121 protein-coding genes, 1 other RNA gene, 1 pseudogene and 1 riboswitch (2 of these 124 cut by a window edge) are annotated in these 115,343 nt (G+C 32.5%); of the genes and pseudogenes, 63 read left to right on the top strand and 60 right to left on the bottom strand.

The annotated features are described in order from the left end of the window. A protein-coding gene (locus tag Q0857_RS10915; RefSeq protein WP_298535010.1) for a tetratricopeptide repeat protein crosses the window boundary here: on the bottom strand, positions 1–1,240 show its start. It extends 1,781 nt beyond the left edge of the window; 1,240 of the gene's 3,021 nt are visible here — the first part of the coding sequence; it begins with the start codon at positions 1,238–1,240; its stop codon lies beyond the left edge, outside the window. 196 nt (positions 1,241–1,436) lie between these two features. Here Q0857_RS10915 and Q0857_RS10910 point away from each other — a divergent pair, with 196 nt between their 5' ends. The 3 genes from Q0857_RS10910 to Q0857_RS10900 are packed head-to-tail and all read left to right on the top strand — an operon-like array spanning position 1,437 to position 3,973. After that, positions 1,437–2,120: a cell division ATP-binding protein FtsE gene (locus Q0857_RS10910; RefSeq protein WP_298535008.1), complete on the top strand. Its 684-nt coding sequence runs from the start codon at positions 1,437–1,439 to the stop codon at positions 2,118–2,120. Between the two features lie 2 nt (positions 2,121–2,122). After that, a complete protein-coding gene (locus tag Q0857_RS10905) occupies positions 2,123–3,010 on the top strand; it encodes a glycosyltransferase (RefSeq protein WP_298535006.1) in 888 nt (295 codons plus the stop codon). 3 nt (positions 3,011–3,013) lie between these two features. Continuing rightward, positions 3,014–3,973 (top strand): glycosyltransferase family 2 protein, encoded by a 960-nt coding sequence (locus tag Q0857_RS10900; protein WP_298535002.1) that lies wholly within the window; start codon positions 3,014–3,016, stop codon positions 3,971–3,973. Positions 3,974–3,981: 8 nt separating this feature from the next. Here the strand turns inward: Q0857_RS10900 and Q0857_RS10895 are convergent, their stop codons facing one another. The 5 genes from Q0857_RS10895 to typA all read right to left on the bottom strand — a co-directional run bounded on the left by Q0857_RS10895 (position 3,982) and on the right by typA (position 11,508). After that, complete coding sequence (locus tag Q0857_RS10895) at positions 3,982–5,064, bottom strand: glycosyltransferase (protein WP_298535001.1); 1,083 nt, start codon at positions 5,062–5,064, stop codon at positions 3,982–3,984. Next, positions 5,054–6,418, bottom strand: coding sequence for a phosphoethanolamine transferase (locus Q0857_RS10890; RefSeq protein ID WP_298534997.1), 1,365 nt, complete (start codon positions 6,416–6,418; stop codon positions 5,054–5,056). Before Q0857_RS10890 ends, Q0857_RS10895 begins: the two co-directional genes overlap by 11 nt. 229 nt (positions 6,419–6,647) lie before the next feature. After that, positions 6,648–7,946 carry an O-antigen translocase gene (locus tag Q0857_RS10885; RefSeq protein WP_298534995.1) on the bottom strand — a complete coding sequence of 433 codons (1,299 nt, stop codon included), beginning with the start codon at positions 7,944–7,946 and terminating at the stop codon, positions 6,648–6,650. A gap of 41 nt (positions 7,947–7,987) precedes the next feature. Continuing rightward, positions 7,988–9,289 (bottom strand): O-antigen translocase, encoded by a 1,302-nt coding sequence (locus Q0857_RS10880; protein WP_298534992.1) that lies wholly within the window; start codon positions 9,287–9,289, stop codon positions 7,988–7,990. Positions 9,290–9,708: 419 nt separating this feature from the next. Further along, entirely contained in the window at positions 9,709–11,508 is a 1,800-nt protein-coding gene (typA, locus tag Q0857_RS10870) for a translational GTPase TypA (protein ID WP_298534987.1), read from the bottom strand. A gap of 248 nt (positions 11,509–11,756) precedes the next feature. Between typA and kdsA the strand changes: the two genes are divergently transcribed. Together kdsA and Q0857_RS10860 are read left to right on the top strand one after the other, a co-directional pair. Next, entirely contained in the window at positions 11,757–12,575 is an 819-nt protein-coding gene (gene kdsA, locus Q0857_RS10865) for a 3-deoxy-8-phosphooctulonate synthase (RefSeq protein WP_298534983.1), read from the top strand. Between the two features lie 21 nt (positions 12,576–12,596). After that, positions 12,597–13,445: a hypothetical protein gene (locus Q0857_RS10860; protein ID WP_298534981.1), complete on the top strand. Its 849-nt coding sequence runs from the start codon at positions 12,597–12,599 to the stop codon at positions 13,443–13,445. Here the strand turns inward: Q0857_RS10860 and Q0857_RS10855 are convergent. Then, a complete protein-coding gene (locus tag Q0857_RS10855) occupies positions 13,442–13,870 on the bottom strand; it encodes a DUF1801 domain-containing protein (protein WP_298534980.1) in 429 nt (142 codons plus the stop codon). The two genes, Q0857_RS10860 and Q0857_RS10855, sit on opposite strands and share 4 nt — an antisense overlap. Before the next feature lie 75 nt (positions 13,871–13,945). Between Q0857_RS10855 and Q0857_RS10850 the strand changes: the two genes are divergently transcribed. From Q0857_RS10850 to Q0857_RS10825, 6 genes are all read left to right on the top strand, one after another. Beyond that, the gene (locus tag Q0857_RS10850; RefSeq protein WP_298534978.1) at positions 13,946–14,788 is read left to right on the top strand and encodes a hypothetical protein; all 843 of its coding nucleotides are present in this window, start codon (positions 13,946–13,948) and stop codon (positions 14,786–14,788) included. A gap of 147 nt (positions 14,789–14,935) precedes the next feature. Continuing rightward, complete coding sequence (locus tag Q0857_RS10845; protein WP_298534976.1) at positions 14,936–15,541, top strand: hypothetical protein; 606 nt, start codon at positions 14,936–14,938, stop codon at positions 15,539–15,541. A 314-nt stretch (positions 15,542–15,855) separates the two neighbouring features. Then, entirely contained in the window at positions 15,856–16,149 is a 294-nt protein-coding gene (locus Q0857_RS10840; RefSeq protein WP_298534974.1) for a transcriptional regulator, read from the top strand. 83 nt (positions 16,150–16,232) lie between these two features. Beyond that, positions 16,233–17,609 carry a cell envelope integrity protein CreD gene (creD, locus tag Q0857_RS10835; protein WP_298534972.1) on the top strand — a complete coding sequence of 459 codons (1,377 nt, stop codon included), beginning with the start codon at positions 16,233–16,235 and terminating at the stop codon, positions 17,607–17,609. Positions 17,610–18,028: 419 nt separating this feature from the next. After that, positions 18,029–18,406 carry a DUF2809 domain-containing protein gene (locus Q0857_RS10830; protein WP_298534970.1) on the top strand — a complete coding sequence of 126 codons (378 nt, stop codon included), beginning with the start codon at positions 18,029–18,031 and terminating at the stop codon, positions 18,404–18,406. Beyond that, entirely contained in the window at positions 18,394–19,059 is a 666-nt protein-coding gene (locus tag Q0857_RS10825) for a DUF1361 domain-containing protein (protein ID WP_298534968.1), read from the top strand. Before Q0857_RS10830 ends, Q0857_RS10825 begins: the two co-directional genes overlap by 13 nt. Here Q0857_RS10825 and Q0857_RS10820 read toward each other — a convergent pair. Further along, positions 19,038–20,246: an NAD(P)-dependent oxidoreductase gene (locus Q0857_RS10820; protein ID WP_298534966.1), complete on the bottom strand. Its 1,209-nt coding sequence runs from the start codon at positions 20,244–20,246 to the stop codon at positions 19,038–19,040. The genes Q0857_RS10825 and Q0857_RS10820 overlap by 22 nt on opposite strands. Positions 20,247–20,258: 12 nt before the next feature. Next, the gene (locus Q0857_RS10815; protein ID WP_298534964.1) at positions 20,259–20,678 is read right to left on the bottom strand and encodes a DUF1801 domain-containing protein; all 420 of its coding nucleotides are present in this window, start codon (positions 20,676–20,678) and stop codon (positions 20,259–20,261) included. 265 nt (positions 20,679–20,943) lie between these two features. Between Q0857_RS10815 and ssrA the strand changes: the two genes are divergently transcribed. After that, positions 20,944–21,338: a transfer-messenger RNA gene (gene ssrA, locus Q0857_RS10810) on the top strand. A 194-nt stretch (positions 21,339–21,532) separates the two neighbouring features. Here ssrA and Q0857_RS10805 read toward each other — a convergent pair. The 8 genes from Q0857_RS10805 to Q0857_RS10770 form a co-directional block, all read right to left on the bottom strand. Then, positions 21,533–22,087, bottom strand: a complete 555-nt coding sequence (locus Q0857_RS10805) for a hypothetical protein (protein WP_298534961.1) — start codon at positions 22,085–22,087, stop codon at positions 21,533–21,535. A gap of 423 nt (positions 22,088–22,510) precedes the next feature. Next, positions 22,511–22,951, bottom strand: coding sequence for a hypothetical protein (locus Q0857_RS10800; protein WP_298534958.1), 441 nt, complete (start codon positions 22,949–22,951; stop codon positions 22,511–22,513). 366 nt (positions 22,952–23,317) lie between these two features. After that, on the bottom strand, positions 23,318–23,902 hold the full coding sequence (locus Q0857_RS10795; protein ID WP_298534956.1) for a hypothetical protein: 585 nt from the start codon (positions 23,900–23,902) through the stop codon (positions 23,318–23,320). A gap of 202 nt (positions 23,903–24,104) precedes the next feature. Then, positions 24,105–24,374, bottom strand: coding sequence for a hypothetical protein (locus Q0857_RS10790; RefSeq protein WP_298534954.1), 270 nt, complete (start codon positions 24,372–24,374; stop codon positions 24,105–24,107). Positions 24,375–24,593: 219 nt separating this feature from the next. Beyond that, on the bottom strand, positions 24,594–24,995 hold the full coding sequence (locus Q0857_RS10785; protein WP_298534952.1) for a rhodanese-like domain-containing protein: 402 nt from the start codon (positions 24,993–24,995) through the stop codon (positions 24,594–24,596). 6 nt (positions 24,996–25,001) lie between these two features. Further along, complete coding sequence (locus Q0857_RS10780) at positions 25,002–25,319, bottom strand: rhodanese-like domain-containing protein (RefSeq protein WP_298534950.1); 318 nt, start codon at positions 25,317–25,319, stop codon at positions 25,002–25,004. A 106-nt stretch (positions 25,320–25,425) separates the two neighbouring features. Then, positions 25,426–26,043 carry a thioredoxin family protein gene (locus tag Q0857_RS10775; protein WP_298534948.1) on the bottom strand — a complete coding sequence of 206 codons (618 nt, stop codon included), beginning with the start codon at positions 26,041–26,043 and terminating at the stop codon, positions 25,426–25,428. 5 nt (positions 26,044–26,048) lie between these two features. Continuing rightward, positions 26,049–26,594, bottom strand: a complete 546-nt coding sequence (locus Q0857_RS10770) for a TlpA family protein disulfide reductase (RefSeq protein ID WP_298534946.1) — start codon at positions 26,592–26,594, stop codon at positions 26,049–26,051. A 293-nt stretch (positions 26,595–26,887) separates the two neighbouring features. On the opposite strand from Q0857_RS10770, the gene Q0857_RS10765 reads away from it, so the two are divergent. From Q0857_RS10765 to Q0857_RS10730, 9 genes and pseudogenes are all read left to right on the top strand, one after another. Then, positions 26,888–28,294, top strand: coding sequence for an anthranilate synthase component I family protein (locus Q0857_RS10765; RefSeq protein WP_298534944.1), 1,407 nt, complete (start codon positions 26,888–26,890; stop codon positions 28,292–28,294). 1 nt (position 28,295) lies between these two features. Next, complete coding sequence (locus Q0857_RS10760; RefSeq protein WP_298534942.1) at positions 28,296–28,862, top strand: aminodeoxychorismate/anthranilate synthase component II; 567 nt, start codon at positions 28,296–28,298, stop codon at positions 28,860–28,862. Positions 28,863–28,874: 12 nt separating this feature from the next. After that, positions 28,875–29,867, top strand: a complete 993-nt coding sequence (trpD, locus tag Q0857_RS10755; protein ID WP_298534940.1) for an anthranilate phosphoribosyltransferase — start codon at positions 28,875–28,877, stop codon at positions 29,865–29,867. Further along, positions 29,867–30,652, top strand: a complete 786-nt coding sequence (gene trpC, locus Q0857_RS10750) for an indole-3-glycerol phosphate synthase TrpC (protein ID WP_298534937.1) — start codon at positions 29,867–29,869, stop codon at positions 30,650–30,652. Before trpD ends, trpC begins: the two co-directional genes overlap by 1 nt. Continuing rightward, a pseudogene (locus Q0857_RS16945) lies at positions 30,649–31,263 on the top strand (phosphoribosylanthranilate isomerase); the annotation flags it as partial. The gene trpC and the pseudogene Q0857_RS16945, both read left to right, overlap by 4 nt. Positions 31,264–31,296: 33 nt before the next feature. Then, complete coding sequence (gene trpB / locus Q0857_RS16940; protein WP_367278092.1) at positions 31,297–32,478, top strand: tryptophan synthase subunit beta; 1,182 nt, start codon at positions 31,297–31,299, stop codon at positions 32,476–32,478. 105 nt (positions 32,479–32,583) lie between these two features. Then, positions 32,584–33,348 (top strand): tryptophan synthase subunit alpha, encoded by a 765-nt coding sequence (trpA, locus tag Q0857_RS10740; protein WP_298534933.1) that lies wholly within the window; start codon positions 32,584–32,586, stop codon positions 33,346–33,348. Between the two features lie 4 nt (positions 33,349–33,352). Then, positions 33,353–33,772 carry a DUF805 domain-containing protein gene (locus Q0857_RS10735; RefSeq protein ID WP_298534931.1) on the top strand — a complete coding sequence of 140 codons (420 nt, stop codon included), beginning with the start codon at positions 33,353–33,355 and terminating at the stop codon, positions 33,770–33,772. A 1-nt stretch (position 33,773) separates the two neighbouring features. Then, positions 33,774–34,226 carry a tRNA (cytidine(34)-2'-O)-methyltransferase gene (locus Q0857_RS10730; protein WP_298534929.1) on the top strand — a complete coding sequence of 151 codons (453 nt, stop codon included), beginning with the start codon at positions 33,774–33,776 and terminating at the stop codon, positions 34,224–34,226. On the opposite strand, the gene Q0857_RS10725 is transcribed toward Q0857_RS10730, so the two are convergent. From Q0857_RS10725 to Q0857_RS10715, 3 genes are read right to left on the bottom strand one after another with little or no spacing between them, the layout of a single operon-like run. Beyond that, positions 34,223–34,447, bottom strand: a complete 225-nt coding sequence (locus Q0857_RS10725; protein ID WP_298534927.1) for a VF530 family protein — start codon at positions 34,445–34,447, stop codon at positions 34,223–34,225. The genes Q0857_RS10730 and Q0857_RS10725 overlap by 4 nt on opposite strands. After that, the gene (locus tag Q0857_RS10720; protein ID WP_298534925.1) at positions 34,447–34,662 is read right to left on the bottom strand and encodes a DUF6500 family protein; all 216 of its coding nucleotides are present in this window, start codon (positions 34,660–34,662) and stop codon (positions 34,447–34,449) included. Before Q0857_RS10720 ends, Q0857_RS10725 begins: the two co-directional genes overlap by 1 nt. 6 nt (positions 34,663–34,668) lie before the next feature. Continuing rightward, the gene (locus Q0857_RS10715) at positions 34,669–35,958 is read right to left on the bottom strand and encodes a DEAD/DEAH box helicase (protein WP_298534923.1); all 1,290 of its coding nucleotides are present in this window, start codon (positions 35,956–35,958) and stop codon (positions 34,669–34,671) included. 304 nt (positions 35,959–36,262) lie between these two features. Here Q0857_RS10715 and Q0857_RS10710 point away from each other — a divergent pair, with 304 nt between their 5' ends. Then, positions 36,263–37,162 carry a neutral zinc metallopeptidase gene (locus tag Q0857_RS10710; RefSeq protein ID WP_298534921.1) on the top strand — a complete coding sequence of 300 codons (900 nt, stop codon included), beginning with the start codon at positions 36,263–36,265 and terminating at the stop codon, positions 37,160–37,162. Positions 37,163–37,482: 320 nt separating this feature from the next. Here Q0857_RS10710 and Q0857_RS10705 read toward each other — a convergent pair whose 3' ends face one another. The 5 genes from Q0857_RS10705 to Q0857_RS10685 are packed head-to-tail and all read right to left on the bottom strand — an operon-like array spanning position 37,483 to position 43,276. Further along, positions 37,483–38,820, bottom strand: coding sequence for a DUF1302 family protein (locus Q0857_RS10705; RefSeq protein ID WP_298534920.1), 1,338 nt, complete (start codon positions 38,818–38,820; stop codon positions 37,483–37,485). Positions 38,821–38,863: 43 nt separating this feature from the next. Continuing rightward, entirely contained in the window at positions 38,864–39,667 is an 804-nt protein-coding gene (locus tag Q0857_RS10700; protein WP_298534918.1) for an outer membrane lipoprotein-sorting protein, read from the bottom strand. Between the two features lie 29 nt (positions 39,668–39,696). Beyond that, positions 39,697–42,027, bottom strand: a complete 2,331-nt coding sequence (locus tag Q0857_RS10695; protein ID WP_298534916.1) for an MMPL family transporter — start codon at positions 42,025–42,027, stop codon at positions 39,697–39,699. A gap of 9 nt (positions 42,028–42,036) precedes the next feature. Next, positions 42,037–42,828 carry an SDR family oxidoreductase gene (locus Q0857_RS10690; RefSeq protein WP_298534913.1) on the bottom strand — a complete coding sequence of 264 codons (792 nt, stop codon included), beginning with the start codon at positions 42,826–42,828 and terminating at the stop codon, positions 42,037–42,039. 46 nt (positions 42,829–42,874) lie between these two features. Then, positions 42,875–43,276, bottom strand: coding sequence for a MarR family winged helix-turn-helix transcriptional regulator (locus Q0857_RS10685; protein ID WP_298534911.1), 402 nt, complete (start codon positions 43,274–43,276; stop codon positions 42,875–42,877). Positions 43,277–43,361: 85 nt separating this feature from the next. On the opposite strand from Q0857_RS10685, the gene Q0857_RS10680 reads away from it, so the two are divergent. From Q0857_RS10680 to Q0857_RS10660, 5 genes are all read left to right on the top strand, one after another. Then, positions 43,362–43,661: a DUF1905 domain-containing protein gene (locus Q0857_RS10680; protein ID WP_298534909.1), complete on the top strand. Its 300-nt coding sequence runs from the start codon at positions 43,362–43,364 to the stop codon at positions 43,659–43,661. A 93-nt stretch (positions 43,662–43,754) separates the two neighbouring features. Continuing rightward, positions 43,755–44,318: a Crp/Fnr family transcriptional regulator gene (locus tag Q0857_RS10675; protein ID WP_298534907.1), complete on the top strand. Its 564-nt coding sequence runs from the start codon at positions 43,755–43,757 to the stop codon at positions 44,316–44,318. A gap of 66 nt (positions 44,319–44,384) precedes the next feature. Then, positions 44,385–44,993, top strand: coding sequence for a short chain dehydrogenase (locus Q0857_RS10670; protein WP_298534905.1), 609 nt, complete (start codon positions 44,385–44,387; stop codon positions 44,991–44,993). 235 nt (positions 44,994–45,228) lie between these two features. Further along, entirely contained in the window at positions 45,229–45,687 is a 459-nt protein-coding gene (locus tag Q0857_RS10665) for a Crp/Fnr family transcriptional regulator (RefSeq protein ID WP_298534903.1), read from the top strand. 70 nt (positions 45,688–45,757) lie between these two features. Beyond that, on the top strand, positions 45,758–46,195 hold the full coding sequence (locus Q0857_RS10660; protein ID WP_298534901.1) for a nuclear transport factor 2 family protein: 438 nt from the start codon (positions 45,758–45,760) through the stop codon (positions 46,193–46,195). 102 nt (positions 46,196–46,297) lie between these two features. Here the strand turns inward: Q0857_RS10660 and Q0857_RS10655 are convergent, their stop codons facing one another. From Q0857_RS10655 to Q0857_RS10645, 3 genes are all read right to left on the bottom strand, one after another. Beyond that, positions 46,298–46,978: a uracil-DNA glycosylase family protein gene (locus Q0857_RS10655; protein ID WP_298534899.1), complete on the bottom strand. Its 681-nt coding sequence runs from the start codon at positions 46,976–46,978 to the stop codon at positions 46,298–46,300. A gap of 101 nt (positions 46,979–47,079) precedes the next feature. After that, positions 47,080–47,529 (bottom strand): SRPBCC domain-containing protein, encoded by a 450-nt coding sequence (locus tag Q0857_RS10650; RefSeq protein ID WP_298534897.1) that lies wholly within the window; start codon positions 47,527–47,529, stop codon positions 47,080–47,082. Next, a complete protein-coding gene (locus tag Q0857_RS10645) occupies positions 47,522–47,851 on the bottom strand; it encodes a helix-turn-helix transcriptional regulator (RefSeq protein ID WP_298534895.1) in 330 nt (109 codons plus the stop codon). The genes Q0857_RS10650 and Q0857_RS10645 overlap by 8 nt, the downstream gene beginning before the upstream one ends. Positions 47,852–48,255: 404 nt before the next feature. Here Q0857_RS10645 and Q0857_RS10640 point away from each other — a divergent pair, with 404 nt between their 5' ends. Together Q0857_RS10640 and Q0857_RS10635 are read left to right on the top strand one after the other, a co-directional pair. Beyond that, positions 48,256–50,046, top strand: a complete 1,791-nt coding sequence (locus tag Q0857_RS10640; RefSeq protein ID WP_298534893.1) for a DEAD/DEAH box helicase — start codon at positions 48,256–48,258, stop codon at positions 50,044–50,046. 102 nt (positions 50,047–50,148) lie between these two features. After that, on the top strand, positions 50,149–50,925 hold the full coding sequence (locus Q0857_RS10635; protein ID WP_298534891.1) for a carboxypeptidase-like regulatory domain-containing protein: 777 nt from the start codon (positions 50,149–50,151) through the stop codon (positions 50,923–50,925). Between the two features lie 6 nt (positions 50,926–50,931). On the opposite strand, the gene Q0857_RS10630 is transcribed toward Q0857_RS10635, so the two are convergent. Beyond that, positions 50,932–51,594 (bottom strand): RNA methyltransferase, encoded by a 663-nt coding sequence (locus Q0857_RS10630; RefSeq protein ID WP_298534889.1) that lies wholly within the window; start codon positions 51,592–51,594, stop codon positions 50,932–50,934. Positions 51,595–51,662: 68 nt separating this feature from the next. Between Q0857_RS10630 and Q0857_RS10625 the strand changes: the two genes are divergently transcribed. Further along, positions 51,663–52,337 carry an NAD-dependent deacylase gene (locus Q0857_RS10625; protein ID WP_298534886.1) on the top strand — a complete coding sequence of 225 codons (675 nt, stop codon included), beginning with the start codon at positions 51,663–51,665 and terminating at the stop codon, positions 52,335–52,337. Between the two features lie 90 nt (positions 52,338–52,427). Here Q0857_RS10625 and Q0857_RS10620 read toward each other — a convergent pair whose 3' ends face one another. From Q0857_RS10620 to Q0857_RS10595, 6 genes are all read right to left on the bottom strand, one after another. Continuing rightward, entirely contained in the window at positions 52,428–53,384 is a 957-nt protein-coding gene (locus Q0857_RS10620; RefSeq protein ID WP_298534884.1) for a HupE/UreJ family protein, read from the bottom strand. Positions 53,385–53,429: 45 nt separating this feature from the next. Further along, a complete protein-coding gene (locus Q0857_RS10615) occupies positions 53,430–54,308 on the bottom strand; it encodes a peptidylprolyl isomerase (protein WP_298534882.1) in 879 nt (292 codons plus the stop codon). Between the two features lie 90 nt (positions 54,309–54,398). Next, a complete protein-coding gene (locus tag Q0857_RS10610; RefSeq protein ID WP_298534881.1) occupies positions 54,399–56,291 on the bottom strand; it encodes a DUF3604 domain-containing protein in 1,893 nt (630 codons plus the stop codon). A 96-nt stretch (positions 56,292–56,387) separates the two neighbouring features. Continuing rightward, positions 56,388–58,265, bottom strand: coding sequence for a DUF3604 domain-containing protein (locus Q0857_RS10605; RefSeq protein WP_298534879.1), 1,878 nt, complete (start codon positions 58,263–58,265; stop codon positions 56,388–56,390). A gap of 12 nt (positions 58,266–58,277) precedes the next feature. Then, positions 58,278–58,721 (bottom strand): hypothetical protein, encoded by a 444-nt coding sequence (locus Q0857_RS10600; RefSeq protein WP_298534877.1) that lies wholly within the window; start codon positions 58,719–58,721, stop codon positions 58,278–58,280. An 86-nt stretch (positions 58,722–58,807) separates the two neighbouring features. Then, a complete protein-coding gene (locus Q0857_RS10595) occupies positions 58,808–60,742 on the bottom strand; it encodes a DUF3604 domain-containing protein (protein ID WP_298534875.1) in 1,935 nt (644 codons plus the stop codon). A 703-nt stretch (positions 60,743–61,445) separates the two neighbouring features. On the opposite strand from Q0857_RS10595, the gene Q0857_RS10590 reads away from it, so the two are divergent. Continuing rightward, complete coding sequence (locus tag Q0857_RS10590) at positions 61,446–62,792, top strand: hypothetical protein (protein ID WP_298534873.1); 1,347 nt, start codon at positions 61,446–61,448, stop codon at positions 62,790–62,792. A 21-nt stretch (positions 62,793–62,813) separates the two neighbouring features. Here Q0857_RS10590 and Q0857_RS10585 read toward each other — a convergent pair whose 3' ends face one another. Together Q0857_RS10585 and Q0857_RS10580 are read right to left on the bottom strand one after the other, a co-directional pair. After that, positions 62,814–64,049 carry a glycosyltransferase family 4 protein gene (locus Q0857_RS10585; protein ID WP_298534871.1) on the bottom strand — a complete coding sequence of 412 codons (1,236 nt, stop codon included), beginning with the start codon at positions 64,047–64,049 and terminating at the stop codon, positions 62,814–62,816. 20 nt (positions 64,050–64,069) lie between these two features. Continuing rightward, a complete protein-coding gene (locus Q0857_RS10580) occupies positions 64,070–64,543 on the bottom strand; it encodes a heme-binding domain-containing protein (protein WP_298534869.1) in 474 nt (157 codons plus the stop codon). Between the two features lie 37 nt (positions 64,544–64,580). On the opposite strand from Q0857_RS10580, the gene Q0857_RS10575 reads away from it, so the two are divergent. The 3 genes from Q0857_RS10575 to Q0857_RS10565 all read left to right on the top strand — a co-directional run bounded on the left by Q0857_RS10575 (position 64,581) and on the right by Q0857_RS10565 (position 66,774). Further along, positions 64,581–65,159, top strand: coding sequence for an adenylosuccinate lyase (locus Q0857_RS10575; protein ID WP_298534867.1), 579 nt, complete (start codon positions 64,581–64,583; stop codon positions 65,157–65,159). Positions 65,160–65,231: 72 nt separating this feature from the next. Continuing rightward, positions 65,232–66,575: an adenylosuccinate lyase gene (gene purB / locus Q0857_RS10570; protein WP_298534864.1), complete on the top strand. Its 1,344-nt coding sequence runs from the start codon at positions 65,232–65,234 to the stop codon at positions 66,573–66,575. A 10-nt stretch (positions 66,576–66,585) separates the two neighbouring features. After that, positions 66,586–66,774, top strand: a complete 189-nt coding sequence (locus Q0857_RS10565; protein WP_298534862.1) for a hypothetical protein — start codon at positions 66,586–66,588, stop codon at positions 66,772–66,774. 57 nt (positions 66,775–66,831) lie between these two features. Here the strand turns inward: Q0857_RS10565 and Q0857_RS10560 are convergent, their stop codons facing one another. The 4 genes from Q0857_RS10560 to Q0857_RS10545 are packed head-to-tail and all read right to left on the bottom strand — an operon-like array spanning position 66,832 to position 68,965. After that, positions 66,832–67,374, bottom strand: a complete 543-nt coding sequence (locus Q0857_RS10560; RefSeq protein ID WP_298534860.1) for a DUF4252 domain-containing protein — start codon at positions 67,372–67,374, stop codon at positions 66,832–66,834. 13 nt (positions 67,375–67,387) lie between these two features. Beyond that, a complete protein-coding gene (locus tag Q0857_RS10555) occupies positions 67,388–67,951 on the bottom strand; it encodes a DUF4252 domain-containing protein (protein ID WP_298534857.1) in 564 nt (187 codons plus the stop codon). Between the two features lie 47 nt (positions 67,952–67,998). Then, complete coding sequence (locus tag Q0857_RS10550; protein ID WP_298534855.1) at positions 67,999–68,469, bottom strand: hypothetical protein; 471 nt, start codon at positions 68,467–68,469, stop codon at positions 67,999–68,001. Next, entirely contained in the window at positions 68,456–68,965 is a 510-nt protein-coding gene (locus tag Q0857_RS10545) for an RNA polymerase sigma factor (protein ID WP_298534853.1), read from the bottom strand. The genes Q0857_RS10550 and Q0857_RS10545 overlap by 14 nt, the downstream gene beginning before the upstream one ends. A 181-nt stretch (positions 68,966–69,146) precedes the next feature. Between Q0857_RS10545 and Q0857_RS10540 the strand changes: the two genes are divergently transcribed. Together Q0857_RS10540 and Q0857_RS10535 are read left to right on the top strand one after the other, a co-directional pair. Next, positions 69,147–70,577 carry a S41 family peptidase gene (locus tag Q0857_RS10540; RefSeq protein ID WP_298534850.1) on the top strand — a complete coding sequence of 477 codons (1,431 nt, stop codon included), beginning with the start codon at positions 69,147–69,149 and terminating at the stop codon, positions 70,575–70,577. A gap of 10 nt (positions 70,578–70,587) precedes the next feature. Then, positions 70,588–71,301, top strand: a complete 714-nt coding sequence (locus Q0857_RS10535; RefSeq protein WP_298534848.1) for an adenine nucleotide alpha hydrolase — start codon at positions 70,588–70,590, stop codon at positions 71,299–71,301. A gap of 58 nt (positions 71,302–71,359) precedes the next feature. Here the strand turns inward: Q0857_RS10535 and Q0857_RS10530 are convergent, their stop codons facing one another. From Q0857_RS10530 to Q0857_RS10520, 3 genes are all read right to left on the bottom strand, one after another. Then, complete coding sequence (locus Q0857_RS10530) at positions 71,360–72,427, bottom strand: YncE family protein (protein ID WP_298534829.1); 1,068 nt, start codon at positions 72,425–72,427, stop codon at positions 71,360–71,362. Positions 72,428–72,430: 3 nt separating this feature from the next. Continuing rightward, positions 72,431–74,299, bottom strand: a complete 1,869-nt coding sequence (locus Q0857_RS10525; protein WP_298534826.1) for a TonB-dependent receptor — start codon at positions 74,297–74,299, stop codon at positions 72,431–72,433. A gap of 30 nt (positions 74,300–74,329) precedes the next feature. Continuing rightward, positions 74,330–74,525, bottom strand: a riboswitch (cobalamin riboswitch). A 10-nt stretch (positions 74,526–74,535) separates the two neighbouring features. After that, positions 74,536–75,474, bottom strand: coding sequence for an ABC transporter substrate-binding protein (locus tag Q0857_RS10520; protein ID WP_298534823.1), 939 nt, complete (start codon positions 75,472–75,474; stop codon positions 74,536–74,538). A gap of 95 nt (positions 75,475–75,569) precedes the next feature. On the opposite strand from Q0857_RS10520, the gene Q0857_RS10515 reads away from it, so the two are divergent. The 7 genes from Q0857_RS10515 to Q0857_RS10485 all read left to right on the top strand — a co-directional run bounded on the left by Q0857_RS10515 (position 75,570) and on the right by Q0857_RS10485 (position 81,441). Further along, on the top strand, positions 75,570–76,073 hold the full coding sequence (locus tag Q0857_RS10515; protein WP_298534821.1) for a bifunctional adenosylcobinamide kinase/adenosylcobinamide-phosphate guanylyltransferase: 504 nt from the start codon (positions 75,570–75,572) through the stop codon (positions 76,071–76,073). Between the two features lie 4 nt (positions 76,074–76,077). Then, on the top strand, positions 76,078–77,103 hold the full coding sequence (cobT, locus tag Q0857_RS10510; protein ID WP_298534819.1) for a nicotinate-nucleotide--dimethylbenzimidazole phosphoribosyltransferase: 1,026 nt from the start codon (positions 76,078–76,080) through the stop codon (positions 77,101–77,103). Between the two features lies 1 nt (position 77,104). After that, complete coding sequence (locus Q0857_RS10505; protein WP_298534816.1) at positions 77,105–77,866, top strand: adenosylcobinamide-GDP ribazoletransferase; 762 nt, start codon at positions 77,105–77,107, stop codon at positions 77,864–77,866. Continuing rightward, a complete protein-coding gene (gene cobC / locus Q0857_RS10500) occupies positions 77,851–78,417 on the top strand; it encodes an alpha-ribazole phosphatase (RefSeq protein ID WP_298534814.1) in 567 nt (188 codons plus the stop codon). The genes Q0857_RS10505 and cobC overlap by 16 nt, the downstream gene beginning before the upstream one ends. 61 nt (positions 78,418–78,478) lie before the next feature. Then, entirely contained in the window at positions 78,479–79,615 is a 1,137-nt protein-coding gene (locus Q0857_RS10495; RefSeq protein ID WP_298534812.1) for an ABC transporter substrate-binding protein, read from the top strand. Next, the gene (locus Q0857_RS10490; protein ID WP_298534809.1) at positions 79,616–80,644 is read left to right on the top strand and encodes an iron ABC transporter permease; all 1,029 of its coding nucleotides are present in this window, start codon (positions 79,616–79,618) and stop codon (positions 80,642–80,644) included. It begins immediately after the preceding gene. Beyond that, entirely contained in the window at positions 80,644–81,441 is a 798-nt protein-coding gene (locus tag Q0857_RS10485) for an ABC transporter ATP-binding protein (RefSeq protein ID WP_298534806.1), read from the top strand. Before Q0857_RS10490 ends, Q0857_RS10485 begins: the two co-directional genes overlap by 1 nt. 3 nt (positions 81,442–81,444) lie before the next feature. Here Q0857_RS10485 and Q0857_RS10480 read toward each other — a convergent pair whose 3' ends face one another. After that, positions 81,445–82,134 (bottom strand): hypothetical protein, encoded by a 690-nt coding sequence (locus Q0857_RS10480; protein WP_298534804.1) that lies wholly within the window; start codon positions 82,132–82,134, stop codon positions 81,445–81,447. Positions 82,135–82,271: 137 nt separating this feature from the next. Further along, on the bottom strand, positions 82,272–82,442 hold the full coding sequence (locus Q0857_RS10475; protein WP_298534802.1) for a hypothetical protein: 171 nt from the start codon (positions 82,440–82,442) through the stop codon (positions 82,272–82,274). A gap of 136 nt (positions 82,443–82,578) precedes the next feature. On the opposite strand from Q0857_RS10475, the gene Q0857_RS10470 reads away from it, so the two are divergent. The 4 genes from Q0857_RS10470 to Q0857_RS10455 are packed head-to-tail and all read left to right on the top strand — an operon-like array spanning position 82,579 to position 86,460. Then, positions 82,579–84,087, top strand: coding sequence for a reverse transcriptase domain-containing protein (locus Q0857_RS10470; protein ID WP_298534799.1), 1,509 nt, complete (start codon positions 82,579–82,581; stop codon positions 84,085–84,087). A gap of 57 nt (positions 84,088–84,144) precedes the next feature. Beyond that, positions 84,145–85,533, top strand: coding sequence for a DNA recombination protein RmuC (gene rmuC / locus Q0857_RS10465; protein ID WP_298534797.1), 1,389 nt, complete (start codon positions 84,145–84,147; stop codon positions 85,531–85,533). A 21-nt stretch (positions 85,534–85,554) separates the two neighbouring features. Continuing rightward, positions 85,555–85,914: a 6-phosphogluconate dehydrogenase gene (locus Q0857_RS10460; RefSeq protein ID WP_298534795.1), complete on the top strand. Its 360-nt coding sequence runs from the start codon at positions 85,555–85,557 to the stop codon at positions 85,912–85,914. 6 nt (positions 85,915–85,920) lie between these two features. After that, a complete protein-coding gene (locus Q0857_RS10455; protein WP_298534793.1) occupies positions 85,921–86,460 on the top strand; it encodes an acyl-CoA thioesterase in 540 nt (179 codons plus the stop codon). Positions 86,461–86,471: 11 nt separating this feature from the next. Here Q0857_RS10455 and Q0857_RS10450 read toward each other — a convergent pair whose 3' ends face one another. The 3 genes from Q0857_RS10450 to Q0857_RS10440 are packed head-to-tail and all read right to left on the bottom strand — an operon-like array spanning position 86,472 to position 90,218. Beyond that, positions 86,472–88,763 (bottom strand): TonB-dependent siderophore receptor, encoded by a 2,292-nt coding sequence (locus tag Q0857_RS10450; protein ID WP_298534790.1) that lies wholly within the window; start codon positions 88,761–88,763, stop codon positions 86,472–86,474. Next, a complete protein-coding gene (locus tag Q0857_RS10445) occupies positions 88,747–89,658 on the bottom strand; it encodes a FecR family protein (protein WP_298534788.1) in 912 nt (303 codons plus the stop codon). The genes Q0857_RS10450 and Q0857_RS10445 overlap by 17 nt, the downstream gene beginning before the upstream one ends. Before the next feature lie 35 nt (positions 89,659–89,693). After that, entirely contained in the window at positions 89,694–90,218 is a 525-nt protein-coding gene (locus tag Q0857_RS10440; RefSeq protein WP_298534786.1) for a sigma-70 family RNA polymerase sigma factor, read from the bottom strand. 157 nt (positions 90,219–90,375) lie between these two features. Between Q0857_RS10440 and Q0857_RS10435 the strand changes: the two genes are divergently transcribed. From Q0857_RS10435 to Q0857_RS10410, 6 genes are all read left to right on the top strand, one after another. After that, positions 90,376–91,395, top strand: a complete 1,020-nt coding sequence (locus tag Q0857_RS10435) for a hypothetical protein (RefSeq protein ID WP_298534783.1) — start codon at positions 90,376–90,378, stop codon at positions 91,393–91,395. A gap of 132 nt (positions 91,396–91,527) precedes the next feature. Next, a complete protein-coding gene (locus Q0857_RS10430; protein WP_298534782.1) occupies positions 91,528–91,905 on the top strand; it encodes a hypothetical protein in 378 nt (125 codons plus the stop codon). Positions 91,906–91,926: 21 nt separating this feature from the next. After that, positions 91,927–92,649, top strand: coding sequence for a T9SS type A sorting domain-containing protein (locus Q0857_RS10425; protein WP_298534781.1), 723 nt, complete (start codon positions 91,927–91,929; stop codon positions 92,647–92,649). Between the two features lie 30 nt (positions 92,650–92,679). Beyond that, positions 92,680–93,528 carry a DUF5777 family beta-barrel protein gene (locus Q0857_RS10420; protein ID WP_298534780.1) on the top strand — a complete coding sequence of 283 codons (849 nt, stop codon included), beginning with the start codon at positions 92,680–92,682 and terminating at the stop codon, positions 93,526–93,528. Between the two features lie 26 nt (positions 93,529–93,554). Then, positions 93,555–93,911, top strand: coding sequence for a hypothetical protein (locus Q0857_RS10415; RefSeq protein ID WP_298534778.1), 357 nt, complete (start codon positions 93,555–93,557; stop codon positions 93,909–93,911). Positions 93,912–93,934: 23 nt separating this feature from the next. Beyond that, on the top strand, positions 93,935–94,480 hold the full coding sequence (locus Q0857_RS10410; RefSeq protein WP_298534776.1) for a YceI family protein: 546 nt from the start codon (positions 93,935–93,937) through the stop codon (positions 94,478–94,480). Positions 94,481–94,524: 44 nt separating this feature from the next. Here Q0857_RS10410 and carB read toward each other — a convergent pair whose 3' ends face one another. Together carB and rpmH are read right to left on the bottom strand one after the other, a co-directional pair. Then, a complete protein-coding gene (gene carB / locus Q0857_RS10405; RefSeq protein WP_298534774.1) occupies positions 94,525–97,380 on the bottom strand; it encodes a carbamoyl-phosphate synthase large subunit in 2,856 nt (951 codons plus the stop codon). A gap of 113 nt (positions 97,381–97,493) precedes the next feature. Continuing rightward, on the bottom strand, positions 97,494–97,655 hold the full coding sequence (rpmH, locus tag Q0857_RS10400) for a 50S ribosomal protein L34 (protein WP_042244185.1): 162 nt from the start codon (positions 97,653–97,655) through the stop codon (positions 97,494–97,496). Positions 97,656–97,954: 299 nt separating this feature from the next. On the opposite strand from rpmH, the gene Q0857_RS10395 reads away from it, so the two are divergent. Next, a complete protein-coding gene (locus Q0857_RS10395; protein WP_298534773.1) occupies positions 97,955–98,530 on the top strand; it encodes a DUF2892 domain-containing protein in 576 nt (191 codons plus the stop codon). Between the two features lie 69 nt (positions 98,531–98,599). Here Q0857_RS10395 and Q0857_RS10390 read toward each other — a convergent pair whose 3' ends face one another. Both Q0857_RS10390 and Q0857_RS10385 read right to left on the bottom strand, forming a co-directional pair. Then, positions 98,600–99,529, bottom strand: a complete 930-nt coding sequence (locus Q0857_RS10390; RefSeq protein ID WP_298534771.1) for a lytic transglycosylase domain-containing protein — start codon at positions 99,527–99,529, stop codon at positions 98,600–98,602. 37 nt (positions 99,530–99,566) lie between these two features. After that, on the bottom strand, positions 99,567–100,232 hold the full coding sequence (locus Q0857_RS10385) for an alpha/beta hydrolase (RefSeq protein WP_298534769.1): 666 nt from the start codon (positions 100,230–100,232) through the stop codon (positions 99,567–99,569). A gap of 114 nt (positions 100,233–100,346) precedes the next feature. Here Q0857_RS10385 and Q0857_RS10380 point away from each other — a divergent pair, with 114 nt between their 5' ends. Then, positions 100,347–100,643, top strand: coding sequence for an N-acetyltransferase (locus Q0857_RS10380; protein WP_298534766.1), 297 nt, complete (start codon positions 100,347–100,349; stop codon positions 100,641–100,643). A 74-nt stretch (positions 100,644–100,717) separates the two neighbouring features. Here Q0857_RS10380 and mtaB read toward each other — a convergent pair whose 3' ends face one another. Beyond that, positions 100,718–102,046: a tRNA (N(6)-L-threonylcarbamoyladenosine(37)-C(2))-methylthiotransferase MtaB gene (gene mtaB, locus Q0857_RS10375; RefSeq protein WP_298534764.1), complete on the bottom strand. Its 1,329-nt coding sequence runs from the start codon at positions 102,044–102,046 to the stop codon at positions 100,718–100,720. 88 nt (positions 102,047–102,134) lie between these two features. Between mtaB and Q0857_RS10370 the strand changes: the two genes are divergently transcribed. Beyond that, positions 102,135–103,754, top strand: a complete 1,620-nt coding sequence (locus Q0857_RS10370; RefSeq protein ID WP_298534760.1) for an ABC transporter substrate-binding protein — start codon at positions 102,135–102,137, stop codon at positions 103,752–103,754. Here Q0857_RS10370 and Q0857_RS10365 read toward each other — a convergent pair. The 3 genes from Q0857_RS10365 to Q0857_RS10355 form a co-directional block, all read right to left on the bottom strand. Continuing rightward, positions 103,741–104,439, bottom strand: a complete 699-nt coding sequence (locus Q0857_RS10365; RefSeq protein WP_298534756.1) for a lysoplasmalogenase family protein — start codon at positions 104,437–104,439, stop codon at positions 103,741–103,743. The genes Q0857_RS10370 and Q0857_RS10365 overlap by 14 nt on opposite strands. 245 nt (positions 104,440–104,684) lie before the next feature. After that, positions 104,685–105,860, bottom strand: coding sequence for a GlmU family protein (locus tag Q0857_RS10360; RefSeq protein ID WP_298534753.1), 1,176 nt, complete (start codon positions 105,858–105,860; stop codon positions 104,685–104,687). A gap of 95 nt (positions 105,861–105,955) precedes the next feature. Further along, positions 105,956–106,207 (bottom strand): type B 50S ribosomal protein L31, encoded by a 252-nt coding sequence (locus tag Q0857_RS10355; RefSeq protein WP_135876988.1) that lies wholly within the window; start codon positions 106,205–106,207, stop codon positions 105,956–105,958. Positions 106,208–106,366: 159 nt separating this feature from the next. Between Q0857_RS10355 and Q0857_RS10350 the strand changes: the two genes are divergently transcribed. The 7 genes from Q0857_RS10350 (at position 106,367) to Q0857_RS10320 (ending at position 113,415) form a co-directional block, all read left to right on the top strand. After that, complete coding sequence (locus tag Q0857_RS10350) at positions 106,367–106,897, top strand: DUF4199 domain-containing protein (protein ID WP_298534748.1); 531 nt, start codon at positions 106,367–106,369, stop codon at positions 106,895–106,897. 38 nt (positions 106,898–106,935) lie between these two features. Further along, positions 106,936–107,886 carry a glycosyltransferase family 2 protein gene (locus tag Q0857_RS10345; protein ID WP_298534745.1) on the top strand — a complete coding sequence of 317 codons (951 nt, stop codon included), beginning with the start codon at positions 106,936–106,938 and terminating at the stop codon, positions 107,884–107,886. Between the two features lie 116 nt (positions 107,887–108,002). Further along, entirely contained in the window at positions 108,003–109,733 is a 1,731-nt protein-coding gene (locus tag Q0857_RS10340) for a phospho-sugar mutase (protein WP_298534742.1), read from the top strand. Then, a complete protein-coding gene (locus Q0857_RS10335) occupies positions 109,733–111,571 on the top strand; it encodes an ABC transporter ATP-binding protein (RefSeq protein ID WP_298534740.1) in 1,839 nt (612 codons plus the stop codon). The genes Q0857_RS10340 and Q0857_RS10335 overlap by 1 nt, the downstream gene beginning before the upstream one ends. Before the next feature lie 294 nt (positions 111,572–111,865). Continuing rightward, on the top strand, positions 111,866–112,408 hold the full coding sequence (locus tag Q0857_RS10330) for an RNA polymerase sigma factor (RefSeq protein ID WP_298535090.1): 543 nt from the start codon (positions 111,866–111,868) through the stop codon (positions 112,406–112,408). A gap of 45 nt (positions 112,409–112,453) precedes the next feature. Then, positions 112,454–112,960 (top strand): hypothetical protein, encoded by a 507-nt coding sequence (locus Q0857_RS10325; RefSeq protein ID WP_298534739.1) that lies wholly within the window; start codon positions 112,454–112,456, stop codon positions 112,958–112,960. Between the two features lie 14 nt (positions 112,961–112,974). Beyond that, positions 112,975–113,415 (top strand): sensor of ECF-type sigma factor, encoded by a 441-nt coding sequence (locus tag Q0857_RS10320; protein ID WP_298534736.1) that lies wholly within the window; start codon positions 112,975–112,977, stop codon positions 113,413–113,415. A gap of 48 nt (positions 113,416–113,463) precedes the next feature. On the opposite strand, the gene Q0857_RS10315 is transcribed toward Q0857_RS10320, so the two are convergent. The 3 genes in view from Q0857_RS10315 to Q0857_RS10305 are tightly spaced (each overlapping or abutting the next) and all read right to left on the bottom strand, a layout consistent with a single transcriptional unit that may run on beyond the window. Further along, positions 113,464–114,099: an SCO family protein gene (locus Q0857_RS10315; RefSeq protein ID WP_298534734.1), complete on the bottom strand. Its 636-nt coding sequence runs from the start codon at positions 114,097–114,099 to the stop codon at positions 113,464–113,466. Continuing rightward, the gene (locus Q0857_RS10310) at positions 114,096–114,665 is read right to left on the bottom strand and encodes a hypothetical protein (RefSeq protein WP_298534731.1); all 570 of its coding nucleotides are present in this window, start codon (positions 114,663–114,665) and stop codon (positions 114,096–114,098) included. Before Q0857_RS10310 ends, Q0857_RS10315 begins: the two co-directional genes overlap by 4 nt. Next, on the bottom strand, positions 114,666–115,343 hold the 3' portion of the coding sequence (locus Q0857_RS10305) for a YHYH protein (protein ID WP_298534728.1). 102 nt of this gene lie beyond the right edge of the window; only the last 678 of its 780 coding nucleotides appear in the window; the start codon falls outside the window, past its right edge; the stop codon is at positions 114,666–114,668.

Here is a 115,343-nt window from a genome sequence, read left to right as displayed (position 1 = left end):
CTTTTAATAAATTTAATGCCTCTTTGTAATTTTTTGATGTTATATAAGAATCAATTAAAAGTGTTTCAATCTCTTCCTTATAACTCGTTTTAGGATACTTTTCTAAATACTCTGCTAAGACTTGTGGAGCTGGTTGATATGGGTTTCCTATCTCATAACTAATTTTAGCATAGTTTAACCAAGCATCTTCTTGAATTTTTAAATCATAATTCATTTGAGATGCATTTCGAAAGGCATTTAGCGCTTCTTGTTTTTTATCAAGATTAATATAACTTTCCCCTAAATGATAATAGGCGTTTTGGGCAATGGCATTTTTACCATCTACTATTTTGTTAAATTCTGAAATTGCATTTTCATAATCTTTCTGCATATAATATGCATAGCCCAGTTGGTAAAAATCAGTATTACTCCATTTTCTATTTTTCCCTTCATAAGCTTTTAGATAAGGAATAGCCTCTGAATATTGACCTAAATTAAAATAGCTTTCTCCAATTATTTTTGATAATTCGGAAGTTTCATTGGCATCACTAGAATCCAACTTACCTTTGGCTAAGGTAATCGCCTTTTCAAACTTTCCGAGTTTGAAATTTAAATCGGCTTGGTAATACGACATTTTCTCTTGATACCTTTCCTTATCTTCTACTTGCTCAAAATATTTGTTCGCTTTATCATAATCATCACCTTGATAAGCCATAAACCCAATATAATATTTAGCTTGTGAGCCATACTCCTGTGAGTTTTCAATGCGACTTAAATATTTCTTCGCATCTTTATAATCCTTTGTTAAAAACGCCGTATAACCATTATTGAAGTAATACTTAGCCAATTCAGAACTGCTCAAAGCATTTTCATCAACTTTATCATACCACTTTCGTGCATAAGCATACTTTGAGTTTTCAAAGTAATAATCGGCAACATCTACGTAAGCAGTATTTCGTTTTGTACTCGTAGGATACTCTTCAACAAAACCTTCAACCAACTGATCTGCATTGAGTTGATTTAGCCTTACTGCACAATTGGCAATATAATAGGCACAGTCTGAACGCAAAACGGACTCCTTAGTTGTTTTTTTAACATCTTGAAATAAAGATTGTGCTGCCTGAAATTGTTGATTATTATATAGAGAAAGTGCCTTCTGATATTCTACTAAATTACTCGTATAAACTGCAGATTGCTGAGCAATAATTTGAAAACTAAAAGTTACAGCCACCAGGAGTGTAACAATACATTTTTTAGTCATTAAAAGTTTGGTTTTAATTTAAATCAAAGATAATTTAATCTAAATCTTATAACGTAATAATCATGCCATAATTATAAACCGAGTTATTAAATGTTGTTTTATGAAGAGAAATAAACTAAAGTTTTAAGCGTTAGCTTTTAAGGTTTAACTTTTAAGTAATACTTTTACAACACATTAAAAATCTCTTTTCGTATTCATGTCAAATTCAGTTCTACAATTACAAGAAGCTTCTATCTATCAAGGCAATAATTTGGTACTTTCAAATGTTAATGTGGAAGTCAACAAAGGAGATTTCGTATATCTTATTGGTAAAACGGGTACAGGTAAAAGTAGTTTTATGAAAACCCTTTATGGTGATTTACCTCTTACTGAAGGTGAGGGACATATTGTAGATTTCAATTTAAAAACATTAAAAGAAAAAGACATTCCTTTTTTAAGGCGTAAATTAGGTGTTGTTTTTCAAGATTTTAAACTCCTTATTGATAGAACCGTAAATGATAATCTTCTCTTTGTTTTAAAAGCAACTGGCTGGAAAGACAAAAGCGAAATGAACACGCGTATTGAAGCCGTATTGAGTAAAGTTGGCATGAAATCAAAAGGGTTTAAATATCCTCATGAACTTTCTGGTGGAGAACAGCAGCGTATTGCAATAGCCAGAGCACTACTAAACGATCCAGAACTTATACTCGCAGACGAACCCACAGGAAATCTTGACCCTCAAACTAGTGTAGAAGTTATGGAGGTACTTCAAGAAATTAATAAAAATGGTAACACCATATTGATGGCTACCCATGATTATGCGCTGCTACTTAAATACCCAAGTAAGACTCTGAAGTGTGATGATAATGCTGTATATGAAGTGGTTCAAAGGAAGAGTTAGTTATGATCTCAATTCTAATACCCACTTTTAATTATAATATTTCAGCGCTTGTTTGTGAGGTTCATAACCAGGCTTCTATAGCCAGTATTGATTTTGAAATAATTTGTTTTGAAGATGGTTCCGAAAAGTTAGTAGATAAAAACAGATCATGCATTGATAAATTATCCAATTCTTCGCTTTTAATTTCCAATACAAATATTGGAAGGACAAATGCTAGACAAAGACTTGCGCAGGAAGCGAAATATGACTTTCTCTTGTTTTTAGACTCTGATGTATTTCCAAAAAAAACTAAATTTATAGAAAATTATTTTAGTCAATTACGAAAAGGGAATGATGTAACTTATGGAGGAATAGCATATTCTAGTAATATCCCAAATCAGGATTTTATGTTAAGATGGAAATATGGAAGAACATTTGAAGAAGTAGGTGCTAATAAAAGAAACTTAAACCCCTATCAGGTTACCACGTCTGGAAATTTTTTAATTAAAAAATCAATTTTCTTATTAATTAATTCTAATTTAAAACATAAAAAATACGGTCTTGACAATTATTTTTCGGCTCTTTTAAAAAAGAATAATTTTAAGGTAATACACATTGACAATGAAGTTTTTCATCTAGGGTTAGACAAAAGTGCTTTTTTTTTACAAAAAACAGAAGAGTCCATAGAAACGTTAATTTGGATGCTCAAAAAAAAACATGATCTATCATCCAAAAACAAGTTAATGAAATACTATAACATGCTTAAAAAGTATAGATTAAATATTTTACTATCTATTATTTTCCAATCTACTTCTCCTTTTTTAAAAAAAAACTTACTTGGATCAAATCCAAATATGTTTCTATTCCAATTTTATAAAATCGGATATATGTGCCGCAAAAATCAAAAATAGCTTATGATAAGTCAAGAGCCATTTTTCTCAGTAATAATTCCTCTTTATAATAAAGAAAATTATATTGAAACTACTATAAATAGTATTTTAAAACAGTCATTTAAAAGCTTTGAAATTATAATTATTAATGACGGTTCCACCGATAAAAGTTTAGAAATTGCAGAAATAACTCTTGCTGATTTTAGTAATTACTCCATTGTAAGTCAAAAAAACAAAGGCTTATCTGCAGCCCGAAACAGAGGTATTTCATCTGCTAAAGGAAAGTTAATCGCGTTAATTGATGCAGATGACAAATGGCACAATTTATTTCTAGAAACTATTTATAATTTATATTTAAGTTTCCCTAACGCATCATTCTATGGAACCGATTATTTGGAGAAATACAGCATTAATAATGTTCTAGAGACAAAAAAGAATATTAGTTTCCAATTAAAAAACAAAAATTTCCTGATTGAAGATTTTTTTACCGCCAATATGTTTCAACCTATTATTTGTCAAAGTAGTATGGCCTTTAAACGCAAAGCAGTAGTACAATCTCCCTATAATGAAGCTATAAATTATGCTGAAGATGTCGAATTTTATCTGAGCAATCTCGTTAATAATAAACTAGCATATCACTATGCCCCAAAAGCAATAATATCCTATAACATTCCTGACCAAATTACTAAGATTGGAATAAAAAACAAAACGCTTCCTAACTTAGATTTTTATCAAAGAGCTAATCTCGAAAATAAATCCTTATTAAGATATATAGATTTTAAGAGATATATGTATGCCATTGCTTATAAACTTGATGGGGACAAGAAAAACTTTAATAGATTAGTAGAAAATCTAAATCATTCTAATTTATCATTTAAACAGCGTATTTTACTAAACAGTCCTTTGTTTGGGTTAAAATTATTAAAATCTATAAAAAAAATATTTCTTAAATATAATATTAGATTAACATCTTTTAAAAGTTAAAACTCGCTCTATTCAAAAAGCGGTTTCCAATATTTTATTATTTCATTTTCGCTAAATAAATCCATCGACTGCTTTGCGTTTTTAAGCATCGAATTATATAAAATATCATCATTCATCAATAAATCAATACTCTCCTTTAATTCAGTAAAATCTTGGTCTTTAACCAGAATTCCATTTTTTTTGTGAGATATTAAGTCAGAAGGCCCTGATTTACAATCAAACGAAATCACAGGTGTACCTAAAGTAAGAGATTCTAAAATAACCAACGGCATACCTTCAAATTTACTGCATAGCACCAAAAACTTACATTTTTTAATGTATTCATAAGGGTTAGAAACAAAGCCTAAGAGAAACACCTTAGATTCCAAATCATTTGACTTAATTATAGATTCTATCTCCTCCTTATCTGGGCCATCTCCTAAAATAACAAGGGGAATTCCCTCTTTAAAAGCTTTAGTTTTTTTATAACACAAAATAAGTTTATCAAATTGCTTAACTTCAATATTCAACCTGCCAATTGCCAAAATCGCATTATTTACAATATCATTTGGCGGTTGCTCTGAAGTTAGTAACAATTTTTCATTAACAAAGTTTGGCGTATACTTTACATTTTCAAAATTATGATATTCTTTAAGTCTTTTTACAATATCGTTCGATACTCCAACTATTGCCCGGGCCTTACTATAAATTTTCTTAAAAAGAAAACTCTTTGGAATATGGTAAGCAATATTATAATGCTGAACACTAAATATCATTTTATTTAAATCAAACACAAAAAGATGTAATATTGATTCCATTACAAATCTATTGCGCATTCTAAAATCAACATAGTAATCTGCATCAATAAGTTTATAGTATTTTCTAAAAAATATTACTTTCTTTATTTGTTTTAACATTTTTACTTTAGGCTCATTTTTTCCAAGATTATATAAAGTTCCGGTATAAACATAAGTAATTTCATCTCTCACAGATATAATTGAAACCTTATAGTTTTCATTTTCCAAAAGAAAAGAAAATGAAGCTGCTACTTTTTCAGCACCACCTCCACAAAGACAATCTAAAATAATACATATATGTTTTTTACTCATCATTGAAAAAGGTTTCGTAGTCTTGGTTTTCTAAAATTATTCTCTTTCTTTCAGCAAAGTGTTTACTAAAAATACTTCTGCGCTTATCTAAAAATGTACTCTCTATTCCAGATATATGAACAATACTATGCCATAAGTCATCTGTCATGTATTTTCTGTTTCCAACAAACTCATAATCATCTGGAAATTGAAAACCTTTCCCATAATACATTATAAAGGGTACTTTAAATGTGTTTTTAGTTGGTCTATCCTCAAGGTGTCCATAAAAGTCATCATCTTGAAAAACCTCTTCTCCATGATCAGAAAAATACATCAAATAATTATTAGTGTTTTCAGTCTTTAGTTTTTCGAATACGGAATTAATTATATAATCAGTATATCTAACGGCATTATCATACTGATTAATTTTTTGATAGACTGCTCGCCTTCTAAAAGGGGTTTTGGGTATATCTTGAAAAAAATCAAACTGTTTTGGGTATCGGTTTTCATAGGAAAAATGCTCGCCTATTAAATGTAAGAAAATCACTTTGTTTGGGTATTGATCCTTTAAGGCTTCATCTACTTTATATAATAACTCTCCATCATGCTTTAAGTTATTCATAACAACTTCTTTAGAATTAAAATATCTAATTCCTGCTTGATTTGATATTCTTGCTAAAGCACTACTAGGATTAAAAGTAGGACTATGATTTGATATCCAAAACGTTTTAAATCCGGCCTTATTGAACAATGTAGTAATAGGTAATGCTAAAACCTTTTTGGGATCTTCATAATTACCTAATGTCAAAGCCTTGCTTAAAGAATGAAATGTAGATGTATTCGGGCTAATAACGTCTTGATAAATAGACAAATCATCCCTTATTTCCTCAAATAGAGGTGTTGTTTCACGATAATAACCATACAACTGCATATGGGACGATGTAGCTGATTCTCCTATCACTACAATAAAAGTGTTATTTATACCAACATTTTTAATTTCTGCAACACCTGATGTTTTTTCTATTTGCGAATTAAATTCATCAATGTATTTAGAATCCTTATAGTTTAAGGCAAAAGAGCGCGATAATAAATACGGTAAATTATGTTCTATAAGCCCACTAAATTTAAGTCCTAATAACAAAACAACACATAACCCTATAATTTTATACAATCTGTAGCTATCAAAAATATATTTTATCCGAAATTTGTTTATACTAGTAACCAATAGGCGTAACCAGAATAATGGAAGAAAAAAAAGGAAGGTTACTACAAGAATCGAAAAACTAGAATATTCCTTTAAAAATTCAAAAACCTCTTCTGGATTAGTATTTATAAAAACGTAAAAAGATGAAGGCCCAAAATGGATTTTAAAAATCAAGTACATTACTGTTTCAAACCAAAACATACTTGCTACTAAAATAAGCGCACATTTAACTATAAAATTCCTGACCACCCCAATTTTCAATTGGCTGATAATAAAAACAACGAATATTGAAAAAATCAAATTTTCAAAAACATTCAAAAACCTATAAAACGAAAAGAAATGATATATTCCTTCTAGAAAATATTCTAGACATAACCAATATATAATAGTGAATAAAAAAAACTTATCTTTCAACCGATATCCTTTTTTTTGTTAATAAAGGTTTTCTAAAAACATATAACATTAAGATAAAGTAGCATAGGTAACTTACAGCATGACCTATTACTGCACCTTTCAGTTCAAATTTATTAATAAAATAGACACTAAAAAAATACACGCAACTAGCATAAAATAATTCACCAAACAAATACCATAACAGCATTCTTTTTGCCTGCATTTGGTATGCTATTACGAAAGACAAAACTTTAAACAGATCCCCTATTAATTGCCATAAAAACAGATCTTGAGCTGGAAGAAACTCCTGAGTCAATGTAATTCTAACAATCCAATATCTCAAAAAGTAGATCAAAACAAAACCCACAAAAACAAAGGGCAATATTGTTTTGTAAAACTCTAAAACCAAGTTTTTAAACCCCAAATCAGTATTGTTTTCAGATAATTTAGGCAATAAGTACAATGAAAAAAGACTTATTACAAACATTAAGTAGTACTGAGATATCTTGAGCATTGCCTCCCAATAACCAGCTTCTTTAAGTCCTATGTTTTCTATAATATAATTTTTCACAAGCACGTGTACAATTGGAATTGTCAAGGCGGTAAAAATTGCCATAATAACAAACGAACTTAACCCGTTTAAGTATTTTTTAGAAAAACTATATATTGAAATATTAGTAACGATGATTTTCACCTCTCTAACCCAAAACAAAGTAATCAGAATTAAAACTGAAGGCATAATTATTATTGCAATAATAGCTCCATTTAAATTATAAAAGTAGAGCAATACAACCACTGTTACTACGTTAACAATATAACCTATAGTATTAATAAGAATAATACTTTTATACTTTCCTAATCCATTTATAATGGATAAAATAAAAGTATTCAATGTATACAGTGGAATAACTAGAGCTAGTATCCTAAAGGCATAAATGTATTTATCTGTTGCAAAAACAAGATTACTGAAATACCCAGAAAAGAAGGCTAAAAAAGATGATACAATAATTGTGAAAGCTAAGACTAAAAAAAATGATGTTGATATAATCTGCTTTAGTGCCTTGCCATTATTCTTATTCTCAGCGGTATATTTAACAACTCCATTTTGTACTCCGCTCGAAGAAATCCCTTGACAAGTTAACAAGAAACTTCTTAAATTTCCTGTTAAGGCCATTCCTTGAGGAAGCAAAAAAAATGCTATCGCTTTTGATAAAATGAAACCAGAAATCAATCTAATAATTACACTCAGAGAATTAAAAGACGCTACTTTAAATAAACCGTTTTTCTTAAATAATTCTTTTAAAAGCAATGGTGTCCAATTTTAAAAATGCAATTTTGCGTTTAAAGCTACTATTTCTCCTCACTTTCTAAACCAAAAAGAGAGCTCCCAAAAATAAGAAGTAAAATACCAAAATACATTGTATAACTAACAAAGTGAGCTATTACAGCTCCTTCAATTCCATCATACAGGTTAATAAAGTAAATACTTGTTGTATACAAAGTAATTACTAAAAAGGCTTCTGTTAATATGTAGTGCCAGAACATTTTTTTTGCTAAAAACTGGTAAGCAATTACAATGGATAAAATCTTTACAAAATCCCCTAATAACTGCCACTGAAATAAATCTTCAACTGGGCTAAACTCTTCCGAAAAAACCACCAAAACAATATACTTTCTCATTAAGTATATTAACAAGAGTCCAATTACTAAAATAGGAAGAATCGTTTTATAAAAGCTAAACACTTCTTTTTTAAACGCTTTAACATCATTAATTTCAGAGAATCTTGGTAAAAGGTATAAGGCAATTAATGAACTAACAAGCATCAGGTAATACTTAGATATTCTAGTCATGCCTTCCCAAAAACCTGCATCCTTATAACCAATATGGTCTATAATATAAGATCTTATGGCAATCGCAACTAATGGTAATAAAACAGCAGTAAAAAAAGCCATTACAGAGTATGGAGCCATCTTTTTCAAGTAATCAGAATTGATATTATTAACCCTAATTGATGAAACCAAGCTCCGTCTATTTATAATCCCAACCAGAGTAATTAAGAAAATTAACGACTCTGCAATAACCACTGAGATTAATGCTCCATCAATCTTATTTTGATAAATTAAGAGCAGCGCGATAGAAACGCTTAAAACTTGTCCTATAATATTAATTATAATAAGAATCTTATACTTTGAAAAACCATTCATTATTGAAAATGAGAATATATTCAAAGCATAAAAAGGGAGAACTATTGCAAAAATTCTAATCACATAGGCATAGTCATTATAAGTTGGAAATATCAGGTCATTTATCCATTCTGCTTTAAAGTAACAGAAAAAGCAAACAACTACCGTTGAGACAAACGCAGCATAATAAACTGTTGACAACAATTTACTTAATTCTAAGGCATTCTCCTTAACTTCAGAAATATACTTAACTACTCCTTTGTAAAACCCTAGAGTAGCAATAGCTTGAAATGACCCAACAAAATTCCTTAAATTACCAACTAATGCCAGACCTTCTGCCCCAATAAAAATGGCTATAGCTTTTGATGTCAATAAACCACCTACGATTCTAGTTAATACCGAAGCTATTTGCAACGACGCTATTTTAACTAAAACTTTATTATTAATATAATCTATTAATTCTTTCAATTAATATATAGTTTCCTGATTAGTTTGAATCTATTTTTGAACCCTTTGCATCCGTTTTTAAACGCATAAAAGAACAAAATATTCTTTGCTTAAAAAAAGAAACAAATACAAAATCGTTTATTAGCACCTTATAAACTTTTTATATAATCCTTTATTTACAGCGTCACTCTGTTTATCTCAAATCAAATCTTCTTGATAACAAGATAATACAGGTTAATACAAAAAATAACTGAATTTGTTAAAACAATTGGAATTGAAACAGGATTTAGCAACACCCCGTAAAACACGAATAGTAAACATCCAATGGAGTTTACTATTCTTAATCTTAACATAGATTTCATTAAAAATGAAATCAAAACGGTGGCCATGGCTAAATACCCAACCCACTCGGTTTGTGAAACTCCGAAGAATTCCATGTCTTATATCGATTTGTTTCGCTTTCGCTCTACTTCTGTTAAATAAATCTTTCTTAAACGTAAATGATTTGGTGTCACTTCAACATACTCATCCTTTTGAATGTATTCTAAAGCCTCCTCTAAGGAGAATTTGATAGCAGGAACAATTTTAGCCTTATCATCTGCACCTGAAGAACGTACATTACTTAATTTCTTAGTTTTAGTAACATTAACAGTCATATCATCACCACGAGAGTTTTCTCCGATAACCTGACCTTCATAAATATCTTCACCTGGATCAACAAAAAACTTACCTCTGTCTTGTAATTTATCAATAGAATATGGAATTGCTTGTCCTTTTTCCATGGACACTAATGACCCGTTTTGTCGTTCAGGAATACCGCCTTTTAATGGTTGATATTCTTTAAATCGGTGTGCCATAATAGCTTCACCCGCGGTAGCCGTTAGTAATTGATTCCGTAACCCAATGATTCCACGAGATGGCACAATAAATTCGCAAACCATACGGTCTCCTTTTGCTTCCATGCTCAACATTTCTCCCTTACGCAATGTTACCATTTCGATAGCTTTACCCGAAACTTCTTCAGGTAAATCAATAGTCATTTCCTCAACAGGCTCACATTTAACACCATCAACTTGCTTAATGATTACTTGTGGTTGTCCTATTTGAAGTTCATAACCTTCACGACGCATGGTTTCAATTAAAACTGATAAGTGTAAAACACCACGCCCGAAAACCATAAATTTATCAGCACTATCTGTTTCTTCAACACGAAGTGCTAGGTTTTTTTCTAATTCTTTAGTCAAGCGATCTTTAATATGACGAGATGTTACAAACTTTCCATCTTTACCAAAGAAAGGCGAGTCATTAATTGTAAACAACATACTCATTGTAGGCTCGTCTATGGCTATAGTTTTCAAACCTTCTGGGTTTTCCCAATCTGCAACAGTATCTCCAATTTCAAAACCTTCTAATCCAACTATTGCACAAATATCACCAGCTTGAACGGCTTCTACTTTTTTACGGCCTAAACCTTCAAAAGTGTGTAATTCTTTAATTTTAGACTTTACTATACTTCCATCTCTTTTTACTAAAGAAATATTTTGACCAACTTTTAATTCTCCTCTGGTCAAACGTCCTATTGCAATTCTACCTGTAAAAGAAGAAAAATCTAAGGATGTAATTAACATTTGAGTCGTTCCTTCTTCTATTTTTGGTTCAGGAATATGGTTTATAACCATATCCAATAATGGCTCAATATTTTCTGTTTCTTTTTGCCAATCATCACTCATCCAATTGTTTTTGGCAGAACCGTAAACCGTTGGGAAATCTAATTGCCACTCTTCAGCACCTAATTCAAACATCAGATCAAATACCTTCTCATGAACCTCATCTGGTGTACAATTCTCTTTATCTACTTTGTTCACTACAACGCAAGGTTTTAAACCAAGGTCAATTGCTTTTTGTAAGACAAAACGGGTTTGCGGCATAGGTCCCTCAAAGGCATCTACTAGTAATAAAACGCCATCTGCCATATTTAATACACGCTCTACTTCTCCTCCAAAATCGGCGTGACCAGGTGTATCAATAATATTTATTTTTGTATCCTTATAAAGGACAGAAACATTCTTTGAGGTAATAGTTATACCTCTTTCACGTTCCAAATCATTATTATCAAGAATTAAATCTCCTGTATTTTCGTTTTCACGAAATAATTGACAGTGATACATTATTTTATCAACCAAAGTAGTTTTACCATGATCTACGTGTGCAATAATCGCAATGTTTTTAATATTAGCCATAATAGTGCCTTATTTTAAGCGTGCAAAGGTACTTATAAATAATGGATATATTGTATAATTATATCTTTTTGCAAAACTCCTTCATTTAAAATATAATCAAACCTACTAAAACAAACATAAAATTCTAACTAACAGAAATTTACACATTGCTAATAAACATTAAAAGCATCACTATTAATCATTAAAAGTACTATGGTTTAAAATTTCATAATTGTATATTTGCAACCAAAATTACAGAGACACTAAATATGGATCTTCAAAAAATTCCAAAACTAAAACATACAAATTCAGATAACTTCTTTTTACTATGCGGACCATGTGCCATTGAAGGCGAAGATATGGCGCTTCGAATTGCAGAAAAGGTAGTTAATATAACTAATAAGCTAGAAATTCCTTATATATTTAAAGGGAGTTTCAAAAAGGCTAACCGCAGTAGAATTGATAGTTTTACTGGTATTGGAGATGAAAAAGCGTTGAAGATTTTAAAGAAAGTTTCTGAAACTTTTGATGTGCCTACGGTAACTGATGTCCATGAAATTTCAGATGTGCAATTAGCGGCTCAATATGTTGATGTTTTACAAATACCTGCTTTTTTAGTGCGTCAAACAGATTTAGTTGTTGCTGCCGCCCAAACAGGTAAAGTTGTTAACTTGAAAAAAGGACAGTTTATGAGTCCTGAAGCTATGAAACACGCCGTTCAAAAGGTAAAAGATGCTGGCAATGATAAAGCATGGATTACTGATAGAGGCACTATGTTTGGTTACCAAGATATGATTGTTGACTTTAGAGGTATTCCTACCATGCGGCAATATGCACCAACAGTACTTGACGTGACACATTCTTTACAACAACCTAATCAATCAGCAGGTGTAACGGGAGGAAGACCTGATATGATTGAGACCATTGCCAGAGCTGGCGTGGTAAATAATGTAGATGGTCTGTTTATTGAAACGCACTTTGACCCAGCTAATGCTAAAAGTGATGGTGCGAACATGCTACATTTAAACAACTTAGAATCTCTTTTATCTAACTTAGTAAATATTAGAAAGGTAATAAACACCCTTTAATTTCATATATCCTTTCAGTACATGATAATAAAACCTATTATTAGGATCGTTTTTTTATTGCTCTCATTTAATATTTTTGCGCAAGACACACTACCAAAATACACATCATCTAACAAAGGTAAATTCTTTATTAGTTGGGGAGGCAATAGAGAATCATTCTCTAATTCTGATATTAGCTTTAAAGGAGAAAATTATGATTTTACGATAAGCGACGTTTCTGCAGCGGATAAACCAAAAGGTTGGCATATTGATTATATTAATCCCACAAGAATTACAGTACCACAGACAAATTTTAAAATAGGTTATTTTATTTCTGATAACTACCGAGTTTCACTGGGGTTAGACCATATGAAATATGTTATGAATAATAACAGAACAAGAACGATTAATGGTCTTATTAACTTACCAGAAACCGAACCAGGATCTATTTATAATGGAACCTATAATAAAGAAACATTTTTTGTTTCAGAAGACTTTTTACAATTCGAACATACTGATGGTTTAAATTATATTCATGTTGAATTTTCAAGATTTGATGATATATCTAAAATTTTTAATATCCAAAACACAGATAAATTTCAGATTAATTTAACCGAAGGACTGGCTAGTGGAATTTTATACCCTAAAACAAATTCAAAACTTCTACAGAAAGATAGATACGACCAGTTTCATTTAGCAGGGTATGGTATTTCTGCGCACGCAGGACTTAATTTAACCTTCTTCAAACATTTCTTTGTTCAGTTAGATTTAAAAGGAGGTTTTATTGACATGAATGATATTAGAACTACGAACAACCCAGTGGATAGTGCTTCTCAGCATTTCTTTTACTTGCAGCGTGTTATATCTTTTGGAGGTGTTTTTCGAATTTAAATAAACCAAGCCCTTTTACTTTTACTTAGTTGATTAGACGCAGCATGCAGTAACTTTATGAAATTTTCATGATCTAAATCTTCTATCGATTTAAGCTGAATAGACCTTACTTGCTTCCTTTTATTATCATTTTTTAAAACTGGAAATTCTTTTTCAAGTAAAATCCCTTGCACAAAGGCAACATCAACATAATCTTTCCCTTTTAATATATTTAAATAAATCATAGGTTTCTTCCCAAAATTATAGAAAGGAATTCTATAACTATATCGTTCTTCCACCTCTGGTAGAACCCTTAAAATAACACTCCTTACATATAACATGATGGACTGATATGGTTCCTTTTGATTAAAAAAATATTCGTCTACTGGTTTCATTACTCTTAGAATTAAAACATTAAAAGTAGTAATTAAAAGGAGTAAATTCATTTTATTTATTAGTCGTTTTTTTAAAAAATATGACAAAAATTATTTACCTTTATGTATCGACAAACAACAACCAAAATGACTGATATTACAAAAAAAAGAGGACTGTTCTTTTGCTCTTTATTCTTAATAACCTTGATTTTCTCTACTAAAAGTTTGGCTCAAAGTTATGAAACTAAAGAAGGAGACTCCATTAATCCCAGAGTTTATGTAACTGCTGGATATTATTTCCCATCCATCAACACGTCACTTAGAATTGATGGAAGACTTGGTTTAGGGACAGAAATAGGCCTTGAAGACTTAGGTTTAGAAGAAGACAAAAGTGTTTTTAAATTGGGAGGTGTTGTTCGAGTTTCACCAAAATCTCAATTAGCAATTTCATATACAAGTATTAACAGGAATGCAAGTGCAACTCTTGAAAGAGATATAACTATTGGCGAGACCACTTTCGAAGCAGGCTCTGGTTTAAGTTTTAAATTTAATGTAGATTACTATGCATTAACATGGAGATATTCTTTTTTTAATGAAAAAAACTGGAATGCTGGCCTTTCATTAGGAGCTAGAGCAGTGTCTATAAATACTGGTTTTAACGCGCGAGTTAACAGTAGGTTCTTAGATGAAAATACATCGGTAACAGCACCTGCGATACTTTTTGGTGTGCATGGTAGTGCTTATTTAACCCCTAAGCTCTTGGCAAGATACTCCTTAGAATACTTTTACCTAAGTGTTAATGGTATAGACATAAACGTAGTGGAATCTAACGCGTCTGTCGAGTACTTTTTCTTTAAAAAATTTGGCCTTGGTCTTGCCTATTCCACAAATGACTACTTAGTTAGAGACGTGCCGTTAGGAGAGGACTTTAATGGTAAGATTGACTTTAATTTTGGCGGGTTCAATTTATTTTTATCAGGAAGGTTTTAGCCTAATCATCCCTGTAATTAGCATAATTACTTGTTTTATATAACATAAGACCTTACAAAGAGTAAACAGCACATATTCAAGTTTATTCAAAAATATGATGACAGATTGAAATTATTTTATTTACTTTGTAATTCAAAGTACTTTTATATGGAATCAAAAGATTATCTAAAAGACATTAGTGACATAAAAAATATGATGAATAAATCATCCCGTTTTATTTCACTAAGTGGTTTATCGGGAATTTTAGCAGGAGTCTATGCCATAATCGGAGCTGCAATTGCTTACTGGCTAGTTACAACTTCTGAAAGAGGTTATTTAATTTTAGACGGCACAATATTTAGAATTTGTGTGTTTATATTATTAATGGTAGCCCTTTGTAGTGTAGTCACCGGAATAATTCTAACAACAAAAAAAGCCAAAAAACAAGGTGCAAAAATTTGGGATGCCACGTCAAGAAGATTAGTTTTTAATTTTTTAATTCCTTTAGTTGCTGGCGGCCTTTATATTTTAATTATTCTTGGCCAAGGAAAGTATGGACATACTGGGGGGTTAATGCTCATATTTTACGGATTAGCACTAGTAAACGCCTCAAAATATAGCATTGGAGATATCAAGTATTTAGGTTTTATTCAAATAATTTTAGGTTTAATTGCTGGGACATTTCCAGGATACGGATTTTGGTTATGGGTTTTAGGTTTCGGAATTATGCATATTTTTTATGGTACTTGGATGCATTTTAAGTATGATAAATAAAGTTCCTTAAGCCTTTAGCAATATTCAAAAAATGAAAATTTTTAAACAAATATTATTCTATATACTTTTTATTGCAATAGACTTAGCCCTATGGATTATCATTGGTTTAGTTCTTTTAAATTACGAAGGATTTTATGATGAATCTAAAGGAGAATACTTTAGCCTAAAAAGCATGACAACCATCGAGAAAATTGCATATTTTTCTTATTACATTTGGATTATCTCGAATATTACTTTGATTATATACATTGCCAATGGTTTAATAAAAAAATACATATTAAAATAAATTCCCGCCTTCACTGGAATGACAAAAAATGAGCATCATAACCAACATAAATAAAGCATTCGACCACCGCATTAGATTAGGCATCATGTCTATTCTAATGGTAAATGAGTATGCCGATTTTAATATGCTAAAAGACCTTTTAGGAGCTACAGACGGTAATTTGGCAAGCCATACCAAAGCCCTTGAAAAAGCAGAATATATAAAAGTAGAAAAGCAATTTATAGGGCGCAAACCTAATACCCGGTACTCTACTACTGCATTGGGAAAAGCAGAATTTAAAAAACATATTGAAGCCCTTGAAAAATTAATAAATAAACAATAACCTCTTGCCTTTGCGGGAATACAAATAGAAACAAATTTTTTTATCAATTTACTTTGTAATTCAAAGTACTTTAAAATTATATTATGGAAGACTCACAAAAACCTCAACAAAACAAATTCGGAAATTGGTTTAAATCATCTATTACAGCAAGAATGCTCATGGTAGGCTTTTTAACCTTTGTACTCCTTATTCCCTTATTCTTTATTCAAGATTTAATCCGAGAGCGATCACATAGGCAAACCGAAGTTATTGACGAAATAAATGAGCAATGGGGAAGCGAAGTGCTTATCTACGGCCCTATTTTAAAAGTTCCTTACAAAACGTACAAACAAAAAACCGTTACAGATAAAAAAACAAACCAGGTATATACCGAAACCATCGAAGAGATTCGTAATGCCTATTTCTTTTCAGAAAATCTAAACATAAGTACCAATATTAATCCTGAAACAAAAAAAAGGGGCATTTACACAACAGCTGTTTATAACAGTAATATGAACATTTCTGGAGCATTTCTAAAACCAAGTTTTAGTGATATTGAAATTAATGAGAAAGATATTATTTGGAACAAAGCAAAAATCATCATTCAGTCTTCAAACGTGAAAGGTGTAAACGAAGCCAACTTACAACTCAATAATGCCGCTTATCCCCTTACCTCAAAATACAACAGCAAAAAAACCTATAAGTATAACGAGGTAGTGCTTCATACTCTTGAATCAAAACATATTAAAGCAGAACAACTTAATTTTAAAAAACCATTAATTTTTAATATCGATTTCAACATTAAGGGAAGTAAGCAAATTCGTTTTATCCCAACCGGAAAACATACCGAAGCACAAATAAAATCAGACTGGAAAACAGCCAACTTCTTTGGCGAATTCCTTCCTTACAATCAGGATAAAATCACGGATGAAGGCTTTAATGCCAAATGGAAAATTTTAGACCTCAATCGCCCTTTCTCACAAGAACATTTCAATAACATTCCAGATTTAAAAGAATTTGCTTTTGGAGTCAATTTTATGATTCCCGTTGATGAATATCAAAAAAGTGAACGCTCCACAAAATATGGTTTCTTAGTTATAGGCTTAACATTTCTTGTGTTTTTCTTAATCCAAACCTTAAGCAAAATAAACATTCATCCGTTTCAGTATTTAATGATCGGGCTTGCACTTACCATGTTTTACACGCTATTAGTATCCATATCAGAACACAGTAATTTCCTAAAAGCCTACTTAATCTCAGGTGTTTCAGTAATAAGCCTCATTACACTATACTCAAAATCCATCCTTAAAATCATCAAATTTCCCATATTTATAGGATTATCATTAACCGCATTATATACGTTCATTTACGTCATTATTCAATTAGAAAATTATGCGCTTTTAGTAGGTAGCATTGGGCTATTCTTAATCCTAGCTATCGTCATGTTTATATCTCGAAAAATAGATTGGAACAACGGGTAATTTTATTAGTTAATTATTTATGCGTTACCTCGATGAAAAATCGGGGTCGCGCTTTCCGTTCCAAGTCCTCGCACCTCCTTCGTCGGGCTGCGGGCTATCCACTACAATCCCTAACGCAAATCGTAACTATATGAAACATTTTATAATAACAAGTAAAACCATAGCTATTTTAAGCTTTGCAATAGGTACTATCCTATTCATTTTACAACTATACCGTTTCAATTCAGGTAATCTAATTCACACAGGCATTATATTCATAATGTCAGCAGTAATAATTAATACTATATCCCTCCTGGTCTTATTATTTGGCTTACTAGGAAATACAGATAAGTTGGAAATACTAAAAACAATAGGTATAGTATTAGCAAATATTCCAATCGCCATTATATACTTCTATTTATTAATCAATTTTTTATAAAATGAGATTTAGCAGCACATACTTCATAATTGCTTTGCTTTTCTTTATTATAGAAGCACTCGTAGCTATATTTCTAAAAACTGGTTTCATAAGACACACATTTGGAGATTTTCTATGTGTCATTCTACTGTATTGTTTCTTCAAAAGTTTCATTAAAGGTCATCATTTTACAATTGCCAAATCAGTTTTAGCAATTGCCTTTACCATAGAGTTTTTACAGCTCACCAATTATCTAGAATTCTTCAATTTACAGAACAATCATTTAGCAAAACTCGTTTTAGGCAGCACATTTGAATTTTCAGATTTAGTAGCCTACACACTAGGTATTATTACCACAATTGCCCTCGAATTTAAAATTCACAAACTATGGATTTCATAAAACAGCTCTTTTTGTCCCGATTCAAAATATTCACTTTAGTTAGTGTTTCCATACTATTTAGTATCATTTTATTATTGATTAGAATGAAGTTAACACACAACTTCTTCTATTTGTTTCTAGTCTGGAATTTATTTTTAGCAGTCATTCCCTTTGCCATAAGCACATATTTAGTAAGTCTCTCCAAGCTTAATACATTGTGGTTAGTACTTTGTTTTGGGGTTTGGCTGCTTTTTTTACCTAATGCACCATATATCATTACAGATTTATTGCATTTAAAAATAAGTCCAACTCATTTATTGTGGCTCGATATTCTTGTTGTTTTGTCTTTTGCCCTAAATGGATTATTACTTTTTTATTTATCAATTATAGACATAAAAAGTGTTTTACGAACTTTTCTAAGTAAAAAGAAAGTAAACTACGTGATAACAACAATATTTTTTCTAACTGGCTTTGGCGTGTATTTGGGTAGGTTTCTACGCTATAACTCTTGGGAAATTATAAATCATCCAAAATATCTAATTGTAGATATTTTGGACATAGCCATAAAACCAATTGCTCATCAAGAAGCTTGGTTATTTACAATACTCTTTGGTACTTTTTTATCTCTTAGCTTTTGGGTTTTTAATCACCTCTATGCCAAACCATCAACATAATTCTGCAAATAACTGAAACGCTCGGTAAGCAATCCGTTTTCGGTCATTTTAGCACGTTGTAAAACGCCATCTTTATCGTTATTAAAAAACGCTGGGATAACATGTTCAAGAAACTGTTCTCCAAAACCTTCGCTAGCATCTTGCGGTAATTCACATGGCAAATTATCGACAGCCATAACGGTTATGGCTTTTTCATTTTTATAATCTACTTCTTTTTCTGTTTCTGGGTTGTAACCATAAATAGGATCTGCAATAGTAGATGCCCTTAAGGTGGTGGCCACAGGACCGTCAACATCACAACTAATATCTGCAACTACTTTAATATTGAAATCAGGCGATTTTACATCCGCCCTAGTATATAAATAAGGCGCGCCATCTCCGTAAAAATGTCCAGCGACATAATAATCGGTTACCCTAGCAAATCGCATAAAATTAGATTCGTAAGCTTCTGGATGATTAAAAAAATCAAAAACATCGTTAACTTCTTTTCCCTCTTTACGCTTATTATAATCTAAAACATCAATTTTACAATAAACAGGTTCATTAAAACGCTCATTTAAATATGCGTCTACAGAAACACTTTTAATATGCATAGCATCCAACATCTCTTGAGCTCCATTTGATACTTTTCCACTTCCTGTAAGTAAAATTTTGATGTTAGGCACTTCTATTTGATTTAACTCTCTTATTAGCGCTTGTTGGTTTGGCAATGGTCCTGCTTTTGGTAATTGCCATGACTTATATTTCAATCCCCAGGCTCTAAAACCATTGTAAGCACCAACAATGCCTGCATAGCGACCGAAACCTATAAGCCGAAATCCTTTTTCATTGACAATAGTTTCGTGGTCATAAAGCTCAATATTCTTTTCTAGAACAGCTTTTAATAGACTTCTATTATAGGGCTGTTTTTTAATGGTATGTGAAAAGAAAAAATATTTTTTGTTTGGAATAAGTGCCTTTATAGGAACTTCCTTTACCCCAATCAGAACATCACAATCTGATACATCTTCTGAAACTTCAAAACCTGATTTTTCATATGCATCATCTGGAAATACGCGAATATCTGAAGCTTCCACTTTAAACACCGCCTCTGGGAATCTATTTTTTGCTTCTTCCAGTTTTGATGGTGAAAATACCACGCGGCGATCTGGCGGATTTTTGCGTTCTTTTATAATGGCAAATTTCATAAGCTATATCTTTTAAGCCCCCAAAAGAGGTAAATGTTTTCTTTTATGATAGGTTAATGCAAGTAAAATGCAATGTTTTAATTCTAATTCTGGTAACTCATCATCTATTTTTAACACAATTGCTCTATTCCCTTCAAACGTAAATTCATTTCTGTAAATAGTCTTAAAAGTAGAGACTAAGCTAGAAGAACATTGAAAATAAAGGGCGTATTGATTTGGGCTTTTAGCTTTCCAATCCATCCTAATGGTACTGCCGTGTTTAGTAAGGTAACTAGGTTCTCCCCATTTTAATGTTTCTTCTAGACTTTCAATACGGCTCTCTTCTTCAGCTACTTCAAGCACCAATTCCCTGAGGTAAAGCATTTTTGACTTTATATGTATGGGATATGCAATAAATACTTCTTTAACCCTTGGACTACTAACAAGCTGCATATACTGAAAGAATTGGAATAATTTTTGCTCTAAAGTAGTAGGAATTAAAATGAATTACAAACTTTTTGATACCTTTGCTGCCCGCGTTAAGGATTGAAACGACATTCTTTTTGTGCTTAGTATTAAGTTTCAAAACAATAGATACTCTTGAATGGATTACTGTATTTGATGAGATACTGAAACAAGTTCAGCACAAGAAAGATATAGAGGAAAGCCTGACCCGATAGGGTAACGCGAAAATAAAAAATACTATTTCAATAATAATGGGGTCGACTGGTTTTGACAGCGAGATTAATTGAACGGTAAGCACGTCGTGTAATGGCATTGAAACACGTAAAAGGCTAGACCAAATTTTAAACGGCGAGAATAACTACGCTTTAGCTGCATAATTCGAATTATAGTAGAATTAGCCTAGGTACACAAGGTGTACAAGCTTTATGTCTCCGGAAAGCCTTGATTGACGGCGTTCCATTTTGAGGCATCGTAAATGTCAATATAGTTTGAGCAGTGCTTTGATGCTTTTACGAAACTAAAGAAGCTAAGTTGTAAGTGGGTTGTCTTTAACCAGCTTGCAATCGAAAACCCAAGAAAAGAATAAACGTGTAGAAAGCCCTTTGGTTACTTGTTTGGACGAGAGTTCGATTCTCTCCGACTCCACAGAAACCCAAGTATATAGTATATATACTTGGGTTTTATTATTTAGGGATCAATATAAGTTTGAGTGATTTTAATACTCAGTATCCGATATTGGATTGAGCAAGTAAAAACAATTATTTGCGGATTTTTATCTGGGTAAAGGTGAAACAATAAGTTTTCCATGTAATTATTTATGCCAATCCTCAATTAGTCTGAATTTAAAGAAACTTACTTTCTTCATAAATAATTCTAGGAGTATAATTTGCAGGTTTTGAATTTTTAGAATATTTAAATTTTCTTGTATTAAGAGAACTAGCGCATTTCCCAATATAAACGCACTTTCCCTTAATATATTCAATATACTCCTCAACAACAGCAATTTCTATTTTGTGATTATTATTTAAATAGTCTAGCAACGTATCAATTTCAATATTTACATTTCTAATTTCTGTTTTAAATCGGTAAAGGTCTTTTGCAATTTTTACTTTTATTGATCTATACATTTCAGGAGAGAATAAAATAGAGGATTCATATACTTTTAACTTTTTAAAGTGCATACTTGACGGCAATTTACCATTATCAAAAGAAATAATGTCAAGCACCTTAATATTAGCCTTACAGTGTCTCTGAATGTCTTCAATTTCACTATTTAATAACTTCAATTCATTTCCTTTCTTTCTTTTATCTAGTAGGATTAAAATAAAAAAATTAGCAACCAACGCCGCTATTGCACCAATAACTGCGGCTGACAAATCACTATTAAAATACTCCATATGCTTTTTTTTGTTTGAGATTAACATTTCAATTAATTACTAATTTAGTTAATTCTCCAATATATTTTAGTTTAACAAAGTTCCGGCAATTCAATTTAAATAAAAAAAACTTCTAAAGATGAACTTATTTATTGACGTAGTAGTCACGTTTAATAGTTAAGAAGTCTTGATAGAAAATGTGACCTAGAATACCCTTAAACTAATTTTTAAAAACAGTAATTCATTTAAAAATTAATAATAAGCTTTACTTAGAAGTTCAAAAATAATCTTTCATGGATACCTTTACTTTGATAATAGTTAATCGCCTATAAATAAATTATTATATCTATTTTGTAATATCAAATAACAGTATGAAAATGCTTAATACTTAGGCGCTGAACTTTGTTTTAGCATAAATACTAACCAAGAATTACTTGGCCGATATTACTGTTCTATACATTTTAGCTTGTCCATGAAAAACTCCTTATACTTTATTTCTGTAATTTCTTTAGAACCTTTAGTACCTCTAAGTTTTATTGACTTAATTGGAGACTTTTTTAAAGCATCCATCTTTGACTGAGATAGATTTGCTTTAAACAAAAACTCCCCGCATTCCATATCCCAGGAGTGGTAAAAAGATACTACTTGATTATTTTCTAAAGTAATTTTTGTAGATGAACGATTGTTAGAAAAATAACTAACACAACCAAGATCTACTTTCGCATTTATAAAAACACTTGTTTTACGATCTCTCCTGAACAACTCAATAGATAGATCGTTTGTAAGCTTATATGCTTCAGTTCTTACTGTTTTAACATTATAAAAACGATCAAACTCATTAATACTATAGTGGCAGGTGTTTCTATACAACAAATCTGTTGTCATTAATTCTGTCTGCTCTTTTTTTAAATAATCCCCATTAGTTTCTCCTGAAACACTTTTAACTATCGAGTCTCTAATATAAAGCTCTCTTATCTTAACCTGTTCTGATAATTAGCGAGCAATAGAATCTTTAATGAATCGCTCCCTAGATAATTGTTTTACCTTAAGTCTATTTGCAATGGAATCCTTAAGAAATTCTTCTCTATTTTTCTTCTGAATCTCCTCTCTTTTGGATAGAGAGTCTTTAATAATCTTATCCCTAATCAACTTCTGCTGTGAAACTACTTTTCTAATCGAATCTCTTATAAATTGATCTCTAATAGCCTTTTGTTTTGCAAATGCTTTAGCTATCGAATCCTTTACGAAAAACTATCTTACAAGATTTTTTTCCAAATTAACCTGAGCTATGGAATCTTTAACAAAGTCTTCTCTTATTCTCTTCTGTCTTGCAACTACTTTTGCCAGTGAATCACTTACAAATTGATCCATCATAAGCTTTTGTTTTGCAACGGCCTTTGCTACGGAATCTTTTAAAAATTGTTCATTGATTAACTTTTGTTGTGCAACAACTTTTGCAATTGAGTCTTTGACGAATTTTTCTCTAATTGCTGCTAGTCTTTCCTCCTCTTTTTTTGCTATTTCATTAACCTTTTTTTGTCTATTTTCCTTAACTGTAATAGCCCTTGCTCTTTGCTTTTCCTGATATGCATAGTACAAGTCCATCATTTCCTCATTGACCTCTAGATCATCTACGGCAACAATTCCCACCCATTCTTTATATTTAACTCTATAATTATCTCTACCTAAATAATCTAATACAAAACACTTCTCTTCTTCTTTAAAATCAGTAATTGGTTGAGACAATTCATTTAAGCTTTTCTTTAAATTTTTATAGAGGCTACCATCAACAGAAAATTGAGTTGGAATATAATCTCCTGTGAAAATAGACTCCATGAAAATAAAAAAATAAAAAATATTTAGTCAAAACCCTAGTTTTCAGAAAATTTAAGTACTTAACTGAAATAACAATAAATAATAGCGGGTATTTAACATATTCTCAGTAAAATAAGAATCACACTATTTATAAAACAAAAAACCTGTATAAAATTTAATTATACAGGCTTCGGTATTCTCTATTTTAAAGACTTACTAAAGTTTAACTCACTTTTTGCTTTTCTTTCATTTGCTCTAACAACTGTAATTCGTGCTGAATTTCTTGCTTTCTTTCATTAAACTTTCTAACTTTTTCATCAATTATTGCCTGATGTTTAAGTCTTTTTTCGCGTCTTAAAGCATCTTTTTCAAGTTGCTTATTCTTCTCTCTCTTCATTGCCATTTTTTCTCTGGCAACAGACATATATGAAAAACCATACATGCATGCAAATAATAAGGCAATGATACCTAATATGATATAACCGTTATCCATGTGCTATTAAATTGTAATTAAAGTCCCAAAAAGACTGCTATTAATTTATGAAATATGTAAAAAAATGACATATTTTTAATAAAGATATAATAAAAATCTCTTGAAAATGAAATAAAAAAGGTGAATGGCTTAAAAAATGGTTAAAAGATTAGAGCGCTATAAAAAAACCTTAAATATGAATAAACTAATGAAGAAATTATAAAGTGAACAGTTGAAAAACTAGTTGTTATTATGAAGTATAAAATTATTAGATTCCCAATTAAGAAGTCCCCCTTGTAAGTTATAAATTTCAACAAAACCGACTTCTTTAAAAAACTTAATACTTTTTTCACTGCGTTTTCCTGAGCGACAATAAATAAAAACAGGTTTTTTAATATTTAAATTACCAATGGAATCTATAAAGTCCTCAGAAAAATAATCAATATTAGCAGCATTACGAATATGACCTTGAGCATATTCTGCAGGTTTTCTAACATCTATAAGTTGAACTTGTTTGTTATCAATCAAAGACTTAAATTCTTTTGGACTTACATGCGTTAAACCTTCATTTTGTAACTTATAGTTACAGTTAAAAAAGAATATTATAAATGTAAGGCAAAAAAAGAATCTATAATCCTTCATTAGAAACTATTCAAAGTCCACAACATCTCCAGTCCATTCTAACATTCCTCCCTCAAGATTATAAGCATTTTCAAAACCAAGTTGCTCCATGACCTGACAAGCTTTACCGCTTCTATTTCCTGACCTACAATACACATAGTAATTCTTATCTTTATCTAAATCCTCTATTTCACTCAAGAACTCTTGACCTTTATAAATATCAATATGAATGGCATTCGGAATAATTCCATCAGCAACTTCGGCATCCGTTCGTACATCAATCACTACGGCATTATCATCACCTGCTAATTGTTCTGCCCATTCTTCTTGTGTTAAATCTTCCATGTTTTTATAATATAATTACGACGTCGCAAAATTAAGACATCTAAAATTATAGACGAAAAAAAAACCAAAGTATTACACTTCGGTTTTTCTTCATCTTTAATACTTATTAAACTTTAATAGAGCAGCCAATAGCCTTTGTTTCTTTTTCTAATACTTCTTCTCCTTTTAATAAGGCATCAACGGCATCTTCAACATATTTTGTTGTTACAGCTGAAGCATCCTTGTAGTTATTATCTATCGCTCCAATATATTCTACGACATTGCCTTTGCTCGTTTTCTCTAAAACGAAAATATGCGGAGTTTTTGTTGCTCCATATTTTGGATAAACACTTTGGTCTGCGTCAATTAAATATGGAAAGTTAAAACCTTTTTCATCTGCTCTCTTCTTCATTTCGGGTAAGGCATCTCCAGGCTTAACCATTACATTATTAGGCATAATTGCAACTACAGGGTAACCCTTTGAAGCATATTTTCTATTTAATTCTATAATCCTGTCCTCGTACATAACAGCATAAGGGCACGTATTACATGTAAAGGTTACTATAAAACCCTTGGCATCTTTATAATCGGATAACGAAACCATCTTACCATCAATATTTTTAAGCTTAAAATCTTCAGCTACATCGCCAATTTTATAGCCACCTCCAGATTTTAAATTAACGGTAAAAGCACTTATTAATACAACTAAAACTAATAATGACATTAACTGAACTGATTTTTTCATGGTTTTTAGTTTAAAAAATGTTTAACTTCTTTTTCTAACTCTTCATAAGTGAACGAGCGTTCGTAAAATTTACTTTTGTTACGATTATAAATGATAGTTGCCGGAATAGAACCAGACCACTTTTTATCAATTTTTGGAATCCAAGCATTCATATCAGGGTCATCCAAAGCAATTACTTTAGATGATATTTTTTTATCGCGAATAAAAGGTTTTAATTTTTTATCATATACATGTGGAAAATCTAAACTAACCAGTAAAACCTCAACATTATCATCGCTAAACTGTCCATGTAACTTTTCAAAAGAAGGTAATTCCTTAACGCAAGGAGCACACCAAGTTGCCCAAAAATTTATAACATGAACTTTATTATCCTTTATATTTAAAAACTTCTCAAAACCTGCATAATCATAAACTTCTAGTTCAATATCTTCTCTAGAATCCACGTCTTTGATAACTTTATCTGATTCATTCCGAGACAGAGGAACTTCTTTTTTACTTTTTCCACAACTTACCATTAACAGAATGGCAATAAATAACACATTTAACTTCATAAGCATAAAACTAATTAATACTTCTTTGAAAATCTTATAGTTTAACAAACATTTAAATAAAAACTACTTAGAAGTTTTGCTTAATACTTTTTTCATTTCTATATTTGACATCGTTATTAAAAATAAAATGAACAAAAATTTAAATAATACTTGGTGGTGGTGCTTTCGAAATTAATCTTCGTGAAGTAAAATCCTAGTATATTTAAAACTTAAAATATTCAAAAGGCTTGTCATTCACGACAAGCCTTTTTCTTTGTTCTGAATTGATTTCAGAATGAAACAAAAAATATAAAATGAAAAAATTTAGTCTTTACACACATCACAAAAGAATCTTAACAGATACTATCACACCAGTTACGGTTTATTATAAAATTCGTGATAAATACCCTAATAGTATTTTGTTAGAAAGTGGTGATTATCATAGAAGTCACAAAAACTTTTCATACATCTGTTTTAACCCAATTGCTACCATAAAAGTTGAGAACGAAGTTATTTCACAAACTTTTCCCGATGGAAGTTCTACAGAGTTAAACATTACAGATGATGTTAATGTAGTTGATGAGATTTATAATTTCACAAAACGATTTGACACTAAATCTGAAGAAAATTTCAAATTCATTAACAACGGAATATTCGGTTATACCGCCTATGACGCCGTAAGATATTTCGAAGATATTCAAATTAGTAAAAAAGATGATTCAGTAGTAATTCCTGATATATACTATGCCGTTTATCAAAACATCATAGCTATTAATCATTTTAAAAATGAAGCTTATATTTTTGCACATTGCTATGAAGGTGTAGAAAATAATATCGATGCCATTGATAAATTGATAAATGTTCAAAATTTCGCATCCTATAACTTTAATTCAAAAGGAGACATAAAATCTAATTTAACAGATGATGAGTTTAGAGAACATGTTGAAGTAGCAAGAAAACATTGCCAACGTGGAGATGTTTTTCAATTGGTTTTATCGCGACGTTTTTCTCAAGAATTTACGGGCGATGATTTTAATATTTACAGAGCCTTAAGAAGCATAAACCCTTCGCCTTACCTATTCTATTTTGATTATGGCGATTTTAAAATATTTGGAAGCTCGCCAGAAGCACAACTTATTGTTGATGATGGGTTAGCAGAAATTCACCCCATCGCAGGAACGTTTAAAAGAACTGGAGATGAGCAAAAAGACGAAGTTTTAGCCGAAAAATTAAAAAGCGACGATAAAGAAAATGCAGAACATGTTATGCTAGTTGACTTAGCCAGAAACGATTTAAGTCGCCATGGAAGTCAAGTAAAAGTAGTAACCTATCGAGAGGTTCAGTTTTTCTCTCATGTTATTCATCTTGTAAGCAAAGTAACAGGGCAAAAACATGATACAACCTCAACCATGCAAGTAGTGGCTGACACATTTCCTGCTGGGACTTTAAGCGGTGCGCCAAAACACAGAGCTATGCAATTGATTGAGCAATACGAAAAAACCAGTAGAGCATTTTATGGTGGGGCCATTGGTTTCATGGATTTTGATGGTAACTTTAATCACGCCATTATGATAAGAACCTTTTTAAGTAAAGACTATAAATTAAACTGGCAAGCAGGCGCTGGATTGGTTTCAAAATCCAACCAAGAAAGCGAATTACAAGAGGTTTATAATAAATTAGGAGCATTAACTAAAGCTATTAAATTAGCAGAAGATATTTAAGATGAAGAAAATATTAGTTATAGATAATTACGACAGTTTCACATACAATCTTGTTCATTATTTAGAAGATTTAAACTGTGATGTAACCGTAGTAAGAAACGACAAATTAGCTTTAGAAGATGTTACACCTTTTGATAAGATTGTATTATCTCCAGGTCCAGGAATTCCAGATGAAGCGGGTCTTTTAAAACCAATCATTGAAAAGTATGCACCTACAAAAAGTATTCTAGGTGTTTGTCTAGGGCAGCAAGCCATTGGCGAAGTTTTTGGAGGTTCTCTAATTAATTTAGATGACGTTTATCATGGTGTTGCTACTAACGTTACAATTAGCGTTGACGACGAATACATCTTTAATAATTTAGATAAAAACATTGAAGTGGGACGTTACCACTCGTGGGTTGTAAATCCAGAATTACCAGAAGTTTTAGAAGCCACTTCTTTTGATGAAAACGGACAAGTAATGTCGTTAAGACACAAATTTTATGATGTTAGAGGCGTGCAATATCACCCAGAATCTGTTTTAACACCAGAAGGTAAAAAGATATTAGAAAATTGGGTTAACAACTAGTTAAAAAGTAAAATGAAAGATATACTCAACAGACTAATAAATCACGAAACCATCTCAACTGAGGAGGCTAAACAGGTTATTGTGAACATATCAAACGATATGTATAACCCAAGTCAAATTGCATGTTTCCTTTCGGTTTATATGATGCGTAGTATTACTATAGAAGAATTACAAGGTTTCAGAAATGCGCTGTTAGAACTTTGTGTTTCTGTTGACTTAAAAGACTTTAACGCTATAGACATTGTAGGTACTGGTGGAGATGGAAAAAACACATTCAATATCTCAACACTATCAGCTTTTATAACAGCTGGAGCTGGAGTTAACGTTTCCAAACATGGCAACTATGGTGTATCATCTACATCTGGCTCATCTAATGTTATGGAAAATTTAGGTGTGAAATTTTCGAATGATGAAGACTTTTTAAAACGTTGCTTAGATCAAGCTGGAATATGCATATTGCACGCACCACTGTTTCATCCTGCAATGAAAAATGTTGCTCCCATAAGAAGAGAATTAGGTGTTAAAACGTTTTTCAACATGTTAGGCCCTTTGGTAAATCCATCTTTTCCTAAAAATCATGTTCTAGGTGTTTTTAGTTTAGAACTGTTACGCCTATATAGTTTTTTACATCAAAATTCTGGACATAACTACAATATTGTTTATGCTCTTGATGGTTATGATGAACTTTCATTAACTGGAAAAGCTAAAATTATTTCCAATCATACTGAAAAATTATTTTCACCTGAAGATTTAGGAGTAAAACAAATACAACAAGAAGCCATTTTTGGAGGAAACACAATTGAAGATGCAGCAAATATATTTGTAGACATTATAAATGGAAAAGGAACCGAAGCACAAAACAATGTCGTTTGTGCAAATGCTGGATTAGCAATAGCCACTTCAAAACAAATTTCACACCATGAAGGCTTTGAAATAGCAAAGGAATCTTTGTTTTCTGGAAAAGCAAAAACAAGTTTAGATAAATTGATTGAGCTAAGTAAGTAATGAACATTTTAGATAAAATAACACTAGATAAGCGTAAAGAAGTTGCGCTAAGAAAAGATTTAATACCTGTTTCTCAATTAGAGCAATCTGTTTTGTTTGAACGAGAAACCATTTCACTAGCTAATAAATTAAGCAATAGTAAATCTGGAATTATAGCTGAACACAAACGAAGGTCTCCTTCAAAACCTGTAATAAATAATGGATTAAACGTTCAAGATGTGGCGAGTGGATATGAAAATGCAGGTGTTTGCGGTATGTCTGTTTTAACGGATGGCAAATACTTTGGTGGTTCTTTAGACGATTTATTAACTGCTAGAGCAAGTTTTAATTTACCGCTATTGAGAAAAGAGTTTATAATTGATGAATACCAATTATTAGAAGCTAAAGCCTACGGTGCAGATGTTATTCTATTAATTGCAGCAATTCTTTCGAGGGATGAAATAAAACAATTCTCAGAATTTGCAAAAAGCTTGAAATTAGATGTTTTATTAGAAGTACATAACGAAAAAGAACTACACAAATCTGTCATGCCAAGTCTAGATATGCTTGGTGTTAATAACAGAAACTTAAAAACTTTTGATGTTAGTTTAGACACCAGTAAAAGTTTAAGTAAGCTAATTCCTGATGACTTTGTAAAAGTATCAGAAAGCGGTATTAGTCATATTGAAGCTATTAAAGAATTACAACCATATGGTTATCAAGGTTTTTTAATTGGAGAAAATTTTATGAAAACAGATAATCCCGGAGAAAGTGCAACTCAGTTTATCAAAAATTTAGAACTATGAAACTGAAAATTTGTGGTATGAAATACCAAGATAATATAGAGCATGTTGCTTCACTGCAGCCAGATTATCTTGGGTTTATATTCTATGAAGACACACCAAGACATTTTGACACCAAAATTCCTGAAATTTCAAATACCATTAAAAAAGTAGGTGTTTTTGTAAATGAAGAAATAAGTACTGTAATTGAAAAAGTAAATGAATTCAATTTACAAGCTATTCAATTACATGGTGAAGAATCGCCTTATTACTGCAGTATATTACGTTCAACCGAATTATTTTCTGATCCAGAACCCATTGAAATAATTAAAGTGTTCTCTATTAAGGATGAATTCAATTTCGCTGCTCTAGACCCTTATGAAAATACATGCGATTACTACTTATTTGATACCAAAGGAAAATTACCTGGAGGAAATGGTTATAGGTTTGATTGGAGTCTTTTAAACAACTACCCATCAACAAAACCTTTCTTTTTAAGTGGTGGCATTGGGTTAGACCAAGTAGACGATATCAAAAAATTTAAAGAAAGTGAAGCTTATAAATATTGCTATGCCTTAGATGTAAATAGCAAGTTTGAAAAAGAGCCTGGACTTAAAAATATTTCAATTTTAAGAGAATTCATTAATAAACTTAATGATAAAAAAACTATGAATTATAATGTAGATGAAAAAGGATATTATGGCGAATTTGGTGGCGCATTTATTCCAGAAATGTTATATCCTAATGTAGAAGAGTTACGCCAGAACTACTTAAAAGTAATGGCTGAACCTGATTTTCAAAAAGAATTCAATCAGCTTTTAAAAGATTACGTTGGTCGCCCTTCTCCACTCTATTTTGCCAAACGCCTTTCGGAAAAATATAATGCAAAAATTTACCTGAAGCGCGAAGATTTAAATCACACTGGTGCCCATAAAATCAACAACACTATTGGACAGATTTTAATGGCAAAACGTTTAGGAAAAAAACGAATTATTGCTGAAACTGGAGCTGGACAACATGGTGTAGCAACGGCTACAGTTTGTGCCTTAATGGGTCTGGAGTGTATTGTTTATATGGGCGAAATTGATATTGCTCGTCAAGCACCAAACGTAGCTAGAATGAAAATGCTGGGTGCTAAAGTGATTCCTGCACTATCAGGAAGTCGGACGCTAAAAGATGCTACAAACGAGGCTATTCGCGACTGGATTAACAACCCTGTAAATACACACTATATTATTGGATCTGCTATTGGTCCTCATCCCTATCCAGATATGGTAACAAAATTTCAATCTGTAGTTTCAGAAGAAATTAAATGGCAGTTAAAAGAACAAGAAGGACGAGAAAATCCAGATTATGTTGTCGCCTGTATTGGTGGAGGTAGTAATGCTGCAGGAACTTATTATCATTATTTACATGAACCAGACGTTGGCATTATAGCTGTTGAAGCTGCAGGTTTAGGCGTAGATTCTGGTGAAAGTGCGGCAACTTCCGTTTTAGGAAAGGAAGGCATCATTCACGGTTGTAAAACACTATTGATGCAAACTAAAGATGGTCAAATCACTGAGCCATATTCTATTTCGGCAGGTTTAGATTACCCCGGAGTTGGCCCAATGCATGCACATTTATGCAAAACAGGTCGTGCAGAATTCATGTCTATTACAGATAGTGAAGCTATGAACGCTGGTTTAGAACTTTGTAAATTAGAGGGTATTATTCCAGCAATTGAAAGCTCTCATGCTTTAGCCATTTTCGAACAAAAAACCTTTAAACCTGATGATGTTGTGGTTGTTAGTTTATCTGGTCGTGGTGATAAAGATTTAGAGAACTATATAGATTATTTTAAAATTTAAATTTAAAGACTTATGCGTTAGGGATTGAGCGATTGTTGAAGCTCCTCAAAGAGAGCGACTCGTGAAAGCCCGCCCCCTTGTGGGTAACGCCCAAATAAAATTAAGATGAATCGTATTCAAAGTAAGTTAAAAGAGAATAAAAAGCTACTGTCTATATACCTCACAGCAGGATATCCAAATATTGATGATACCGTTACCATTATTCAAAGTTTAGAGAAAAATGGTGTGGACATGATTGAAATTGGACTACCTTTTAGTGATCCTTTAGCAGATGGACCAACTATTCAAGACAGTTCTACCTCAGCATTAAAAAACGGCATGACAACCGAAGTTCTTTTTAAACAATTAAAAGATATTAGAAAAACAGTAAGTATTCCACTAATTATTATGGGGTATTTCAACCCGATGTTTCAATATGGTGTAGAAGCATTTTGCAAAAAGTGTCAAGAATTAGGAATTGACGGACTAATTATTCCTGATTTACCTGTTGATGTGTATCATAACGAATATCAAGCTATTTTTGAAAAATACGGATTAATAAATGTGTTCTTAATTACCCCACAAACCAGTGATGAACGTATTAGATATATCGATTCTATCTCAAACGGATTTATTTATATGGTAAGTAGTGCCAGTACAACTGGAGCGCAATCTGGTTTTGGCAGTGAGCAAACCCAGTATTTTGAGCGTATTGCTCAAATGAATTTAAAAAACCAACAGGTAATTGGTTTTGGTATTAGTAACAATGAAACCTTTACGCAAGCCACACAATATGCTAAAGGCGCTATTATTGGTAGTGCTTTCGTGAAGTATGTCACTAAAAATGGTACTGGTAGTATTAATAAATTTGTTGATACTATTTTAGGTTAAAGTTATGAATTGGTATCTGGACATGTTTACTAAAAAGTATGCTTCATTTAAAGGAAGAACACGTCGTAAAGATTTTTGGTTGTTTCTTTTATTTAATATTACAATCACACTAGTTGTGGTGTTTATAATTAGTTTTATTTCAAATAACTTAATTAAGTTACAAGATTACGTAAGCATCATGCCTTTTATCTTTTTTATCGGATTATTAATCCCAACTTTAGCAGCCATATCCAGAAGGTTACATGATATTGGAAAAAGTGGAACTTACTTTCTGGTATACTTTATACCCTTTATTGGAGGAATATGGCTTTTCGTTTTATTAGTTTCAAATGGCGATAAAGGACCTAACAAATATGGACCAGATCCAAAAGGCCCAATTCTTGATGAAATCGACGAAATAGGTAAACCTCAAATAGAAAATTAGAATGCCGTTAAACATTGTTTTAATTGAACCTGAAATCCCTAATAATACAGGGAATATTGGACGTTTAGCTTTGGGCTCTGGCTCCCATTTACATTTAGTAAAACCATTTGGTTTCGAAATTAACGACTCAAGATTAAAACGCGCAGGTTTAGATTATTGGCAACACCTGAATGTTACCTATTATAAAAATACCGCTGAATTTTTCAAAATAAACGGCGATAAAACTATGGCTTTCCTTTCCAGCCATGGCAATAAGAACCACTGGGACATCCCTTTTAAAGATGATATATTCCTAATATTTGGTAAAGAATCTGTTGGATTACCTAAGCCTTTAATCAAAGAACATGAAAATCAACTTTTCAAAATTCCTTTATATAGCGAACATACTAGAAGTTTGAATTTAGCTAACGCAGTAAGCATTGTAGTTTATGAAGGGCTGAAACAATTACGTTAATTTTTGTGTTTTAAGTAGTTTAAATACATATTTTCAACTTTAGTCCTAGCCCAAGGCGTTCGTCGTAAAAACTTTAAACTCGATTTTACTGATGGGTTATCCGTAAAACATCTAACTTTAATAGTATAGCCCATATACTCCCAACCATAATAGGCCACTAAATCGTTTATAATCTGTTCAAGTTTTACACCATGTAATGGGTTATTTGGCTGAGATTCCATTATAACTTTTCAACTAAACTTTTAATTTTTACAGCTTTTTCAAAATGATCTAACTTATGTGTTTTAATCCACCAAGCAGCAGCCTCCATTAAGAGGTCTGGATTATCATTTTTATTTTTAAAAAAAGCATAAAAAGAAACTCCCACACCTTCACCTTTGTCAGCTATTTTCTTATCGCAAACCTCTATAATTTTGTCTTTAAGAATTTGATTCATAAAATATTAATTACGATGATCATTACCACGTCTAGGTCTTCGAGACTTATTTCCTCTATTATTGTTTCTATTTGAATTATTCTTAGAATGTGAATGACCTCCTTGGCTAGAATTGCGTCTTTGACGTCCTTGACCTTGCTTTATAGGTGCTGTAGAAGCATTAGGATCAGGCTCAAAACCTTCTATAATTTCAATAGGCAATTTCATATCAATCAGCTTTTCAATACCTCTTAAAAAAGAAGTTTCATCGGCACTCACTAAAGATAATGCTTCACCCTTTGCTCCTGCTCTACCGGTTCTACCAATTCTATGCACATAATCTTCTGACACATTTGGCAATTCAAAATTAATAACATGAGGTAATAATGGAATATCCAATCCTCTAGCTGCTATATCTGTAGCCACTAGAACCCTAACTTTTCCACTTTTAAAACCTGCTAAAGCTTTCGTTCTCGCCCCTTGACTTTTATTTCCATGAATAGCGGCAGCAGTAATACCCGATTTTACCATTTTTTCGGAAAGCCTATTTGCTCCATGCTTGGTTCTAGTAAACACCAATACTTGATGCCAGTTCCCTTCTGAAATCAGTTTAATAATCAATCCTGTTTTTAAACCTTTTGCAACTCTATAAACTTTTTGACTTATAGCTTCAACCGTTGTATTCTCTGGAGTCGCTTCAACCTGAACAGGATGATTTAAAATACCATGAGCTAACTTCTTGATATCTTTTGAAAAAGTGGCAGAAAACATCAAATTCTGACGCTTTTCCGGCATCGAATCAATCACTTTCTGGATATCTCTTAAAAACCCCATATCAAGCATTCTATCTGCTTCATCTAAAACAAAAATCTCTATGCGCTTTAACGATAATAATCCTTGACTTTGTAAATCTAATAAGCGCCCTGGGGTTGCTACTAGAACATCTACACCTTGGCGAATTGTAGCTGTCTGAGGTTTTTGATTAACGCCTCCAAAAATAACTGCACTTCTCAAATTTAAAAACTCACTATACTCGCGTACATTGGCATAAACTTGTGCTGCTAACTCGCGAGTTGGTGTTAGTATCAAAGCCCTAATTGGTCTGAACTTTTGCTTTGGGTTTTCAGAAAGTGTATGTAAAAGAGGTAATGTAAAACCTGCTGTTTTTCCTGTTCCCGTTTGTGCTGATGCCAAAACATCATGCCCCTCTAAAACAGGAGGAATTGCTTTTTGTTGGATCGGACTTGGAGTAGTATATCCTTTTTTGCTAATAGCTTTTAGCAAGGCTTTAGATAAGCCTAGAGATTCGAATGACATATAAATTGTTTATAAAACCCTTCATCGGGTATTTGAGATGACAATCTATAAATAATACCACCTCTTTAAATTAAGCTGCGAATGTACAGCAATTTTACACGATGCCCATTTGTTTATATCATTATATTAAGTTAAAGTAGATTTTATCTTCATAATATTATTTCATAATATTATTATAACATATTGCAGCATGCACATAATTTTATAATTATCATCAAAAAGAATTTCTGCGCAATAAATTTCACTCGCTTTTAAATTATAAGTAAATTGGAGGGGAAATTTTTTCAATAAAAACAAAGTAATTATGAAATGGCAAGGAAAGCGAAGAAGTTCAAATGTTGATGACCGAAGAGGACAGCGCAGTCCTCGAACTGGTTTAGGTGGTTTTAATCCTATGCTATTAGGGCCTTTAATTAAGCTTCTTTTTTCAAAAACAGGCTTAGTAATCGTTGGTGTTTTTTTAGTGATCTCCTTTGCAACAGGCAATAATCCCTTAAGTATTCTAGGTCAGTTTTTTACCGGTGGTAGTCCTCAAACCGAAAGTTCAGTGCCCTATCAAGGATCGGAAAAAGAGAATAAATTGGCTGCATTTAGCTCAACTATTTTGGCCAATACCGAAGATGTTTGGAATAGCCTTTTAAGTAATTACCGTAACCCAACATTAGTTTTATTTTCAGGTTCTGTGTCTTCGGCCTGCGGAAATGCTTCAAGTGCTACGGGTCCATTTTACTGTCCTGGTGACGAAAAACTCTATATAGATTTGAGTTTTTTTAATGATATGGAACGTCAATTAAATGCACCTGGCGATTTTGCTCAAGCATATGTGATTGCTCATGAAGTTGGACACCATATTCAAAAAATTATGGGTATTACGGATGAGATGAATAAATTGCGTGGTCAGGTTAGCAAAACCGAATACAACAAATACTCGGTAAAACTAGAACTTCAGGCCGATTTTCTTGCTGGGGTTTGGGCACATCACTCTCAGCGTATGACACAAATGATGGAAGCAGGAGATTTAGAAGAAGCCTTAAATGCTGCCAATGCTATTGGTGATGATCGATTACAGAAAAATTCCTCAGGTAGGGTGGTTCCTGATTCTTTTACACATGGTACTTCTGAGCAACGCATGCGATGGTTTAAAAAAGGTTTTGATACTGGCGATATTTCTCAAGGAGATACGTTCAGTGCTAATAGTCTTTAATCCATATTAAATTAATAGATTTCCAGAGTGCCTTCTGTCTTTTTTAAGAATGAATTTTATTCTAAAAGGAATAGAAATATCAGGTTTTACGCCATTAAGTCATCGTAAAATTGCAAACTTAATTTACCGCTGGGTATAAAGCACCTCTATTAAGCCTGTTTCAATAGTAAAACGATTCATTATCGATTGTTATTAACAATTAATTATACGCTTGAAAAAAACTATCATCCTTTTATTAGATCAGAGAATTAATTCTCAAAAAACATCTTTATCTCTCATTAATATATTAGTTTTATGTAAAATCTCATTACTTAAAAAATTTAGATTCCCCACTTCATACCAATAGACACCCTATTTCGATCCTGAAACTGCCCAAAAAGTTGATTCGTATTCCCATAGAAAATAGTGCTTTCCAATAGTAATTGCACTGAGGAGTTTATCCAATAGCTTAATTGCGGTCTAACATATCCATCTCCATGATTGTAATTTTGAATCCATAAAATATCGGCAGTTAAATTATCATTCATCATATCTCGCGATAATTTTAAGGAGGTATTTGTTTCAAATCGATCTCTATTATATACTGAGATCCTATCAGAAATAATATTACTAAACAACTGAGCACTAATTATATGTTCGCCTTTTATATAATCTATACCAAATGCCGATTTATAAACATGAGATGTTACAATACCATTATAAATATTCGGGTCTGTAGTGATAAAATTTTGATCAAAAACATAGGCAATTTCACCTCTTAACGTAGAAGAGCCTAGAACCTTATTAAAGGTTCCTCCTATTAAATGTTGTCTTTCATATTCCGGTTCAATGATTAAACTGGGACCACTTGGACTACCTAAATCCAATCTGTTATAAAACGCCGGTAAATCTTCATAATAATAAAAATAGTTTATAGAAATATCCCACCCACTCCTAAAGGTACTTAGTTTAATACCTGCATCAGAATCTTTTAGAAAGCGGGTGGGTCTATCTACTTGTCCGAAAATGGTTGATACACCTTCAGGTGGTTTGGGAAATAAACTTGATGTAAAATAAGGTGCATCAAAATTTGGAATAATGTGATATGTGTTATCGGGAATCCAAACCAATTGTACAGCAATATCATCTAAATCAAATTCACTTTTTAATGACCATAAAGGGATTCTACTATCTTCAAAACCATCCAAAATAAATTCTCTAAAATTTTGCGGGTTGACAACATCTAAAAGCTTTAGTCCATCTGTTTCACCCCAAACAATTTGTTGTTTCCCTAACATAATTCTAAAGTTTCCACCTATTTTAGTCTGATAATATAATTCTCTTAATTCAAGATTCGTTCGGTCTCCAATAAACAAACGTCTACTCCATTTAGAAACAGTATGATCTTTCGACTTTCCTGGTTCTAAATTATCATTCAACTCCGAATATACTTGACCTATAAAAACTAACTTCGATATATTATTAATACGATATGTAAATTTTGGTTTTAAGATGATTTCTGATTTTTGCATCTTATCGCCTTTAAATTCATATGAAAAATCTGTTACAGTAACTAAACTAGCCTTAAAAGCATCTTTAAATTTTTGTTTGTCTTCTTGCGAGATACTCTTTAAACATAGGAATAGGAAAATAATAACTAGGGGATATGTCTTGAACACAATTTATATTTTAATTATTACTCTAATTTTAGAAGTTGTAGTCTTATAAACCGTTGATTAAAGATTCTTTGGTAAAAGTATCATCACTGATATTTGTTTTATAATCAATATCACTGTTTAGAAATATGGTTTCATGACCCGTTTTATGATTTTTGACTACTATTTTATGATAGGTCCAAATACCCTGAACTTCTTTGACATCTTTTATCTGTATGGTTTTTAAGTGATTTTTGGCAACATCCCAACTTTCAGCTTTTCTCAACATCCAAATCTTAGCATCCACCCAAAACTTCACTTTTCCATAGCCTAATTCTTTGGCTATTTCTTCTGAAACAGGGGTGCCTTCAACAATAAAACATGCCTGACCTTCAATAGTTTCTTTGCCTAAAGTTTTGTAGTTATAATCGTCTAAACTAATTCGTGTTTCTAATTTTATATCTTCATATGTAAGGTCCGTTCCCAGAAAATAATCCCCGCGATTTGCAGCAGAAATTCGACGTGTTTTCCGTAATGCAGGCATATACAACCATTGGTCATCATCTACCGAAGGTTCTGGATAATCAAAAGTTAAAAATGCTGTCCCTTGAACGCTTCTTGGTGTTTCGTAAAATATGGCTAGACGTTTTTCTTTACCATAATACTTCCTTAAAGAAATTGTCTCTCTAATTCTAATTTTCCCACGCTTATCTTTAAGCTCCATAGTTAGCTTTCTTTTCATTGAAATCCCTTCATTCCTTTCATGTGTTTTTTTTGCAATACTTTGTCCTGATGGTAAATTTTGGGCATTAGTTCCTATCGTTACCATTATCGTTAATACCGCTAATGAAATAATTTTATATGTCTTCATAATTTAAATTGTTTTACTATTATTTTTTACTAATTCTGAATTTTGAAAAATTTGGGTTTAGTTACTAATACAATAGCTGGCAATAGAGTCATACTACCAATGAAGCTAACAGAAACAGCTACAGCAACTAGAAATCCAAACTTACTTAGTGGTGGGACTGAACTTGTCATTAAAACACTGAATCCGAGAGCTAAGGCTAAAAAATTAAATAATAAAGCACGTCCTGCAGATTTATAAAATTCAGAATAAGCCTTTTTAACAGGTAAGCCTTGGTCATTTAAAAGAAATTTTAACCTATCAACTGTATGTACTGCGAAATCGACCCCAATCCCTATGGCAATTGCCGCAAACATCGAAGTTCCAACCGCTAACCAAATATTTAGTAATCCCATGACGGTATAAATAAACAGTACAGAAATTGACACGGGAATTATAGTTAATAAACCCGCAGTAAAAGATCTAAAGCTAAGAGCGCTAACCAACAAAACAACTAATAATGCTAATCCAGCTCCTAAAAAATGATTGAACCCTAATCGATTTATCCAATATGCGTCTACAGTAACTTTTCCTGTGGTAGTTGCCTTTATAGCATCGCTATTAAAATCACGCTCCAAATATGAATTTATGGCATCGACTACGGGCTTTTCAAATTCGTACTTACCCGTATCCATACGTAATCTGATATTTGCAAGACGGTAATCGTAATCTACATAATTATCAAAATCTGTAGGATCTCCACTTGCTGAATACAGTAAAAAGTATTGAGCTATTAGATCTTTATTTTTAGGAATCTTATAATATTCTGGATTATTTTCATGCAACGATTGATTCATTTTTTTTAGAAAATCTACAATCGAAATGCTTCCTTTTACATGGGGAAACGTTTCTGCATAATTTTGTAAAGCCTGTATTTTTAAAAGATTATCAGGATTGAAAATATCTTCATTTTCTGGCGTTTCAATATAAATATCTAGATAAGACGTGCCATCTGTTTTTGAATTAATTATAGCATCAGCTTTTACTATTGGTTCTTCAGACTGGAAGTTGGTAATTCTATCTTCATTTATTTCCAGTTTAAAAGCACCATTAATTCCGAATAAAATCACTAGAAAAGCAATCCCTAATATTAACTTAGGATATCGTGTAACCCAAACTCCTACAAATTCCATTATTTTACCGAACCCATCTACACTTTTACTTGCACTGTAAGCGCGACTTGTTTGAGGTTTTACGAGCATTAGTGCAGAAGGAATAAAGAAAATCGCATATACTAAAGCTACGAAAACACCTAAAGCTCCAAATAAACCAAAATAAGTCATTGGTGGCATATAAGACGATACAGAAACTGCCAAAAATCCGGCTATTGTAGTTACGGAAGTTATTACAATGGGTCTCCACATATTTACCATGGTGTGTATAACTAATTCCTTTTGAGAATAATCTGGATGTAACGAGGCAGCCTCATAATATTCACCCAAAATATGAATACCATCTGCTACAGCAATGGCTATTAATACTACGGGTAAGCCATTGGTAATAACGTAAAAATCTACGCCAAAAGCAGCCATAGTACCTAAAGCAATTCCTACTGAAGCTAACACCATAATATTGGGTATAATAACGCCTCTTAATCTTCTATACGCAATAATTAAAATGATAGATATAACTAAGGCTGCAAATGGATTGGTCTTCATGGCATCTTCATCGATATACTTAATTAAGTAACCACTTACGGCTCCTTCGCCGGCCAAATACAATTTTGAATTATGAGATGTATGGCCATCCAACAACTTAATAAGACTCTTATAAACTTCATGCTGCTTTTTATCATAACTATCTAGCATTTCTGCAAGGATAAGTGTTGTGGTATGATCTTTTGAAACTAAACTCCCTTGATACAATTCAAAATCATCAATTGCTTCTTTTACGTCTTTAGCTGTATCAATAGACAAGTTATCAATCTCATAAAAGGGGTTTACATCCAACCCATCTTTGGTACCAACAATATTATTTTCGGTATAAAGGCTAGTTATTTGATCTGGATCAATCCCCTTCACAGTCTGAAGCGCATCACTTAATTCTTGAACTAGTTTTAGCGTCTCTACATTAAACACGCCATCTTCATTAACGATGGCTATAACCATAGGATCTTTTAATCCAAAAACGTCCTTAGTCTTATTTCTAAATCTTAGAATGGGATCATCTTTTGGCAAAAACGCATCATAACTTGTATCCTTGGTCATTTTAGGAATAAATATGGCGCTTCCAATAATAAGTAGAACACTAAAAAAAAGTATAATTCTATGGTTGGAAGTTACATAGTTGAAAAATGAAACTGCTTTGTTGTTTTTAGTTGTCATAATTGAATTTTATAATATTTTTCTGAGTACTTTTTTAAATACCATTCCAAAAGATGTTGTGTTGAGTTTACGTGAGAAGAGAAATTTTCCACTTAAAAAGAGAAACTTATTAATCCCTCCAGGTATAACTACACGCTTTTTCCCTAAAGCATTTAGTGCTTCCGTTACAACAAACGAAGGTTCTAAAGGCTTAAATGGCGTTCCTTTAAAATCGTAAACACTTGCGAGATTTGTTGCTGTAAAACCTGGTGTTACCGCTAAAACATCAATATTATGTTTGCTAAATTCTGCTGAAAGCCCTTCTGAAAAAATCAAGTTATACGACTTTGTAGCGGCATAATTTGAGATATAAGGCACACCTTGAAAAGCTACAATTGAGGACATGTTTATAATGCCTCCTCGCTTTCTATTTGCCATTTTAGTACCAAAATGATGCGCTAATAACAAAGGGGCTTTAATATTCAAATCAATAGTTTGAGTATGATCTTTTTTATTAATTTCAAGAAAGTGATTCGAGTCTTCTCGACCTGCGTTATTAATAAGTAAACCTACTTCAAGAGCTTCAGTTTGCTTTATAACATGATGAATACCTTCTTCTGTTGTTAAATCAGCAATCAATACCTTAATGCCAATTTGAAAATGCTTTATCAAGCTATTTTTTAGTTGGTGTAACTTATCCTCATTTCTTGCTACAATTATGAGGTTAAAACCCATTGCTGCTATTTTCTCTACAAATGCTTTACCTATTCCGGACGACGCCCCTGTTACAATAACCCAAGGGCCATATTTATTTTTGTTCATTTAAATTGCTTTATGTTGTATATACAACATTATGGTTAAAATTTTTTTAATTCAATTTTTGCTCTAAAGTTTTTAAGCCATATAAGCCCTCTTCTCCCAGTGTATTACATATACCATCCATTAGTGACTCCCAAATAGGTAAAATTTGTTGTAACAATACATCACCCTGTTTTGTTATTTCAATTTCTGGCCGGTAAGCATCCGTACGCGATAAAATCCCTCTACTTTCTAACAATTTTACGTTTCTACTCACAGTAGATCGTTCTAAAAATAGCGCCTCTCCTATTTTACCTTGTTCTGTTTTACCTAACTTAGACAATGCAAATAAAATGCTTAATTGACTTTCTGTAATATTAAAGTCTTTAAGCATTATTCTAAATTTGTTATCTAGGATACGAGACAAACATCTTAGTCTATTTCCAATACATTGTTCTACGTCGTATTTCATTCTTTTACATACTAAAATCAATGCAAATATATAAAAAATGTTGTAGATACAACATAAATTATTACTTTTGATAAAAATTATTAGAATGCAAGCTAAAATTAATTATAAGTTTTCAGCTAAATTATGGAAAGACGCCTCATCTGGAGGATGGTTTTTTGTATCGTTACCTAAAGACATCTCAAAGGAAATTAGAGAACACCTTAAATGGCAAGAAGAAGGTTGGGGCCGCATGAAAGCAGTTGCCATTATTAATAATTTAGAATGGAATACCGCCATATGGTTTGATACTAAATCGAATACTTATTTGCTCCCCGTAAAGGCCGAAATTAGAAAAAAAGCATATTTGCAATTAGACGACATAATTCATGTAAACGTTCTGATATGAAGAAAAACGGGGTGTTGTATTACAACAATTTCATATCACTACTCTAACAAATTTTCTTTTTAAAGTAAATATAGACCATTGTACAAATTATAAATGAAGGATTATTTAAAATCATTTAATATACTCTCAAATGATGATATCAATTTATTTGAAAGTAAAACAACTTATAAGAGAATAAAGAAAGGAGATTTTTTCATTAAAGAAGGTTATACGTGTAAAGAAATAGGGTTTGTAATTTCTGGGATATTTAGATCTTTTTATTATTCTTCATTAGAAGAAGAAGTAACTTACTGTTTTACTTTTTCCAATTCCTTTATTAGTGCTTATTCTTCATTTTTGTCTCAAACCAAAACAGCCGAGAATATTCAAGCTTTAACAGATGCTGAATTGTTAATCATACCTAAAGAAGAGATTTTAAAATTAGAGCGCTCAAATATTAATTGGTTAAAGTTTTTCAAATGCATTGCAGAGCAAGAATATATTAAAATGGAACAAAGAATTTTTATCCTTCAAAAAGAAAATGCAGAAAAGCGATACAACGATTTAATGATTAATAATCCTGAATATTTACAGTTAATACCTCTTAATTATCTAGCTTCATATTTGGGAATTACACAGCGGCATCTAAGCAGAATACGAGCAAATATCTCCTTTTAGACAAATGTCCTATAGTACCCCCTATTTACACAATACGTTTGTGTATAATTAAAAAACAAATACTATATGAAAACTATAATTTTAATTGGGGCAAATGGAAAAATTGGTCAAGCAGCAAGAACAGGCTTAAGAAATCACAAGGTTATAACCGCTGGTCACTCAACAGATAACTATGATTATAAAGTTGACATTACATGTGAAGCCTCTTTACGAAAATTATACCAAGACGTAGGTCATTTTGATGCTGTTGTAAACGCTGTTGGTACTTGTGAATACGCTAATTTTACTGAAATGACAGAAGCACAATGGATGAATACTATTTTGAGTAAAATGATGGGGCAGATCAATATTGTGCGTATAGGCCAAGAATACATCTCAGACCATGGTTCTTTCTCATTAATTTCGGGAATTTTAAACATCAAACCACTTCCAACGGCAATCGCAGATGCCACAACAAGTGGTGCCATTGATACGTTTGTAAAATGTGTTGCTTTTGAAATGCCAAGAGGTATTAGAATAAATGCTATAAACCCAACGGTAATAGAGGAAGCTTGGGGATTATATGGAGAAATGATGCCAGGATTTCAACCCGTTTCTGGTGCCTTAGTAGGAAAAGCATTTGAACGCTCTGTTGATGGGTTTATAACAGGTCAAGTCATTTTTGTGGATGCTTAAAAAAACGAATCCAAATAGAAAAAGTGGTTTGAAAGTGAATTCAAATCACTTTTTAAGTTTTTTTTTGATTATACTGTAATTTGTAAATAGCTTATTTGTGTAAACAACTTATTAATAATAATTTTATTATATCTTGAAAGAATACCTATCCAAATTTTATAAAGTAAATGAATCAATTCTAGAAGAATATATCTCTCATTGGTCAGAATTTTCAGTTCCCTAAAAATCAATAATAATGGAATGTGGCCATGTAGAGCGCTACTTATATTTTGTAAACGATGGCATTCAAAAGTCATACTATTTAAATGAAGGAAAGCAGCATGTTATGTTTTTTGCCTATTCACCATCATTTAGTGGCATTGTAGAATCGTTTCTTACACAAACACCTTCTAAATACTATTTAGAAACAATTACCGATAGTAGTTTTTTACGCATATCATATACAGAACATGCTAAACTCATAAAAATGCATAGAGAACTTGAATGCCTTTTTAGAAAAATTACAGAATCTTTTTTACTGGGTATCATTGAAAGGCACCATGAATTAATGGCCTATAATATGGAAACGCGTTTCAAAACGTTTGCCCAAAGAAGCCCTCATTTGTTTAATATGATTCCTCAAAAAGATCTTTCATCCTATTTGCGTATTGATCCTACAAACTTTAGCAAGTTAATTAACTCCATTACCATTTAAAATCTTGGTCTATACCAAGATTTAGATGCTCTGTTTTTAAGAATTTTGTTAGAAATAAATAATAAAATCGATGAAACAACTATTAGTAATTGGACTTTTAACATTTACATTAAATGTTTTTGCTCAAAAAAATGAAACCAAGACAAACCAAAACATTGTAACCACGTTTTTAAATGGATTTAACAACCCTGAACAGATTCAAACATCCTTAGCTTTATTAGCCGATGACTATAAATTTAAAAACCCAATGGTAGCATTAAACTCTAAAGCAGAATTTCTTGCATTAGCTCAAGAAATTGGAGCAGTAATAACAGGTGTAGAGATTATCAATATTGCCGAAAATGGAAATTGGGTAGCTGTTTTCTATGAGTTCAAATCATCTATTGAAGGTCTGGAATCGAACACAGCAACCGAATGGTTTAAAATTGAAGATGGGCTTATAAAAGAATCTAATATGATTTATGATACTTCTAAATGGCGAAAACTTTATGAGCAGATGGAAAAGTAAATAATTATTGACAACAACGCTTAGTCTATATCTTTGGGGTACTGCTGAAAATGACTACTCATTTTCAGCAAAAAGCCCTGGAAAAAATCGTTAACAAACTCTTTAAAAAAACTCCCGATACTGCATCACTCTAAAGTCAAATGTATTGAATTTTGGGTCTTTAGCTTTTAATTGTTTATAGAGTGATAGTCGACTTATAGATATATTAGCAGCACCAGAACCCGATGTAAGAGATACTGTTTTTATAATTCGTTTAAATTCAACTGGCTCCTGCACATCTTTAGGTATAACGAATTTATGTATTCTAGGGACTTCATTATTTACCAACTCTAGTTTTAAGTTATAATCTTTCAAATGTTTTCTAAAAAAATATTCAGGTCCGTTTTTACTATTCCCTCCCGTAAATAAAATGGTATCAATCTTAGAGTGTTGTTTTATATAACCAATCACATCTCTTAATTTAATATTTTTCATACCTAAATCCGAGGCATCTATTTTATCGCGTTCGGCGCTATCAACTATATCGCAAACCCCAATTTTATGCTTTATTAAAAATTGTTTACGCTCCTCAACGGCTGCAAAAGAATTATCATATCGCAAATTCAGATTGTGAATTTTATCTATAAATAACCAAAGCGAATTGTAATAACTACCATAACAAAAATCAACATCTTTTTCTAACAGTTCACCTGTTGAAAATCGTGGCGGTGGCAAAGTCCCGACAATGAGTTTTGTAGTGTCCGGTTTAATAAATGGTTTATAAGGATGTTTATGTTTAAACAAATTTATTGGTCTTTTAAGACTAAAAAAAGATTTTAAATGTTATAAAAATAATGATTTAAACATCAAGAAATACTTTCAACTATTGAAAACGTGATAAAAAACTATAACGCCTCTACTATATCTTTTAAGCGCTCAAAAGCAGACCCCCAACCATTATAAAAGCCCATTTCTTCTTGTTGCCTGCAATATTCGGGTGTGGCATGAACAACACTAAACTTAAATTTTGTTTGGTTTCCATCTGCTTCAAACAAGACTATTAGCTCAACTTTTTCGGTCATAGGCTTAAAATCTGCAGAGGTTACTATTTTCTCAAACTCAATAATTTGTTTATAAGTACCTTCAGAAATAAACGCACTACCATCCGGCATAGGCATATTATATTTCCATGTACCACCAACATTAAAATCGTGCTCTAGAACTTCTACATTCATTCCTTTTGGTGCCCACCATTTCACGATGTGTTCTGCTTGAATCCAGGTATCCCAGACTACTTTTAAAGGAGCATTAAAAGTTTTTTCAATGGTTAATGTTCTACTGTTTAAATCACTCATCTCTATTGTTTTTTGATTGTATTATGTTTATATAATTTTCGAAATTATCAATTCTATCCTCCCACAATTGGTTATATTGTTTTATCCATAAAAACGCAGGGATTAATTCTTCCGGCTGTATTAAGCATAAACGCTCTCTCCCTACTTGATTAAAACTTATTATTCCACACTCATTTAGTATTTTTAAATGTTTTGAAATAGCAGGTCTGCTTATTTCAAACTTATTCGCCACATCGTTTACGCTTAACGATTCTTTTGATAGTAGTTCAATAATATCTCGTCGTATTGGATCTGCAATAGCTTGAAAAACATCTCTTCTCATAATTTTAAGTAACCAATTGGTTACAAATATAAATGTAACTATTCGGTTACGCAAATAAAATCTAATAATATTTAAAAAAATTACATCTTAGATCTTTAAAAAGTAACTCTAATGTAAAAGTATGCCTGCGTTAGGGCTTGAAGTGAAAAACCTACAGTGAGGTACGAGCGTGGACTTGCAACGGAAAGCTCGACCCTTGTGGTAACGCCCAAATTATCAAAACATTTAGAGATTCATTAATTCTTATTGCATGACAAAAAATAGTGTATCTTTGCCGCTTGAAACTCAATAAGATGAGTTTGAATTCCTCAGGGTGAGGATGTGTTACTAGAAGTTTAAGGTTAAGTATGTCGATGCACTTCTTTATGTAACACCACATAACAAATCGCATACATTAAACAAAAATGAGCACATTTCAAGATTTGGGTCTTAATGACGATCTATTACAAGCAATTACAGATTTAGGGTTTACAAAACCAAGTGAAGTACAAGAAAAAGCCATCCCTATTTTACTAGATTCTGAAACCGATTTAGTGGCATTAGCCCAAACAGGTACCGGTAAAACCGCTGCTTTTGGTTTTCCTATGCTAGCAAAAATTGATGTAGATAGTAGAACTACTCAAGGATTAATTTTATCACCTACCAGAGAACTCTGTTTACAAATTACGAACGAAATGAAATTGTATGGTAAGTATTGTAAAGGGCTTAATGTAGTGGCCGTTTATGGTGGATCGAGTATAACAGATCAAGCACGTGAAATTAAACGTGGAGCCCAAATTATTGTAGCTACTCCTGGACGTATGAAAGATATGATTAACAGACGTTTGGTTGATATTTCTAAAATTCAGTATTCTGTTTTAGATGAAGCTGATGAGATGCTGAACATGGGCTTTAAAGAAGATATTACCGATATCCTCTCGCACACCCCTACAGATAAAAGTACTTGGTTATTTTCTGCAACCATGCCTCGCGAAGTTGCAGCTATAGCCAAAAACTTTATGCACGCTCCCCAAGAAATTACAGTTGGGAATAAAAACGAAAGTACAAGCAATGTATCGCACGAATACTATTTGGTAAATGCTAGAGATAGATACCAAGCTTTAAAACGTTTGGCGGATGCAAATCCAGATATTTTCTCTGTGGTATTTTGTAGAACAAAACGTGATACCCAAAAGGTTGCCGAAAACTTAATTGAAGATGGTTATAATGCCGGTGCTTTACATGGTGATTTAAGTCAGAATCAGCGTGATTTAGTAATGAACGCCTTTAGAAAAAACCAAATACAAATGTTAGTAGCCACCGATGTTGCTGCACGTGGTATTGATGTTGACGATGTAACTCACGTAATAAATTACCAATTACCAGACGAAATTGAAACCTATACGCACCGTTCTGGTAGAACTGGTCGTGCGGGAAAAACTGGAGTTTCAATGGTAATTGTTTCTAAAAGTGAAGTTCGTAAAATAAAAAGTATTGAGCGCATTATAAAGAAACAGTTTGAGAAGAAAGACATTCCAGACGGTATGGAAATCTGTGAAGTACAACTCATGTCTCTTGCCAATAAAATTCATAATACTGAAATTAATCACGAAATTGATAAATACCTAACTAGTATTAATAGCATGTTTGAAGACACAACTAAAGAAGAATTGATTAAAAAATTCTTCTCGGTTGAGTTTACACGTTTCTACAACTACTATAAGAAATCTAAAAACTTAAATGTTTCTGAAAGCTCCAGTGATAGAGAAGGCGGACGTGATTTTAGGGGCAGTAAAAACTCTACGAGATACTTTATAAACGTTGGCGGAAAAGATGGTTTTGATTGGATGAAGTTGAAAGATTTCTTAAAAGAACAATTAAACATAGGAAGAGATGATGTATTTAAAGTGGAAACTAAAGATAGCTTCTCATTTTTTAATACTGAAAATGAGTTAAAAGAAAAAGTGCTTGCTCATTTTACCGACTTTAAGCATGAAGGTCGTTTTGTAAATGTAGAAGTTTCTGAAAACCGTGGTGGCGGAGGAAGACGCAACGACAGACGCGGTGGAGGAAAACGTGACGGCAGAAAACGTAACGACAAAAAAGGTGCGTCTGGAAACCGAGGTGAAAGAAGACGCTCTGAAGGAAATTCTAAACCAAGACGTTCAAACTCTAGCGACTTTGGTAGTTCAAGACCTAGACGTTCTAGACGATAAAATTGCCGTATTTGTTAATTTTTAGACAAAATTAAAACTAGTGAAACTGATAATAAGGTTTTCTTTAGTACTTTTATCTAAAAATTGACGTTGAATAATTCTATGAAGAAGAATCTACTCATTATTACTTTGCTTTTTGTTTCGGCTATTGGCTTAACTCAAGAAACAGATAGAGTTTTTGGAGTTATTATTGATTCTTCTGATGATACACCTCTTGAAAGTGTAAATATTGTTAACTTAAATCAGGTAATAGGAACAACCACTAATGATAAAGGAGAGTTCTCTATTGCGGCAAAAGTTAACGATACACTTCATTTATCTTATCTAGGCTTTAAATCGATTAAAGTAAGAGTCACTAACGATTGGTTAAAATTTGGAAGTGCCGAAATTGAATTAACAGAATTAGCATTAGCTCTAGAAGAAGTTGTTGTTAATCAGCTTAGACTTACTGGATATTTAGAAGTAGATATCAAACAGGTGCCAATTATAAATGACAATTACCGTTACAGTATTTCTGGTTTAGAAGGCACGGGTTATGAAGCCAGTAAAAAATCTGGTTTAACTAACGTTATAGGATCTATTTTTAACCCTGCCGATTTTCTGCATCGCATGTTTGGTAAAAAACCAAATGAAATGAAAAAGCTCAAAAAAATGAAGGAGGATGATGAGATTAGAAACTTATTAGCCTCAAGATTTGATAGAGAAATGCTTATGGTTTTGCTACAGGTAGACCGCATTGATTTAGATGAAATGGTAAACCAATGTGACTACTCTAAAGGATTTATACAAACTGCAAACGACTTACAAATTCTTGACGCGATTAGCGAATGCTATGAGGAATATAAGCTTTTAAGCAGAGGTCGAAGCAGAAAGATTTAGTAGAACTTAACCGTTATTTGTCTGATAAAACCGTTCTATAATTTCATCATAACTTTTAATGGTTTTTTTACACCAGTCTAAACGTTTTTCGTTTATCTCATCTTGTGATAGTTGCCAGTTCACATCAGACTGCCGGAGTTTAGTTGTTGCATGCTGAAGAATAATAGCAGCCGAAACAGAGATGTTCAAACTTTCTGTAAAGCCGTACATAGGGATTTTTAAAAAACTATCAGCAGCTTGTATAACATCTTCTGATAGACCTTCCGTTTCTCTTCCAAAGAAAAAACAAGACTTCTTAGTAACATCAAACTCGTGTAACTCACAATCATTAGTATGCGGTGTGGTGGCCACAATTTGATACCCATTTTGCTTTAAGTCTACTATACATTCTTTTACTGATTGATACCTGTTTAGGTCTACCCATTTTTGAGCACCCATAGCTATTTCTCGATCAATACGTTTAGAGTTTTTCTCTTCCACAATATTCACTTCTTGAATACCAAACACATCACAACTGCGTATCACGGCACTGGTGTTATGCAATTGATAAACATCTTCGGTGGCAACTGTAAAATGCTTGGTACGTTCCGATAAAACATAATCAAAACGATTTTTTCTAGATTCGGTCAAGTAAGATTCTAAATGCTCTAGTAATTTTAAATCCGTCATGATTCAAAATTAAGAAAGTTTATTGATTAAAAATGATTACCTGTAGCTTTAAAAGTTATCTTTAATTCATGAAACATATTGTAGTATTAACTGGTGCCGGCATGAGTGCTGAAAGTGGTATAAAAACCTTTAGAGATGCCGATGGTTTGTGGGAAGGACACGACGTTATGGAAGTGGCTACTCCTGAAGGTTTTACAGCGAACTCCGAATTGGTTTTAGACTTTTATAACCAACGTAGAAGACAACTCTTTGAGGTAAAACCTAATCAAGCACATTTTGACTTGGCCGCTCTAGAAGAACATTATAAGGTTAGTATTATAACCCAAAATGTTGATGATTTACATGAACGTGCAGGAAGTACAAACGTAATACATTTACATGGCGAATTATTAAAAGTACGAAGCACTAAAAATCCAAACGACATCAAAATTTGGAAATCTGATTTAGTATTAGGTGATACTTGTGAAAATGGACACCAACTCCGGCCTCATATTGTTTGGTTTGGTGAAGATGTACCTCTTATTGAAAAGGCAACCACAATTTGCGAAACCGCCGATATCTTAGTTATTATTGGCACTTCTATGCAAGTATATCCTGCGGCAAGTTTAATGCATTATGCGCCAAAAAACACACCTACTTATTTTATCGACCCAAAACCAAACATGACAAGTAAAGCAAACCTAACGGTTATAGCCGAACGCGCTACTGAGGGTGTTAAAAAGGTTATAGACTTAATTAGTTAAACTGTAAAATTTTGAGTTCGTTAAACGCCTTTGTATAATTTACATATACTTCAGTTCAAAAAAGAAGTTCCACGCAGTTGTTTTAAATAATTAAACCCAAAAGCTAACTACGCGCTCAATAAACCAAAACGTAGCTAAAGACCCAATGGCATAAACAGGTAATAATTTTACCCATTTCGGGAAATTGATTTTCGTTTTTTTCATCAATCCAATAAAGCCTAAAACAGCTAAAATAAATAATATTTGCCCTAATTCTACCCCTATATTGAAAAACAAAAGCGCAGCAGGGATAGTTGTTTGTGGCAAGCCTATGTTAGTTAATGCTCCTGCAAAACCAAAACCATGTAACAAACCAAAACTAAAGGCTACTATCCATGGGTATTTAATAGTCAATGATGTTTCACCCTTGTAAAACTTCATAACCTCTATCGCTAAAAATATGATGCTTAAAGCTATGACGGCTTCAACCGGTGGCCCGGGTAATCCCACAAATCCAAGAGCAGATAAAGACAAGGTTATACTATGAGCTAAAGTAAACGCTGTAATAGTTTTTAAAAGCTTTTTAAATCCTGGTGTTATGAGCAATAAAGCCAAAACAAAAAGTAAATGGTCTATGCCGAGCAAAATATGTTCAACCCCTAAAATCAAATACGTTTTAATAGTTTGACCAAGCGATTCCTTCTCAGGAATTACTTTTGAAGGTGCATCAGGCTGAAGCATAAATGTTAACTTTTCGCCATTTAAAAAATTAATGTTTACCAAAACATCTATTAGTGTTTTATCCAACCCTAAAACACCTATAACCTGCCCATTAAGCGGTTTTTCAGAATGCATCTTATAAGTATAAACTAAAAAGCCTGGAATGGGATTCGGCTTTGATAACTCGGAAACCTTAAATGTCTTTGGAAAATCAACATAAATTTTAGGAACGGCATCTCCCAATCTTGGAATTTTCCAAAATACTTTAAAATTTGTATCATCTACCTGTTCCAATTGAAGAAAACCAGGTCTTATTTCATGGGCATGACTTACTGATGAAAATAGCATTAAACAAAATACAATACTCTTAAATAAACGACTACCCTCCATCTACTAGTTATTTATTTGATCTTCTAACTGCCTCTTAAAATTCTCACTGTAATCACTGTCTGAAACATCGATAACAATGTCATAATTCTTCTTAAGTGATTGAAAAATAGCTTCTTTAAGCTCAATTTGCTTATCATATTGAAAATCTCGAAGCACCTCACTTTTAACATCTTGTAAACGTGGTAATGTTGGTTCTTTACGTTCAATAACATAGACCAGATGCTCTCCAAAGCCGGAGTTTACTGGACCATACCAACTATTCTCTTTAACAGTAGTTAGGTTTTCTGAAAACTTGACACCTATTTGACCAGCTAACTCATGACTAGTAACATTTTCAAAATAATAAGGAATAGGCAGGTTATCACCTTTTGATCTCATTTGTTCAAAAGATAAGTTCCTTTCATTTTTAAAAATAGTATTTGCCTTTTCAACTGGGTTTTTATGATTATCATTAGTAAAAACTATTTGATATAAAGTATAAATATATGGTGACCTATATTTTGGAGAATGCTCTTTATAATATTTATCTAAATCTTCCTCACTAGGCTGAGACAGAGTTGCCAAATCATTAGATAAAAATTGCATTTTTTGAGATAACCGCCGCTTAATAATCTCATCGTTATGATCTAAATTCATTTTAAGAGCTTCCTTGTAGAAAACTTCTTGACGTAAATCTTGTATAATAATATTTGTTAATTCTTCTTCTGTTGGAGGCCTTTTCCACTGCATATCCCATTTAGCAACCAATTGTTTAACCTCATTTGAGTCAATGATAATTTTATCTTGCTCAAAATTTTGATCATTCACTTTGTTGTAAATGAGAAACAACACCAATCCTAGAAGTAAGAAGTGAACCAAAGGATCTTTTATAATTTTATTCATAGGGCATTAAACATTAATAATATTATAATGTATTTATCTGCTTTTAAATTTAGGCAGGTAAGATAAAAACAAGAACTTATTTATAACTTATTATTTTTTTATCCTTTCAGTGTTATACCAAATTGGTGAGGTATAAGCCCTCTGTTGAATAGTCATTGGTACCTCTTCGCCCATTTCAATATTATATTTTAATTTATCATAGAGAGTCCAACGTGGTGTTGGAATTTCAAGAATACGCACGTAATAAAAAGCTTCTAAATTAGGGTCAAAATCTGGATCTACCCAGAGAGCTTTAAGTTCAACAGAACCTGATGTATTATCCCAACTACCATCATTAATATTCACTGTATTCTCAATTGCTGGAACTTTTCCGTTTTCACCAATAGCACGGTCTCCACTCCATTTTACATCATATACTTGTTCTCCTAGAGATCCATCTGCATTAGCCCAGCCTTTAACTATTTGAATACGGTCAAGACTACCACTTTCAGGATCCATGGTTGCATGAGCCATAAAGGTTGGCGCTTTCCCATTTGAACTATTAATATTACCTCCCATAGGCACCCCTTTACTGTAACCACTATCAACAAGGTTTTCTAAATCTCCTTCTGAATAATCAAAACCACCAAAAAACCGCACGGTCATTCTTGGTCCAGTAGTAGCATAAGTTTCTTTTCGCTTCATAGCGTCCCAAAGTGCTGTTCGCGTGTTTTCTGTTGCCCAAACAGCTGCATAACCAGCAGCTATAGTTTCCCAAGTCATAATAGTATCAACCTCTGAAACAACAAAAGGGTGTTCCCAACGTTTCGCACCACCTTCAACATTTACCGCCTTACCAAAAAAGTTATTATCATCTGATGTGGCAAGCGCTGTATGCGAATCCGTACTTCCTATAAATCCAAATTTGTAAGGATTTGTACCAAACTCATTCTTATAACTCAAACCTTGCTTTAAAGCTTCTCTTGCATATTCACCTTTAAGCATCTCATTAGTTTTAGCAGCACTTAAATCTAGATTCCCTTTATCCCAGTTTTCAAAATCGGCAAATTCATCGTTTGGTGATAAAAATGGATGTGTTTCTCCATCACCTTTAATTTGTGTGATTTCATATAGAGGCTCCCATTTAATTCGTTCTTTAAAATAACTACTATCAAACGGTTCGCCATTAACTCGTGTTTCAGCAAACATGATTCCATTACTTAAATTACCATTATGTGGTATTGCTAAAACTTTTCCACCTGTGGTTTCTTCATAAGCGGTTAAGTTTTCCCAAAGATCTTCAGGGTCTGATGACGCATAGTTTGTATAAGGAATATAGTCTATAGTTTTATCCTTGTCATCACGATAAATCACAACACGATGCAAATTATTTCCTGCAATGAGGGAAGTCCACTCATAACCAATAAAAGCGGTAAAATTGCCGGGATCATTATATTTTTCTGCAGCTTCCACAGTCATAGACCAAACAGATTTTTGAAGTTCTGGAGCATTTGGATCCATATCCATTTCTTTCTGCGAAAACGCTTTTATGAGTTCTAAAGCCGCATCTGCACCCTTACCTTCTTTTAGCATTTGATTCCAACGTTTACCTTGATCTGTTTCCATAACCCAATCTTCACCTGCATCTATAGCTTGAAATAAACCCATACCATCAGAATGATCTGCTACCACAAGAAAATCTAAAGGTCTTGATAACTGAGCATTAAGGCCCGTAGAAGAAGTAACCGCTTCACCTTTAGCAAACCTATAAGCTTCATCTAGACCAAGTGTGTTTCCAAAAAGACCAGCATCCATAGAAAGACCAGTATGCAAATGTGTATCTCCCCAATAGACATTAGTGGCATTGCCAGCTGCAACGGCTGAACTTTCTGAATTAGCTTCAGTTGTTGACAATGATGACTTGCTTGAGTTATCATCAGATTTTTTGTTTTTAGCACAGTTAAAAAGCACCAACGTGCACAGTAGTGTAAATAATGTTTTCATAATAATCGAATTAATGACTAATGACAATAAAAGTATTAGATTGAATGTTCTAAGATACAAATAAGCAATCAAAATGCTATTAAGACTTAATGATATTTAGTTTCTTGGACTATACCAAATGGGGCTAGACCAAGCGCGTTCTTGAATAGTCGCTGGAAAGTCTTTAGGAGGTTCAATTCCTAAGGCTTTAGCATCATAAGTAGACCATCTTGGTGTAGGTATTTCTAAAACACGTAAATAATAAAAAGCAGATACATCAGGATCGAAATCGGGATCTGTCCAAACCGTTTTAAGTTTAGTACTACCAATGGTATTGGTGTAACTAGCGTCAGGAATATTAACTGTATTTCCAACCGCAGGTAATTTCCCGTTGGCATCGATTTCTCTCTCCCCAGACCAAGCCACATTGTAAATTTTGTCATAATTATTACCCTTAGTATCAACCCAACCCTTAATCACTTGTATGCGATCAAGATTACCACTATTTGGTCCTTTAAGCGCCCAAATCATAAACTGTGGTGAGTTGTTACCAGAATTTGGTTTTAAGTCTCCTCCCATAGGAACACCATTTTTATAACCGAGTTCAACCCAATTATCATCTCCAGGTTGTGCAGTTCCAAAGTCGTAACCACCAAAAACACGTACCGTTATTCGAGAGCCGCTTGTTGCCCAAGTCTCCTTACGCGCCATAGCATCAAAGATAGCTTCTCGCGTATTTTCTTCAGCCCAGACGCACGATAAACCAGCTGTTCCTTGTTCAATTTTAGAAGGTTCGCCTTTACGAATATCTATCAATCTTTCTTTTGGAGAACTTGACTTTAAATTATGTTCGCCAGTGAATGCATATTCCTCATGAGATACAATAGCGGTGTGAATATCACCACCACCAACAACGCCAAACTTAAAAGGGTTTACGCCAATACCTTCACCTATCGCCAAACCATTTCTAAACGCATTTCGCACATAATTGGTTTCTAATACCTTTACAGTTCCAGGACCAGCAACAGGTTTAGTCCAAATTTCGAAACCAGCAAACTCATCATTTGGTGCCATTAATGGGTGCGTTTCAGACTGTCCTTTTGTCTGCACGATTTCGGTTAAGGGTTCATTGCGCATTCTACTTTCGGCATAAGCCTTATCAATTGGAGAACCTTCAGAGGTGTTTTTAGAAAACATCGTTCCATTACTTAAATTTCCATTATGAGAAATAGCTAACAGTTTTGAACCATTTTTACGCTGTAAGTCCATCCAATCCCATAAATCTTCTGGTTTTTCTGAGTCGAAATATGAAAACGGAAAGTCGGGTAAATGATCTGTATCCCTAAACAATACATTTCGGTGCAGATTTCCCATGTTGGGTTGCGATGACCATTCATACCCCATAATGGTCGTGAATTTCCCTGGCTCGTAATACAAATCTGTAATGCGTTTCATTTCTTGCCATGCAGATCGTTTAAGTTCGGGTGAGCTTAATTCAGGGTCTGCCTCTGTGGTGCCATCTGGCTGAATAGTCTGTGATACTAACCCGTAAAATGCTTTCATAGATTTAGTCACATCTGTTCCCGAGGCTACAATATCTTTAGCCATTGGATGCTTGGATAACGGATTGTCTGGGTCGTACATTTGTACCAAAACCCCTAAATATTCAGAGTGATCTGTTACCGATAAAAAGTCTAATGGAATTTTTAACTGAACGTCTTGTCCAGAAGGATGCTTTACTCTTTCTCCTCTGGCGTGTCTATACGCTACTTCTGGACCTGTTTTTACATCTAAAATGGCTGCATCAAAAGACCATGAGGTGTGCTGATGGGTTTGACCGAAATACGGATTTTTGAGGGGATTATAATTAGCTGTCCTTTTTGAACTCATTGGATTAGATTTCGTTATATCTGAAGTTATATTTTCTTGATTTTTATTATCGGTTTTACAACCAAATAGTAAGAGTACAGCAATAAAAAGAATGATGTTTTTCATTATGGTTTATATTTAATCTAATGCACGTGAATTTAAGTATTTTGTAACTGCAGATATATCTAACGACATACTTTTTTGGCTAGGAGGAAACTCTTGAAATGTAGCTAAAAATTTGCCGACCATTCTACCAGCAGGTCCAAATAACCAGCTTCTGTTTTCCGCCCACTCATCATAACCTCTGGCCTTTGTAAATCGTTCAAAAGAATCTACTTTTAAATTAATAATAAAAGGTGATGATAGTTGGGTTTGGTCTGCTCTAAACCATTTTTCCTGCCCTCTTAACAATAATTTCCAATCGCCATATCGTATGTCTTGGAATGTTGTTTCAGTAAAGTAATAGTAGTCTATACTATTACTTTTCCCACTATTAAGAACTAAATCACTTTGGTCATAACCATCAAGGTGAGCTTTAAAATTCTTATTACCAAAGGTCTTTCCTTTCAATATAACCTGCATTTTATTTATCAGTTTTACAGTTAAAGAATAGAATTACAGTTAATAGAACAACTAGTTTTTTAATTATAACGTAATTAATTTCCTTATTATTTCGAGTTATACCAAATTGGTGAGGTATAGGCACGGTCTTGTATGCTTGTTTCAGCATCTTCAGGAATGTCTACACCAAATACTTTAGCATCGTATGTGGTCCATCTTGGTGTAGGGATTTCTAATACACGAACATAGTAAAACGCATTTTGTGAGGCATCAAATTCTGGATCTTCCCAATAGGATTCCAATACAATATCACCAATGGTGTTTGTATAACTGGCATTAGCTACATCCACTGTATTACCTACAGAAGTAGTGCAGCGTCCGTCTGCATTGATGCTTCTGTCATCAGATACAGCCACATCGTAAATGCGTTCGTAGGTTTTACCAGTTTTATCTACCCAGCCTTTTATAATTTGCACACGATCTAAATTGGCACCATCAGGATCTTTTCGGGTTTTTATCAAAAATTTAGGGGTCTTGTTATTGGTTTTACTTATATCTCCCCCCATGGGAATCCCGTTTGTATAGGCATAATCAATAAAGTCGTCTCGTTTTAGGTCTTCAGGCTTAAAATCATAGCTAGCAAAGACGCGCACCCGCATGCGTGAGCCAGTAGTAGCATATACTTCTTTGCGCTCCATGGCGTCAAAAATAGCTTCCCTCGTATTTTCCTTAGCCCAAACTGCGGCCAAACCTGACGCAGCCATTTCCCAAGCAAAAATATGAATCGAGGGGTCGCCTGGTCGGCCAGCGACGACTTCTTCGAAGCGTAAAGGATCGGTAGAGGGTTCCAATGGCGAAATTTTACCGAAATAATTATTCTCTTCAGTTGTGGCTAAACTGGTATGGGAGTCGGTTGAGCCAATTAATCCAAACTTAAAGGGATTAACCTTTAAATCCTGCTCATAAACAAGACCACGCTTAAAGGCTTCTCTGGCATATTCATTTGGTAACATCTCCTTGGTTTTTGCTTCTGAACCAAAACTTGCTTTGTCCCAAATCTCAAAATTAGAGAATTCATCCTCTGGCGATATTGAAGGGTGTGCCTCAGAAGTACCCTTCATTTGTGTAACCTCGTATAGCGGTTCAAAACGTTGTCTTCGCTTTGCGTATTCTGGGCTGATAGGTTCTTCTGAATTGTAAAGCTTTCCTGAAAACATTAGACCATTAGATAAATTACCATTATGCGGTATGGCCAAGACTCGCCCTCCTGTCTCTGCTTCTAGCGCTTCCATCCAATCCCAAAGGGCCTCAGGATTTGAATCAAAATATGATGACAATGGGATTCTGGTATTTGCTACAGTTTTATCGTCTCTATAAACCACCACACGGTGTAAATTATTTCCTTCTGGGGCTGAAGACCATTCATAACCAATCAAAGCGGTGAATTTTCCGGGGTCATTGGCCGCTTCACAGGCATCTAGGATTTCTTCCCATGGCTTAATTGGAAACTCCACATTGGTATCATAAGGATTGGTACCAGCATAACTAGCACTATACCATAAGTCGTAAGCTTCTACAAGAGCTTCTGGTGTACCCTTTTGTATTAGATCGTAAATTTGCTTTCCAAATTCGTCCTCGACTACTGAGGGGTCACTTTTTCGAGACATTGGCGTAAAACCCAATGCTTCTGCATGATCGGCTATAACCAACCAGTCTAAAGGCCTTTTTAAACGAACCCTCCTGCCTGCACTTGCTGTTACAATTTCTCCCTTAGCAAGTCTAAAAGCAGCCTCTGGACCTAAGGTATTACCCATCATACCAGCATCTACAGAATAAGAGGTATGTAAATGGGTATCTCCAAATAGAGGGCGATCTTCATTTTTGGGAAGCGGTTTGGGATTGTAGTTATTCACATAGGGTGAATAGTCTTTTTGAACAACCTCATTTTGTTCACTGTTTCCTGAAGTTTCTGTTTTAACGTTTTGTTTACAGGCTATAAAGCCTAAACAGAACAAACTAAAAAGAAGCAGAAATTTATTCATAATGTTATAATTTATTTTCTATAATTATTTTGAGCTATACCAAATTAGACTAGATCAGGCTCGTTCTTGCAAACCCATAAACACATCTTCATTATACCTTACATCTAGATGTGTCATTCGTTTAAAATCCATCTTACCACATTCAATAGCATAATATACAGAGGGCAAAAGCATTTTATCCTTAATAAAAAAAAGGCTTTTCAAATGATTATAAACCTTGTATTACTGTTTGAATTCTATAAGACTAAAGTCTCCATGTTTTTAAAGTGAACCCAGATTTATAATAAAAGCTATAATAATGCCTTACGTAAAATGTTTACATACCTACACTAAAAATTCTAAGGCTTTTCAATATAAGAATATCTATACAATTTTAGCATTGGCTAACATATGTAATTTCCTATTAAACTAAAGATCAAGCTGTTAAATAAAAATGTAAAGTACAAAAACTAAATAATTAGAATCAAAGCAAACCTAACGGTTATTACGAAATGTGCTACCGAAAGACCTGTCTATAATAAAACCTAAATTAAATATCCGACAATTATTTTTTTTTCAATAAAACTAATACGACAAAACATACTCGACATAAGGGATTAAGATTTTTATTAAGTCTAATAAAAACTACAATAAATCAATAAAATCCGTCTTAACGCTATATAAATTCTTACATTTACTATTATTTTACTCAATGCCCTAAATTATGACCACTACCAAATTTGTTTTTTTAAGCCTACTAACTCTTTTATTTTATAGTTGTTCAAGTAATGATGATAACACTCAAAATCCAGAGATTAAAGGTGAAACTGAAATCCCAGAGGAAGAAAAAACACCTATACCAGAAGTTTATTTTAGTCTTAATGTAGATAATGAGTGGTTAAATGAATCAACAATTGATAGTTGGATAATTATTCATGACGAAAATGGAAATTTATTAAATTACTCAAAGTATAAAAATGGGGCTAACTTAACCTTTGATGCTCTGGCAAACGAAATCACAAAGAACTTAACCATTTCAACTTTAAACATTAAAAAGACTGAAAGTAATCAAGAAATCTATACCATAGATACATATCCTGACATCCCTCAAAAGTCAATTTGGAATTTTAAGAAACCTCCAGCTCCAAATTCTTTAACAGAGAACAAAGTTATTGGAAAGTTTAGTGTAAAAGTTGATAATATCCCTGGGGTCCAAAAACATACTTTATCTTGCGATAATAGAATAGGAGGCTCTAATGGAAATATAACCATAGGATCGAACCCTAAACTCTACATGCTTAATATTAATGAAGTTAATTTATTTGAAAGAAATAATTATATATTGACAATTTTAGACAATGACAATAATCTAAAATACATATGGCTTAACAATGTACAAGATGGAGATGACTTAAATTTAGATTATTCTGACTTTAATCAATTTGATAGTTATTTAAATATTGGCTTACCATCTACTCAAAGAATTGGTATTCGTGTCTATACTATGGAAAAAGATGTAAATGCTACTTCCGGTGTCTATACTTTAGATCATAATTTCAATAGTGCCTATTGGGGTTTAAGACAGGACTTTGTGAAAATTGGTTTTTTAGATATATTTAAAAAATACAAGCTAAGTTTTACAGTAGATTTAGGCAATTGTACTTACAACTATGGAAAAAATGGTAATAAGCCAGAAAACTTAATTATTCCTTCAAAACCCGAATTGACTATTCAAGATACATCAATAGAAAATTTTAGTTTCACTACTTCTTTAAGCTATATGAGACAAGTTAGTCGTTGGAAAACTCCATCTGAGATATTCAACAATACTGGTTTCGAAACATCTTGGACTATATCTTCAGATTCCAAATCTGAATTAAACTTTTACGATATCCCAGAAGAAATAAAAAACGCACATCCAAATTTGGATTTAAACTCTACCAAGTATTATGGGACTTGGCTATATTTAAAAAATGAATCACAGGCCGATTTTATTAATCGTTCCTTTGTTACAAATGAACGAAGAGTAGAATTCGAAAGTGAAAGTGTCTTTTTCCGTAATAACGAATAATTTCATTATCATTATTTATATCTAATTTTTATTCTTCTCTTCAATCCATTTACTCATAAACTTCGTACTCTGCATCGTATGATGTTGGAGCATTTGTCCCATGAAGTTATTAAGGCGTTTTTCATTTAAATGACTAGTTGTTTTCTCAATAGCATTTAAAAGTATTTGCTGATAATAAAGCTTACTAAATCGTTTATTAATAATTAAAAATCCGTTTTTTCGTTTCGACTTCCAAAGGGATTCCTTTTGATATAATTGTACTGCTTTATGAGCAAACTCTTGAGGATCATTTTCGATAAAACCATTGGCCTCAAAATCGCCAAACATACCCTCTGCTCCTATTGATGTAGTGACCATAGGTGTTCCGTTTTGCATAGCATCTACCAACTTCCCCTTTAAACCAGCACCAAATCTAATTGCAGCTAAACATACTTTAGCCTGTTGCATAACACTATGAGCACTTTCAGCAAACCCTTTAATAAAAAAACGGTCTTTTTTATTATTTAGTTGTGTTACTTTTTGGGAAGCATACGCACCATAAACATGTAATTCGGCTTTAGGTAACTGCTTACTTATTAATGGCCAAATAACATTCTTTAAATATAATACGGCATTATAATTGGGTTCGTGTAGAAAGTTCCCAATAGTTACAAAATGTTGTCGGTCATCAAAATCTGGAAGCAATTTTATGTCTTCTTCTAAAATAGAATTTAGCATAAAAGGCACATATAGCAACAGCTCTTTATCAACCTTAAATTGATTTATTAAAATTTCGATTTCGACCTCAGAAATCATTAAACTTAAATCGCATCGATATATAGTGGCTATTTCACGTTTAGCAATATCATTAAACAAATAGGCATTATCGAATACATCACCTTTTTTAAAGGCTTGTTGCCTCCCTTTTCTCAGACAATGTAAATCTTCTGTATCTAAAACCCTTAAGGCGTTAGGGCAATGCTCTATAACACGCCATCCAAACTGTTCTTCCATCATAAAACGATCGAACAAAACCACTTTTGGATTTAGTTTTTCAATAAAAGCATCAAAACTGGAGTTGTTTAGTGCTATAGTAACTTGATGAACTCCAATATCCTCCAAATTAAAAGCATTATCACTTTTAGCACATGGACTCGCAAAGGTAACCTGAAAATTATCTTTTTGGAAAGTTTCAATGAGTTGCATCATTCTGAGTCCTGCAGCAGAACTTTTAGGCTCTGGCCATACAAAACCAATAATTAGAAGATCTTTTCGCATGAAATCTACAACGTGTAAAACTATTCAGGTTTAGGCGCTAGGCTATATTTTAATCGAACCAATTTAGCCCAATCAATAACAGACTTAATCTGCTTATCGGATAATTTAGCTTCAGAATGTGTTATGGTATACGACTTTAGCGGCATACTTTTATCTTCAACCATTTCAATAAGCTCCTCAAACTTATGATCTTTTCGTTTAACAGAGTTACCTTCCCAATTAGACACATTAAAATGCTTTTTCCCATCTTTAACATGACCTGCCAACCAATAATTTACCGGTGTAATATTATTATACCAAGGGTAACGGGTAACATCGCTATGACAGTCATTACAAGCTTCCTTTAAAATGAGTTTCACATCCTCGGGAGGGTTTGTTTCTTTTAAAAAAGCATTGATCGATTCCAACTGGCCTTCATTCTTTTCAGGACCAAAAAACTGTGCTACTATAAAAAGGACTAACACTCCTAACAATATCTTTTTTGCTAACGTCATTTTAATTAATTTTAAACCCTAAAAATAAGAAAAGCTTTTGACTACAGAGCAACTATATTCCGAATTAAATTATGTAAACCATTCAAGAGAAAAGCGCTTACATTACGCTAATTTAGTTCTGAGAAATCCCGATTTAATTCCAAAACTTTTGGACATACTATTTCAGGTTGATGACAAAATTTCACCACGAGCAGCATGGGTTTTAGAATTTATGTGTAGCGCCAAAATAGAAACCATCATTCCCTATTTAGATGTATTCACAGAACATATTCATAAAGTTCATCTAGACTCTGCAGTAAGACCTGTTGCCAAAATATGTGAATTGCTTGCCAAATCGTATACTAGTAAAACAGATAATATCGTACAACAAGAACTGCATGAGGTACACAAGGAACGTATTATTGAAACCTGTTTTGATTATATGATTAATGACGAAAAAGTAGCCGCTAAGGCTTATGGCATGACCACGATTTTTATGCTAGGAAGAGATTATGATTGGGTATATCCAGAGTTAGAACTTATATTAAAACGCGATTTTCAGAGCCAAAGTGCAGCATACAAAGCTCGGGCTCGTCAAATTTTAAAAAAGTTAAAAAAAATAAAATCCAGAAGCTAAAATCATGTAGCTTTGGTTGTCTTTCTTCGGTCTAAAAAACTATCTTTGCAACTTCAAAAAATCCCACAGATTATGTCATTATCAGCATTAAATGCCATCTCTCCAATTGATGGTCGTTATAGAAGTAAAGCTCAAGAGTTAGCACCTTTTTTTTCAGAAGAAGCTCTAATTAAATATCGTGTTTTAGTTGAAATAGAATACTTTATTGCGCTTTGTGAAATTCCGTTACCTCAACTTGAATCTGTAGACGTTTCTATATTTGATAGCTTAAGAGCTATTTATAAAGATTTTTCATCTGATGATGCACTGGCGATTAAAAAAATAGAGGGTGTTACAAATCATGATGTTAAAGCCGTTGAGTATTTTATAAAAGAAAAATTTGATGCTTTAGGATTGTCTGAATTCAAAGAGTTTATACATTTTGGATTAACCTCTCAAGACATAAACAACACGGCTATTCCTTTAAGTATTAAGGAAGCGATTAACGACGTTTATGTTCCCGAATACAGGATACTTCTTAATAAATTAAAAGACCTTTCTAAAGATTGGGCTGCTATTTCAATGCTAGCAAGAACACATGGGCAACCTGCTTCTCCTACTCGATTAGGAAAAGAAATTGAAGTTTTTGTAATACGTTTAGAAGAACAATTTAATTTATTGAACGATATACCAAGTGCTGCAAAATTTGGTGGAGCTACAGGTAATTTTAATGCGCACCATGTGGCTTACCCTGGTATTGACTGGAAAGTTTTTGGAGGTCAATTTGTTCAAGAAAAGTTAGGCTTATACCATTCTTTTCCAACCACACAGATTGAACATTACGATCATATGGCTGCTTTATTTGATACTTTAAAACGTATTAATACCATTATTATAGATCTAGACCGAGATGTGTGGACCTATGTGTCCATGGACTATTTCAAACAAAAAATAAAAGCAGGTGAAGTAGGGAGTTCTGCAATGCCACATAAGGTGAATCCTATAGATTTTGAAAATTCTGAAGGAAACTTAGGCATCGCGAATGCCGTTTTTGAGCACCTTGCTGCTAAATTACCGCTTTCAAGATTACAACGCGATTTAACCGATAGTACTGTTTTGCGTAATGTAGGTGTGCCTTTTGGACATACTATAATTGGATTTAAATCTACACTTAAGGGTTTAAACAAACTACTTTTAAATGAAAGTAAGTTCGCTGAAGACCTAGAAAATAACTGGGCAGTGGTAGCTGAGGCTATCCAAACTATTTTACGTCGTGAAGGCTATCCTAACCCATACGAAGCACTAAAAGGCTTAACGAGAACCAATGCCAAAATAAACCAGAACTCTATTTCAGATTTTATTGATACTTTAGAGGTGTCTAACACAATAAAAGAAGAATTAAAACGTATTACTCCTAGTAATTATACAGGAATTTAAACTTTAATTTATGTTGAGTGATAAGCAGTCTTTAATACTTACTGGTTTTATGGTTGGAGGTATTTTCATATTTGGAATACTTGAACTCTTGCAAAACTTTATAGTACTTACGGTGCTTACCATAATATTTTTTACCATTATACTCAACATGTTCTATCTTAAGTCTAAAGAAAAACAAGAATTTCAAGAACAAGAATGATAAATAGTAAAAGCTTTCAAATTTGGAAGCTTTTACTATTAACATCAGTACTATAAATTACTTAAAGAAATTCATAATATTATCTAATTGAGATTTATCAATATCTGCTTTTTTCAAAGCCTCTATTAAAGTTACCATTTTATCTGGGCTCATATCATCTCCTAAAATTCTAACTATACCAAAGCCCATATCTGGCGAACTACCAAAAAGTATAACTTCTTCTGCTTCATCATCATTGCCAATATACTTTACAGAGACCTTATTGCCTTTATCACTAAACTCCATAAGGTCATTATATTTTTCATCACTCAAAATAGTTTTAACCTTGGTTATTTCAGTTTTAAAAGTTTCCAGATTATCATCACTAGATTTATATCCTAAAAAATTAAGTTTGCTTACTGAGTTATACGCTTCTTTTTGTTCTTCGGTAAAACCCGACTTATCAATGTCTACCATCGACAAAGGAAAATCTTGAGAAATAAAGTTTTTAGTTTCCTGATTATCTACATAATAACTTTGCAGGCTCTCTCCTTTCCCACAGCTCGTTAATATAAATGCAGTAAGTAAAGAGTACATTAAATATTTGATAGTTCGTTGCATGATTGATTGTTATTTATTTCTTTTTATCAAGGTGACTACCACCTGGAATATTCATTTTGTCTGTTAGTTTTGAAATCTCATTTAAATTAATATCTCCAGTAAGAGAAACGACTACTGTTTCAATTTTTCTAGTTTCGCCATTAATTTCAACACCTTGACCTTTCATAGCCTTATCCACTCCATTTACATAAATTAAGAGCTCTTTTACATGATCTGCGTCTTTACCTTCCTTTACATAAAACTTTACATCGGTACCATCATCTTTAACCTCCATAAGTTCTTCTAGAGAGCTTGAACGTGAAGATACCCACTTAGATATATCGGCCGAAATAGCTTTGTTATCTGTTACAATGGTTTTAAAACTTGTTATACTTTTTACCATATCCATATATGCTTGAGCTTCTTCGTCTTCCACATTAATACCCATTTTGGCTATCATTTGAAACATTTTCGGCTTTATCGAAACATAAGTAACATCATTATTATCATTATACTTTTCAAAAATATCTTGTTGAGCCATTCCAATTATTGGCATAAGCATAACAGCCATTACCAACACTATTAATCTATTTTTCATTGTTCTTGTTTTTAATTTATTTGACATATTCATTATTCTAATTTATACTATTTTTTAAAAATTATGTTTGTTGTATTTTCTATTTCGTTAAGATACCCAAGTGATGAAGTCCCTTTATTTACTTCATTTAGATATCCAACTGTTGCTGTACCTTTATTTAATTTTTGAGAAATCATTTCCATTGATTTACTAAAATCATTAAAAGCTAACTCCGGGTCATCATAAGTACCTAATTCATTGTTGAATGAGCTACCAAAATAAAAACCTAACATTAGAAGTACTACTGCTGCGACAGAAATCCATTTGTAATCAATTTTTCGTTTAGTTTTTAATGGAACGTCTTTAGTAAATTTCTCCTGTTGGTTTGCCAAAAAATACGTAAACATGGGTTTATACATTTCTAAATGAGGTGCCACGTTATCGCTAGTAAAATAGTTTTTCAATACGTGCTCTTCTTCAAGAGTCGTTTCACCGTTATCGTACTTTTCTAGTAATTTTTCTATATTATTTAATACCATAATCATGTGTATTAGTTAATTTTTCTCTTATCGTTTTTCTTGCTCTTGACAAGGCTACTCTAACTGCCGTGTTATTCATATCTAACATTTTAGCAATCTCATCAAAATCATATTCTTCTATATCTCTAAGCTGAATAATCATGCGTTGCTGTTCGGGTAAATCTTCAATAATTCGCTCCACCCAATTTACACTATCATTTAATTCAACTTGCTTTTGCAAAGGCGTCTGCTTATCTTCATAATTACTATGCACAATTTTTAAATTTTGTGCTTGTTTAGATTTTAATTTATCAAAACAATAGTTTTTCGTCATCGTCATTGAAAACGCTTCTACATTCTTATACTCCTGAATCTTTTCTTTATTTTTCCAGAGCTTAATCAATACTTCTTGTGTTGCATCTTCCGCTTCCTCAGTTGATACAAGTAATCGCTTTGCTAAACGAAAAACTTTATCTTTAAACGGTGTTACAATATTTAAAAACTCTATCTGAGTCATTTTTAGTTTGGTTAGTTAAAAAAACAGCTTAGTTATCGCTATTTGATATTACGACGACCGTTAATCTGTTTTGTTACAACAAATTTTTTATTATACAATAATGTAAGTATTTTTAAGGTTTAATAGACTACTTAATCTCTTAGATTATAAAGAATTAAAAAACTATTTAAAAGAATTAAAGATGAAAAGATTAATAGCCCCACTTCTTCTACTAACAGTATCTTTTTCCTGTTTTAGTTGTTTCGATGATAATGATGACAATACTGTTTCTGCAAGCCAAATCAATGATTTTGTTTGGAAAGGTATGAATTCCTATTACTTATATTTAGAAAATAGCCCAGACCTTGCAAACGACCGATTCGCGAACAATGGAGAATATGCTAGTTATTTAAATGGCTTTTCCCGTCCTGAAGACTTATTTGAAAGTTTGATATACGAGCCCGAAACTATTGATCGATTTAGTTGGATTGTAGACGATTACTTTGAATTGGAACGTCAGTTTCAAGGCACTAGAGGAACTAATGGATTAGAATTTAATTTTTATGGCACTCCCAATAATGATACTAATGCTTATGGCGTAATACGGCTAGTTTTACCAGAAAGTCCTGCTGGTGGCACAGAACTTAAACGAGGAGATATTATTTATGGCATTGATGGTACTAGATTTACTCGTGAAAATATAGGATCTTTAAGAAATAAAGATACTTATACTTTAAATTTAGGTTTTTATAATGATAACGGCACTCCAGAGGAATCTGATGATTCTATTGATCCTTTGGGTAAAGATATTACTTTAACCAAAGTTACTTACACGGAAGATCCCATTTTTAGAACTAAAATTTTAAACGTAGGAGGACAAAGTGTTGGCTATTTAATGTACAATGGATTTATTAGAGATTCTGAAAATCAATTAAATTCGGTATTCGAAAATTTTAAAGGCAGCAATATAACTGAACTCGTTCTAGATTTAAGGTATAACCCTGGAGGGTCTGTACTAACAACCGCTTATTTAGCAAGTATGATTACTGGGCAATTTGCAGGCCAGACTTTTGAGAAATTAATATATAATGATAATCAGGCTGATAATAATTTCGATTTCTTATTCTACAATACTTTGCCAAATGAAGCCTCTGTAAATTCTGTAGGGTTAAATAAAGTATACATACTAGCAACAGGAAGTTCGGCATCGGCCAGCGAAGGTTTAATAAATGGATTAAAACCATACATTGAAGTTGTTCATATTGGCACGAATACCGTTGGAAAAACACAAGCTTCTCGCACGCTATACGACTCTCCTGATTTCACCAGAGATGGTGTTAACCCAGCTCATACTTATGCCATGCAACCATTAATAGCAGATGGGCTTAATAAAAATAATGAACAGGTACCGGGTACTGGTTTAGTTCCTACTTTGGGTTACGAATACAAAGAAGATCCCCAGAATTTTGGGGTTTTAGGAGATAAAGAGGAACCTATGCTCGCCCTGGCTCTGGCAGATATAGAAAATGCTACAGCCAAGACGAACAAAATAAAATCTAAAGCCAAAAACATTGAACTTATTACGGATAGTAATGAATTTAACCCAAGAGAAGGCGGCATGCATATTGACTAAATATTAACTATTGAAAAAAAACAAAACCTACTTTAACTGGAGTTCTGGCAAGGACTCTGCTTTAGCGCTATACCATTTATTACAGGATAAAAATTATCAAGTTGATGAATTGATTACTACGGTTAATAGTCATTTTAATAGGGTATCTATGCACGGCCTTAGAAAAGAACTTCTTACCGCTCAAACTAAGGCGTTAGGAATAAAAGCAAGTTTAATAGAACTTCCTGAAATGCCAAGTATGGCTATTTATGAGCAAAAAATGTTAGAAACCGTTTCTAGATTAAAAAACAATGGTTTTACGCATACTGCTTTTGGTGATATTTTTCTTGAAGACTTAAGAGTTTATAGAGAAAACCAACTAGCGAAACAGAACCTTAAAGCTGTGTTCCCTATCTGGAAAAGAGATACCAAAACACTGCTTCATGAATTTCTAGACCTCGGGTTTAAAACCATTATTGTTTGTGCTAACTCAAAATATTTTGGCGAAGATTTTGTAGGTACTGTTATTGATAAAAATTTTATAAATAATTTACCCAATGGGGTTGACCCTTGTGGTGAAAATGGTGAATTTCACACTTTTTGTTTTGATGGCCCCATATTTAAAGAACCTGTAAAATTCACCATTGGAGAAAAAGTATATAGAGAATACGACCATCCAAACACAGACGATTCAATTTGTTCTAGTGATAAATACGGGGTTTGGTACTGTGATTTAATTCCATAAAAAATGCCACTAAAAAAGTGGCATTTTAATTAAGCAGTAAGTTGGGTAGATAAATAAATTAGTTAAAATATATTTTAGCTGCTCCTAAGGCTACACTTTTACTATCAAGTTTTGACCCCGTTTCTAAATCGTATATATTTAATGTACTAACATCGGTGAATGATGCATTAGTAGCATATATTCTATTATTATTAACTTCCATCCCATATAAATAACCTTCTGCAGTCAACACAGATGATGCTGGTAATGTCGTTGCGTTCGCATCCATAGCAAAAATATCATTCCCTAGCGCATAATAAATAGTACTACCATCAATTACCATTAATGATGGATGCTCTCCATCTGCAAAATTTAATTCTGTATCAACATTTAAGGAAGTAACATCTATTGTAGAAATACTACCTAAAGTATTCCCCGTTACGTTCCAATCAGTATCATATAGTGTTCTTCCTTCAGACAAAACCACCAAATCTCCAGAATTATTAAAGAACAATTCATCTGGTCTATCTTTAACGGTAACCTCTTCCACATTATCATTAGAAAGAGTTATTACCGAAATAATATCATTATTTGTAAAAGCTCCTTTGTGAGATACATACAACTTACCATCTCTTGAAATAATACGTTCAGGACCATTTCCTACACTTATAGTTTTCTCTACAGAAAACGTAAGTAAATCAACTACAGCAACAAAATCATCTGTTTCATCAGAAGTAGACCCCCAGTTTGTAACATAACCTTTATCACCGACTATGGTCATAAACCTTGGGGTGGATAAATCTGTTACAACTTCATTTTTATATTCAAATGTATATCTATCAACAACCGCAATAGTATTTGCATTATCAACAATAATATATGCGTTATCATTATCAAAAGCTATAGATTGCAGATAAATACCTAATTCCACACTATTAACCTTTTTGTAAATAAGATTTTCTGATTCTGTTAAATCATTAGAGATAAAAGAAATCGATCCTGTTCCTGCTCCTGATCCTTCACCACTTACTAAAATACCGTTTTCATAAGCTCCTTTTGGTAATTGAGGTGAATCATCATCACTACATGACGCTAAAAATAAGACACTTAAAATAAAGGCTTTCGAAATTAATTTATTAATTTTCATTGTTTAAAATTTATAGTTTATATTTAAATTAAAGTTTCTATTTGGCATAGGGCGTCTTGGTTGTACAACATAATTCTCATTAAATAAATTATTAACCTTAATCCCAATTTTCAATAGTTGTTTTGTTGAATTTAATAGCGTATAATCCCCACCTATATTAGATACAAAATAGTGAGGTACAACAAAGTCATTTGAATTACTTTCCGTGGTGTAAACTTCTCCATTAAATAATTGCTGATAAAAGACGCTAAAACGTTTATAATTGTATCCTATATTCAAATTGGCTAAATGCTTTGGCACAAAAATCACCTGTTTATTTGTGGCCGCATCAATAGCTTCAGTATAGCTATAGTTTAAATCAAATTGTAAAACGTGCTTATTGAAGTTTTCTTTATAATTTAATACAAGCTCTACACCCTTATTATTAACTTCTGATATATTTATTGGCACCCATATCCCAGGTCTAGCAGGATCCCCATTGGGCGTCCAAACTATTTTATCCTTTGCATTAATATAAAACGTCCCAATATCTATTAAAAATTTATTGTTCTTATAGCCAAATCCAAACTCGGCTTGTAACGCTGTTTCAGGTTCTAAATCTAAATTTCCTTGACCCGGCCAGAACAAATCATTATAAGTAGGTACTCTAAAATTCTTAGACCCATTTGCTCTTACAAATACATATTGTGTTGTTTTTACTTTTACGCCTAAGGCGTATGTAAATGGCACTTCATAGTCAGAATTAAAGTCTTTTCTAACTTTAGCATCAAGGAAAAGGGTATTCTTAATATTTTGATCGTAAATAAATGATTGAGAAAATTGTCTTCTATTCTTTTTAGCTATTCTATCAGTTTTCCCAAAGGCTGATTCGTACTCAGAGTAAGAACTTATACTAGCATTTAAATCTGTTAATACATATGAAACATTATAGTTTACTAGATAGCGTTTAGAACTCCCAAAGCTATATATATCCAATGATTTATCTTCGAAATATCGATACTCCTGACTTAAAAAAGCAAATTTAGCCTCATGATTAAATCTATTTTGATCATTCGTGTAAATTAATAAATTGCGATGGTTAAAATCTTGATATTTATCATTCGCTGAAGTTGGATTTGGTAATTCTCCAGAAAAAAAACGTTCCCCCCAATAATTTGTGCTATAAAACTTTAGTTTAGATACATCGTTAATTAAAAAAGCCCCATTAATATTAATTCCTAGGTTTTCGTAAGCCCCATTTATATTTTTAAAATCGGTTCCTAACCAAGGATAATCATTCGCTGATTGGTTGTAAGACACCCCTGCGTTTAAGGCAAGCTTATCATTTGATATCTTAAGTTTATATATCCCCCTGTAAGTTTCATAACTCCCTACAGAGACTATAGCCTGATTTCTAATTTGACGATTAGCCGAAAACTCTAAATTATCATTTAAGTGAATGGTACCTCCAATAGCTCCAGAACCATATTCAAGGCTTCCACCACCACTTCTTACATCTATAGCATCAAATAAATTTACCGTTAATGCATTAAATCCCGTTTGCCCATTATTAATAGAATTTATATTAATACCATTCCAAATTACCGCCGTGTTTGATGCACTTGTACCTCTAAAACTGGCAGAACTAGTACCTCCAGAACCATATTCTCTTAAATAAATGGGTGCATTAAAACGAAGTAAATTTGCAAACGATTCCATATTTCTAACAATTACAGAGTCACTTAACCTACTAATTTTATAACCTGAAGAATGCTTATCTAGCTTTTTATCTGCCTGAATAACGACCAAGTCCAAACGATTTACCAAGCTATCATTTTGAGCAGAACAGCAAATACCAATAAAATATACTATTATGAATAGTGTGTTTTTCATAAATTCTAAACTTTTATCCCGAAAGTTTTATTATTTGGTTTTGAATAAGGCAGGTCTCCTGACTTGCGTCTTCATGTTGGTCTTCCCAAAGATGAGTCTTCAGTGACTTGAAGTTGAACACGAAGCTTTATAGCTTACAGTTGCGGGAACAGTTCTGGAGTTTCACCAGATTCCCTTTTAATCCAAACAGGTAACATTGAATGGAACCAAAATTCGTTGCAAATGTATAGTATTTTTTATGAATCAAACACTAATGCATCTTTATAATTTAGAAATTTTGAAGCTAAATGTTCTGGAGCTTTATAAAATTCTGGATGTATCATTGCTGATAGGCATTCAATCCCATTTACTAGGGTTCCAGCAGAAGATTGGGTAAACATATCAAAATCGGAAATGAATACCCGATTAGATTTTACTGCTTTTAAATCACTCCATTCTGGTCTTTTTTCTAAAAAACGCATATCCTTGACAGTTCTTTTTATGTCATAGCCACAAGGTGCAATAATTAAAACTTCAGGGTCATATTTTACAATGTTATCCCAAGAAATAACAATACTATCTCCAGATGGGTGGGATAGCAAATCTATGCCTCCGGCATAGGCGATTTGATGAGGAATCCAATGACCACAATTAAACAGAGGATCTATCCATTCTAAAAGGAGTACACTTTTAGGCTGAATTCTTTTCGCTCTTTGCAAATCAATAATATTGTATGTACGCTCTTTAAGCGTTTTTACGTAGTTGATTCCCACTTCTTCTTTACCTAATGCATTAGCTATAGTCAATGCATTGTCAAATACATCTTCTAAAGAATTAGGTGTTATTGATATTAGTTCAGGTATATGAGGTAGCTTATATGCAGAGGTTGCAACACATTCCGTATCAATTTGACATACATCACAGACATCTTGCGTAAAAATAATTTCAGGAGCAATTTGTTCCAAAACCGTTTCATCAACATAATATAGCGTACCTCCTTCTGCTTTTGTTCTCGAAAAAATAGTATTTATTTCTTCACTTGTTAAAGTCTGCCCCTCTAATTTATAACGTACAGCAACTTGTTTTTCTGCTAAGGCAACTGCAGGACATTCAAAGGTTACACCATTTAAATAGTCTTGTAAACCCATATCATAAATCATTTGGGTAACAGCAGGCATAAAGGAGGAAACAATCATAAATACAAGTATTAAATTAAGACAAAAGTACATCTTTAAAATATACCTTTCCTTTTCGAAAAATGTTTTTAACCTTTGTCACTTATTCAAAGAATATGATTTATTACATCACGGGAGGTGAACGATCTGGTAAAAGTGGTTATGCTCAAAACTTAGCGCTATCACTCTCTAAAACCCCCAAATACTTGGCAACTTCGCGTATCTGGGATGATGACCATAGAAACCGAATTGACCGGCATATTGCCGATAGAAATGACCGATGGATTTCTATAGAAGAAGAAAAAAAACTAGCATCGGTTATTAAAACTAATGATGTAATAGTTATTGATTGTGTGACTTTGTGGCTTACAAACTTTTATGTAGACACAAAAAATGATATTGAGAAATCTTTAGAATTAGCTAAAATAGAATTCAATAAACTATTGGATATTGACGCCACAATGATCATTATTTCAAATGAAATTGGCATGGGTGTACATGCACAAACCGAAATTGGGAGAAAATTTACAGAACTTCAAGGTTGGATGAACCAGCACATCGCAAAACATGCTGATAAAGCCACTATGATGGTTTCAGGAATTCCATTAACTCTAAAATGAATCAATGACTAAATCCGATTTAAAAAAAGCGCTTCAACATAAAATTGATTCAAAAACTAAACCTCTTGGTGCGTTAGGCGAGCTAGAAGGTTTAGCATTGCAAATAGGGTGTATACAAGAGACTGAAACACCTAAAATATCCAAACCAGCTATCATTGTTTTTGCTGGTGATCATGGCATTGCTAAAAAAGGCGTGGTTAACCCATTTCCTCAAGAAGTAACTGCTCAAATGGTATATAATTTTGTAAATAAAGGCGCTGCTATTAACATATTTAGCAAAACAAACGATATAGATTTAAAGGTGGTTGATGCAGGAGTTAATCATGTTTTTAAAAATGATTTAAACATTATTGATGCGAAAATTGCACTTGGCACTCATAATTATCAAGATGAGCCTGCCATGTCTTCAAAAGAATATCAGGAAGCCATTCAAAAAGCGAGTGATATTATTTCTAAAATTAACGACAAAGGATGCAACACTATTGGTTTTGGAGAAATGGGTATTAGCAATACCTCATCGGCCGCACTTTTAATGGCTTATTTTACGGCTATTCCAATTGAAAACTGTGTGGGTGCTGGCACTGGGTTAAAAGAAGAAGGCATTAATAAAAAAACACAACTACTATCAAATGTTTACAATAAATACAGTCCAAAAACGGCTCATGAAGCTTTAGCCACTTTTGGGGGTTTTGAAATAGCCATGCTCTGCGGTGCGATATTAAAAGCTGCCGAATTAAAAATGATTGTGGTAATTGATGGTTTTATAGTTACAGCGGCACTTCTAGCTGCACATGCTATTCACCCAAAGGTTTTAGAATATTGTGTATTTGCCCATAACTCAAACGAACAGGGACATCAAAATATGTTGGAGTTTTTAAATGCTAAACCATTACTATCATTAGGTTTACGGTTAGGAGAAGGCACTGGTGCTGCCTTAGCCATGCCTTTATTGAGAGCAGCAGTAAATTTTTTAAACAACATGGCAAGCTTCGACAGTGCAGGTGTTAGCAACGAATCTGAAAGTAAATAAAATGAAAAAAGAAGTCCAAATATTTCTTATGGCTATCATGTTTTTCACGAGAATCCCCTGCCCTAAATGGGTCGATCATGATCCCGAGTATTTAAAGAAAAGCGCTAAATATTTTTCTTTAGTGGGAATTATTGTTGGTGGCATTGGAGCATTTATTTTTTACAGTGCTTCATTTATTTTTTCGACGGAAATTTCGATTCTCTTAAGTATGGTTTCAACTATTTATGTTACAGGAGCTTTCCATGAAGATGGATTTGCCGATGTTTGTGATGGCCTAGGTGGCGGATGGACTAAAGAAAAAATCCTCATCATTATGAAAGACTCACGCTTGGGAACTTATGGAGCTGCAGGATTAGTTTTAATACTAGCTATAAAATTTTCTGCTTTAAGAGAAATTAACCCATATTTTATTCCTCTAGTTATAGTATCAGGACATAGTTTGAGCAGATTTATTGCCACCACTTTAATTTATACGCACCCATATGTAAGAGATACAGACGATAGTAAAGCAAAACCTGCAGCCAAAAGTATTTCCTTTGGTATGCTAATCCTTAGTGGTTTTTTTGGGCTTCTGCCATTATTCTTTTTCAATACGCCTTTAATATTCTTAACTATACTACCTACCTACTTGTCTAAGGTATACTTAGGACGAAAATTTAAAAAATGGTTAGGTGGTCAAACTGGAGACTGTGCAGGTGCTGTGCAACAACTATGCGAAGTGGTATTTTATTTAAGCGTGCTAGTATTATGGAAATTTATCTAGTAAGACATACAACTCCAAAAATTAAAAAAGGCATTTGCTATGGCCATAGTGACTTAGAATTAGATGATAACCATGATGAAGAATTTAAGGTGGTTAAATCAAAAATTCCGACTTTAGAATCTTTCAAAATCATTTCAAGCCCATTAAAACGTTGTGCACTATTGGCAAAACAGTTTAGTAACGATGTTGTTTTTGATAGTCGTTTAAAAGAGCTGCATTTTGGAGATTGGGAAATGAAACCTTGGAATGATATTCCAGAAAAAGACCTAACACCTTGGATGTCTGACTTTGTAACTGTATCTGTCCCTAAAGGGGAGTCTTACACCCAATTAGCATCAAGAGTAACTGCTTTATTTGAAGAAATTTTGTTTTCGGAAACTGCAGAAAATCTAATTATTATTTCGCACGCTGGACCTATTCGAGCTTTTTTATCCACTCTTTTAAAAATAGATTTAAAAGATTCATTCAATATAAAAATAAATTACGGAGACGTTTTCCATATAAAAAAAGAAGTCGACACTTTTAATCTTATCACGGCTATCAATATTTAAAAATGCGTTTCAGATCAAATATTAAAAAAAAATAATGACCTTTAGACCACAATTTTATCTTATGCGTTCAACCGTTCTATTTTTCATATGTTTTCTAGCTCTCACATCTTGCAAACAGGACAAGAGCAAACCAAAACAAACAGAGGCTAATGTAAAAAAAGAAGTTTTAAAATATGCGACAGGTTTTGCTATAAACTATTACAAAACTCATACAGAAATAATTGTTACCTCTCCCTGGCCCAAGAGTGAAGACACCTACCGTTATCTTTTAGTAGAAAAAGGACAAACCATTCCTAAACATAACGAAACTGATATTATTATTCAACTACCAATTAATAAAATAGTAGTCATGTCTACAACTAATATTCCTACTTTGGAATATCTAGATATTGATGACAAACTAGTAGGTTTTCCTAATACCAGATTTATTTCTTCTGAAAAAACAAGAGCGCGAATTGATAATGGTGAAATCAAAGATTTAAATAATGATTTAAAAATAAATATAGAATTGCTTCTTGAGTTGCAACCAGAACTTGTTATAGGGTTTTCAGTTAATGGAAATGACAAAAAACTAGATCAGATAGAAACGTTTGGAATCCCAGTAGTTTTAGATGGTGCCTGGACAGAAGCACATCCGCTTGGTAGGGCCGAATGGATAAAATTCGTAGGGGCTTTTTTCAACAAAAAAGAAGAAGCTAACCGCATTTTTAACGATATAGAGTCTAATTACCTGAAAGCAGCACAAATAGCTTTAAAAGTTAATAAAAAACCTACTGTTTTCTCCGGGTCAATGATAAAAGATGTTTGGTATGTTCCTGGAGGAAAAAGCTTTGTAGCAAAATTTTTAGAGGATGCTAATACAAATTATCTGTGGAAAGAAAACAACTCTAACGGAAGTCTTCAATTGAATTTCGAGAATGTTTTAGAAAAAGCTAATAAGGCAGAATTATGGCTAGGTGTTGGATTATTTGAAAATAAAAAACAAATGCAAGATCAGCATAAAGGCTACACCTACTTTGACGCTTTTAAAAATAATAACATTTACTCTTACACTAATAAAATTGGTCCTGAGGGTGGTTTGTTATACTATGAATTAGGCCCTCTAAGGCCCGATATTATATTAAAAGACATCATTAATATTTCTCATCCAAATCTATTAAGTGATTACGAAAATTTCTTTTTTAAACGTTTAGATTAATTGCAGCACACTCATCGATATACCATTTCATTTATTACTCTAGTTTTTCTATTGATTCTAGTCTTTTTTTTGAATGTAAGTCTGGGGTCAGTTTCCATTCCAAATAAAGACATCATCAATATACTATTTGGGATAGATCAAAATCCCTCATGGCATTATATTATAATGGATTATAGGTTACCAAAAGCATTCACTGCCATTATTGTGGGTTCTGGTCTAGGTATTTCGGGGTTAATGATGCAAACCTTGTTTAGGAACCCGCTTGCCGGCCCATTTGTTCTAGGGATTACCTCTGGCGCTAGTTTGGGTGTAGCTATAGTAACTATGGGCTCTTCAATTTTCGGTGGTATTTTACTTGGCATGTTGGCTTCTAAATGGACTATTGTAATTGCTGCTACACTGGGAAGTTTTCTAGTGCTGCTGCTTGTTTTAATTGTGTCTTCTAAGGTTCGCGATGCCATGGCTATATTAATTATTGGTTTGATGTTTGGAAGTGTATCGGCAGCCATAGTAAATGTGCTGTCCTATTTCAGTTCAGCAGAAGAATTACAGCAATATTTCTTTTGGGGCTTTGGCAGTTTAGGTAATTTATCTTGGAATGAGTTGCTTATTTTATTTGTCATTTATTTACTTGGTATTCTGTTAAGCTTAGGGACAATAAAAGGGTTAAACTCTTTATTATTGGGTGAAAATTATGCCAAAAGCTTAGGGCTTAATATAAAGCGTAGCAGGCTAATCATTATTATATCTACAAGCTTACTAGCCGGAACCATTACGGCTTTTGCTGGCCCTATTGCATTTATTGGTCTTGCCATTCCTCATATAACTCGACAAGTATTTAATACCTCAAACCATAAAATATTATTACCAGCTGTATTTTTATTTGGGTCTATCGTCATGCTAATTTGCGATAGTATTGCTCAATTACCATCCAGTGAATATACGCTACCAATAAATGCCATCACCTCATTAATAGGTGCTCCCGTGGTTATTTGGTTGTTGGTCCGTAAACGTAAAATGATGTTTTAATGAGTGGCACTTTAAATAAACATATCGTTCTTAAAACCAATAAGCTTTCCATTGGCTATACTTCAAAAAAAGAAACTACTACAATAGGTTCTAACATAAATATTGAATTACATAAAGGTGAATTGGTTGGTTTAGTGGGTGCCAATGGTATTGGAAAATCTACCTTATTACGATCATTAACAAATGTTCAGTCGAAGTTAAGTGGTGATATTTTCTTAAATGACAAAACTCTTGACGCATATTCCAATTTAGAACTAGCCAAAGTATTAAGCCTAGTACTTACCGAATCTTTATCCTCAAAAAACCTCACGGTATTAGAATTGGTTGCTCTAGGAAGACAGCCTTATACCAATTGGATTGGAAATTTTTCAAAAAAAGATATTGATGTAGTGAATGAAGCTCTTATTCAAATTAATATTGAGGACTTAAAGGATAAAAAATGTTTTGAGCTTAGTGATGGGCAACTTCAAAAAGTAATGATTGCCAGAGCCCTCGCCCAAGACACAGATTTGATTATCCTTGATGAGCCTACAACTCATTTGGACATGTATCACAAGGCGTACATTTTAAAACTCCTTCAGCGCTTAACAAAAGAAACAGGTAAAACCATTTTATTTTCATCTCATGAAATAGATTTGGCCATTCAACTTTGTGATAAAATGATTGTAATGACCAAAAATAACGTTGTTTCAGACGAACCCTGCAACCTCATTTTAAATGGTACTTTTGAAAATTTATTTCCAAAGGACTTAATTGCTTTTAACGAAAAAACAGGAAGTTTTAGGGTAAAAAAATAAGTATTATATTTCTAAATCTTCAACAAAAAACTCTTTAGGTAAATAATCTTCACTAAACTTTTGTTGATAGTGATTAAACCACATCACTTTAAATAACTGAGTACTCATTTGTTTTTTTTGCGTACCATCATTAAAAAACAAGTCTTTCTGCTCTTCATTCTTAATTCCTGTCAATATAAAATCAGGTGTTTGAAAAGAAATTCCTGGAATTCTTTCTACAGTATTAGCATCATAAGATTTTCTATGCTCTAATTTTTTTGTTTTAAACTGAACGCATTTACCAAACTCATAATCAACATTGTGTTTATATTTAGCTACTTCTAAAACTAAATCAATATTTGAAGACTTACTTTTTTCTTCTTTTCTATAATATTTTAAATCTAAGTAGCCTTTTACTAAAGAATGATAAATGGTTTTCTCAACAAACTCACTTTTATTTGCGTTAAAATAAACACATACATACTTTGTCAAGTCAGCAATTTTTGCCTTTTTAATTTCATTACTATATAATATTTTTTTTTCTTCTTTATCGAAAAGAACTTCTTTGACAACCATCAAAGGAGGTACAAGAGAAGTTAAAGCATTTATTTTCTTATGTGTATTACTAAATAAAGGATGTGATTTAATTGTAACAATATCTCCAACAATAAAATTGCTCATGTTTAATTGATTTTTCTTAGATAAAAATAACAATAATATTATATTTACAACTAAAGTAAGGAAGTTCTTTAGTTAAAAAGAATAAAACATTTGTTGAACTATTGTATTGATTTCTAATCAATCACTTAATCCGACCTTTTTAATAGAAAAGGGGTTAATAAATATGGAGATTAGGTACTATGTAATTCTGTTAGTTTTGTTACACCGAGATAAGAAATTATTTTCGGAAGTAACGTTACTACCTCAATAATTCTTATTAGTACATTGATATACACCAAGCTATGGCATACATTAAAGGCTTCTAAAGCTAAGTTAATTATTGCTAGGGTAAGTTCTATCATATATAAGTATTTATTATTTAGACGTAAAAATGCAACGTGAGTCGAGAACTCGGCTAATGGTTCAATCCTTTTTAAAAGGTGTAAGTTTTATTCTGTTATAAATACGTGCGAGAACTTCTCTTACTTTTATTTAATTATGAAAGCACAAAAAGACTGGTTTAAAGATAGAGGCTATCCACATTTTACTAATAAGACCCCATTGTCGATTAGAAAAAATATTGAACGCTATGTTACGAATTCCAAAAAAGTAGCTCATCACTCTTTTTCTCCTTTAATTTTTAAAGAAATTAAACAACGTCGCTATAAATTAGCCAAATTTAATGATGTAAAAAGGCATTCTCATAAGAAGGTCAAAAAAGGTAAAGTAGTTTCAAATACAAAAATCAGAAAAATACTTTATGCTTCCCATATTGATGCACACATATATTCTTATTATACACAACAAATTATTAACCCAAAATATGAGACTTATCTAAAAAATAACTCATTACTTTCAAATTCGATAACTGCATACAGACAAATTGAAACAGATGATAAGCTCAAGTTTAAAAACAATGTTCATTTTGCGAAGGATGTTTTTGATGAAATTAAACGAAGAAAAAATTGTGTTGCTTTAGTTCTAGATATAGAAAACTTCTTTCCTAGTCTAAATCATAAAAAACTAAAATTAGCTTGGGCTAAAATATTAGGCAACAAAACGTTACCAAAAGATCATTTTAATATTTTTAAAGCAACAACTAAATTTTCTTATGTAAAACTAAAAGATCTAAAATCCAAAAACGGCCATTTTGATGAAAAGCGATTATCGAAACATAGAAAAAACGGTAAACACACCTTTTTTGAAAGTATAAAAGACCTTATTGATTCAGATATCATCATACATAAAAATCAAAAAAAAGATGATAATAAAAACTTAATGGGAATACCTCAAGGTTTACCCATTAGCGCATTACTTGCTAACATTTATATGCTTGATTTTGATGAATCCGTAATAAATGAATTAACAGTAAAGCACAGTGTATTCTACAGAAGATATTCTGATGATATTGTCGTGATTAGTAAAGAAAATCAAATAAAGCTAATTGAAGAGTTTGTCAAAAATGAAATGATAAAAAATAAATTAACTATTTCATTAGAAAAAACAGAGAAAACACTTTTCAAAATAAACCGTGGCCGTTTACAAAGTTTCAAAATTGAGAACAATGGTAATTTAAAAGAAAACGTTCCATTAAACTACTTAGGTTTTGAGTTTTATGGCTACCAAACATTAATAAAGTCTAAAAATTTGGCTAAGTTTTATAGAGAAATGAAGGAAACTATAAAACGAAAACATAAAAGAGTTGAAACCATTAAAGAAAAACACCTTTTAGATGAAGCTCCTATATTTAAAAGAAAAGTATATAGGCTTTTTAGTTTTAAAGGAGAGAAGTCTAGAATGCTTCCAGTTAAAAGAACGGAATTTGTAAATAGCAAAGCAAGAACCAAAAATTTTGAAAGAAAATTTAGAGGTAATTATTTAAGATATGCATACAGAGCTTCTGATGAATTGGAAGCTCCGGAAATAAAACGACAGTTACGAAATCATTGGAAAATACTTCAAAAGACTTTGAAAAAATATGATTTTTCAAATGTTAAGAAAGATTAAAGAGTTCTCGAGACACCTCTTTTTATTTATTACTTTTACATCTTAGATACTTATATTATGAACGACAATATAATTCTCATCTTATCCATTTTAATTGCTGCTGCGATTGGTGGCTATTTAGGTATGCTTTTTACCAAACTTAAAAGTAAAAGTGAGCAAAGCACCTTACAAGAACGCAATAGCAATTTACAAGAACAGCTAAATCATTTAAAGGGGTCTGCAGAAGAAGAAAAAAACAAACAAACTGAAGTTTTTAAAAACCAAGTTGAAGAGCTCAAATCGACTATTACAAAACTAGAAAACGAAAGAGAAAGCATTAGACGAGAAAAAGAGTTTCTTAATGCCGAACTAACAAGAAGGAATACAGAATTCGAAAACCTGACCTTAAAAAATAACGAGCAAAAAGAAGAGGTTGAAAAACTTCAGGAAAAATTCACAAAAGAATTTGAAAATCTGGCAAACAAAATTCTTGACGAAAAATCAAATAAATTCACGGAGCAGAATAAAGAAAATATTAAAAATATATTAAGTCCGTTACAAGAAAAAATACAAGGTTTTGAGAAAAAAGTAGAGGCTTCTCAAAAAGAAAGTATCAGTATGCATTCTGCTTTAAAAGAGCAGTTATTGGGTCTTAAAGACCTAAATCAACAAATGACTAAAGAGGCTACAAACCTAACTAGAGCTCTAAAAGGCGACAGTAAAATGCAAGGGAATTGGGGCGAATTAGTGCTAGAACGTGTTCTTGAAAAATCTGGTTTAGAAAAAGATAGAGAGTATTTTATACAACAAAGTTTTACTTTAGATAATGGTTCACGAGTTTTACCAGATGTTGTACTACATCTTCCTGATGGTAAAAAAATGATTATTGATAGTAAAGTCTCCTTAACCGATTATGAGCGCTTGGTAAATGCAGATGAAGAGGACAAAATCAAATATTTAAAAGCCCATGTTAATTCTATAAAAAAGCATGTCGATCAACTTTCAGAAAAAAATTACCAAGATCTGTATGACATAGAATCACCAGATTTTGTACTCATGTTTATACCCATAGAACCAGCATTCGCCATAGTTGTTAACGAAGACAACGCTATTTACAACAAAGCTTTTGAGAAAAACATTGTTATCGTTACACCTTCAACACTTCTTGCTACTTTACGTACAATAGACAGCATGTGGAATAACGAGAAGCAGCAACGTAATGCTGTCGAAATTGCGCGACAAGCTGGAGCTTTATATGATAAATTTGAAGGTTTAGTTACAGATTTAACAGGAGTTGGCAAAAAGATTGATGCTGCAAAAAACGATTATTCATCAGCAATGAACAAGCTAGTTGAAGGAAGAGGCAACCTTATAACTAGTGTTGAGAAACTTAAAAAAATGGGAGCCAAAGCTAAAAAATCACTCCCTGAAGCTATCATAAAACGTGCTGAAGAGGACCATATTTAAATTTACTAAAAATACGATATTATGAAAATTTTAATTAGAATAATTATTGGGTTAATTGTCATTTTCGTTGGTTATTTCTGCTTTTTATACTTTGCAACCTACAGCAAAGGGGTTAGAGCTGGAGAACTGGTGAAATTTAGTAGTAAAGGCGTTATTATTAAAACTTGGGAAGGTGAAATAAGTCAAGGTGTTTCAGATTCGCAATTTTTTAAATTCTCGGTTGAAGATGGTGAAAAACAAGTTATAGAAGACTTAAACAATATGCAAGGCTACTATGTTAAGCTGCATTATTTTGAACGCTACAAAAACCTTTTTTGGTTAGGAGACACTAAATATTTTATAACAAAAGTCGAAAAGACTGATAGAAAAATGAATAAATAAAAATACATGTATAAACACGCAAAAGAATCACAAGTAGCAATTACAGAACTTATGCTTCCATCCCACTCTAATTTTAGCGGAAAAATTCATGGTGGGCATATCTTAAATTTAATGGATCAAATTGCATTTGCTTGTGCTTCAAAACACTCCAACAATTACTGTGTAACTGCATCAGTAAATAGAGTAGATTTTTTAAATCCAATTGAAGTTGGAGAATTAGTAACTTTAAAAGCTTCGGTTAATTACACTGGAAGAACTTCTATGGTTATAGGATTAAGAGTAGAATCAGAAAATATTCGAACGGGAGAAGTAAAACACTGTAACTCATCTTATTTCACAATGGTTGCAAAGAATGAGCATGGCAAAAACGCTACGGTTCCAGGGTTAATTTTAGATACAGAGCAGAGTATTAGACGTTTTGCTAGAAGTATTGCCAGACAGGACCAGGCTAGAAAACGGTCTACTAAGTTTAAATCTTCCGAATTTAAAATGGAGGAACATTTGGAGCTTATAAAAACACAAAATGCAAAAATTGATCTGAAATAAAACGACTGTGTTTAAAAATAAACCCTCATTACAATATTTGGATAAAACCCCAAAGACGTTTGCAGTGTTTCATCAACATCTCCATTATTAACTCGAAAAAAATTATTGATTTCATTCTTTCTATTAAAAACATTCCAAATAGATGCTCCTATTTCAGCTCTAGTTTTCCGTCCAACTTTGAAATTATATGATGCAGAAATATCTAATTTAAAATAGTCTTTTAATTCATTACTATTGCTTGTACTAAAATTAATTTCGTTACCAACAATTTCATTTCCTTTAATTGGTAGAGTTGTCGGATTACCGGAAAACCAATTTAAACCTGCAGATACTTTTAGGTTACCATATTTGTATGTACTTCCCAGTGTAATTGCATGATTAATATTATAATTACTAGGGAACTTGTATTCAGGTAATGACTTAAACGTATAGGTGCTATTTAAATATCCATAGCTTAACCAAACATTAAGGCTATGTATTTGTTTTCTTAAAATAAAATCGACTCCATCAGCTTTATAATCGCCTATAGCTTGAACAAACTCATACTGATTTTGAAATCCTTGACTTTGAGAGGTTATGTCATTTACTTTTTTATGATAGGCTTCTAAACTTAATTGCCAACCTTTTTTATTATAATTTGCTCCCACTGACACTTGCTTACTTTTTATAATAGGAATGCTGCTGTTGTTAGAGAGTTGCCATCTCCTTTTTTCAACACCCAAGAAATCATTCTGAAAATTAATCACTTGCGAAGTGTTTTGATGTTTCATTTCTCCAAGAACTTCTAGACTTAAATTTTTATGCAATTTATGTGTAAAAATGAAACGAGGTTCCCAAATTTGCTTTTTAAACTTACTTATATAATTAAACCTAACTCCTGTTGATAAACTTGTATTTTTATTTAAGGATTTATAATTAATCTGAGAAAAAACACCATGTGTTCTAAGTACTTCTGAAATTAATTGTCTAAAAATTGGTGAGTCCACATCATCTAAATTGGTCACCTTCGTTTCTACAAAATGATATCCACTTAACAAGCTAAGTCTTTCGCTAAGCCAATAATTGGTCTTTAATTTAAAACTTGTTTCCGACACGATATTCTCTTGTAAAAATCGTTGAGAATCAACAATATTCGCGTTAATGGCCTTTAGCTTATAATCTGTTTCATAAAGTTCAAATGATGATTGCCATTTATCATTCCAAACCTTATCATAGTGAATTGCTCCTGCTATACTTTTTTGCGTGACACTACTTTCTCTTGACTCCTCCAAAGTATTTTCATTGAATATCAACTCATTAGCTACATTTATAAAATTAACTCGTAATTCATCTTTATCACTTACTTTATAAATCCATCGAAAAGAAGCATCATAAAAATCAAACTCTTTACCAGTATTCATTACTGCACTCCTACTGTTTTCAACTTCAGTATCTTCCGAAATTTTGTCAAAAAAGTTATTGTAAGCTGGCGTTTTAACAAAATCATTAATTGATTTTCTTAGAGCCACTTGAATTGATGATTTTCTACCTATAGGAATATCTGCAAAACCATTAGTATCAATAAAATTAACACCAATATTCCCCTTAAAATTAGTATTAACTTGGTTATTAGTTTGCATAGAAATAGAACCAGAAACACCATCAGTATAACTTACATCAGATCCGTTTTTAAATAAAAACACATTCTGTGTAATCTGCGGATTATACATGGAAATAAGTCCAAAAAAGTGCCCAGACTGATACATTTTAATGCCATCCCATAAAATTAAATTTTGATCATGACTACCTCCCCTTATACTAATATTAGAGACATTTTCATTAATGCTTTGTATTCCAGGAAATGCTTGTACTGATCTTAAAACATCTGTTTCAATCAACCCCGGAAGCATAGTAAATTTTGAGAAATCAATTTTAAAAGAACCATTATCCAACTTACTTATCCCTTTAATAATGTAACTAGGAACAATAACTTCTGGTAACAACTGCAAATCTTGCTTTAAATCCACAACTTCGGGTATGCTAACTAAAACAAAACTATCACTAATAAGGGTGTATTGTAAACTTGTCGTTTTCTCCAAATAATCCAAAACTTCAGAAAATGACATCTCTTTGGACGGCGGAGCAATTTTATAGCCTTCAACAACATCTTTTGCATAGTTAAATTGATAATTATATTGCCTTTGAATATCACGTAAAACAGAGATAAGCGGAAGTTTTTTTAAATTCTCTTGAGTATTGACAGCCAAGGAAAAAGCAAAAGTAATCAATACAAATAAAACGCACTTACTAATTTGTATTTTCATGGATTACAATGTCATTAGATGAACTAACTTCATAAGTTAAACCCATTGGTTTTGTGATAGAAATGAGTGCTTGTTTAATATTATCGTGTTTAAATCCTCCTGTAAACTTTCGCATCGAATTAACACTTTTAAGTGCGACTTTTACATCATACTGCCTTTCAAATTCTTCAATAACAACTAAAAAAGGGACTTCATTAAAACGACTAACATTATTAATCCATTGAGGTTCAACAAATCCTGTTTTATCTTCAATAAAGCTACCGTTTAAAATTCGAAAAGTATCTCCTACATACAAAATGCGTTTAATTTTATTTGAAATCACGCTTACCACTCCCTCAAAGCACTTGACTTCAAAATAATTATGACGTTGTTTTACGTTAAATTTTGTTCCTAAAACAGAGACCAAACCATCGCTAGTAACTACGTCAAACTTACTACCCTTTTCTACCATAAAATAAGCTTCGCCATTTAGTTTAACATGTCTATCATGTTGCCAATCATTTTTATTAAACTTTATTTGAGAAAGCGCATTCAGTCTAACTTTTGATTGATCTGGAAGCTCTATAATAGATTTCTGATGTGATAAAGTTTGAAAAGTAGTAATGGTGTCTTTGAAAGCATAAAAATAAATACCAAAACCTATTACCAAAGCCGCAGCTATTTGAATTACAGGCTTTAGCCAACTTAATCTCCTGACCGGATTTTTATTGGATTCATACCGCTCCTTAAATGCCTCAAAATTTCTATTAATTGAAAAATTAGACGCCTTAAAATATTTTGCAGCATCAAGAATATTAGTATTTAACTCATAATCATCAAGCTCCTTAAATACATCTTTTTCAGCTTCTGTCAACTCATTATTCAGCCACTTTTTTATTAAATATTCTTTGTCCATTAATAGTATAACAACTTAAATCTTAAAATCCCTGATTATTTTATGTTAAAGTTTTCAAGTTCTTCTTTAAGCCTTGTAAAAGCACAATAAATTCTATATTCCACAACCTTTTTGGTAACACCTAATTGTTCTGCTATTTCCGCATGTTTTTTCCCCTCAACCTTATTTAGCAAAAAAGCAACCCGCTGACCTTCTGTTAATTTTGTTAATGCTGTTTTATATTTTTCAAGAAATTGACTCTCTTCTAAAAGAAACTGAGGATTTTCGTTTGTATAATGTCTCCTGGGCGTTTTTTGATAATCTAAAACCACTTTTTGATGCTTGATATCATTAAGCACTAAATTATTGGCAACCGTAAACAAAAAAGCCTTAGCCTTAGCAAAAGTTACTTTTTTACAGTTGTCCCATAACTTAATAAATGCTTCCTGGGCTTTATCATCGGGATTAATTTGAGAACCATATTTATAATAAAGAAAGTCATGTAAATCTTTCGAGTATTTATTATAAATACCCTCAAAGATATGAGTATGACAAATACTATTATTGGAGTCTTTTGACAATTTTTTAAATTATTTCTGAAAGATATATAAATCTTTTTATAAAAATTTCAGGGATTTTAAGATTTAAGTTGTTATATAATAAACCAAGGGATTTTATTCCATTATGAAGGTATCCACTAATAATTTTATTATATATTTTCTTCTCTTAAATGTTCTATTGACGTCATGTAGAAAAGAAGAAATGGAGCTTATTGAAGCTCCTTCTGATGAAGCATTAGTTGCAAATTCATTAATAGTAAATTTAATGCAGCAAGTTTCTAGCAATGATGGTTCTAATGATAACATTATAGATAAATCAAATTGTTTTAACATCAAATATCCACTTAAAGTCACAGTCAATGGCCAACAAATCAATGTAAAATCAGAAGATGAGTATAAGGTTATTGAATATATTTTTGATGATAACGATGATGACGTTGATGTTTTAGACATAACATTTCCCGTAACTATTGTGTTAGAAGATTTCACAGAAGTAATCATAAATAACTATATAGAATTTAACAGCTACTCTGCGAATTGTCCAGGCGAAAACCAAGTTGATAATGATATTGAATGTCTGGATTTTCAATACCCAATCATTGCCTCAATATTTAACAAAAGCACTGAAATCACAAATATCAATGCTATTACCACAGATGCTGAATTAAATCATTTCTTAAAAGATTTGGGTGATGACTTAATTGTTACAATTAATTTCCCTGTAAATGTGATGCTTATAGACAACAGCATTATGAGCATAAATAATTTATCAGAACTTGAAAACACCATCAACAACTATAAAAATGATTGTGATGAAGATGATGACTACGACTATAATGATGATGATTGTGACGACTGTAATATTGAAAAATTAACCACCACGCTAATAAACTGTAAAGGCTGGACTGTTGATCAATTAGACCGGAATAACACAAATTACGATGATGTTTACGAAGGTTACACATTCAACTTTTTAGCTGATGGTCGAGTTGGCGCATATTGGTCTGGTTTTAGTGCATACGGTAGTTGGGATGCCTCAGGAACGAAAAACAATATAAAAATAACTATAAATATACCTGATTTACCGTTGTGTAATAATGATTGGATTTTACATGAAATATCTGAATATACTAAAACGCGATTAGATTTACGTGTAGCTGACGCTGATAGGTTAAGGTATAACAATGTTTGCAACTAATAATAAGCTAGTGATTGATGCTTCTATTATGAAAAAGAAAAATTTCAATCTTCAAGTTTTCTAACAATATACTTGGAGCTAGCAAATACTGTTTCAGTTTTTTAACTGAAACAGTATTATTAAAAAACAAAAATGAAAAAGAAAGTTTTTTTGGGTCTTTTACTAACCATAGGTTTAGTCTTTTCATATAATTATATATATCAAGATCACAGAAATATTGAAACGGAAAAAGTCAAGTACAAAATCACCTCTCAATACATTAAAGATGAATTTAAAATGGATGCATTAAAATCAGAAAAAAAATACCTAAATAAAACGATTGAAGTTTCAGGAATTGTTTCAGAATTAAGTAAAAATAATTTGACTTTAGATGATCATGTTTTTTGTGTTTTTACCGCTCCAATTAATAACAATTTAAGAATAAATTCAAAAACAAAAGTAAAAGGACGCTTAATAGGCTATGATGATTTGTTAGAACAGATCAAGCTAGACCAATGTATAATTAAATAATTCAAAAAAAAAAAAAAAAAAATGATGAAAAAAATTTTACCCACTTTAATATTCTTAGGGATATTAAGTTTAAATGCCCAAATTAGAGTTAAACTGGTAGATCCTTCAGACAACACTGTAGTACTGCACAATTATGGAGGAACCACAATAGATGTCTCAACTTATTGGTTCTGTAACTTTCCCGCTTATGCTGCAATTAATGGTATGAGCATTAATTCAGGGTCAACAAACTTAGCTCCGGATGAAGAAGTAAGTATAACCAGCTCCATAAATTTTGACCCTTCAGACGCTGAATTTGGATTATACACCACAAACACCTCTAATTTTATTAATGATATGGTAGATTATTTACAATGGGGTTCTTCGGGACACCAGCGCGAACCTGTTGCAGTTGCAGCAGGTATCTGGAATGCGGATACTTTTATATCTGTAGATCCTCCTTTTGAGTATACTGGAACTGGATCAGAAAATGGTATTTCTAATTGGGAAACTTTTTTAAGCTCCGAAGACTTCAAAATAAACAATTTTTCGATGTCGCCTAACCCTACCTCCTCACTATTAACTTTAAAATTCCCAAAAAACATCGATAAAGGAACACTCAATATATATAACACTTTAGGTGAAGTTATTTTAAGCAAAATATTTTCTTCTAGCAATACCCTTCAGATTGATGTTTCTAACTTCAGTCAGGGGATATACTTAGTCAAAATAAATAATCAAACTAAACGTTTTATAAAACAATAAAAATCATTCAGCCCTTTAAACATCTTGCATATGAAAAATTTATTGCTAGTTTTTATTTGCTTTCCTTTTTTTGCCCTTTCACAAGATGATTTATTAGAAGAAATAGATTCTGATTCTACTAGACAGCAATATGCAACAGCAGCATTTAAAGGCTTAAAAATTGTTAACTTTGAATCTACAAAACTTGTAGCAAAAAGTGAGTTCACGTTTGTAGTTGCACATAGATTTGGTAGCTTAAAAAATGGTATTGACACCTTTTTTGGTTTGGATGATGCGGTAACCCGATTAAACTTTATTTATGGGATTAATGATGGACTTAATATAAGTATATCTAGAAGCTCGTTTCAAAAAATTTATGAAGCTACCACAAAATACCGTTTAATTAATCAAGGTCATAATAATTTCCCTTTAACTGTTGTAGGCATAAATTCAATTTTAGTAAATACAGGGCTTGATGAAATTAGTTATCCTTTAATTGAGTTTAAACACCGTCTAGGTTATACTTTTCAAGTTTTAGCCTCGAGAAAAGTAAATTCAAAACTATCTTTAGAATTAGCTCCTACCATTTTTCATGACAATTTTGTAGTCGTTGACGAACAGGATAACACTCAATTTGCAATAGGTTTTGGCGGACGATATAAACTAAGTAAACGTTGGTCATTAAACGCAGATTACGGTCTACATCTCAATAGAGCAAGCAGTTCACCATTTAAAAACCCATTGTCTATTGGTGTTGATTTGGAAACTGGAGGTCATGTATTTCAAATGCATTTTACCAATGCCCAGGGCATGAATACCAACACCTTTTTAGGACAAACCTCTGGAGATTGGAGCAATGGCGATATTTATTTTGGATTTAACCTAAGTAGAAGATTTTAAGCCCTGTTAACTAAAAATATAGTAATATGAAAACGAAACATTTAATTTACCTTTTAGGTCTGCCCTTAATGATTTATACTTGTTCAAGTGATAGTCCTGATGACGTAATTCCTGACCCTAAACCAGATCCTACATCAGAAATCACCTATGATGATAATATTAAAAGTATCATGTCTGCAAACTGTACGCAATGCCATGGGGCTCCCACATCTCAAGGCGCTCCTTTTTCATTAACAACTTTTACGCAGGTAAAAAACAGAGTCGACGTTATCATTTCTAGAATGAATAATAGCGCGAATCCTATGCCTCCAGCTGGTCTTTTGAGTACAGATGTTAGAGCTATGGTAAAGCAGTGGAAAGATGATGGATTATTAGAGAATTAAACCATTAAAATGAACCTTTAACAATGAATAAAGTACTTTATATTATCGCCTTTTTAGTCAGTATTTATACTTTTTCACAAGAAAAATATCTAACAAAAACGGGAAATGTATCTTTTGAAGGATCAGTCGCTACATTCGAAGAAGTTAAAGCCATAAATAATTCTGTAACTGCAATAATTAATACTGAAAACGGAGAGTTTGCCGCATTGGTTTTCGTGAAAGGTTTTCGATTTAAAAACGCTCTTATGGAAGAGCATTTTAATGAGAACTATGCGGAATCCGATCTTTATCCAAAGGCTACCTTTAAAGGGCAATTAAAAAACCTTGATTTAATAAATATAGCTAGTAAGAAAGATTATAGCCTTAGTGGCATCCTAAATTTCCACGGGAGTTCTAAACAAATGGAAAGTACTACTGTAAGTATTGAAAGAACAGATGATAGCATTACTATGAGTGGCTATATTAAGGTACTTGCATCAGATTTTGATATAAAAATTCCGAAGATTGTAAAAAATAAGATTGCTGAAGATATCAATATAAATTTCTCATTCGTTATGAAAAAGCAATAAAAAAAGCCGCTTGAAGCGGCTTTTTTTATTTCAATCTATGTGTTTTATTTACTCAAATACATTTTGCGTCTTGAATACAAATCATAAAATTCATCATCTTTTAAACTATCAATAAACAAAATGCTTTCTCCAGTACTTTTCATTTCAGGTCCTAAACGTTTATCAACATTAGGAAACTTATTAAAAGAGAATACAGGTTGCTTAATCGCATACCCTTCTAATTGCGGATTAAAATTAAAATCAGTTACCTTCTTCTCGCCTAACATTACTTTAGTTGCATAATTTACATAAGGTTCTTTATATGCTTTTGCTATAAAAGGAACTGTTCGAGATGCTCTTGGGTTTGCTTCAATAATGTAAACCGTGTCATCTTTTATTGCAAATTGTATATTAATTAACCCAACAGTATTTAATGATCTTGCAATGGTATGTGTATGATCAATAATCTGTTGCATTACTAAATCTCCTAAATTAAATGCTGGTAAGGTTGCGTTAGAATCTCCGGAGTGTACACCACATGGTTCAATATGTTCCATAATTCCAATAATATAAACATTACCATCAGCATCACAAATCGCATCTGCTTCTGCTTCAATGGCTCCATCTAAATAATGGTCCAACAAAAGTTTATTGTTTGGAATTTTTCTAAGTAAATCAACTACGTGTTCTACTAACTCTTCCTTATTAATAACAATTTTCATCCCTTGTCCTCCAAGAACGTAAGATGGCCTAACCAGAATTGGGAAATCTAATTCATCTGCCAACTCTAAAGCTTCATCAGCATTTTCAGCAACTCCAAATTCTGGGTAAGGAATATTATTTTCTTTTAGCAGTTTAGAAAAACTTCCTCTGTCTTCAGCTAAATCTAAAGATTCAAAACTTGTTCCTATAATTTTAACACCGTACTTAGTAAGCTTCTCTGCTAACTTTAATGCTGTTTGACCTCCTAATTGAACAATAACACCTTCAGGTTTTTCGTGACGAATAATGTCATAAATATGCTCCCAGAATACAGGTTCAAAATATAGTTTATCTGCCGTATCAAAATCTGTAGAAACAGTTTCAGGATTACAATTAATCATAATAGTTTCATAACCACATTCTGCAGCAGCTAAAACCCCATGAACACAACAATAATCAAACTCAATTCCTTGGCCAATTCTGTTAGGACCAGAACCTAGAACAACAACCTTCTTTTTATCAGTCACCACACTTTCATTGTGCGTATACTGTTCACCCGAGGCTGTTTCAACAACGTTTTCAAATGTAGAATAGTAGTACGGTGTTTTTGCCGTAAACTCGGCTGCACAAGTATCTACAAGCTTAAATACACGTTGAATGTTAAACTCTTCTCTTTTGTTATAAACTTGACTCTCTAAGCACCCTAGCATATGAGCAATCTGACGATCTCCATACCCTTTCTGTTTAGCCTCAAGCAATAAATCTCTATCTAAAGTATCGATATTGAACTTTGAAATTTCTTTCTCTAACTGGAATAATTCCTCATATTGCTTTAAATACCACATGTCAATTTTCGTGATATCATAAATCTGACTTAACGGAATCCCCATAGCAATAGCATCATAGATCACAAAAACACGATCCCAAGAAGCGAATTTCAACTTCTCAATAATAGTATTGTAATCTGTATAACCTTTCCCGTCAGCACCTAAACCATTACGTTTAATCTCTAGAGATTGAGTGGCTTTATGTAAAGCTTCCTGGAACGAACGCCCAATTCCCATTACCTCTCCTACCGCTTTCATTTGAAGACCTAAAGTTCTATCAGACCCCTCAAACTTATCGAAATTCCAACGTGGTATTTTTACAATAACATAATCTAAAGTTGGCTCAAACAAAGCCGAAGTAGATTTTGTAATTTGATTGTCTAACTCATCCAAAGTATATCCTATGGCCAATTTAGTAGCTATCTTTGCAATAGGGTATCCAGTAGCCTTACTTGCTAAAGCTGATGAACGTGATACACGTGGATTAATTTCAATGGCAATAATATCTTCTTTTTCATCAGGGCTTACAGCAAACTGTACATTACAACCTCCTTCAAAATCACCAATACTACGCATCATTTTAATAGCCATATCACGCATTTTCTGATATGTTCTATCACTTAATGTCATAGCAGGTGCAACGGTTATAGAATCTCCTGTATGGATTCCCATAGGATCCATATTCTCTATAGAACAAATAATAACAACATTATCATTTCTATCACGAAGTAATTCTAATTCATACTCCTTCCACCCCATCATGGCCTTATCTATCATAACCTCATGAATAGGAGAGATTTCTAGACCTCTGCGTAAAAGTTTATCAAAATCTTCCTCCTCATAAACAATTGCGGCTCCAGCACCACCTAAAGTAAAAGAAGATCGAATACACAATGGAAAACCAAACTCTTGAGCAATTTCTTTTCCTTTTAGAAAAGAAGTTGCTGTAGCCTGTGGAGCCATATCAACACCTATTTTACCCATTAATTCCCTAAACTGTTCTCTATCTTCTGTAATATTAATAGCATTAATATCAACACCTATTAAATCAACTCCAAAATCTTTCCAAATTCCTTTTTCATCAGCTTCAATACACAAATTTAAAGCTGTTTGACCTCCCATAGTAGGTAATACAGCATCAATTTGAGGATGTTCCTTTAAAATTTTAATAATGGATTTAGTATTCAAAGGCAACAAATACACATGATCGGCCATGGAAGGGTCGGTCATAATAGTTGCAGGATTAGAATTAATTAAAACAGTTTCAATTCCATCCTCTCTCAGCGATCTAAGGGATTGAGATCCTGAATAATCAAATTCACATGCTTGCCCAATTACAATTGGACCTGAGCCAATAATTAGTATCGATTTAAGTTTTTGGTTTTTCGGCATTTTTACTGGTTATAATATTGAATTTTAATTTTTTACAAAAATAGTAATCACGAGATATAAAAAAAGGCGTTACACTTAAGTAACACCTTTATATTATCAACAATTGTTAATCATTATTTTTTATGTCTTGTTTCAGATGATACAGACAATCTTTTTCTTCCTTTAGCCCTTCTACGTGCTAATACCTTTCTACCATTAGCAGAAGCCATTCTTTCTCTGAAACCGTGTTTGTTTCTTCTCTTTCTTTTAGAAGGTTGAAATGTTCTTTTACTCATTGTCTTATATCTTTAAATCTGAAAAATGTAATTTTAAAATGTGGCTTTCTCCAAAACCGAGGGCAAATATACAAAGCCTTTACAACTTTGCAAACCATTTTTTAAAAAATATTTTAATAAATTATTTTATTTAATTAAGTCTACCTCAGACCTTTGTTTATTTGGGATAGCTCAATGTTTTTGTTAAATAGATGTACATTAGTTTTCATAAAAATTTAGTTTCTTTGCAGTCTTAAATTATAAAAAGTGTTCATTTTCTAAAATTAAGGACATTAAAATATTATTCGAAATAAAAAACCATGTTTAATAAAATTATAAAATTAATCATTGCAGCCGGTATTCTTGCTTATGCAGTTTATCAATTTACAGAGGGAAATATTGGAAACGGAATTGCTCTTATTCTATTAGCTTCTATTTTTGTTTTCTTGTATTTTAAAAATGAATTTATTCTTTTAGCGTTTTTAAGATTGCGTAAACAAGATTTTGGTGGAGCAAAAAAATGGTTAACAAAAATTAAAAACCCAGAAGCCGCATTAGTTAAAAAACAGCAAGGGTACTACAACTATTTGCATGGTATTATGGTTTCTCAAGACAACATGAATGAAGCTGAGAAATATTTCAGAAAAGCCATCTCTTTGGGTTTATCTATGGATCATGACTTAGCAATGGCTAAATTAAATTTGGCTGGAATTGCATTTTCTAAGCGTAGAAAACAAGAAGCTCAAAAATTACTTACGGAGGCCTCTAAACTTGATAAGCAAGGTATGCTAACCGACCAAATAAAAATGATGAAACAGAATATGAAACGTAGTGCCGGTCCTAACCAACACTATGGTGCTGGAGGTTCTTTAAGAGCTCAAAAGAGACGTGGATAGCATTTGTTTTTATAATAAAAACATAAAAGGGTTGAATATCTATTCAACCCTTTTTTATTAGATATTAGTCTACCTAACTAAATCGTAATATCCTTTTTCTGGAATTTCAATCTGATATAATTTCTTAGAACCGTTATTAAGATGTGGCTCCCGTAACCAAGGGTTGTGTAATTTAAGTATCTTGTAATTAATATTAAATTTTTGTGCAAACTGCGAAAAGTCCTTTACAGCCGTATCTACCTCAACTTTAAATGTAGGTACATTGTTATACAAGTCCTTATCCCTAAAATTAAAACCATACTGAGTAGGATTAGATAAAATTTCTTTTAAGGCAACTATTCTAAAAAGATAGCGCCCAGTCTCCTCTCCTAATAATAAATCATAATAACTCGAAACATTTTGTTCTCTTAAACGCCTGGAAATTCCAGCTTTACCCGCATTGTAGGACCCTGCTGCTAGCGTCCAAGACCCTAATTGTTCTTTTGCCTCTATAAGATATTTACAAGCAACCTCAGTAGCCTTTTCTAAATTATAACGCTCATCAACATTTTTATTCACTTCCAAACCATTTTCTCTTCCTGTAGCAGGCATAATTTGCCAAACCCCTCTTGCCCCTGCCGGAGATACAGCATTTGTTAACCCACTTTCAATAACAGCCAAATATTTAAAATCATCTGGGACTCCATATTTTTTCAAAATAGGCTCTATTACTGGAAAATATTTCTTCGCCCTTTTAAACATTAACAATCCGTTAGATTGCCAATATGTATTTACCAATAATTCTCTATCCATACGCTCATGAATATCCGGATTTTGCAAAGGCATCTGCTCGCCAGCAAAGTTTAAATCGTCCGGTACCTGAAGCGCATAAACATTGTAATCATTTATAAGTTTTTTTTCAAAATTTTCATCTGTTGGAGCATCTTGGAGGGCATAAATAAACAACAAGCATAAACTTAATAATCCTACCAAAGCCAATCCTCTCTCTACTATTTTCATGACTAAAAAAGTTTTTTTTAAAATTAACAAAAATACGCTATTCACCTAAGATAATTCTTGGTAAATTTTCATTAAACCACTTATATTTATTAATAATCATAATGTGTGTTCCTTTTGGAATAATTATACAATTCGAAATGTTTTTTACTGGAAAAACCGAATCACTATCACCATGAATATGCACCAGTTCATGGCTATAAGTTTCCTGCTCCCAACAAACCATTTGTTTAATTGCCCAACTCAAATATTTACTATCGTTCACGGAAAGATATTTTTTATACAATTCAATACGTTTAGCCATGAGTTTTCCAAAGGCATACTTTTCAAAAACCTCAATTTTACTAGCTAAATGGGTTGGAACCACTCTGTAGGCTCCGGTAGATTTTGCAAGTAACATTTTTTTAGGAAGCTCATGCTTACTTTTTACGCTAGACACAATTATTAATTTTCTAACATTAATATGTTTAATCATTTCCTGAACTAGCACTCCTCCAAATGATACACCCAATAATACGATACGATCATGCTTAATGTGCTTGCATATTCTAAAAGCATAACTGTTTAAGGTTTCATCAGTCAAGGGAATCATCCATTCTAACAAATGAATCTCAAATTGATCTTCAGGCAATTTAATATGTTCAAAAATTTTTGGACTTGCCGCCATTCCTGGCATCAAATAAACATGTATTATCTGCTGAGCCATAAGGCATTAACTTTTAATTTCCTTTATAGTAACAATTTTTTTTCGTACTTTTGCACAAAGTTAGAGAAATAGTGCTCACTATTTTTAATTCCTAAGAAATAAAATATACACAATATGGTTGAAGCTGTAGAATTAGTTGACAATGATTTTTTACGCCAATATGAAGCTAAAGTTGATGATCAATTAGCAAAAATTGAATATTCGTTACAAGAACGAAAAATATTTTTAACCAAATTAATTATCCCAGAAAACATTAAAGATGAAGGCTTTAAGAAAGAATTCTTAGCTAGAGTCTTTGAAGAAATTGGAGAGCGCAACTTAAGTGTTGTTCCTACTAGTCCGGAAATTGCAAAGTTTGTAAGGAGTAACAGAAAATATAAACGTATGCTTCCTGTAGGAGTAAGAATTTAATATTAAATTAAAAGAAACAAAAAAGCCGAAATTTAAAAATTTCGGCTTTTTTGTTTCTTAATTATAGGATCACTCTAGACATTAAGAACTTTTTCTAATAAGGTGAGTTTCACCAACCCATCTTCATCAATATTATTAAGTTTAACTGTATGAAGCGTGTTTACCAAACTCGGATTCCAAGGTGTTTTTACTTTTACGTAATTTTCGGTAAACCCATGAATATAACCTTCTTTATTCTCACTTTCAAAAAGCACTGTTCTCGATAACCCCAATTGACTTTCATAGAATGCTCTGCGTTTTTTAACAGATAAACCTCTTAGCATTTTACTACGTTTACTTCGTACTTTCCCTGGAACGACACCATCCATTTTAGCAGCTTCAGTATTATCACGTTCAGAATACGTAAACACATGCATATAAGAAATATCTAATTCAGACAAGAAATTGTATGTTTCAATAAAATGATCGTCAGTTTCACCTGGAAACCCAACAATAACATCAACCCCTATACAAGCATGAGGCATAACCTCTTTTATTTTCGAAACCCTATCAACATATAATTCTCGCATATAACGGCGTTTCATTTTTTTAAGAATGAAATTACTCCCAGACTGCAATGGAATATGAAGGTGTGGCACAAAAGCTCTTGATTTCGAAACCAAATCAATGGTTTCATTTTTCAAAAGATTAGGCTCAATAGACGAAATACGTAGGCGTTCAATACCCTCAACTTGATCTAGTTCTGTTACTAAATCTAAAAAAGTATGTTCGTGCTTTTTATTACCAAACTCACCTTTTCCATAATCACCAATATTAACACCTGTTAAAACAATTTCTTTAATATTTTGCTTCGAAATTTCTCTAGCATTACTTAAAACATTAGCCATGGTATCACTTCTAGAAACACCCCTAGCTAAAGGAATAGTACAATATGTGCATTTATAATCGCACCCATCTTGCACTTTTAAAAAGGCACGTGTTCTATCGCCAAGAGAATAAGATCCCACATAAAAATCGGCATCTTCAATTTCACAAGAATGTACTTCTCCAAAGTCATTTTTTGAAAGGTCGTTAAGGTAATCTGTTATTTTAAACTTTTCTGTTGCCCCAAGCACCAAATCTACCCCATCAACATCTGCTAATTCTTCAGGTTTTAATTGTGCATAACAGCCTATGGCCGTAACAAAAGCTTTAGGGTTTATTTTTTGAGTTTGCTTAACGATAGTCTTAAAACGCTTATCGGCATTTTCAGTTACCGAGCAGGTATTTATAACATAGATATCTGCTTTTTCCGAAAAATCAACTCTATCAAAACCCTCACTAGCAAAAGACCTTGCAATGGTAGAGGTTTCTGAAAAATTAAGTTTACAACCTAAGGTATAAAAAGCGACTTTTTTATTCATTTATTATATTTATTTCCACGATGATGGAAATCTCATTATATTTACCTACTTCGACTAAAAGTCTGCAAATTTACAACTAATTAGTTATATGATAAAACCTAAATCGAGACAAATAATTTACTATTTATCAATTAGTTGTATCCTTTTTTTGTTTTTTTCTTGTGGAAAATCTGCTAATTCAAATCAAGACCATTTAGTATTTAGATATAATGAATATGCCAATATTAACACCCTCGATCCCGCCTTTTCAAGAACCTTACAAGATAATAGTGTTTGCAACCAGTTATTTAACGGCCTAGTACAATTAGATGAAGAACTAAATATTTTGCCCTGTATTGCTAAAGATTGGAGTATTTCTGATGACGGAATAGTTTATCAATTTAATTTGCGCAATGATGTTTATTTTCACAAACATAAGTTGTTTGGAATTGACTCCACAAGAATTGTAGTCGCTAAGGATTTTGAATATAGTCTGAACCGGTTAAGAGATCATAAAATTGCGGCACCGGGAAGCTGGGTTCTAAATAAAGTTGATGACTTTAGAGCTATTAATGATACGCTTTTTGAAATTACTTTAAAGCAACCCTTTCCAGCGTTTATAGGCTTACTTACCATGAAGTACTGCTCTGTTGTTCCCAAAGAAGTTGTAGAACATTATGGCAATGAATTTAGATCGCACCCCATTGGAACAGGCCCGTTTAAATTTAAACGTTGGGAAGAAAGTATAAAATTAGTTTTTAGACGAAATGAAAACTATTTTGAAACAGATGAAAGAGGCAATAAACTCCCTTACCTTGAAGCTATAGCGCTAACTTTTTTGCCAGATAAACAAAGTGAATTTTTACAGTTTGCTCAAGGCAACATTGATTATTTACAAGGGTTAGATGCTTCTTATAAAGACGAATTATTAACGGCAGATGGACGTCTTCGTGAATCTTATTCTAAATCCATAAATATGACAACAGGACCTTATTTAAACTCAGAATACTTGGGCTTTTATTTGGATTCTGAAACTCCTGAAATTCAATCGAAACTCATAAGACAAGCTATTAATTATGGGTTTGATAGAAAAAAAATGATGATTTATTTACGAAATGGAATTGGCAATCCTGCCGATGGCGGTTTTATTCCAATTGGTTTACCTGGATATAAAAAATCTAACTACTTAACATATCAGCCCGAAAAAGCGGAACAACTTATCAAGCAGTTTAAAAAAGAAAGTGGTATTGTAAACCCTGAAATAATTTTAGTAACCTCAAGCAATTATTTAAGTTTTTGCGAATTTATTCAGCGTGAACTGGAAAAATCAGGATTAAAAATTAACGTAGACGTTATGCCGGAAGCCACCTTAAGATCTTCACGTTCTAGCGGTAAGGTAGACATGTTTAGAAGCTCGTGGGTTGCTGATTATTTAGATGCCGAAAATTATCTATCTATTTTTTACAGCAAAAACTTTACCCCAGATGGTTCTAACTATTTTCATTTTAAAAATGAAATGGTTGACAGTCTTTACAACAAAGCATTTACTATTTCTGATATTGAAAAAAGAAAACACCTATATACCACAATCGACTCTTTAGCCATGGACAATGCCATTATGGTTCCTTTATTCTATGATGAAGTGGTAAGATTTACTCAAAAAAATGTAAAAGGTTTAGGTATAAACCCTATTAATTTATTGGATTTGAAACGTGTTAAAAAAGATTAACTTTTTTAATCACTCTTTCATTAACAATTCCAATTACTATAGAATACATAGACGCTCCATAACAAAACATGATTAAACCATCTTGAAAAGGCAAATCTGTTCTAAACGTTTTTATAGCCATTAAACCTTCAGAAATCATAAACAAAACTACACCAAAAAAAACGAGTCGATAGCTTTTATTATTAACAACACCTTTTCTTAAAAAGGCAAATTGAAAGAGTAATAAAGAGATAAAAAAACTAATTAAGGCTGGTACAAAGAAACCTTTTAAACCATCATAAACCAAGCTTATTAAACCAACGGTATAACTAAACATGATTATAGAAAAGGGTATTAACCTTCTTACCTTAAAATCAAACCTATGAGAAAGCCTAAAGCAGAAAAATAACTTTGCCAATGAAACTAAAAACAGAGCAATCCCTAAGGAAATTTTACATTCAAGATTTATAAGAACCACATCGGCAGTTAAAAAAAATGATAATCCAATCATTGTCCACTTAAAACCATTCTTTCCAGTTTCAGATTGATTTAAATAATAAAATAGAATTAATAATATTAAAATTGGTGGTTTTGAAATATAACGATACGGAAATACAGGACAACATAACTTAACTAGAATATCTGCAATGAGTAAACTAAAAAAAAGTATGGTAAACTTATTTTTATCTTTAAGAAAATCAATCATACTACAAGTGTTCTGCCTAGTTATAAAACATGCTTTTTGTGACAACACAAAAATATTCAAAATGAATAAACTCTAACTTTCACAAGGCTATAACCTTGTGAAATAACACCCTAGTAATTAAGTTATTGTTGACGCTCTTTTTGCTTCTTCAAAAAAAACGAGGACGAAAATATTCATATTCACAAATACATTGACACGAAATATTGACCACAAAATAAAGCCCAACCTTCAGATAACCAAAAAAACTACTCCCGTCTATATTTTTTAGTGTCTTCAAAAACGTACTCAAGGATTACTTTATCCTGATCTGAGAATTCAATTTTACGCCTATCCATAACAACCTTGGCCACTTCAAATGCCTTTTTAGTCAAATAAGTTGTAAAACCACCATTCCCTCCCCAACTAAAACTGGGTACAAAATTCCTTGGAAAACCACTACCAAAAATATTAGCACTTACGCCAACTACGGTTCCCGTATTAAACATAGTATTTATACCACATTTAGAGTGATCTCCCATCATAAGTCCGCAGAACTGAAGTCCCGTTTTTGCAAACCCTTCGGTTTGATAATCCCATAAACGCACCTCGGCGTAATTATTTTTTAAGTTTGAGTTATTTGTATCTGCACCTAAATTACACCATTCACCTAACACGGAATTCCCAAGAAAACCATCATGTCCTTTATTAGAATACCCAAATAAAACAGAATTATTAATCTCTCCTCCTACTTTACTATGAGGCCCTACGGTTGTTGGTCCATAAATTTTGGCGCTTAATTTTATTGTAGCACTTTCACATAATGCTAAAGGCCCTCTAATAACCGAACCTTCCATGATCTCAGCATTCTTTCCTATATATATGGGTCCTTTACTTGCGTTTAGGGTTGTAAATTCTAATTGTGCTCCTGCCTCAATAAAAATATTTTCGGGAGCAATTATACTATTACTAGCTGGAATAGGTAGCGAAGTTCTTCCTTTTGTAAGTAAAGTAAAATCTTCGTGGATAGCCTCTCCATTCTTTGAGAATATATCCCATGTATGATGTATTTCAATAACATCATCTTCGAACTCAATGGCGTCATAGTCATTAAAATCAATATCATCTTGAGCTTCTTTAGTAAAAAAAGCAATGACATTTTCACCTTTAAAAATAGCTTGATTTTCTTTTAAACGCTTTACCAACTCTACCAATTTTAAATTTGGAAGAAAGGATGCATTTATCATGATATTTTCATCCATTTCAACCATAGGGTATTTATCAGATAAATATTCTTCTGTAACGGTGGTTGTGGTATACTCTAAAAAAGATTCCCATTTTTCTCTGATGGTTAAAATACCAACACGAATATCTGCTACGGGTCTTGTATATGTAAAGGGCAATAAATTATTGCGTGAAGGACCATCAAAAAGAATATAATTCATACTGAGCTGAAATTGGTTTGAGTTTATAGCGTTGTAAAAATAAAAAAGCCTCTCTATAGTAGAAAGGCTTTTAATAAATATATTTTAAGCTAAAATTATTTTTTAAACTTAGCGTATTTAGTTTTGAACTTATCAATACGACCAGCTGTATCTACTAATTTAGATTTACCCGTATAGTATGGGTGCGATGTTCTAGAAATCTCCATTTTCACTAATGGGTATTCAACGCCATCAACTTCAAGAGTTTCGTTAGTATCTGCAGTAGATTTTGTTAAAAATACGTCATCATTAGACATATCTTTAAATGCTACCAATCTATAATTTTCTGGATGTATACCTTTTCTCATCGCTAAATGCTTTTTATTCTTTTCAATTTTGGAAGTGCAAATTTAAGTATTTTTTATAAACCCACAATATATTTTAAACTTTTTTATTTTCAATTCAAATGTAACATTTTTCTACCTTTGGTTACTAACAAATAACGTAAACTAAATAATCAACATATTATGGAAAAATCTTTGAAGTCAATTGCAACAAATTACGGCCTATACCTGGGGGTTTTATTAACCCTTATTACCGTTTTAGCCTATGCTATAAATCTAGAACTACTTACCAATATGTGGGTTGGGATATTTATTTTAATTGCAATAATAGTTTTAGGTATTGTTTCTGTCGCCAAAGTAAAGCAAGCTCAAAATGGATTTGCGACTTTTAAACAATCTTTCACAGCTTATTTTATTACCGTACTTATAGGTCTTTTGATAAGTACTTTTGTGTCTTATTTACTTTTTAATGTTGTTGACACTGAAGCTGCAGAAATTTTAAAAGAAAAAACCATTGTACAAACGGTTGACATGATGGAAGGGTTTAATGCGCCAACCGATAAAATTGATGAAACTATTGCACAAATGGAAGCTCAAAATCAATATTCTCTTGGCAACATAGCCAAAGGTCTGGCGGGCTATCTTGTTTTTTTTAGTATCATTGGTTTAATTGTTGCAGCAGCCATGAAAAAAAGTAACCCAGACGCAGAATAAATTCAGTATTTTTGAATATTATTTTGAAATTATTCTAAATGAATATATCTGTAGTTATACCACTACTCAACGAACAAGAGTCTTTAACAGAATTATATGATTGGATTGCAAATGTTATGCAATCCAATCATTTTTCGTATGAAATCATTTTTATTGATGACGGCAGTACTGATAATTCCTGGAAAACGATAACACAACTTTCTTCTAAAGACACGAATGTTCGTGGCATTCGTTTTTTGCGAAACTTTGGAAAGTCACAAGCCCTTCACGCTGGTTTTGCAAAAGCTCAAGGTGATGTCGTTATTACTATGGATGCCGATTTACAAGATAATCCAGATGAAATTCCGGAGTTATACCAAATGATTACCTCAGAAGGTTTCGACTTAGTTTCTGGATGGAAAAAGAAACGTTACGATTCTGTAATTACGAAAAACTTACCTTCAAAATTATTTAACTGGGCTGCACGAAAAACGTCAGGCGTCAAGCTTAATGACTTCAATTGTGGATTAAAAGCTTATAAAATCAACGTTGTTAAAAACATTGATGTTCATGGTGAAATGCACCGCTATATCCCTGTACTTTCAAAAAACGCTGGATTCTCAAATATTGGAGAAAAAGTGGTTCAGCATCAAGCAAGAAAATATGGAGATACGAAGTTTGGAATAGATAGGTTTATTCATGGATTTCTAGATCTAATAACCATTTGGTTCTTATCTCGTTTTGGCAGAAGGCCCATGCATCTCTTTGGGGCATTAGGATTTATCATGTTTGCTATCGGCTTTTCTTTTGCAGCATACTTGGGCGTTGATAAACTTTACTTAAACCCTACTGGAAGACTTATTACTCAGCGTCCTCAATTTTACATAGCACTTTCCACAATGATTATTGGTACACAGTTTTTTGTTGCCGGTTTTCTAGGCGAAATTATTTTGCGGAACAGACAAGACAAAAAGCGCTATTTAGTTAAGGATGAATTAAATTTATCTTAGGCTTTAAACAAGGCTATTTAAAGATTCTACACTATAACGTTTGCGCATGTTTTCAGTTTTTAAAGCCTCAAAAATGAACGAATTGTTTACTTTTGTTTTTAGATTTTTACAATACTATGATATATATAAAGCCTGAAATTTTAGAAAGAATAAACAGCTGGCTAACCCCTGCTTTTGATGGTGAAACTCAACAAACTATAAAAGATAGTATTGCCAATGACCCAGAAGGCATTCAAGAAAGTTTTTATAAAGACTTAGAATTTGGGACTGGTGGTATGCGTGGTGTTATGGGAGTTGGAACTAATCGCATCAATAAGTATACCTTAGGGAAAAGCACCCAAGGATTAAGTGATTATTTACACAAACAATTCCCAAATGAAACTCCTAAGGCTGTTATTGCATATGATTGCAGACATAATAGTAAAACATTAGCTAAAGTAGTTGCAAATGTATTTTCTGCTAACGGCATAGAAGTTTATTTATTTGAAGATTTAAGAGCTACCCCAGAGTTATCGTTCGCGGTAAAGCATTTAAACTGTCATTGTGGTATAGTCCTAACCGCTTCACATAACCCACCTGAATACAACGGTTACAAAGTGTACTGGCAAGATGGAGGACAATTAGTACCTCCACATGATGGCGCCTTAATTGATATTATAAATCATGTTGACTACGCTAAAATAAAATTGGAGTCGAATGATAGTCTCATTCACTACATTGGTAAAGAGGTAGATGATATATTTATTGATGCCTCGGTTAAAAACGGATCTGTAGGAGCTACTCAAAGTGCTAAAGACGACTTAAAAATTGTATTTACTTCGCTACATGGAACTTCAATAACTGCCGTTCCTGAAACTTTAAAACGTGCTGGGTATAAAAATGTGTCTATAGTAAAAGAACAGGAAGTTCCTGATGGGGATTTTCCAACAGTAGCTTCTCCCAATCCAGAAGAACCGGCAGCTTTAAAAATGGCTTTAGAATTGGCTGAAAAACAAAATGCTGATATTGTTATTGGTACTGATCCTGATTGTGATAGATTAGGAGTTGCGGTTCGTAATTCAGAAGGGAACTTACAATTACTTAACGGGAATCAAACCATGGTAATGATGGTCGATTTTCTTTTGAAAAAATGGAAATCAGAAGGTAATATTAAAGGTAACGAGTTTATTGCAACGACCATTGTATCTACGCCCATGCTTAATAAACTTGCTGAGAGTTATGGCGTAAGCAATAAAATAGTTTTAACTGGTTTTAAATGGATTGCTAAGTTAATTAAGGATTATCCTGAACTAGATTTTATAGGTGGTGGAGAAGAAAGCTTTGGTTTTATGGTGGGCGATTTTGTTCGTGATAAAGACGCGGTAACCTCAACCCTATTGGCTTGTGAAATTGCAGCAATAGCAAAATCAAACGGAAGCTCATTTTATGACGAACTTGTTAAATTATATGTCGATTATGGCTGCTATAAAGAGAAACTAATTTCTTTAACAAAAAAAGGTATTGAAGGCGCAGAAGAAATCAAACAAATGATGTCTGATGCCCGTGAAAACCCTTTAAAAGAAATTAACGGCTCTAAAGTATTAAAGTTTGAAGATTATGATTTATCAGTATCTAAAAACATGATTACTGGGGAGACCTCTCGTTTAGATGTTCCTAAATCTAACGTGCTTATTTATTATACTGAAGATGGAAGTCAAGTCGCTTTAAGACCAAGCGGTACGGAGCCAAAAATAAAATTCTATGTAAGTGTTAATAGGACATTAAGTACTATTGAAAATTTTAAAAATGTCGAGACAGAATTAGATAATAAAGCTGAAGCCATTTTAAAAGACATGAAGCTTATTTAATGAGCCATTTTACAAACATACTTCAATACGCAAAACCATATAAAGGTTATGCCATAGGACATATCATTTCCAACGTGTTTTTCGCATTGTTTGGCACCTTATCTATGGTGGCCTTAAAACCCATGTTGGACGTCATTTTTGACCAAGGAAATAAAGTCCCGCCTTCAGAGGCACCAAAATGGCTAGGTTTAAATGAATTAGGCAAATTTGCAGAAGAATTCTTGTCATATCATATGAATGAATTTACTGGAGGTGATAAATCTAAAGCACTTGTGTTTGTAATTGGGCTGATAATAATCATGTTCTTGTTGAAAAATATATCGGCATATTTAGCTAATTATTTCTTGGTATTTTTAAGAAATGGTGTGATTAGAGATATTAGAAATAAAGTTTATAAAAAAACTATTGAATTACCTCTATCCTATCTATCAGAACAAAGAAAAGGGGATATTTTAGCGAGAGTTACGAGCGATGTTCTAGACTTACAATATTCATTTTTATCGGTGCTTGAACTTATAATTAGGGAACCATTGACTATTATTTTTACAATAATAGCTATGATTTATATAAGTCCACAGTTAACTTTATTCGTTTTTATTTTTATACCCCTAATGGGCATAATAATTTCACGGATAGGAAAAAGTCTAAAACGGAAATCTGACCGAGTTCAAAAAGAACAAGGTATATTTTTATCGACTCTGGAAGAAACCCTAACAGGATTAAGAATTATAAAAGGATTTAGCGCAGAAGACAGATTCAACAAAAAATTTCAAGAGTCTACAACACGATTCTATCACTTCTCAAATAAACTTGCCAACCGCCAAAACCTCGCTTCTCCAACAAGTGAGTTTTTAGGTATTTGTATGATTTCTGTTATTCTCTGGTATGGAGGAAATCTTGTGCTTAGTGGAAATGCTGGGTCTATGTTAACAGGGAGTACTTTCTTGGTTTATATGGGCTTATCATATAATATTTTAACACCGGCAAAAGCCATATCTCGTGGACTTTATAATATCAAAAAAGGAGGAGCGGCAGCAGAGCGTATTCAAGAGATTATAGACACACCAAATCCTCTAAAAGACAAACCTCATGCAATCGTAAAAGATAGTTTTGATACTAACATCACTTTTGATAACATTTCATTTAAATACCAAGATGATTTTGTTCTAAAAGATTTCAATCTTACTATTCCTAAAGGAAAAACAGTTGCCCTTGTTGGTCAATCGGGTAGCGGAAAATCAACAATAGCTAACTTAATTACGCGCTTTTATGATGTTAACAAAGGAAGTATTAAAATTGATGGCATTAACATTCAAGATTTAACAACAAGCTCTTTACGCAGTCAACTCGGTATAGTTACTCAAGATGCCATTTTGTTTAATGACAGTATCAAAAACAACCTAAAATTAGGAAAAGAAAATGCATCGGATGCTGAAATTATTGATGCGTTAAAAGTTGCTAACGCATGGGAATTCGTTAAAGATTTACCTGAGGGCATTGAAACTAATATTGGTGATGCTGGCAGTAAGCTTTCTGGAGGTCAAAAACAACGTTTGAGTATTGCTCGAGCCGTGTTAAAAAGTCCTCCAATCATGGTTTTAGACGAGGCCACTTCAGCTCTTGATACTGAAAGTGAGCGTTTAGTGCAAGTTGCTTTAGAGAATATGATGAAAAACAGAACATCAATCGTTATTGCACATAGACTATCTACCATTCAAAATGCAGATGAAATTATAGTACTAAAAAAAGGTGAAATAGCAGAACAAGGCAAACACAGTGATCTTATTGCTAAAAAAGGTGTATATCAAAAGTTAGTAGAAATGCAAAGTTTTGAATAAAACCCAAAACATTACAAAAATAAAAAAGGATAGAGACTTGGGGGTTCTATCCTTTTTTTGTTCATGTTAGACTTGGGGACGACTAACAACATAAATAGGTTTCTGATACAAACATAATCCATTAATACATATCTTACAAGAAAAATTACATTTAATCGTGTTTTAAGTACACTTAATCGATATTTTTTGTTTTAATCCATTGATTTTCAGCAACATAATTTAATTGAAAAATTTACCCAAATTTCCGATTAAACTTTTACTATATTTAATAGTCTAAAGTCTAAAGAATTGCCAGTGACAGATGAAGAAAAGCTATTAGCCCAATTAAAATCTGAAATCCAAAAAGACCAAGCCTTTAAAGTGCTTCTCGAGCTTTATAAGGAGCGTTTATACTGGCATATAAGGCATATTGTTAAATCACATGACGATACTGACGATGTGCTTCAAAACACCTTTATTAAGGTTTACAAGAATATTAATAATTTTAAAGGCAACAGTCAACTCTTTTCTTGGATGTATAGAATTGCGACAAATGAATCTATAACTTTTATTAACAAGAAAGCCAAAAAGCTACATATTAGCAATGCAGAAGTTCAAGAAACAGCAATAAACAATTTAAAATCAGACATTTATTTTGAGGGCAATGACATTCAACTCAAATTACAACAAGCTATTGCCACATTACCCGAAAAACAACAATTGGTGTTTAATATGAAATATTTTGAAAACCTAAAATATAAAGATATGTCTGAAATTCTTGAAACTAGTGAGGGCGCCTTAAAGGCCTCCTACCATATTGCAGTAAAAAAAATCGAAACCTATTTAACTAATAATTAAACCTTTGCATTATTTTGTAGTCAAAAAGGTAAGCACAACAAAAACGTGAAAAAAAGTAATTTAAATAAAATAAAGTCTACAGGCTTCAAATTACCAGATGACTATTTGGATTCTTTTGAAGAACAGGTTTTAGGCAAAATACATGATAAACCTAAATTGGATGCTATAGAAACTTCAGGTTTTAAAAAACCCGAAAACTATTTTGATAGCTTAGAAGAAAGAATTGCACAGAAACTTTCAAATCAAAAAGAAACTAAAGTTATTACATTAAACGCCAAAAGAACGCTGGTCTATTTATCTGGTATAGCTGCTGCTATTTTAGTATTATTTAATCTCGCTATCTTTGACAGCAAGCCGTCTTTTGATGATTTAGAAACTGAAACAGTTGAAAATTACCTCTTAGATGAAAGCATTACATCTTATGAAATTGCTGGACTCTTAAGTGACGAACAGATTGAGGAAGTTATTATTCTAGATCATAATTTAAGTGAAGACCATATTGAAACTTACCTATTAGATAATGCTGACATTGAAACGTTAATGATAGAATAAAACCCGCACCTAAAATGAAAAAACTACTCCTAATATTTCTACTGTTATTCTCTTTAAACATAACAGCTCAACATGGAAATCGCGAACGCATCAAAGCGCTAAAAGTCTCCTTTATTACTGAAAAATTGGATTTATCTGAAAAGGAAGCTCAAGAGTTTTGGCCAATATATAATGACTTTGAAAATCAAATCTCAAACATTAGACATAAAGAAATTAGAGCCTTAAAAAAAGAAATAAAAGAGAATGCTGACAATATGACTAATGAAAAAGCAAATACTTTTATAACAAAGCTTAATGATGCTGAAACTCGAATGCTTAAACTGCGTCTAGATTTTACGAAAAAGCTTTCGAGCATCATTCCTGCGAAAAAAATAGTTCTTCTCAAAGTTGCTGAAGATGATTTTAAAAGAAAAATGTTCGAAGAATATAAAAAGAAGAGAAAAGGAGGACATTAAAAAGCTCCGCGAATCCACACGGAGCTTTACAACAAAAAATTAATTAATCTAAAATTCCCTTTTTAGAATATCTATATGTCTTTTTAATCGCATAACATCAATTTCTATAGTACCATTATATACACCACGGATGTACCCCTTTTTATCAACAAGTACAAAGTTCTCGGTATGTATAAAATTACTGGGGTCTTGCGTTTTAGTAAAATCTTCATCAGCAAAATAACCTGTTCTCGCCATACTGTATAGTTCATCTTTATCACCAGTTACTAAGTTCCATTTAGTATCCAAAATACTATTCTTTAGAGCATAATCCTTAAGTAAGGGTACCGAATCTCTCCAGGGCATTACCGTATGAGATAGCAACATAATTTCACTGTCATTTTTATAGGCTTCCTGAATATCCTTCATGTTTTTTGTAAGCTTCGGACAAATACCAGGGCAGCTAGTAAAAAAGAAATCGGCAATATAAATCTTACCTTCATAAGTTTCATTAGTTACTTCGTTTCCATTTTGATTAGTAAATGAAAACGTTGGTATTATATGTTTGGGGCTGTTCCATTCTGGTGTAAAATCCGGAGTGTTAAAATATGGCAAACTTAAAACAGATTGCTCTTTCCGTTCTTCCTTGCAGGATAATAGCATTATTAAGATTAATAGACTTATATGTGTTAGCTTATAATTCATTTTACCTCGTCATTATTAACGGTTACGGTATAGCATTTTTTCAAACCTATTAACCCAAAGCGCTCACCTTTTATCACTTGATAATTTGCTTTAATTTGTCCGTCTGGTTTCCAAAGTCTTTGCGCACCATCTTCCTTTCCGTTCTTATAATTAAAAGCCCTTAGCGGTTGCCCAGATTGATACCATTCTTTCATGCTTCCATTGTACTTCCCTTCGTTATTAAAATGATACTCGAATTTTAAATTACCGTTCTCCCACCACGCTTTGTGTATTCCTACTTTGAAGCCTTTAGCATAAAAACGCTCCATGAGTTTGCTTCCATTTTCATACCACTGAATTTCAGATCCATCTTTTCGTCCTTCAATATATTCAACCTTACTCTTTATAACTCCAGAATCGTAACTCGACATGATAATGCCGTTGAAAGGAGATTTATTATAAAACAACACACCATTATCTAAGGTCAAGTTTATATCTAAAACATTAACGACTTGCTCATTTATAGTTGAATTGCATCCAAAAAATACGCAAAGGGCTAGAACAATATTTAAAAAGGTAAATCTCAATTATCGTGTTATATTTCCAGGAGTTCCAAAATACCCGTTACCATTCAAATACGGATCTTCGCTTGTTATATGGTAATGATAAATACCATCCGGAAAATCAGCGGTCGTCGAAGTATGACCATGATAAGCATCCAAATCTGAATTTGTAACAACCTCTCCATTTTCCATGGGTCCGTAAACGGGAAAACCATCAGATAAAAGGCCTAAAAAAGCATCCTCCCCAAACTGCTGTGTTAAAAATGTAGGTTCAATATGATAATGATATTGTCCCGTACGTTGAGGATGACCTAAATACTGGTCGAAGGAGTTAATCTCATTAGTTAAAGGTTCGTCTGGACCTGCATATTGGTTATAAAAAACCACACCATTTCTTGAAATGCCAATTGGTCCCAAACCTGTAACTTGTTTATCTGATGCTTCAGCCGGATTAAGTGTTATAGTGAACACAATATTTTGTTCACTTATTCTATTCGGGTTTAAATTAAAATTTGAGTTCGTCCCATTATAAGCTTCATATAAAGGATTACTTGTCTCATAATACGGACTTGGGTGATTTGGTAAATCGGATGTTGTAAAAGTAACTGTATTTCCATTTACAGCGAAAGACAACCCGGTTCCTTCAAATTTTGAAAGTACACCAGTTATGTCGTAATCTGTGTCTCCAACTTCTTCTTGCTC

The organism is uncultured Algibacter sp. (assembly GCF_947495925.1).
GTDB lineage: Bacteria > Bacteroidota > Bacteroidia > Flavobacteriales > Flavobacteriaceae > Algibacter_E.
The sequence above is the reverse complement of the archived record's forward strand: the minus strand, read 5'-3'. Positions and strand labels throughout refer to the sequence as shown.

What these genes read in the sequence shown, in the direction of transcription:
- Q0857_RS10910 (WP_298535008.1), top strand. Translation starts at nt 1,437, where the DNA reads ATGTCAAATTCAGTTCTACAATTACAAGAAGCTTCTATCTATCAAGGC.
- Q0857_RS10735 (WP_298534931.1), top strand. Translation starts at nt 33,353, where the DNA reads ATGAATTGGTATCTGGACATGTTTACTAAAAAGTATGCTTCATTTAAA.
- Q0857_RS10540 (WP_298534850.1), top strand. Translation starts at nt 69,147, where the DNA reads ATGAAAAGATTAATAGCCCCACTTCTTCTACTAACAGTATCTTTTTCC.
- Q0857_RS10545 (WP_298534853.1), bottom strand. Translation starts at nt 68,965, where the DNA reads ATGACTCAGATAGAGTTTTTAAATATTGTAACACCGTTTAAAGATAAA.
- Q0857_RS10600 (WP_298534877.1), bottom strand. Translation starts at nt 58,721, where the DNA reads ATGCAGGTTATATTGAAAGGAAAGACCTTTGGTAATAAGAATTTTAAA.
- trpB (WP_367278092.1), top strand. Translation starts at nt 31,297, where the DNA reads ATGAATTATAATGTAGATGAAAAAGGATATTATGGCGAATTTGGTGGC.
- Q0857_RS10630 (WP_298534889.1), bottom strand. Translation starts at nt 51,594, where the DNA reads ATGACGGATTTAAAATTACTAGAGCATTTAGAATCTTACTTGACCGAA.
- Q0857_RS10790 (WP_298534954.1), bottom strand. Translation starts at nt 24,374, where the DNA reads ATGGATAACGGTTATATCATATTAGGTATCATTGCCTTATTATTTGCA.
- trpC (WP_298534937.1), top strand. Translation starts at nt 29,867, where the DNA reads ATGAACATTTTAGATAAAATAACACTAGATAAGCGTAAAGAAGTTGCG.
- Q0857_RS10805 (WP_298534961.1), bottom strand. Translation starts at nt 22,087, where the DNA reads ATGGAGTATTTTAATAGTGATTTGTCAGCCGCAGTTATTGGTGCAATA.
- Q0857_RS10410 (WP_298534776.1), top strand. Translation starts at nt 93,935, where the DNA reads ATGAATAAAGTACTTTATATTATCGCCTTTTTAGTCAGTATTTATACT.
- Q0857_RS10725 (WP_298534927.1), bottom strand. Translation starts at nt 34,447, where the DNA reads ATGGAATCTCAGCCAAATAACCCATTACATGGTGTAAAACTTGAACAG.
- Q0857_RS10550 (WP_298534855.1), bottom strand. Translation starts at nt 68,469, where the DNA reads ATGGTATTAAATAATATAGAAAAATTACTAGAAAAGTACGATAACGGT.
- Q0857_RS10560 (WP_298534860.1), bottom strand. Translation starts at nt 67,374, where the DNA reads ATGCAACGAACTATCAAATATTTAATGTACTCTTTACTTACTGCATTT.
- Q0857_RS10765 (WP_298534944.1), top strand. Translation starts at nt 26,888, where the DNA reads ATGAAAAAATTTAGTCTTTACACACATCACAAAAGAATCTTAACAGAT.
- Q0857_RS10830 (WP_298534970.1), top strand. Translation starts at nt 18,029, where the DNA reads ATGAGATTTAGCAGCACATACTTCATAATTGCTTTGCTTTTCTTTATT.
- Q0857_RS10895 (WP_298535001.1), bottom strand. Translation starts at nt 5,064, where the DNA reads ATGATGAGTAAAAAACATATATGTATTATTTTAGATTGTCTTTGTGGA.
- Q0857_RS10770 (WP_298534946.1), bottom strand. Translation starts at nt 26,594, where the DNA reads ATGAAGTTAAATGTGTTATTTATTGCCATTCTGTTAATGGTAAGTTGT.
- Q0857_RS10590 (WP_298534873.1), top strand. Translation starts at nt 61,446, where the DNA reads ATGACCACTACCAAATTTGTTTTTTTAAGCCTACTAACTCTTTTATTT.
- Q0857_RS10760 (WP_298534942.1), top strand. Translation starts at nt 28,296, where the DNA reads ATGAAGAAAATATTAGTTATAGATAATTACGACAGTTTCACATACAAT.
- Q0857_RS10420 (WP_298534780.1), top strand. Translation starts at nt 92,680, where the DNA reads ATGAAAAATTTATTGCTAGTTTTTATTTGCTTTCCTTTTTTTGCCCTT.
- Q0857_RS10475 (WP_298534802.1), bottom strand. Translation starts at nt 82,442, where the DNA reads ATGATAGAACTTACCCTAGCAATAATTAACTTAGCTTTAGAAGCCTTT.
- Q0857_RS10380 (WP_298534766.1), top strand. Translation starts at nt 100,347, where the DNA reads ATGGTTGAAGCTGTAGAATTAGTTGACAATGATTTTTTACGCCAATAT.
- Q0857_RS10505 (WP_298534816.1), top strand. Translation starts at nt 77,105, where the DNA reads ATGAAAAAAGAAGTCCAAATATTTCTTATGGCTATCATGTTTTTCACG.
- creD (WP_298534972.1), top strand. Translation starts at nt 16,233, where the DNA reads ATGGAAGACTCACAAAAACCTCAACAAAACAAATTCGGAAATTGGTTT.
- Q0857_RS10845 (WP_298534976.1), top strand. Translation starts at nt 14,936, where the DNA reads ATGGAATCAAAAGATTATCTAAAAGACATTAGTGACATAAAAAATATG.
- Q0857_RS10640 (WP_298534893.1), top strand. Translation starts at nt 48,256, where the DNA reads ATGAGCACATTTCAAGATTTGGGTCTTAATGACGATCTATTACAAGCA.
- Q0857_RS10710 (WP_298534921.1), top strand. Translation starts at nt 36,263, where the DNA reads ATGAAATGGCAAGGAAAGCGAAGAAGTTCAAATGTTGATGACCGAAGA.
- Q0857_RS10360 (WP_298534753.1), bottom strand. Translation starts at nt 105,860, where the DNA reads ATGAATTATATTCTTTTTGATGGTCCTTCACGCAATAATTTATTGCCC.
- Q0857_RS10675 (WP_298534907.1), top strand. Translation starts at nt 43,755, where the DNA reads ATGAAGGATTATTTAAAATCATTTAATATACTCTCAAATGATGATATC.
- kdsA (WP_298534983.1), top strand. Translation starts at nt 11,757, where the DNA reads ATGGATCTTCAAAAAATTCCAAAACTAAAACATACAAATTCAGATAAC.
- Q0857_RS10780 (WP_298534950.1), bottom strand. Translation starts at nt 25,319, where the DNA reads ATGGAAGATTTAACACAAGAAGAATGGGCAGAACAATTAGCAGGTGAT.
- Q0857_RS10730 (WP_298534929.1), top strand. Translation starts at nt 33,774, where the DNA reads ATGCCGTTAAACATTGTTTTAATTGAACCTGAAATCCCTAATAATACA.
- Q0857_RS10370 (WP_298534760.1), top strand. Translation starts at nt 102,135, where the DNA reads ATGATAAAACCTAAATCGAGACAAATAATTTACTATTTATCAATTAGT.
- Q0857_RS10700 (WP_298534918.1), bottom strand. Translation starts at nt 39,667, where the DNA reads ATGAAGACATATAAAATTATTTCATTAGCGGTATTAACGATAATGGTA.
- Q0857_RS10565 (WP_298534862.1), top strand. Translation starts at nt 66,586, where the DNA reads ATGTTGAGTGATAAGCAGTCTTTAATACTTACTGGTTTTATGGTTGGA.
- Q0857_RS10815 (WP_298534964.1), bottom strand. Translation starts at nt 20,678, where the DNA reads ATGCAGCTTGTTAGTAGTCCAAGGGTTAAAGAAGTATTTATTGCATAT.
- Q0857_RS10415 (WP_298534778.1), top strand. Translation starts at nt 93,555, where the DNA reads ATGAAAACGAAACATTTAATTTACCTTTTAGGTCTGCCCTTAATGATT.
- Q0857_RS10390 (WP_298534771.1), bottom strand. Translation starts at nt 99,529, where the DNA reads ATGAAAATAGTAGAGAGAGGATTGGCTTTGGTAGGATTATTAAGTTTA.
- Q0857_RS10900 (WP_298535002.1), top strand. Translation starts at nt 3,014, where the DNA reads ATGATAAGTCAAGAGCCATTTTTCTCAGTAATAATTCCTCTTTATAAT.
- Q0857_RS10635 (WP_298534891.1), top strand. Translation starts at nt 50,149, where the DNA reads ATGAAGAAGAATCTACTCATTATTACTTTGCTTTTTGTTTCGGCTATT.
- Q0857_RS10355 (WP_135876988.1), bottom strand. Translation starts at nt 106,207, where the DNA reads ATGAGAAAAGGTATACATCCAGAAAATTATAGATTGGTAGCATTTAAA.
- Q0857_RS10520 (WP_298534823.1), bottom strand. Translation starts at nt 75,474, where the DNA reads ATGATTGTTTCCTCCTTTATGCCTGCTGTTACCCAAATGATTTATGAT.
- Q0857_RS10775 (WP_298534948.1), bottom strand. Translation starts at nt 26,043, where the DNA reads ATGAAAAAATCAGTTCAGTTAATGTCATTATTAGTTTTAGTTGTATTA.
- Q0857_RS10615 (WP_298534882.1), bottom strand. Translation starts at nt 54,308, where the DNA reads ATGAATAAAATTATAAAAGATCCTTTGGTTCACTTCTTACTTCTAGGA.
- Q0857_RS10345 (WP_298534745.1), top strand. Translation starts at nt 106,936, where the DNA reads ATGAATATATCTGTAGTTATACCACTACTCAACGAACAAGAGTCTTTA.
- typA (WP_298534987.1), bottom strand. Translation starts at nt 11,508, where the DNA reads ATGGCTAATATTAAAAACATTGCGATTATTGCACACGTAGATCATGGT.
- purB (WP_298534864.1), top strand. Translation starts at nt 65,232, where the DNA reads ATGTCATTATCAGCATTAAATGCCATCTCTCCAATTGATGGTCGTTAT.
- rmuC (WP_298534797.1), top strand. Translation starts at nt 84,145, where the DNA reads ATGAACGACAATATAATTCTCATCTTATCCATTTTAATTGCTGCTGCG.
- Q0857_RS10515 (WP_298534821.1), top strand. Translation starts at nt 75,570, where the DNA reads ATGATTTATTACATCACGGGAGGTGAACGATCTGGTAAAAGTGGTTAT.
- Q0857_RS10795 (WP_298534956.1), bottom strand. Translation starts at nt 23,902, where the DNA reads ATGGAGTCTATTTTCACAGGAGATTATATTCCAACTCAATTTTCTGTT.
- Q0857_RS10365 (WP_298534756.1), bottom strand. Translation starts at nt 104,439, where the DNA reads ATGATTGATTTTCTTAAAGATAAAAATAAGTTTACCATACTTTTTTTT.
- Q0857_RS10335 (WP_298534740.1), top strand. Translation starts at nt 109,733, where the DNA reads ATGAGCCATTTTACAAACATACTTCAATACGCAAAACCATATAAAGGT.
- Q0857_RS10445 (WP_298534788.1), bottom strand. Translation starts at nt 89,658, where the DNA reads ATGGACAAAGAATATTTAATAAAAAAGTGGCTGAATAATGAGTTGACA.
- Q0857_RS10460 (WP_298534795.1), top strand. Translation starts at nt 85,555, where the DNA reads ATGAAAATTTTAATTAGAATAATTATTGGGTTAATTGTCATTTTCGTT.
- Q0857_RS10860 (WP_298534981.1), top strand. Translation starts at nt 12,597, where the DNA reads ATGATAATAAAACCTATTATTAGGATCGTTTTTTTATTGCTCTCATTT.
- Q0857_RS10315 (WP_298534734.1), bottom strand. Translation starts at nt 114,099, where the DNA reads ATGAATTATAAGCTAACACATATAAGTCTATTAATCTTAATAATGCTA.
- cobT (WP_298534819.1), top strand. Translation starts at nt 76,078, where the DNA reads ATGACTAAATCCGATTTAAAAAAAGCGCTTCAACATAAAATTGATTCA.
- Q0857_RS10395 (WP_298534773.1), top strand. Translation starts at nt 97,955, where the DNA reads ATGTTTAATAAAATTATAAAATTAATCATTGCAGCCGGTATTCTTGCT.
- Q0857_RS10840 (WP_298534974.1), top strand. Translation starts at nt 15,856, where the DNA reads ATGAGCATCATAACCAACATAAATAAAGCATTCGACCACCGCATTAGA.
- Q0857_RS10690 (WP_298534913.1), bottom strand. Translation starts at nt 42,828, where the DNA reads ATGAACAAAAATAAATATGGCCCTTGGGTTATTGTAACAGGGGCGTCG.
- Q0857_RS10455 (WP_298534793.1), top strand. Translation starts at nt 85,921, where the DNA reads ATGTATAAACACGCAAAAGAATCACAAGTAGCAATTACAGAACTTATG.
- Q0857_RS10650 (WP_298534897.1), bottom strand. Translation starts at nt 47,529, where the DNA reads ATGAGTGATTTAAACAGTAGAACATTAACCATTGAAAAAACTTTTAAT.
- Q0857_RS10525 (WP_298534826.1), bottom strand. Translation starts at nt 74,299, where the DNA reads ATGAAAAACACACTATTCATAATAGTATATTTTATTGGTATTTGCTGT.
- Q0857_RS10450 (WP_298534790.1), bottom strand. Translation starts at nt 88,763, where the DNA reads ATGAAAATACAAATTAGTAAGTGCGTTTTATTTGTATTGATTACTTTT.
- Q0857_RS10485 (WP_298534806.1), top strand. Translation starts at nt 80,644, where the DNA reads ATGAGTGGCACTTTAAATAAACATATCGTTCTTAAAACCAATAAGCTT.
- Q0857_RS10665 (WP_298534903.1), top strand. Translation starts at nt 45,229, where the DNA reads ATGGAATGTGGCCATGTAGAGCGCTACTTATATTTTGTAAACGATGGC.
- Q0857_RS10800 (WP_298534958.1), bottom strand. Translation starts at nt 22,951, where the DNA reads ATGACAACAGATTTGTTGTATAGAAACACCTGCCACTATAGTATTAAT.
- Q0857_RS10585 (WP_298534871.1), bottom strand. Translation starts at nt 64,049, where the DNA reads ATGCGAAAAGATCTTCTAATTATTGGTTTTGTATGGCCAGAGCCTAAA.
- Q0857_RS10785 (WP_298534952.1), bottom strand. Translation starts at nt 24,995, where the DNA reads ATGAAGGATTATAGATTCTTTTTTTGCCTTACATTTATAATATTCTTT.
- Q0857_RS10620 (WP_298534884.1), bottom strand. Translation starts at nt 53,384, where the DNA reads ATGCTATTTTCATCAGTAAGTCATGCCCATGAAATAAGACCTGGTTTT.
- Q0857_RS10715 (WP_298534923.1), bottom strand. Translation starts at nt 35,958, where the DNA reads ATGTCATTCGAATCTCTAGGCTTATCTAAAGCCTTGCTAAAAGCTATT.
- rpmH (WP_042244185.1), bottom strand. Translation starts at nt 97,655, where the DNA reads ATGAGTAAAAGAACATTTCAACCTTCTAAAAGAAAGAGAAGAAACAAA.
- Q0857_RS10695 (WP_298534916.1), bottom strand. Translation starts at nt 42,027, where the DNA reads ATGACAACTAAAAACAACAAAGCAGTTTCATTTTTCAACTATGTAACT.
- Q0857_RS10470 (WP_298534799.1), top strand. Translation starts at nt 82,579, where the DNA reads ATGAAAGCACAAAAAGACTGGTTTAAAGATAGAGGCTATCCACATTTT.
- carB (WP_298534774.1), bottom strand. Translation starts at nt 97,380, where the DNA reads ATGCCGAAAAACCAAAAACTTAAATCGATACTAATTATTGGCTCAGGT.
- Q0857_RS10320 (WP_298534736.1), top strand. Translation starts at nt 112,975, where the DNA reads ATGAAAAAACTACTCCTAATATTTCTACTGTTATTCTCTTTAAACATA.
- Q0857_RS10495 (WP_298534812.1), top strand. Translation starts at nt 78,479, where the DNA reads ATGCGTTCAACCGTTCTATTTTTCATATGTTTTCTAGCTCTCACATCT.
- Q0857_RS10825 (WP_298534968.1), top strand. Translation starts at nt 18,394, where the DNA reads ATGGATTTCATAAAACAGCTCTTTTTGTCCCGATTCAAAATATTCACT.
- Q0857_RS10340 (WP_298534742.1), top strand. Translation starts at nt 108,003, where the DNA reads ATGATATATATAAAGCCTGAAATTTTAGAAAGAATAAACAGCTGGCTA.
- Q0857_RS10645 (WP_298534895.1), bottom strand. Translation starts at nt 47,851, where the DNA reads ATGAGAAGAGATGTTTTTCAAGCTATTGCAGATCCAATACGACGAGAT.
- Q0857_RS10605 (WP_298534879.1), bottom strand. Translation starts at nt 58,265, where the DNA reads ATGAAAAACATCATTCTTTTTATTGCTGTACTCTTACTATTTGGTTGT.
- Q0857_RS10905 (WP_298535006.1), top strand. Translation starts at nt 2,123, where the DNA reads ATGATCTCAATTCTAATACCCACTTTTAATTATAATATTTCAGCGCTT.
- Q0857_RS10530 (WP_298534829.1), bottom strand. Translation starts at nt 72,427, where the DNA reads ATGAAAATTAATAAATTAATTTCGAAAGCCTTTATTTTAAGTGTCTTA.
- Q0857_RS10425 (WP_298534781.1), top strand. Translation starts at nt 91,927, where the DNA reads ATGATGAAAAAAATTTTACCCACTTTAATATTCTTAGGGATATTAAGT.
- cobC (WP_298534814.1), top strand. Translation starts at nt 77,851, where the DNA reads ATGGAAATTTATCTAGTAAGACATACAACTCCAAAAATTAAAAAAGGC.
- Q0857_RS10610 (WP_298534881.1), bottom strand. Translation starts at nt 56,291, where the DNA reads ATGAAAACATTATTTACACTACTGTGCACGTTGGTGCTTTTTAACTGT.
- Q0857_RS10625 (WP_298534886.1), top strand. Translation starts at nt 51,663, where the DNA reads ATGAAACATATTGTAGTATTAACTGGTGCCGGCATGAGTGCTGAAAGT.
- Q0857_RS10670 (WP_298534905.1), top strand. Translation starts at nt 44,385, where the DNA reads ATGAAAACTATAATTTTAATTGGGGCAAATGGAAAAATTGGTCAAGCA.
- Q0857_RS10385 (WP_298534769.1), bottom strand. Translation starts at nt 100,232, where the DNA reads ATGGCTCAGCAGATAATACATGTTTATTTGATGCCAGGAATGGCGGCA.
- mtaB (WP_298534764.1), bottom strand. Translation starts at nt 102,046, where the DNA reads ATGAATAAAAAAGTCGCTTTTTATACCTTAGGTTGTAAACTTAATTTT.
- Q0857_RS10685 (WP_298534911.1), bottom strand. Translation starts at nt 43,276, where the DNA reads ATGAAATACGACGTAGAACAATGTATTGGAAATAGACTAAGATGTTTG.
- Q0857_RS10350 (WP_298534748.1), top strand. Translation starts at nt 106,367, where the DNA reads ATGGAAAAATCTTTGAAGTCAATTGCAACAAATTACGGCCTATACCTG.
- Q0857_RS10595 (WP_298534875.1), bottom strand. Translation starts at nt 60,742, where the DNA reads ATGAATAAATTTCTGCTTCTTTTTAGTTTGTTCTGTTTAGGCTTTATA.
- trpD (WP_298534940.1), top strand. Translation starts at nt 28,875, where the DNA reads ATGAAAGATATACTCAACAGACTAATAAATCACGAAACCATCTCAACT.
- Q0857_RS10555 (WP_298534857.1), bottom strand. Translation starts at nt 67,951, where the DNA reads ATGAAAAATAGATTAATAGTGTTGGTAATGGCTGTTATGCTTATGCCA.
- Q0857_RS10720 (WP_298534925.1), bottom strand. Translation starts at nt 34,662, where the DNA reads ATGAATCAAATTCTTAAAGACAAAATTATAGAGGTTTGCGATAAGAAA.
- Q0857_RS10855 (WP_298534980.1), bottom strand. Translation starts at nt 13,870, where the DNA reads ATGAATTTACTCCTTTTAATTACTACTTTTAATGTTTTAATTCTAAGA.
- Q0857_RS10680 (WP_298534909.1), top strand. Translation starts at nt 43,362, where the DNA reads ATGCAAGCTAAAATTAATTATAAGTTTTCAGCTAAATTATGGAAAGAC.
- Q0857_RS10850 (WP_298534978.1), top strand. Translation starts at nt 13,946, where the DNA reads ATGACTGATATTACAAAAAAAAGAGGACTGTTCTTTTGCTCTTTATTC.
- Q0857_RS10580 (WP_298534869.1), bottom strand. Translation starts at nt 64,543, where the DNA reads ATGACGTTAGCAAAAAAGATATTGTTAGGAGTGTTAGTCCTTTTTATA.
- Q0857_RS10430 (WP_298534782.1), top strand. Translation starts at nt 91,528, where the DNA reads ATGAAAAAGAAAGTTTTTTTGGGTCTTTTACTAACCATAGGTTTAGTC.
- Q0857_RS10820 (WP_298534966.1), bottom strand. Translation starts at nt 20,246, where the DNA reads ATGAAATTTGCCATTATAAAAGAACGCAAAAATCCGCCAGATCGCCGC.
- Q0857_RS10660 (WP_298534901.1), top strand. Translation starts at nt 45,758, where the DNA reads ATGAAACAACTATTAGTAATTGGACTTTTAACATTTACATTAAATGTT.
- trpA (WP_298534933.1), top strand. Translation starts at nt 32,584, where the DNA reads ATGAATCGTATTCAAAGTAAGTTAAAAGAGAATAAAAAGCTACTGTCT.